Origin of the sequence: Paraburkholderia nodosa DSM 21604, assembly GCF_000519185.1 — a bacterium.
In the GTDB taxonomy this organism is placed as follows: domain Bacteria; phylum Pseudomonadota; class Gammaproteobacteria; order Burkholderiales; family Burkholderiaceae; genus Paraburkholderia; species Paraburkholderia nodosa.
Genome location: NZ_JAFA01000017.1, coordinates 57,464 through 172,161, shown reverse-complemented (window position 1 = coordinate 172,161; position 114,698 = coordinate 57,464). Strand labels below are relative to the sequence as shown.

Below are 114,698 nucleotides of genomic sequence, written 5' to 3'. Positions count from 1 at the left end.
CGGCGCTCATGTTCTCCTGGCCGCCGGCCACGACGATGTCCGAATCGCCCGCGATGATCGCGTTGGCCGCGAGCATCACCGCCTTCAGGCCCGAGCCGCACACCTTGTTGATCGTCATGGCGGGAACGGCCGTGGGCAGGCCCGCCTTGATCGATGCCTGGCGCGCCACGTTCTGGCCCGAACCCGCGGTCAGCACCTGACCCATGATCACGTCGCTCACCTGCTCGGGCGTAACGCCCGCGCGCTCGAGCGCGGCCTTGATGACGATCGCGCCCAGGTCGGGCGCCGCCACCTTCGCGAGCGAACCGCCGAATTTGCCTACCGCCGTACGTGCGGCCGAAACGATCACAATGTCAGTCATGTTGAGCTCCTGCTCTGCAAATGCGCTGGAATATCGATGTCTGGAAAGCTGAACCGGCAAACGCCGCGTCTTCGTCGTTCATTCAGAACGACGAAGACGCGTGTTGACGCGCATTGGCGTATTGCCGGTGGGCAGGAACGCGAATCAGGCCTTGGCCGGGCTTGCCTTGGCGGCAGCCGGCTGGACCGCGACCGGCGCGGCTTCCTGGGCGGAAGCGACGACGTTCTGGAAACCGCTCTGGGCCGTTTCGATGGCCTGGCGGGTCACGCCGCGCAGCGTTTCGGCGGCATTGTTCATGGCTGCGAACGTGGAGTTCATGGCCGCGACGAAGGGCTCCGCGCCCACGGGCGCGTTTTGCGTCAGACCTTCGGAAAAGGCCTTGAAACGCTGCTCGTGCTCGCCCGATTGCGCCTGGGCGGCTTGAATCCACTCGTTCTGGGTCGTCGTCGCGATGTCGACGAGATGGCGGCTGTACGACATGGCCTTGGCGGCCGCTTGCTGCGACGCACCAATTTGCTGCGTCAGGAACTCGGCGGGATTGCCGCTCTGGAGGGCACCTTTGAGCGTCGCTTCGCTTTCGGCGATGGCAGCCTTGCTGGCCTGGACGTTGAGATCGATCACGGCCTGCACGCCCTCGAAAACGGGCTTCGAGAGCGCAAAGAACGCTGCGACGCCGGCTTGGTAGTTCGCGCGGAATTGTTCGGGTGAGGAAACGGACATCAGATCATGCTCCTTGGTTAGTCTTACTAATTAAAGCGCCAACCCCCGATGGCTTGACTTACGGCTGCATTCCTATGTTTGAAAACGAATGTTGCATCGCCGCAGTCAATCTAGAGTGTCCATTCTAAGACAGAAATTTAACAATTTTGTGGCGGTTCATATTAGGTAAAAACCCTTAGCGCAAGTCTTTCGGGTTCGGAAATTGCAGTTGTCAAGCAACTACTTTCGAGGCCGGTAAATTCGACGCCGAGCGCGAAAATTGCGTGGTGAATAAATGGTCCGCGACGGATTTTCCCCGCGGCGCCGTTTAAGTCCTCATAGGGGCTGTTGACCCCTCTGCATCAAGGGAGAGAAATTATGACCCGCAAACCACTGCGTTCGTCACTTGCCGCCGCTCTGTTCGCGTCCACCGCAACGGCCGCGCTCGCACAGCCCGTGGTCGTCGCGCCGAATGAGGCGCCACAGCAGCCCATGGTCGTCGAGCCAAATGAGCCGCCACAGCAGCCCGTGGTCGTCGCGCCGACGTCGCCGCCGCCTCCGCCGCGGGAAGAAGCGCCCCCGCCGCCGCGCCAGGGCTATGTGTGGCAGTCCGGCCACTGGCGCTGGGACCGGGGGGTGTATGTCTGGGAACCCGGCCGCTGGGACGAGGCACGCTCGGGGTACAACTGGGTGCCGGGGCACTGGGTCGAGGATGGCCCGAACTGGCGATGGATTCCGGGCCACTGGGCATAGCGCGGCTCGAGCGGCATAAGGCCTGAATGCCCGACTTCAAACTGGGAAACGACTATGACGGCGCGGCAGCGGGTCCGCCTGCGGTTCAATCGTTGCAGACCGACAAGGCCGGGAAGGCCTTGAACGAACGCGATCCGGATGCGGAACTCGTCGCGCGTGTCGGCGCGCGCGATCCGCTTGCCGTACGCGCGCTCGTCGCGAGCAAGCTGCCGCGCCTCATCGCACTCGCCACACGCATGCTGGGCGACCACAGCGAAGCCGAAGACGTCGCTCAGGAAGCATTCGTGCGGATCTGGAAACAGGCGCCCACCTGGCGCACGGGCGAAGCGAAATTCGACACGTGGCTGCATCGCGTGGCGCTCAACCTGTGCTACGACCGCCTGCGCGGACGGCGCGAAGAGACCGTAGCAGACGTGCACGCCGTGAGCGAGCCGGCCCCCGATCCCGCAGGCTCGCCCGACCAGCAGATCGAAGCGCGCACGCGCGACGAACGCGTGCGCGCCGCACTCGCGGCGCTGCCCGTGCGGCAGCGCGAAGCGCTCGTGCTCACTTACTATCAGGAGCTTTCGAACCTCGAAGCAGCCAGCCTGATGGATATTTCGGTGGACGCGCTCGAAAGCCTGCTGGCGCGCGCCCGGCGCACCTTGCGCGCACAACTGGCCGGCGAAGCCGCCGGTAAGGACTCCGTATGACACCCGAACGATTCCACACGCTCGTCGCGGCTTATGGCGCCGACCCGCAGCGCTGGCCGCAGCACGAGCGCGAAGACGCGCTCGCATGGGCGCGTGCGCATCGCGCCGAAGCCAACGCGGCGCTCGACGAAGCCATGGCGCTCGACAGCTGGCTCTGCCGCGACATGGTTGCGCCGCCCCCTCGCGCGCTCTTCGAGCAGATCGTTGCTGGCGCACCGGTGAAGCCCGTTGCCGCCGCGAAGCGCCGCAGCTTCTGGTGGTCCGGCGCGGCCTTCGCGGGCGTGGGCCTCGCGGGCGCGCTTGCGGGCGCGCTGACGATATCGTTTGTCGTCCTCGGCGGCGCGACGCCCGCAGCCCCGCACGAGACGTATCTCAGCACGAGCTTTGGGGGGACCAGTTCGGACTGGGGCGAATCGAACCTCAACCCCGGCGCCGAAGGGAGTGACGAATGAACGGCTGCTCATGGAAAACACTGCTCGTCGGCTCGGTACTCCTGAACGTTTTTCTGCTCGGCGCGATTGCAGGCGGTGCGTGGCGCTGGTTCGCCGTACGCGGCGAGCCGCAAGCACAAGCGACGCAACGCGTGGCGTTGCGCTTCGCCACCGAAGAGCTTTCGCCGGAACGCCAGCAGCAGTTCGCCCAGGCGCTCAAGTCCTCGCGCCGCGAAGGCCGCGAGTTCGCGCGCGACGGACGCGACGGACGGCGCGAAGTGCTCGACCTGCTCGCCGCGCCGCAACTCGACCGCAACGCCATCGACGCCGCGCTCAAGCGCACGCGCACGGCCGACAGCGCGTTGCGCGCGCAAATCGAAAGCGGCGTGGTCGATTTCGCGGCCACGCTCACGCCCGAAGAACGCGTGAAGTTCGTCGAAGGGCTCGAGAAACGCGGCCAGTGGCGGCTGCCGGCGCAGCCGCAAAAGCAGCCGCAGAACGCCGTCAGCGAGGCGAGCGGCGCACAGTAAATAATTTGGCGGACCAGCGACGGATAGCGTGGGCGACGAGCGTTTAACGAGAATACGCAACGCTCCAACGAGCACAAGGACCGCGCATGGAAAGCCTTTCGAATGCCCGCGCCGGTGCGATCGCCATGAACCGCTTCGGCCTCGGCGCGCGCGCCGACGAGACGCCGCCCGCTAACCCCCAAGTCTGGCTGCTCGGCCAATTCCAGGCATACGAACCGCTGCCGGCCGCATGGCGCAACGAGCCCGGCGCACTGGCGCTCGCCGCGCGCTTCGGGGCGGAGCGCCAGCAAGGCATGGCGGGCAACGCGGCAGCGAGCGCGGCTTCAGAGACGAACGCACAAGAAAACACACGACAAGTCGCACGCCGCGCGGTCAACCAGGCGATCCGCCGCGAGAGCGTGGGCATCTACCGCAGCGCGGTCAACGCGCGCCTCACGAGCGCCTTGCAGACCGACACGCCTTTCGTCGAGCGCCTCGTGCATTTCTGGTCGAACCACTTCGCCGTATCGGTGGACAAGGCGCTGATTGCGGGCATTGCGGGCGCATTCGAAATGGAAGCGATCCGGCCGCACGTGCTCGGCAATTTCGCCGACATGCTGGTCGCCGTCGAGCAACACACTGCCATGCAGCTCTTTCTCGATCAGACGCGCTCCGTGGGTCCGGACAGCCGCGCCGCGCTGCGCGCCGATCAGCGCGACCCCGCGCACAAGCGCGGCCTGAACGAGAACCTCGCACGCGAGATCATGGAGCTGCACACGCTCGGCGTGCGCACCGGCTACACCCAGGACGACGTGACCGAATTCGCCCGTGCGCTCACGGGCTGGAGCGTGGCAGGCGTGCGCGGGCCGCAGCCCGGGAACGCTGCGCCCGGCAGCTTCGTGTTTCGCCCCGCGCTGCACGAGCCGGGCACGCGCACCGTGATGGGCAAGCGCTACGATCAACCGGGCGAGCAGCAGGCGCTCGCCATCCTGAACGACCTCGCGCACGCGAGCGCCACGAGCCGCCATATCGCGTTCCAGCTCGCGCGCCACTTCGTCGCCGACAATCCGCCGCCCGCGCTCACCGAGCGTCTCGCGCTCGCCTTCGAGCAAAGCGGCGGCGATCTGCCCACCGTGTACCGCGCGCTCGTTGAAGCGCCGCAAGCGTGGGCGCCCGTCGATGTGAAGTTCAAGACGCCGTGGGAGTGGACCGTTTCGTCGATGCGAGGCCTCGGCTGGCGCGAACCCGGCGACGCGGGCGACATCAATGCGGCGCCGCTGCTCACGCAGCTCGGCCAGCCGGTGTGGCGGCCGGGCTCCCCCGCCGGTTACGACGACATCGCCGCAAGCTGGGCCGCGCCCGACGCGCTCGTGCGCCGCGTGGAAGTCGCGCAGCGCTTCTCGGCGCGCGTGGGCGACCGGCTCGACCCGCGCACGCTCGGCAACACGCTCATGGGCGCCACGCTCAGCGCGCCCACGGCCACCGCAGTCGCCCATGCCGAAAGCGCGTCCACCGCGATCGCCTTGCTGCTCGTCTCGCCCGATTTCCTGAGGAGATAACCGCCATGGTTTCCCGCCGCCATTTCCTGCGCGTCGCCGCCGCCGGCGCGGGCGCGATGCTCGTCGCGCCCCGGATCGTGTTCGCCAGCGTCGAAACCGAGCGCCGCTTCGTGTTCGTGATCCAGCGCGGCGCGGCCGACGGGCTCAACATCGTCGTGCCCTATGCGGAGCCGGCCTACGCCACGCTGCGCGGCCCGCTCGCCATCGACATCGACAAGGCTACGAAACTCGACGGCACGTTCGCACTGCATCCGTCGCTCGTCCAGATGGCGCAGATGTATGGCGAGAAGCAAGCGCTGTTCGTGCATGCGATCGCTTCGCCGTATCGCGACCGCTCCCACTTCGACGGTCAGAACGTGCTGGAAACAGGCGGTCGCGCGCCCTACCAGGTCAAGGACGGCTGGCTCAACCGGCTCGTCGCCATGCTGCCTGCCTCGCGCGAAAACGCCATTGCGCTCGCGCCTACCGTGCCGCTCGCACTGCGCGGCACGGTGCAGGTGAGTTCGTACGCGCCCTCCGCGCTGCCGAGCGCGTCCGACGATCTGCTCACGCGCGTTTCCGCGCTCTACGAAGCCGATCCGCAACTGCGCGCGCTCTGGACTTCGGCGATGAACGCGCGTGGGCTTGCGGGCGACGCCAGCGCGCGCCAGGACCCCGCGAGCGTCGGCAAGCTTGCGGCGAGCTTCCTCTCGCGCCCCGATGGCCCGCGCATCGCCATGATCGAAACCGGCGGATGGGACACGCACAGCGCGCAGAACGCGCGGCTCGCGAATCAGCTAAAAGCGCTCGACACGATGCTCGCCTCGCTGCGCGACGGCCTCGGCCCCGCGTGGGACAAGACCACGGTACTCGTCGCGACCGAGTTCGGCCGCACGGCTGCGGCGAACGGCACGGGCGGCACCGACCACGGGCAGGCTTCGGTGGCGATGCTCGTGGGCGGCGCCGTGGCGGGGGGACGTGTACAGGCCGACTGGCCGGGGCTGCGCAGCACGGATCTCTACGAGTCGCGCGACCTCAGGCCCACGGCCTCACTCGATGCATTGATCGCCGGCGCGGCCGCGGAGAGCCTCGGGCTCGATCCACACCGCACGGCATCGACGCTATTCGGCGATGCAGGCACAAAAAATGCTGCTACGGGCTTGATAAGGGCATGAACGGTGAGGAACAGACAAACACCGAAGCGGGCCGCTTTGCGTGGCCCCGGATGCCGCCACGCGACGAGACCAGCCAGTCGTTCGGATAACCAAACAATTTCAGTCAGTGGAGGACACCCGTCATGAAAATAAAATTACTGCACCCCGTGACCCTGGTCGCCTGCGCCGCCCTGCTTTCCGCGTGTATCGTGGAGCCGGCCCACCCACCGGAACCGGCGCCGCGCGTCGAGACGCCGCCGCCCGCACCCGCCCAGGGCTATGCCTGGGCCAAGGGACACTACCGCTGGGAAGGCAACCAGTGGGTGTGGATTCCGGGGCATTGGGTACAGGGGTACTGAGTCATATTTCTGCGGCGGTCAGATCGCATCGAGCGGATAGATCGGCCGCCGCACCTTCCTGAATTCGAGCTTGCCGTAATCCGAAGTCGTGACGCCCACGCCCGCGCATTCGATCACCGCGCGCGCGAGATCGCCGAATCCGGCGCGCCAGTGCACACGGCTCTTCAGCACGATAAACCGCTTTTGCGTGGGGTCGATGCCCACCGAAGACAGGCAGTTCAGGTCGAACGGCTCCTGATGCGCCGAAACCACCACGATTTCCACCTTGCCGGTGTCGAGCACGACGGTCGGCCCGGTATTGTTGAGCGCGCCGCGATACATCGGCCCGCGATTGCGGAACACGCCGTCGAAAACGAGTTTCACGCGCGCCGTCACTTCGATGGAGCGGCTCGTCTCCTGCAAGGCGGGCATCGGCAGCTTGCCGCCTAGCGAGAGCGTGACGTCATTGCCGATGCCTGCTGAGATCGCCTGCTGCACCGCCTGTGGATCGTAGACCGCATAGAACACCGCGTTGTCGAGCCCTTGATTCAGGACCTCCGCGAGCACTTCTGTGGTATCCATCGTTCCGCCCGACGCGGTGTTGTCGCAATGGTCGAGCAGCACAAGGGGGCCTGCTGTCGTCGAAGCCTTTGCGCGTGCGACCGATTCCACCAGCGGCTCGCTCGCATAGAGAAACGTCTCGCGCTCGCGCCACGCTTCGTCGAGCAGCGCATCGCGCAGCCTGCCCGCCTTCGCCTCGTCGTCATCGGTGCAGACCACCACGCTCAGTCCCGCGTTCTCGATATCGGCATTCGGGAAGCCCACGAACAGCGAAGCCGCCAGCGCCTCGCCTTCCTCGTATGCCATGCAGCGCGCCTGCAGCGACCTGTTCGGCTCGGCGTGCGTGCCCTGGCGCATCACATGAGGCAGCATGGGCTTGTTGCCCCACGCCATCACCGGCTTGATCTCACCCGCGATGGTGCGCACGAGAATGCGCGCCGCGCGCAGTCCGGCCTCGTACATGTCCACGTGCGGGTAGGTGTGATAGCCGGTGACGACCGTCGCGTGCTTCACGATGTCGTCGTAGAGGTTCGCGTGCATGTCGAGCGTCACACCGACCGGCGTATGCGGATCGATCTCGCGCAGGCGGCGCAGCAGCGTGCCTTCGCCGTCGTCGAGCGATTGCGTGACCATGGCGCCGTGCAGATCGAGCAGGATGCCGTCGTAGCCGCCCTTCGCCACCGCGTCGAGAATCAGCGCCGTGATCCGGCGATAGGCGTCGTCATGCACGGGTCCGCTCGGGAAGGCGTCGGCGGCAACGGGCAGCACGATCTGCGCGCCCAGTTCGTCGGCCACGTCGATGTAGGCGCCCAGCGCCCCGCCCGTGCCGCGGTAGACTTCGAGCGCGGCCTCGCCCGAGATGGCGCCGCCCGTACGGCGAAAGAAGCGCTCGAACGGAGTGGGAACCGGCGAGAACGTATTGGTTTCGTGCTTGAACATCGCGAGCAGCAAACGCATGAAGGTTTCCTTTCGAAGTGGAGGACGTTTCTTCGCACTGCCTGGCTATCGACGTACGACCAACGCTGTCTCAATGCTCAACTGCCGCGCCACGGCATGTCGGCATCGAGTGGATACAGGGGGCGCGCAAGGCGCTCGTAGTGAAAGAGCCCGTAATCGGAGCCGGTCACGCCGCGGCTGTCGCATTCCACCAGTGCGGCCGCTATCGGCACGAACACCGGGCGGCAGTACATGCGCGACTTGAGCAGCAGGAAGCGCGCGCGGCGCGGGTCGATGCCCACGCTCTCGAAGACACCGAGATCCCAAGGCTCGTGGGTGCGTTCGGTCATGACGAGCGTGGCCGCGCCGATATCGAGCACCGCCGCGCGCCCCATGTACGCGCGCTGGCCCGTGTAGGTCGGGCCCGTGATCACATATTCGCCGTCGGTGATCGCGCGCACCACGCCCGTCGCCATGAAGGGCGCGCGCGGCCCCACGCCTTCGCGCGCGAGCTTGTTGCCGACACCCAGCGTGACCCTCGCGCCCACGCCCGCTTCGATCAACGCCGCCACCGCTTGCGGATCGCAGAGCGGCCCGCTCACCATGCCTGTGAGCCCCTGCGCGAGTGCGGCTTCGAGCAGGTCCATCGTGTCGCAGGTGCCGCCCGACATACAGTTGTCGCCGTGGTCGAGCAGCAGCACGGGTTTGTCGGCACCCTGCGCCAGTTGCGCCGCCCGCGCGACCGATGCTTCGAGAGGCGGACTGCGATAGACGAATTCGCCGCGTTCGTCCCAGATCTGCCGCGCGATGCGCTCCGCCACCGCATCGGCAGCCGCCGTGTCGCCGTTGCCCACCACCACCACGCTGATGCACGGCGCGGGAATGTCGGCAAGCGAAAATCCCGCGAGCACCGAAACGGCCAGCATGCCCTGCGCCTCTGCCTCGCGCGCCGCTTCGACGGCGCGGTGCATCGCGCCCTCGGCGCTCGCGCTGCGCAGCGTGGAGGTGAGCAACGGCGGCTGCCGCCACGCGAGCACGGGCTGCGCGCGACCATGCATGCGATCGAGCAGCAGACGCGCCGCGTGTTCGCCGGTCTCGTACATATCCACGTGCGGATAGGTCTTGAAGCTCACGATCACGTCCGCGTTGTCGATCATCTTCTGCGTGACGTTGCCGTGCAGATCGAGCGCGACGGCAATCGGCGCATCGGGCAACGCGGCGCGCACGCGCGCGAGCAGGTCGCCCTCGCCGTCCGCCGTCTGCTGCGCAACCATCGCGCCGTGCAGGTCGAGCATCACCGCGCCGCAGCCGGGTGCAGCGGCGACGATAGCGTCACAGATCGCGTCATACGCGTCGGCGGCAACGGGGCCGCTCGGATTCGCTGAAGCCGAAACGGGCGTGACGAGTTGCGCGCCTTCGCGCTCGGCCGCGTCGATGAACGCCGACATCGCCGTGCGCATGCCCTTGTTCTCGCGATACGCCGCTTCGCCCCACGCGGGGCCGTTGCCGCCGAATGCGGCAAGCGGCGTGGCCACCGGCGAAAACGTATTGGTTTCGTGATTCATCCGCGCGATCAGGATTTTCATGCGTCGCCCTCCTCACGCGCGCTGGCCACACTCGCGGCCACGCCCGCCGCCGCGAGCATCGCGTGCAGCAGCACGTTGCAGCCGGCCTCCAGATGCTCGGGGCGCGCGTCCTCGATTTCGTTATGGCTGATGCCGTCCTTGCACGGCACGAAGATCATCGCTGTGGGCGCCACCCGCGCCAGATACACGGCGTCGTGGCCCGCGCCGCTCACCACGTCCATGGCGGAGAGGCCGAGCGTTTGCGCGCCCGCTCGCACGGCTTCCACGAGAGCGGGATCGAAGGGCTGCGGCGGGAAGTACACGACCTGCTCGACGTCGATGTTCACGCCTGCCTGGCGCGCCGCCGCGCTGCACGCCGCGCGCAGTTGTGCGTCCATCGCCGAGAGCGCCGCGTCATCGGCGGCGCGCAGGTCCACCGTGAACGTCACGCGCCCCGGAATCACGTTGCGCGAATTGGGATGCACGTCGAGCCAGCCCACGGTGCCGCGCCCGTGCGGCGCGTGCGCAAGCGCGATGCGATTGACCTCCTGAATGAGGCCCGCCGCAACGAGCAGCGCGTCGCGACGCGAATCCATCGGCGTGGGCCCCGCATGCGCCTCCATGCCGTGCACCGTCACGTCGTACCAGCGCTGGCCGAGCGCGCCCTGCACCACGCCTATGGTCTTTTCGTGCGCTTCGAGCACGGGTCCCTGCTCGATATGCGCCTCGAAATAAGCCGCCACGCGATGCGGCGCGAACTCACGCTCACCCGCATAGCCAATTTTCTCGAGCGATTCGGCTACCGAAACGCCATCCCGATCGCGCTGCGCGAGCGCATGCTCCGGCGTGAACGCGCCGGCGAACACGCCCGATCCCATCATCACCGGCACGAAGCGCGAGCCTTCCTCGTTGGTCCACACGGCCACTTCGAGCGGCGCGAGCGTGCGCACACCCGCTTCTTCCAGCGTGCGCAGCACTTCGAGGCCCGCCAGCACGCCGTAGTTGCCGTCGAACTTGCCGCCTGTGGGCTGCGTGTCGATATGGCTGCCGGTCATCACAGGCGGCAGGTCCGCGCGCTCACCCGCGCGCCGCGCGAAGATGTTGCCGATGGCATCCACGCGTACCGTGCAGCCCAACGCCTTCGCCCATGCCACGAACAGATCGCGCCCCTCACGGTCGAGTGGCGTGAGTGCGAGGCGGCACACGCCACCCTTTTCCGTCGCGCCGATTTCGGCGAGCCGCATGAGGCTGTCCCACAGGCGCGCGCCGTTCGTGCGCAGGTTTTCGACCGGAACGCGAGTCATTTCCTGAACTTGCATCGATTGGATTCCTTGCTTGAATGGGCTGCGACGCTCAAACCACGCCCACGCCCAGATAGCGGTCCTTGACCGTATGATCGGCGGCAAACTCCGCGTTGCTGCCTGCGTAGACGATCACGCCTTGCTCGATGATGTAATGCCGGTCCGCCAGTTGCGTGCACACTTCGAGGTTCTGCTCGACCAGTACGATCGCCACGCCCGCCGTCTTGATCTGCTTGAGTTGCTCGACGATCTCTTCGACGATCACGGGCGCGAGGCCTTCCACCGGTTCATCGAGCATGAGAAGACGCGGATGATTCATGAGCGCGCGCCCGATCGCGAGCATCTGCTGCTCGCCGCCCGAAAGCTGCGCGCCGCCGTTTTTGCGCCGCTCCTTCAGGCGCGGGAAGATCCGGTAGATGTCTTCGAGTTGCCACGGCGAATCCTTGCGCGCGCCGAGGCGCAGGTTTTCCTCCACGCTCAGCAAGCGGAATATCCCTCGATGCTCCGGCACGAAACAGAGGCCCGCCGCCGCAATGCGATGCGCGGCTCGCCCGCTCACTGTCTTGCCGGAGAAGTCAATCACACCGCCACGCGGCGCAACCACGCCCGCAATCGTCTTGAGCGTCGTGGACTTGCCCGCGCCGTTGCGGCCGAGCAGTGTGACCGTTTCGCCCTCGTTCACCTGCAGCGACACGCCTTGCAGAATATGGCTCTTGCCGTAATACGCGTGAATATCCCGCACGTCGAGCATCATGCGCGGCCTCCCGTAATCATGTTGCCGAGGTAGGCGCTGCGCACGCGCTCGTCGCCGCGTATCGCGTCGGGCTTGCCTTCCACGAGCACGCGGCCCTGCTGCATCACCGTGATGGTGTCGGAGATGTCCATCACGATGCCCATGTTGTGCTCGATGAGCACAACCGTATACTCGTCGCGCAGACCGCGTATCAGCGCCTTCATGTCGTCGAGGTCGTCGATGCCCATGCCCGAGGTCGGCTCATCCAGAAAGATCGCGCGCGGCCGCGCGGCCAGGGCCATGCCCACTTCGAGGCGCCGCTGCTGGCCATGCGAAAGCGCACCCGCCGCCGTATCCGCATGGCGTTGCAGCGCGAGGCGCTCCAGCACGCGCTCGACCGTCTCCGTGTGGGCGAGCGCGCCGTGTGGCGGTGTCCAGGCGTTGAGCGCGCGGCGCGCCTGCACGCCCTGCGCCGCCACGCGCAGGTTCTCGCGCACGCTCAGGTTCTGGAACAGGCTCGTCACCTGGAACGAGCGCGCAATGCCGCGCCGCACGCGTTTGTGATCGGGCTCGCGCGTGATGTCGTGGCCGTCGAATACGATCGAACCCGAAGAAATCGGCACCGTGCCCGTGAGCACGTGAAAGAGCGTGGTCTTGCCCGCGCCGTTCGGCCCGATCACCGAATGCACCGTGCGCGGCGCGATGCGCAGGTCCACGCCGGAAAGCGCCGTGAATTTGCCGTAGCGCTTCACCACGCCGCGCGCCTCCAGAATCGCTTCGCTCATGGCTGCTCCTTGCTGTGTGCATCCGCGCCGTCACTACGCCGCAGCGCGGCCACGACGCGCTCGCCCAGACCCCACAAGCCGCGCTGCATGAAGAGGCTCACTGCGATCAGCACGAGGCCGAGCAGGAGCAGCCAGCGCGGCCACAAGGTGGAGAGCCAGTCGGCAAAGAGCACGTAGAATGCGGCGCCGATGACGGAGGCGAACAGGTTGCCGCTGCCGCCTATCACCGTCATCAGCAGGATCATTTCGCTCGTGTGATAGTCGATGTTGGACAGCGGCGCGATGCCGGTCATCATGGCGTGCAGCGCGCCGGCGAGACCCGTGACGGCGCCGGAGATCACGAACGCCATCAGCTTGAAGCGGCTCACGTGATAGCCCGCCGCACCCGCACGCGCTTCGTTGTCGCGAATCGCAAGCAACGTGCGCCCGTATACCGAATGCGAGACGCGCACCATCAGCGCGAATACGACCACGAACACCGCCGCGACGAAACCGTAGTACTGCCACGGCGAATCGAGCGCGACGAGCGTGTGCGATCCGAGCGAAAGCGCAGGACGCGGAATGTCGAGCAGGCCGTTGTCGCCGCCGGTGACGTCGGGCAACGAGTAGGCGAGGAAGTAGAACAGCTGGCCGAACGCAAGCGTGAGCATCACGAAGTAGGTGCCGCGCTGGCGTATGGAAAACCAGCCGACCACCGCCGCCGCGAGCGCGCCGAGCACAGCCGCAGCCGCAAGCGCCGCGAGCACCGAAGGCACGCCGTGCGTAAGCAGGATGCCGGCGCTGTAACTGCCGAGGCCGAAGAAAATACCCTGACCGAACGAGAGCAGTCCCGTAAAGCCCAGCAGCAGATTGCAGCCCAGCGCCGCGAGCGCGAACACGAGCACTTCGGTCGCGAGCGACCCGGAGCGGATGGTGAGCGGCAACGCGCATACCACGACGATTGCAAGGAGAACATAGCGATAGCGCCGCAGCAGGCCGCCGGGCCCGGCCGCATCGCGTGTGCCCGCGCCGGTGGCGAGCTTCGTCGACTCGATCATGCGGCCCTCCCGAGCAGTCCGTTCGGACGCAGCAGCAGGACCGCCGCCATCGCCACATAGATCATGAGCTGCGCGCCTTGCGGCCAGAGCGTGCTCATCAGGCTCTGCACGATGCCGACCAGCAGGCCGCCCACCAGCGCGCCGAGGAAGTTGCCCATGCCGCCCACCACCACGACGACGAAGGCCACGCTCAACGCCTCGAGCCCCATGAACGGATCGACGCCGCGAATGGGCGCGGCCAGCACGCCCGCGAGCGCCGCCGTGGCCGCGCCGAGCGCGAACACGAGGCTGAACACGCGCGTGACGTTGATGCCGAGCAGCGACACCATCTCCGACGACTCGCTGCCTGCGCGCACCGCGCTGCCAAGGCGCGTGCCTTCGAGCACCCACCAGAGCAGCACGGCGAGCACGGCGGTGAAGCCGATCACGAAGAGGCGGTACTTGGGATAGACGAAGCTGCCCCAGATCACCACGCCATTGAGCGCGTCGGGCACGGCCACGTTGTCGCCGAGCGGTCCCCACACGAGAATTGCGCATTCCTGGATCACCAGGGCGAGCCCGACGGTCGCGAGAATATGGAACTCATGCTGCTGCGCATAGATATGCCGCAGTACGAGTTTCTCGACGACCCACGCGAGCGCGCCCACCACGACCGGCACCACCACGAGCGAGAGCCAGAAGCTGCCCGTCCATTGCAGAAACTGATAGCAGCAATATGCGCCGAGCAGATAGAACGCGCCGTGCGCGAAATTCACGAAGCGCAACAGGCCGAAGACGATCGAAAGACCGACCGCCAGCAGGAAATACAACATCCCGACGCCGATTCCATTGATGATCTGCAGCAGATAGACATTCATGGCGTGCGTAGCGTAGAAGTGACGAACGAGCGGCACCCGAGGCCGCGATGAAACCTCAGGCGATCTTGCACTCCGTCTTGTCGAGCGGAAGGAACGACTGCCCCGAGCTGACGATGTCCACGTAGTCGTCGGCATTCTTCATCGCCGACTTCTTCTTGCCCTTCAGAAGATAGTAGTTCTTGAGCACCTGGTGGTCGCCCTTGCGAATTTCCTCGGGGCCCGTCAAACCCGCATATTTCATGCCTTCCAGCGCCGCAATGACCTTCTTCGGGTCGGCGCTGCCCGCCTTCACCATGCCGTCGAGCAGGATCTTCGAGCAGATGTACGAGCCCGCGAGGCTGTAGTTCGGGTTCGCCTTGAAGGCCGCCTGGGTGCGCTGCACGAGATCGTGATTGAGCGGCGTGTCGATGCCGTGCCAGTACTGCGCGCCGAAGTACACGCCGTCGCACAGGTCCGCGCCGAGCGCCTCGAACTGCTCGAGACCCGAGGCCCACGCCATCAGGATCGTGCAGTTGTTCTTCATGCCGAAGCTCACGGCCTGGCGCAGCGTATCGGATGACTGCGAGCCGAAGTTGAGAATGAGCAGCACGTCGGGCTTGGCCGCCACGGCGTTCGTCAGATAGCCGCTGAACTCCTTTTCGGTGAGCGAGTGGTAGCTGTTGCCCACGTGCTCGATGCCCTTCTCCTTGAACACGTTCTTCGCGGCGGTGAGCAGCCCCTCGCCGAACACGTATTGCGGCGTGATCGTGTACCAGCGTTTGGCCTTCGGCTGCATCTGGATGAGCGGGCGCACGGTCTGCTCGATCGCGCCGAACGTCGGCACCGACCAGCGGAAGGTCGCGGCATTGCAGTCCTTGCCCGTGATTTCGTCGGCGCCGGCCGTGGTGATGAACACGCCGCCGCTCTTGTCGACTTCCTTGCCCATGGCAAGCGCTTCGGAAGACAGCACGCCGCCGGCAAAGAAGCGCACGCCCTTTTGCTGCTCGATCTCCTGCACGCGGCGCACGGCCGTCGCGGGCTTGCCCTCGGTGTCGAGCGTGGTGTAGTCGAGCGGCAAGCCGAGCACCTTGCCGTACTGCTTGACCGCGAGCTGCATGCCGAGATCGGCGTACTTGCCGTTGGCCGCGAACGGCCCCGACATCGGCACGGGGCAGGCCAGTTGCACGCCCGATGCGCCCTGCGCGAACGCCCGCGAGGACGACAGGACGCTCAGCGCGCCCGGCATGGCCGACAGCGCGGCCAGTTTCAACAGTTCTCGGCGATTCAAGTTGAGGCTCCTTGTGGGGAAACACACACGAACGACGCGACACACTGCAAAACCGCACCGGCGCATACGAGGCGGCCCGCGAGACGGTAAATTCTATTTATCATGATAAATAGAATGAACCCGATGCTAGGTATAATTAATTTCAGTGTCAATCCGTCAAAAACCTCGTCTGCTTCGCCGCGCCTGGTCATGAAAGCCGGCGCGGCCGGCGCGAAACAACCAAACAACCTCACGCAGGGAGTCGCGAAGATGGTCACGAACCGGGTCAGATCGGGGACCGCCGTCGAAATCAAGCAGCCCAAGCGCGGCGATCTCGTCGCCGAGGAGATCAAGCGCCTCATTACCGAAAAGGACTTGAAACCGGGCGACCGCCTGCCGCGCGAGGCCGAGTTGCAGCAGCTCTATTCGGTCAGCAAGAGCACGATCCGCGAGGCGCTCAAGTCGCTCGAGGTGCAAGGGCTCATCAAGGTGTCCACGGGGCCGAGCGGCGGCGGCATGGTGGTGGAAGTGCCGCTCGACCGCACGCTGCAGTTGCTGCAGAACTATCTGTTCTTCAAGGATGTCTCGATCGACGACATCTATACCGTGCGCCAGCAGCTCGAACCCGAACTCGCCGCAGGCGCCGTGCCGCATCTCACCGAAGCGGACTTCGCCGCGCTCGAAGCGAATATCGAATGCTGCGATGGCGCGAGCGGGCCCCACGATCGCGGCCACCTCGTGCGTCAGCGCCAGGAGGACATGACCTTTCACGACATCCTGGCGGCCGCGAATCCCAATCCGTTCCTGCGCTTCATCTGCGAGCTCATCAACGAAATGATCCGCCAGCTGATCGAGTTCAGGAACGACACGCCCATTGCGGAACACCGCCGCTTTGGCGCTTCCAACGTCAAGATTCACCGCGAGATCGTGAAGGCCGCGCGCGAGCGCGACGTCGAGCGCGTGCGCGCGCTGATGGTCGAGCACATGACGGAGGCGCCCAAGCATGTCAAGCGAATGAAAGGCAAGCTGCGCGGGCGACTGATTCTCGATTCGGAAATTCGCAAACGCGTGCGCATGATCGTGGGTACCAGCGCAGCGGACGACAAGGAGGAGTGAGCCGCTGCCATTGGACCCGGCGATCGCGGCTGTCATTGTCTAGACTGGAACGAGTATGCGCACTTCCCCACTCGTGCAAGGAGGACCGACAATGCTCACGCAGCGAACGAAGGACATCGTGAAGGCGACCGCGCCCGTGCTCGCCGACCACGGTTACGCCATCATCAAGCGTTTTTACACGCGGCTCTTCGAAGCCCACCCTGAACTGAAGAATGTGTTCAACATGGCGCATCAGGAACAGGGGCAGCAACAGCAGGCGCTCGCGCGCGCCGTCTATGCCTATGCGGAAAACATCGAAGACCCTTCGAGCCTCGCGGCCGTGCTCAAGAACATTGCAAACAAGCACGCGAGCCTCGGCGTGCTGCCCGAGCACTACCCTATCGTTGGCGAACATCTGCTAGGCGCGATCAAGGACGTGCTCGGCGACGCGGCCACCGAGGACATCATCTCCGCATGGGCGCAGGCCTACGGCAATCTCGCCGACGTGCTCATGGGCATGGAAAGCGAACTCTATGAAGGTTCCGGCGACAAGCTGGGCGGCTGGACCGGCTGGCGCAAGTTCGTCGTGCGCGAGAAGCGGCCCGAAAGCAGCATCATCACCTCATTCATACTCGAGCCGGCCGATGGCGGCCCGGTCGCGAACTTCGAGCCTGGCCAGTACATCAGCATCGGCGTGACCGTGCCGGCGCTCGGCTTGCAGCAGATCCGGCAATACAGTCTTTCCGACATGCCCAATGGCCGGACCTATCGCATTTCCGTGAAGCGCGAGGCGGGCGGCCCGCAGCCGGCCGGCTATGTTTCGAACCTGCTGCACGACCACGTGAACGTGGGCGACGAAGTGAAACTGGCCGCGCCTTATGGCAACTTCCATATCGACGTGAACGCGCATACGCCTATCGTGCTCATCAGCGGCGGCGTGGGCCTCACGCCGATGATCAGCATGCTCAAGCGTGCGCTTCAGGATCCGCAGCGCAAAGTGGTGTTCGTGCACGGCGCGCGCAATAGCGCCGTGCACGCCATGCGCGACCGTCTGCGCGAGACCGCGACCACGAACGCCAACTTCCACCTCGTGATTTTCTACAACGAGCCGCTGCCCGGCGATGTGCAAGGCCGCGATTTCGATTACGCGGGGTTCGTCGACATCGGGCAGATCAAGCAGGCGATTCTGCAACCCGACGCCGACTACTACATTTGCGGCCCGATTCCCTTCATGCGCATGCAGCACGATGCGCTAAAGAATCTCGGCGTTCACGAAGCCCGGATTCACTACGAAGTCTTCGGACCGGATCTTTTCGCGGAATAGGCTCGAACTTCAGGTCGACAGGCGCGGCCCACACGCCGCGCCTGCCGGTTCCATCGCTCAGAAACCAAACACTCTCAGCGCGTTGCTGCCGCGCACCGCGTCGCTTTGTGCTTTCGGCAGGCGCGCGGTATTGGCAAACGCACCGCGCGTGTCATGCACCTGGTGCGGCCAGTCCGTGCCGAACATGACCTGGTCCACGCCCACCACCGAGATCAGGAACTCGAGCGAGGCCGGGCTATACGTGATGCAGTCGTAATAGATGTGGCGCAGGTAGTCGATGGGCTTGCGCTTCATCTGGCGGCGCTGCGGTATTTCCACGTCGTCGCCCTTGGCGAAGCGGCCCGCGAGATACGGCAGCGCCCCACCCGCATGCGAGGCGATGATCTTGAGGTTCGGATACTGGTCGAAGAAGCCCTCGAAGATCATGCGCGTGATGGCGAGCGTCGTATCGAACATGAAGCCCACCGACCAGCTCAGGTCGAATTTCGTCATGTCCATTTGTTCGACGCCCGGGGGATCGGTGGGATGCACGAGCACCGGCAGCGAGCGCCGGTCGATCTCGGCCCAGACCGGCGCGAACATCGGGTCCGTGAGGCTGCGGCCCGCCACGTTGGCGAGCACCATGACGCCGCTCGCGCCGTTGGCGCAGGCGCGCTCCAGTTCCTGCACCGCGCGTTGCGGATACTCCCACGGCAGCGAAGCGAACCAGCGGATACGCTCGGGGTGCGCGGCCTGGCCCTCGGCAATCGTGTCGTTGGTCTCGCGCGCGGCCTGGCAGCTCGTTTCCTCGTCGCCCCAGAATACGTTCGGGCACGTCAGCGAAACGACCGAGACGTCGATGCCCGCTTCGTTCATGTGCTCGATGCGCAGGTCGAAATCGAAATGGCCCTTCTGCGGAATCACGACCGGCGTATTGCCGCGAAACACTTCCTGCTGCCCGTCGGGCCGCGTTTGAATGTTGTAGGCGCCGCCGCGCTGCTTGAGCAGTTCGAGCCACTTGTGCGTGAAGATATGGGTATGGACGTCGATGACGGGCATGCTGGTGTCTCCTGTTCGAGATTTGTCGATGGAATGGCCAACGCTTCGTCATCCTTATCGTGTGAATCGAAGCGTCGGCGTGCGAGGTTGCGCCGCTCCGCTCAAATGGACGAAGGCGCGGAAAGGTCGTTCAAATGCGGTTCGTCACGCTTGAGCATGAGTGCGCCAACGAGACCCAGCGCGAAGAACACCGCGCAGAAGTGGGCAGGCGCCATGTTGTTGCCCGTGGTATGCAGCAGCCACGTCAGCACGAACGGCGAGAACCCGCCGAAAATCGCCGCGCCGATGTTGTACGAAATCGCCAGACCCGTGGAGCGCACTTCGGTGGGAAACAGCGTGGCGAGCGCCGTGGGAATCGGACTGTTCGAAGCACCGATCAGCAACGCGAACAGCAGTTCGACCGTCATGATCGACACGATGGAAGGCGCGCTCACGATCCAGTAATAGGCCGGATACAGCACGACAAGAAAGACGATGAGCGAGCAGCAGATCATGCGGTTGCCGCCCACGCGGTCCGCCAGATGGCCAAAGAACGGAATCGTGACCACGCGCAGCAGCACGCTGGCGAGCAGCACGGTAAAGGGCAGCGTCACCGGCATGTGCAGGTTCTGCACCGAATAAATCGGCAGGTAGGTGATGATCACGTACGCCATGACATTGAGCGCGGCGCTCAGCGCCGTCGCCACGAAAAGCTCGCGCGGGTATTGCGACACCACGCGGCTGAACGGCGCCTTCACGCGTTTGTCGATCTGCTCGAACGCTTCGGTCTCGGGCAGACTGCGGCGGATATAGAAGCCCACCGGACCAATGAGCAGACCAAAGAGGAAAGGAATGCGCCATGCCCAGGATTCGAGCGCGTGCGGCGTGAAGAGGTGCGTGAGCGCGCTGCCCATTGCCACGGCCAGCAGCGCACCCAGCGCCTGGGCGAACATTTGCCAGCTGCCGTAGAGATTGCGCCGCCCTTTGGGCGCGTACTCGATCAGCATGGCCGTGGCCGTGCCGAACTCGCCGCCCGCCGAAATACCCTGCAGCAGGCGGGCACACAAGACGATTGCGGGCGCAACGAGTCCTATCTGCTGGAAACCGGGCGTAAAGGCCACCATCGCGGCCGCCAGCGTCATCAAGGCGATGACGAGCGTGAGGCCCGCCTTGCGGCCCTTGCGGTCGGCGTACATGCCGAGCAGCACGCCGCCGAGCGGCCGCACCACAAAGCCCGCGCCGAAAGTGGCCGTGGTCAGCATGAGCGCCGCGTATTCGCTGTCGCCGGGAAAGAACTGCTTCGCGATGATGATAGATAGAAACCCGAATACGACGAAGTCGTACCACTCCAGCACGTTTCCGAGCGTCGACGCCACGGCGCCGCGCCAGCGAATGCGCGTATCCATTGCTCTCACGACTGTCTCCTGCGGCCGGCTCGCGGCTGGCCTGCTTTTATCGGATCGTTATCGGCTTCACTCGAATCTGCCGCAATGCAATGTAAGGCACTATAGTCATGAAGACAATCGAACAAAATCAATGGCTCCATAAAGTTACTTTATGCAACCGACTATCAAACAACTGCGGGCGTTCGCGCTCGTCTGCCGCTTCGGCGTGCTCACGCGTGCCGCCGACGAGATGTTCATCACGCAGCCCGCGGTGAGCGTACTGATCCGGCAGATGGAGGAAGCGCTCGGCATGCGCCTGTTCGACCGCACGTCGCGCTCGCTGCGGCCCACGGTGGCGGCGCGCGAAATCCTGCCTACCGTCGAGCGCATGTTGCGCGACCTCGAATCGATCCAGTCGAGCGTGAAGGAGCTGGCCGGGCGCGAGCGCGGGCAGTTGCGTTTCGCCGCCACGCCTTCCATCGCGGCGGCCATCGTGCCGCGGCTCGTGGCCGAATATCGCGCGCTGTATCCGAACATCGAAGTGTCGATCGACGACGCCGCGCCCGACCGGCTCACGGCGTCCACGCTGACCGGCGACGTGGAATTCAGCATCGGCACGATCAGCGACAAACCCGAAGGCATTACGCTGCAATGCCTCGCGCGTGACAGGCTCTGCGCGATCTGCCGCAAGGATTCGCCGCTCGCGAAAAAGCGCCGCGTAACGTGGGCCGATGCGCTCGGCTACCCGTGGATCGGCGTGAAGCCGGGCAGCGGCATTCGCGGCCTGATCGACGAGACGCTCTTCGCGTTAGGTGAGCGCAAGACCATTGAATATGAGGTGTCCTATATGACAACGGGACTCTCCATGACGGAGGCGGGGCTTGGCATTGCGATCTTTCCGGGCATGCTGCTCGGCGCGTTTCCGCACCGCGATCTCGTCGCGCGCAAGCTCGAAGCACCCGTCGTTACGCGCGACGTCAATCTGATCCGGCGCGCCGAGCATTCGCTTTCGCCCGCGGCGGAGTCGTTCATCGAGCTTTGGTACAAGCGGATCGGCAAGCCAGCGGGCGCTTGAAGCGGGCGACCGTATCACCCCTTTTTCACCTGCGCAGCGCCTCGCCAGAACATTCGATCATCCCCCGTATCACGCGGCTGCGCGCGGAAGCGCGCGACCACAGAATGCCGAAACGACGCGGCTCCGTTTCCTCGGGCAGTGGCAGGCGTGCGAGCCGCAAGCCCTTCGTAAGCGGCGTGCCGATATCAGGCACGAGCGAGACGCCAAGGCCGCGATCCACCATCAGCGCAATCGCCATCAGCGAGTTCAGTTCGAACAGCTCGCGCGGTGCGATCTTCGCGCGGCGCAAATACTGGTCGGCCTGCTTGCCGCCGCCCAGCGCGCGGTCGTACCGAATGAACGGCTCACGGCGCAGCAGGTCGTGCGGATCGGCGCGCGCAAACTTTGCAGGCGCGAGCACGACGATGGGCTCCTCGCGCAACAGGTGCCAGTCGTACGTTTTCGGCAGCGCGAAGGCGGGATGCAGGCAAATGGCCACGTCCACCTCGCCGCGCTGCAAGGCCTCGAAGAGTTCCGTCGAGGTGCCTGCGCGTATCAGCAGCTTGACCTGCGGGAAAGCGGCGGCGAAGCGCGCCAGCACATCGGGCAGCACGCTCAGCAGCGCCGACGTGATGGTCCCCACGCGCAGCTCGCCGCCCATTTCCTGTTCCTGCGCCAGCGCTTTCAACTCGTCGAAACCGCGCACGAGCGAGCGGGCGCGTTCCACCACGCGCTGGCCAGCCTCCGTGGGAATGACCGTGCGCCCCGCGCGCATGACGAGCGCCACGCCCAGCTCGCGCTCCAGCGCCTGGATTTGCTGCGCGATCGCGGCGGGCGTCACGCCCACGCGCCGCGCGGCCTCCGCCATCGAGCCGCTGTCCACGACCAGCAGCAGGTTGCTCACGAACCCGGTGTCCATAAACGTAGTTTCTCTATGGTTTAAAGATAGATTCGCATAGTTTATCTAAATCGTTGCCGATCGTAGACTGCCCTTCAGTGGTGATCTATATGGAACGCATGGAATGAGAAGCAAGTTGTTCGTACCGGCATCTCGCCCGGAGCTGTTCGAAAAGGCGCTCGGCAGCGCCGCGGACGCGTTGTCGTTCGACCTGGAAGACTCGGTTGCCCCTGCGCGTAAACCCGAAGCGCGCGAGGCGCTGCGCACGCTGCTGGTGTCGGCCGCCGTGCGCGAACGCGGCAAGGTGCTGATCGTGCGCGTGAACGCGCTCGACACGCCGTGGTTCGCCGACGATATCGCCGCCGTGGTTCAACCCGGCCTCGATTACGTGAATCTGCCGAAACCCGAATCCGCCGACGACGTGCGCGCCGCCGCTGCCGCGATCGAGCGCGCGGAGCGCGCCAATGGCGTAAGCCGCCCCGTGAAGCTGCTGCTCAACGTCGAGTCGCCGCGCGCGCTGCGTGAAGCGGCAACGCTCGCCGCCGCGCATGCCCGCGTCGCGGGCCTCCAACTAGGTCTTGGCGACCTGTTCGAGCCGCTCGGCATCGCCCGGCGCGACCCGGCGGCCATTCAGCAAGCCATGTTCAGCCTGCGGCTCGCGGCCGGCGAAGCGGGCGTATTCGCGTACGATTCGGCTTTCGCCAATATCAAGGATGCCGAAGGGTTTCGCGCGGAAGCCGAACTGGCCCGGGCGCTAGGCTTTCTTGGCAAGAGTTGCATTCACCCGAGCCAGATCGCCCTCGCGAACGACGTGTTCCGCCCCTCCGACGAAGAAATCGCCCACGCGCTGCGCGTGGTGGAAGCCGCGCGCAACGCCGAACGCGACGGCGTGGGCGCCTATGTCGTAGACGGCAAGATGATCGACGCGCCGTTCGTCGAGCGCGCCCGCGCGCTCGTGGCTAGCGCCGAGCGGCTTGGACTCGTTGCGTCCGCAACGTCGAGCGAGGTGCGCCAATGAACCGGCCTCCCGAAGCGAATGCAGCGCCGCGCGGCCCGCTCGCGGGCGTGCGCGTACTCGACCTGAGCGCCTATATCGCGGGCCCGTATGGCTGCACGCTGCTCGCCGATCAGGGCGCGGACGTCATCAAGATCGAGCCGCCCACAGGCGACAACCTGCGCAAGTACCCTTCCACGCTCCAAGCCGAAAGCCGCGCCTTTCTCGGCGTCAACCGCGGCAAGCGCGGGCTCGTACTCGACCTGAAGCAACCCTGCGCACAGGAGGTGTTGCTGCGTCTCGTCAAACAGGCCGACGTGCTCGTGCACAACTTTCGGCCCGGCGTGCCCGCACGGCTCGGTATTGCCTGGGAACAGCTGCGCGAGGTGAACCCGCGGCTCATCTACTGCGCGGTCACCGGCTACGGCGACCAGGGCCCGAACAAGGACAAGGCCGGCTACGACCAGGTGCTGCAGACCATGACGGGCATGTGCGCGCTGCAGGGCAAGGAAGGCGGGCCGCCCGAGATTCTCTATGGCTCGGTGGTCGACTACTACGCCGCCGCGCTCGTCGCAGCGGGGGTATCCTCCGCGCTGTTCGAGCGCGAGCGCAGCGGCGCGGGCCAGTACGTGGGCGTCTCGCTGCTGCGCAGCGCGCTCACCATGCAATCGGCGCGCATGATCTGGGCCGACGACGAACCGAAGGACGTTGGCCGCGACATGCGCTCGGGCGGCATCACCGGCATTCATCCCACGCGCGAAGGCTGGCTCTACATCTCCGCAAACACGCCGCATTTCTGGCAGGCGCTCTGCGAAAAAACCGGGCTCGCTGCACTCGCGCAGAACGAGCGTTACGATTCGGTGCGCAAACGTGCGGAGCATCGCGACGAGATCGTGCCGCAATTGCACGCCGCGTTGCAGGCTCGCAGCGCGCTCGAATGGGAAGCGCATTTTGGCGAGGCGGTGCCCTGCGCGGCCGCGCGTACGGTCGAAGACATGTTCGACGATCCACAGGTGCTCGAGGAGGAGATGGTCACGCGCTACGACTACCCCGGCGTGGGCGCGTATCGCGGCTTTCGCGAGCCGATTCGGTTCGGCGCGACGCCTGCACCGGACCCGATCGCTGCGCCCGCCTTTGGCGAGCATTCCGATGCGGTGCTGCGCGAGGCCGGCTGGAGGGATGCGGATATCGAACGATTGAGAAACGAGCACGCCGTGCTCTGAACACAAAAGGCTGCATCCGCGCGCATCCATGCCAAATGGCGCGCGCGGCAAACAAGGAGACAACGCGATGGACCGTGAGCAGCATGTCCATACCCTCGACGCCCCCAAGGCGGCCATACAGGCGCCTGCCTTCGCGTGCGATTCGCACATCCACATCTACGATCGCCGCTTCGAGGCCTCGCCCGGCAACGGTGCGCACATCGTCGATCGCGCGACGGTCGGGGACTATCGACGCGTTCAGGAACGCACCGGCACGCAGCGCACCGTCATCGTCACGCCGCGCCCCTATGGCACTGACAACTGCGTGACGCTCGACGCGATCCGCCAGCTGGGCATCGACAACGCCCGCGGCGTAGCCGTCCTGCGCCCCGAGGTGAGCGACGCCGAACTCGACATGCTCGATCGCGGCGGCATACGCGGCATCCGCTTCACGTTGTACACGCCGCATCAAGCGGTCGTGACCTTCGACATGGTCGAGCCGCTTGCGCGTCGCATAGCGGAACTCGGCTGGCACGTGCAACTGCACTGGACCGCCGACCAGATCGTCGAGCACGAAACCTTGCTCACCCGGCTACCCTGCAAGATGGTGTTCGACCATCTCGCGCGCCTGCCCTTGCCCGCGGGCACCTCGCATCCCGCGTATGGCGTGGTGCGCCGCCTCGCGGCTTCGGGGCGCGTGTGGGTCAAACTCTCGGGCGCCTACCTCGATTCGCAGGTGGGCCTCGCGGGCGGTTATGCCGACCTCGCCGAGACCGCGCGCGCATGGGCCGCACTGCTGCCGGAGCGCACCGTGTGGGGCAGCGACTGGCCGCACGTGACGGAGACGCACAAGCCCGACACCGCCGCGATCTTCGATCTGCTCGCCACGTGGGTCGAGGACGAAGCGGCACGCAAGCGGATTCTCGTCGACAACCCCGCCGAACTCTACGGCTTCGCCCGATGAACTAGCGCCGCCGGGCCCCCGATATAAACAGCCGCGCGCCAGGTACGCGCGGCCACTTTCAGCACCAGGAGACGATACGTGAAGTCCACCGCCACCGCCGCACCCGTACGCAAGACACGCTTTACCGACGCGACGATCAGCCTGTTCGAGCGCACCATTCCCGACCCGTTCGTGCTCGCGATTCTGATCACCGCGGTCGTGGCCGCGCTCTCGGCAATGTTCGCCCCGCATGCGACGCTCAACACGCTCGTGGTCGGGTGGTACAAGGGATTCTTCAATATCCTCACGTTCGCCTTCCAGATCACGCTCGTCCTCGTCACGGGCCATGCGTTCGCTCACGCCGCGCCCGTGCAGCGCGTGTTCAAGGCCCTCGTGGGCATTGCCCGCACGCCGGTACAGGCCGCCGCGCTCACCTTCATGCTCGTGGCCGTGGCCTCGTTCTTCAACTGGGGCCTCGGCCTCGTGGTGAGCGCGCTGCTCGCGCGCGAAGTGGCCAAGCGCATGCGCGTGGACTTCGCATGGATCGTCGCGGCAGGCTTTTCGGGCTGGGTGGTGTGGGCGAGCGGCATTTCCAGCTCCATCGCGCTCGCACAATCCACGCCGGGCAGCGCGATGAACGTCGTGCAAAAGCTCACGGGAGAAGTGCTGCCGTTCAACGACACCGTGTTCACGGCGTTCAACCTCGTGCCCGTGGTCGTGATGCTCATCGCCACGCCCATCGTGCTCGCGCTCCTCAAGCCGCGCGATGAAGACGCCGTCGTGCTCGACATCGAAAAGAACCCCGACCCGGAACCGCGCAAACGCCCCGAAGGCAAACTGAGCTTCGCGAAGTGGCTCGAATACTCGTGGATCGGCAGCGCGTTCATTGGCCTCGTGGGCGTGACGTTCCTCGTGCTCGCGCACATCGAGCACATCGAAGCGTTTTCCGGCGTGAACGCCGTGATCTTCGTGATGTTCATCGCGGGCGTGATCCTGCACGGCTACCCGCTTGCTTACGCGGATGCGGTCAAGAACGCCGCCAAACAAACCGGCTCGATGATGCTGCAATACCCGCTCTATGGCGGCGTGATGGGCATGATGGATGCCACGGGCCTGCCCAACGTGATTTCGCACTTCTTCATCGCGATCTCGAACACGCACACGCTGCCGTTCTGGAGCTATGTGTGCTCGCTCATCGTCACGTTCTTCATTCCGAGCGGCGGCGGCCACTGGGCCGTGCAGGGCCCGTTCGTCGTGCCCGCGGCGATCGCGCTGCATGCTTCGATGCCTGCAACCACCATGGCCGTCGCCATGGGCGAGCAGGTCTCCAACATGATGCAGCCGTTCTGGGCCGCACCCGTAGTCGCGATGGCGGGCATTGGCGTGCAGCGCGTGCTCGGCTTCACGGTCATGACGTTCCTGCTCGGCACCGTGGTCTTCGGCGCGGCGCTGCTGCTGCTCGTTTGATCCGCATGCTTCCCTGAAACCAACAAAGAACAAGGAGACACCGCATGCAACGGCGTGCATTCATGGCGTCGCTCACGGCGCTCGCCGCGGGCGCGGGCACATTCGGCGGCATCGGCGCGGCGCGCGCGCAAAACGTCGCGTCCGCATCGGCTTCGCCCACCATCGCACAGCGGCTTGCGGCATACGCCGCCGCGCTGAACTACGACGATCTCGACGCCGGTACGATCGAAGCAGTCAAGACCCACACCGCCGACGCGCTGGGCTGCGGCATCGCCGCGCTCGGCGAGAAACCCGTGGGCATCGCGCGCCAGGTTGCGCTCAACTACGCGAGCGGCGACGGCCGCGGCGCGACGGTGCTCGGCACGCCGCGGCGCACGTCGCCCGACCTCGCGACCTTCGCGAACGGTGCGGCCATCCGCTACTACGACCTCAACGACGTCTACGCGGGCAAGGAAATCGGCCACCCGAGCGACAACATCGCGGCGTGTCTCGCGCAGGGCGAGGCCGAAGGCGCGAATGGCCGCGACCTGATAGTCGCGATCGCCCTCGCCTACGAAATCGATTGCCGCCTCATGGACGCCGCTTCGATCAGCTCGCGCGGCTGGGATCACCCCATCTTTAGCCTGCCGGCGGCCGCGCTTGCGGCGGGCAAGCTCATGAAGCTCGACGAGCGGCAACTGGCCGAAGCAGTCAACATCGCGCTCAACGGCCATCTCGCGCTGAACCAGACGCGCGTGCAGACCATGTCGAACTGGAAGGGGCTCGCCGATGCCGACGCCGCGCGCAACGCCGTGTTCTCGGCCGCCCTCGCGCGCGATGGACTCACGGGTCCCGCGCCGATCTTCGAGGGCAATGCGGGGCTGTTCAAGCAGGTATCCGGCGCATTCAGCATCGACACGGCGAGTTTCGGCGGCAAAGGCCGGCCGTTTCGCATCAACGACTGTGCCGTGAAGTTCTACCCTGCGCAGGCGCTCACGCAGACGGCCATTGCCGCCGCCATCGACGTGGCGAAACAGGTGGGCGACCTCAACCGTATCGTCAGCATGGAGATTCGCACCTCGCACGAAGGGTATTTCTCGGCTGGCATGGACCCGCAGAAATGGGCCCCGGAAACGAGCGAGACCGCCGATCACAGCCTGCCCTACGTGACCGCGCGCGCCATGTTCGACGGCGATATCAGCCTGGCGAGCTATCGCCCCGAAGCGCTGCACGACCCGAAGATCCGCGCGTTCATGCAAAAGATCAAGGTTGTAGAGGATTCCGAGCTGACCCGGCTCTATCCGAAATATTACGCGACCATCGTGAGCGCCACGCTCACGGACGGACAAACCGTGTCGAAGCGCGTGGACGATATCCCAGGCTTCGCCACGCGGCCGATGCAACGCGGCGATTTTGAGGTGAAGTTCCGCAAGAATGCCGCGCCCGTGATCGGCAAGGCCCGCGCAGACGATGCCCTTGGCTTTCTCTGGAGTCTCGACCAGCAGCGCGACCTCTCGCACCTGTTTGCGCCACTCGTCGTGCATGCCTGAGGAGCGCGAGGGGAAGTATCAGCCCCTCCCGTGGCGCGCCGAAAGCTCCTCCAGATCGAGATCGCGTTCGAGCACGCGCAATAGTTCGTCGTGGATCAGGCCGGCGCGGTGCAGCTTCAACAGCTCCGCGCGTCCGGCTTCCACGGCGGCTAGCACGACATCGTAGTGCGAGGCGCGCATTTCCTGCGGATAGCTCTCGGCGTTTGCAAAATTGCGCGTCAGGTTCGCGCGATACGTGTATTGCTCCAGCAGCCGCGGGTGGATCACGCTGCCGTCCGGCCCGTGGACGAGCGGCGTGATCGCCGCCAGCTGTGCAGCTTCGAGGCGGGCCCACGCCTGCGGCTCGTTGAGATAGGGTTCCTCACCTTCCAGATCGTTCGCAGGTCTGACTAGTTTGATGAGCGGCCCGATGGTCGTGCCTTGTAGCAGCACTGTGAAAAGAATGACGGCAAACGCGGCGAAGAGGATGAGGTCGCGGCCCGGCATCGCCTCCGGCAGCGCAAGCGCAATGGCCAGCGTGACCACGCCGCGCATGCCGGCCCAGCTAACCACCGTCGCACCGCGAAAGTCCGGCGCGCTCACGCGGCGCGGCACGATCCGGTGCAGCGCCGTCCTCACGATCTCGATTCCATACGTCCACACGCAGCGCGATACGACCACGGCGAGCACCACGGCCATCGCAGCGGGACCGAGCAGCGCGACGGCATTGCCCGCCCCACCCAGGCGCAGCATGACCCCGCGCAGCGAGAGGCCGATCAGCACGAACACCAGCGCCTCGAGCACGAAGACCATGACCTGCCAGAACGCGGTGCCGCGGCTGCGCACCGTGGCCGAGAAGACTTCGTGCTGATGCCAGCCTAGCTGCATGCCGCACGTGACCGTGGCGATCACGCTCGAAACGCCCAGCATGTCCCCCGCGATATAGGCAATCCAGCCTGCGAGCACGGAGGCGGTGATGATCAGATACTCGTCTTCGAGCTGACGCAGCAGGCAGACCACGACATAGCCCACGACCGCGCCGACGACAATGCCGCCAAGCGCGAGCCCGACGAAACTGAGCGCCGCATTCGGCTCGCTGAATGCGCCCGTCAATGCGGCAGCGACGGCGAAGCGAAACAGCACGAGACCGGCGGCGTCGTTGAGCAGGCTCTCGCCTTCGAGCAGCACCATCAGGCGGCGCGGCAGCGCGAGCCGTTCGAGCACGGCTTTCGCGGCGACCGCATCGGGCGGCGATACCACCGCGCCCAGTGCGAAACACGCGGCCCACGGCAGCGACGGAACGGCCCAATGCGCGACCACGCCCACCGCCCACGTCGTGAATGCAACCGCGCCAATGGCGAAGAGCAGGATGGGTGCGAGGTGACGCTTGAAGTCGGACCAGACGAAGAAATAAGCGCCGTCCATCAGCAAGGGCGGCAGAAACACGATGAGAACGAGGTCCGGGTCGATCACGACAGGCGGCAGGCCGGGCGCAAAGGCCATGGCGGCGCCGCCTACCAGCAGCGCGGCAGCGGGCGGCAGGCGCAGGCGTTTGGCGAGCAGCTCGAGCGCGATGATGGCGATGAGCGAAAGGAGCACGAGCTTGAACGCCGACACGGCCGACATGACGCTTCCTTTTTTTTACCCAGTGCGGATATCGAGGGAATTCGAATTGGGGGGCGCGGCCGCCCCCTCAATTCCCGCAAGCATGAATTAAAAACTGCTGCATCGCTCTCGCAGGATCGCTGAGCACCGCCCCAGGATGCCACAACATGCCCGCTTCCATCTGCGGAATGGCATCCTCGATGGCGCAAGCGTCGATGCGCTTGCCCTCCAGCGACCACGGCCTGAATACCATATCCGAGAGAATCGTCACGCCAAAACCATGCGCCACGAGCCCGCGCAGCGCCTCCATCGAACTCGTGCGAAACGCGATATTCGGCGCAACGCGGCGCTTTTTCCAGTAGCGCAGCGTCGAGGCCTCGCCCTCGTCCACCGTGAGCTGGATATAGGGGTAACGCGCGATGTCGCGCAGCGTGACGGTGCCCATCTGCGCGAGCGGATGCGTCGGCGCGGCCCACAATTGCCGTCGCGAACGCATCAACACATGGTGGCCGAAGCGTGCGCGCCGCTCCACGTTGGAAAGCAACGCCACGCCAAGATCCACCTCGCCCGCGAGCACCGCCCCCTCGATGGCTGGCCGGTCCAGATCGTGCAGATCGATCTCGATCTCGGGATAGGTCGCACGAAAGCGCGCGAGCAGCTCCGGCAGGAAATAGCCGAGCAGCGTATAGGAAGCGGCCATGCGCACCGTACCGCGCAGGCTGTGCGCGCGAAACGGGGCCTTGTGCAGCGCGTCGCGCACCGACTCCAGCACGTGGCGCGCGTGATTGAGGAAGTCCTGCCCGTCTGGCGTCAGTTCCACGCCCTGGGGCAAGCGCACGAAGAGCCGCGTGCCGAGCGCCTCCTCGAGCGCGAGCACCGCATTGGTGATCGCCGACTGCGAGACATGTTCGGCCGCCGCCGCCATCGAAAACTGCCCGTTCTGCGCCGCCGCCACGAAGTAGCGGAACTGCCGCAAAGTCACGTCCTTGGCCATGTGCTTTTCGAATATCGTGAGTCGATGGTTCCGATTCTACGATACGCGGTCTTAAACGTGCCCGCGGCGGGCGGCCTCACCCAAAATCAGCGCGGCGCCATGCGCAACGCGCCGTCGAGCCGGATCACCTCGCCGTTCAAATAGCGGTTGCCGACGATATGCTCGACGAGCGCCGCGAACTCCGCGGGCTGGCCGAGACGCTGCGGAAACGGCACGCCCGCGCCAAGCGCCTGCTGCACTTCGGCGGGCATGGCGAGCAGCATCGGCGTTTCGAAGATACCTGGCGCGACGGTCACCACGCGAATGCCGTTGCGCGCCAGTTCGCGCGCCGCCGGTAACGTGAGCGAAACGACGCCGCCCTTCGAAGCCGCATAGGCCGACTGCCCGATCTGGCCATCGTACGCGGCCACCGAGGCTGTATTGACGATCACGCCGCGCTCGCCGCCGGCGTCGGGCGCATTGTTCGCCATCGCCACGGCGGCGAGGCGCATCACGTTGAAAGTGCCGATGAGGTTGACGCTCACGACCTTGGCGAACAGATCGAGCGAATGCGCCCCCTCTTTTCCGACGATGCGCTGTGCCGGTGCGATCCCTGCGCAGTTGACCACGCCATGCAGCGCACCGAAGCGCTGCGTGACGAGGGCGAGCGCCGCCTCGACGCTTGCCGCCAGCGTCACATCCACCTCGACCCCCAGTGCATGCTCGCCGCCGAGCGCCGCCTCGTCACGCGCACGGGCCACGTCGATATCGCCGAACACAACATTCGCGCCGCGTTCGAGCAGATGCCGGCCTACCGCCGCGCCGAGTCCCGACCCACCGCCCGTGATGAAAAACGTCTTGTCTTGCACAACCATTTGAGTCTTCTCCGGTAGTTTTCCGTTAGTTATCCGATCTTTTCAAACCATCTCGCCTGCGATTTCCGCGCGATACCGCTCGCGCACGCCGCGCGAACGCTCGTAATTGCGCTCCTTGACGATACCGAAGCCTCGCACCGCACCCGGCACGCCGAGCAGGCCGACGGCTGCCGCAAGCGTCTGCTGCGTAAGCCTGCCGAGCACGAGGCGTACGTCGTCTTCGAATTCGCCGATCATCGCGCGCTCGATCACGCGGTCGCGCTGCCGTGCGAACGGATCGAGCGGCGTGCCGCGCAGCGCCTTGCCGTGCTTGAGCACGCGCAGCAACGGCTCGGCCCACACGCCGCGCAGCGCGATCTTGTTGCGGCGTCCCGTTTGCGTATCGCGGCGTGTGACGAGCGGCGGCGCCATGTGGAAAGTCTTCTTGCCCGCCGTGCCATCGAACAAACCGGACAGGTACGCGCCGAAGCCACCATCGGTGTGCAGGCGCGCAACTTCGTACTCGTCCTTGTAGGCCAGCACCTTGAAGTAATGGCGCGCTGCCGCTTGCGCGAGCGCGCCGCTCGCCCCTTCGATTCCGCGCTCCGCCTGCGCGACGGTTTCGACCAGCGCGCGATAGCGCTTCGCATAGGCGGCGTTCTGGTACTGCGTGAGATCGCGCTCGCGCTCGGCCATGAAGCGCGCGAGATCGAACGGCGTGTCCGCGGCCGCAACCTCCGCACCCGTCACGCGTTCGAGCGCGCGAGCGTCCTGCGCAATCAAACGTCCCCACAGGAACGCGCGTTCGTTCATCTTCACGGCCGCGCCATTGAGACCGATTGTGCGCAGGATCGATGCTTCGGAAAGGGGCACGAGGCCCGACTGATACGCGTAGCCGACCATCATCATGTTCGAGGCGATGGCGTCGCCGAAAATCGCTTCCGCAGCCGCCGTGCAATCCCAGAACACCGCGCCGTCCGCGCCCATCGCGCTCTCTATCGCCGCCTGATGGACGGCCTTGCTCACGGGCAGATCGCCGTCGCGCACGAAGTCGGCGGTCGCGTTGATGCGTTCGTTCACGATCGCGCGTGCGCCGCTGGCCGGCAGGCGCGAGAGCGCGCCCGACGATGCCGCTACTACGGCGTCGCAGCCCAGCAGCACGTTGGCCGCGTGCGCGCCGATGCGCGAGGTGGTGATGAGCCCGCGGCTCTGCGCGATCTGCACGTGGCTCAACACCGCGCCGTTCTTCTGCGCGAGGCCGGTAAAGTCGAGCGTCGAGGCGCCGCGCCCTTCGAGGTGCGCGGCCATGGCGAGGATCGCGCCGATCGTCACGACGCCCGTGCCGCCCACACCCGTCACGACCATACGCAGATGTTGCTCGAGCGCCTGCGGCACGCGCGCGGGCGGCGCGAGCGTGGCGCGCAGTTCGGCTTCGATACGCTGAATGCGCGCGGCGTCCGGGCGCTTCGGCTCCATGCCCTCCACCGTCACGAAGCTCGGGCAAAAGCCCTTCACGCACGAGGTGTCCTTGTTGCAGCTCGATTGATTGATGGCCCGCTTGCGGCCCAGCTCCGTTTCGAGCGGCTCGATCGCAATGCAGTTCGACTGCACGGAACAGTCGCCGCAGCCCTCGCACACGGCCGGATTGATCACCACACGCGTGGGCGGATCGATCAGCTTGCCGCGCTTGCGGCGGCGGCGCTTTTCGGCGGCGCAGGTCTGGTCGTAGACGATCACCGAAACGCCCTTTTGCTCGCGCAGGCGGCGTTGCAGCGCGTCGAGCGCGTCGCGGTGCAACAGCGTCACGCCCGCAGGCAACACCAGCGAGCCCCCGTACTGCTCGGGCCGGTCGGTGACCACGACGACTTCGCTCACGCCCTCGGCCTGGACCTGCGCGACCACGCGATGCACGGTCAGGCCGCCCTCGGTGGGCTGGCCACCGGTCATCGCCACCGCGTCGTTGAAGAGAATCTTGTAAGTGACGTTCGCGCGCGCCGCCACGGCCTGGCGGATCGCCAGGCTGCCCGAGTGCTGATAGGTGCCGTCGCCGAGATTCACGAACAGATGCGGCATGTCCGTGAAGGTCGACATGCCGACCCACTGCACGCCTTCGCCGCCCATCTGGCAAAACGTCGCCGTGTTGCCCGCCTCGCCGAGCGCCATGATGTGGCAGCCGATGCCGGCCGCGGCATGCGAGCCTTCGGGCAGACGCGTCGACGTATTGTGCGGGCAGCCCGCGCAGAAGAACGGCTTGCGCGTGAGCGGTTCGCCTTGCGGCACCTGCGCGAGCGCGATCACGCGCTGTGCGCCCAGACGCGACTGGGTTACACCCGTAGCGACAAGCGGCACATCGATCTCGACGTGCCGGAAAAACCGCTGCAGCGCGTGCGCAAGCTGCTCGGGCGCGAACTCCATCGCGGCGGAAAGCAGCGGCTCGCGCTCGCCAAGCGTCTTGCCGTGCACGGACGGCCGCTCGTCGGCACGCACGTTGAAGAGCGCTTCCTTGATCTGCCGCTCCACGAACGAGCGCTTTTCCTCCACGACGAAAAGCGCCTGCATGCCGCGCGCAAACGCCTTGAGCCCTTCCGTTTCGAGCGGCCAGATCATGCCGACCTTATAAAGCCCGATACCGAGTTGTTCGAGGCGCTCGGGCGTGAGGCCCAGCGCCTCGAACGCGGCCAGCACGTCCGCATGCGCCTTGCCCACCGTGACGATGCCCACGCGCGCCTGTGCGGGCCGCAGCAACGCGCGGTCGAGCGGATTCGCGCGCATGAAGGCAAGCGCGGCGGGCAGGCGCTCTTCGAGCACGCGGCGCTCCAGTTCGGCGCGCTCCGCCGGCCAGCGCAGTTGCGGGTCGTAATTGAAGCCGCGCTGCGCCGGCATCGCGATGTCTTCGGGCAAACGCAACGGCGCGCTGCGGCCCACGCGCATCGAGCGGCCGCTTTCCACCGTCTCCGTAATCGCCTTGAAGCCGACCCACAGTCCGCTGAAACGCGAAAGCGCATAGCCCGTGAGCCCGTACTCGATGTACTCCGCAACCGACGCCGGAAAGAGAATCGGCATCATCGCGCCTTCGAATACGTGGTCCGTCTGGTGCGGAAACATCGACGACTGCGCCGCGTGGTCGTCGCCGGCCACCGCCAGCACGCCGCCGTGCCGCGCGGTGCCGAGCATGTTCGCGTTGCGGAATACGTCGCCGGTACGGTCCACGCCCGGCCCCTTGCCGTACCACATCGAGTACACGCCTTCGACACGTTTGCCGGGAAACGCGTCGAGTTGCTGCGCGCCCCACAGCATGGTCGCGCCGAGGTCTTCGTTCAGGCCCGGCTCGAAGCGCACGTCGAAGTCCGCGAGCAGCGCCTTCTGGCGCCACAGTTCCTGATCGAATCCGCCGAGCGGCGAGCCGCGATAGCCGGAGACGAGACCCGCCGTTTTCAGCCCGGCAAGCCGGTCCGCGCGCGCCTGTTCGATCAGGATGCGCACGAGCGCCTGGGTGCCGGTGAGAAAGACCGCGCCGTCCTCGCGCAGGTAGCGGTCTTCGAGGCGATAGTCCGTATCGATCTGGCGGTCGGTCTCGACGGCTCGCATGTTCATGGTTATCTCCGCTGTTCGACTTGTGGGTATTAGCGGATTCTAGGTAGCCAATAGCGGCGATTCGTGCCAAACTGAGCCACGAAATTCTCTCAAGTTAGCAACACTCGCCCCAAATTCACCTTTTTCAGGGAAAGCTGGCCAATGAAATTCGACCGCGTGGATGTGGCCATCCTGCACGCCCTGCAGCGCGACGCGCACGTGAAGTCCGCCGACCTCGCGGAATCGCTCGGGCTTTCGCTCTCGCCGTTCTACCGGCGCATCCGTATGCTCGAAGAGCGCGGCGTCATCACGCAGTACGTCACGCTGCTCGATCAGGAGAAGGCGGGCTTTCCTGTCAACGCGTATGTGTCGGTGGCGATCGAGAAAAAGAACGAGACGCGGCTAGCCGCGTTCGAGCGCGCGATCTCGAACTGCGACGAAGTGATGGAGTGCTATTTGATGACGGGCGCGTTCGACTACATGCTGCGCGTGGTGGCGAGCGATATTGCGGGCATCGAGCGTTTCGTCATGACGCGCCTCACCAAGATCGAGGGCGTGCGTGACATTCACACTTCCGTGGCGCTGCGCCGCGTGGAGTACAAAACCGAGTTGCCGGTGCGCGTGCGGGACGCGTGACACGCGGCCAACGCCGTGGTTCAGTCAGGATGTCGAAGCAATCAACGCGTAGCCAAAGCCTTCACGCCTTTTGCCCCGTCTTGCGCGCCGCCCGCAACGGCTTCACGGCGGCCGCAGCGGCGCCCTTCTCCGGCGCGGCCTGCCGCTCGCGCACCTGAACTTCGCGGGTCGAACGCAGCGCGTCCAGGCGGCCTTCGAGCGTGCCCACCTGGTGGCGCAAATCGCCCAGTTGCGTCTGCAATGCCTGAATTTCGGCGCGCGCACTTTCCTCCGTGCGCGTTGCGCGCTGCGTGGCGGCTTCGGCGTCGCGCTGCAAACGCGCGTTCGCCGTGTGCTCGCGCTCGATTTCGAGCTGGGCGCGCTTCTCCGCTGCCTGCCAGCGCGTTTCCGCGAGTTCGGCGCTTGCGCGCAGCTTGTCGCGTTCGGCCGCAAAGTCGGCGCGCGCCTGGGTGAGCGCCGTGTCGCGTTCGCGGCTCACCTCGCGCTCGCGCGCCAGTTCCGCTTCGAGTGCGCCGCGCGTGGCAACCGCGCCGGCTTGCGCCTGTTCCAGCTCCTGAATGCGCACTTGCGCCGTGAGCAGCGCGCCGGTGCGCTGTTCGAGCGCCACCTCCGTGTGCGCCAGGTCCGCGCGCACGGCGGCGGTTGCGCCTTCCGCGGTGCGGCGCGCCTCCTCCACTTCCAGCCGCAGCGCTTCGAGCGACGTCTGCGCGGCCGCCGTGGCGCGCGTCCAGAGCGCACCCATGAGTTCGCCGGCGGCCCCCTGCAGTTCCTCGGGCAAATCGGCGTGCTCGATACGCACGCGGCTCTTCTCGCGCAGGGTGGCCCAGAACTCCGAAAGGACTGCCGTAGGCGTGCTCATGCTGCCGCGGCGCACGAGCTGATAGAGGCGGTTGGCCGTGGGCGTGATGCCGTAACGGAAGAACATCAGCGCGCACACTTCGCGATACAGCTCGCGCGTCTTGGGAAACTCGGCCTTGAGCCGCTCGATCTCGGCGGCAAGGCGTACTTCGTCGGGGGCGACGTCGGTCATGGGGCGGTGCGGGGCTGGAATGCGTCGATATTACAACGTAAAGCGTACGATTCCTACCGTCAATGCCAGTGGGAAGCGTTTGCCTGCGTGCGTTGTTCGATTCGCCAGGCGGGCAGACCCGGATCGTCTGGATCGACATCGCCGGAACGCAACAGCTATCGAATATGATTCGGATTCCGACACATCAGGAATCGTACAAGGAATGTACGTTGCGCACCTTGCCGAAGAGCCACTCAAAGAGCGAATGACCTTGTTCCTGTTCAGCGGGGAGCGCCGTCGTCAACTTGCCGATCTTGTCTTGCCGGTATGCCAATAGCTTGCACAGTTGCTTCGCGACTTCCGGGTGCTCCTTCAGGAACGAGGTCATGTCGTCCTTGCCGATCTCGAAAAGGACCGTTGGTGTCAGTGCGGTAATGGACACGTGCATGGGCAGGCCAGCCAACAGTCCCGCCTCCCCAAATGCTTCACCAGGGCCGATACGGGCAAGCTCGCGCTCACCCGACGACTCACGGAAAGTCACCGACAGCACACCCGCATAAATAATGGCGAGACTATCCGGCACGGTGTCCGGGGCGAGTATCTGTTGATCCACCTGGTACTCGTGCCGGGAAAGACGCTTCGCGAGCTGGGTTACCTCATCGGCACTCAAGCTTTCGAACAGCGACGCGCGCTTGAGCAACGCCTCCTTCGCGTCATGCGCCTCCACCGCGGGCGCCGGCACGCCCAGCGCACGCAGTGACACCCCGGAGGCCGCAAGGTGCCGGTAGCACAAGTCGAACAGCTCGTTGGAAGTCACCCTCTTCTTGCCCATTTCGTCCACGAAACCGACCACCTCGTAGTGGATCGAGTTCAGCGTCGCGCGCTGCATGCGGGCATAGGGCGCGGGCGTCTTGAGGATGGCGTTGCTTCCGGTCAACGCGCGTTCCAGTGCGTCGATCACGGTCTTCGGCCGTGCTTCGGGGTCGATTTCGAGCACGAGTGAAAGGCCGTGAACATTTGCCGGCCGGCTGTTATTCGAGATCTTCGCCTTGGAAGTCATGGCGTTCGGGACGATGAGCGTATTGCCCTGGCCTGTCAACAAGTGAGTGGCACGCCAGTTCATTTCGACGACCTTGCCTTCTACATCGTCGATCACGACCCAGTCTCCGACCGTGTACGGCTCCGTGGCGTTGAGCACGATTCCGGCGAATACGTCGCTGAGTGTGCTCTGGATTGCGAGGCCGAGCACGATAGCCAGTGCGCCCGATGTCGCGACCAGACCACGCACCGGCAGTTCAAGCACGAACCCGAGCGCCGCAACGACCGCAGCGAGGAAAACGACAGCGCCGAAGACGTCAGAAAAGAGTCGTTGCTTTCGCCAGGCACGAGGCAGCAACAGTGAGTCGAGCGACAGGGTAAACAAACGTGCTGCCATCAGCCACCAGACGATTTCGAGGATCTGGGCCAACCAATGGAGTTCTGCCACTTCCCGGTACGGCGCCTGCCCGAACGGACTCATGCCCGATGAGAACAGGACCCAGCTCAACGCCGCGAAGAGCGCCAGCCGTATGAAGAGCCTGACGAAATCATGCGGAGGAATCCGCGCGCGCCACACGACCACATCGACGAAAACGATACTCAAACCAACAAATAGCGGGTATTTCACGGGCGGCTCCCGGCTGCAAAGGCCTAGCGCTGATGTTGGGACTGCGGGAAGTGGCTAATTCTGCCACGGGCGAATATGCCGGGGCGACCGGGTGGCAATTGAAGGCTGGCAGCGCCAGGGGCAGGCCCGGATTCTGGCGCCAGAAACGCGTGGGTTGCGGTGCTGCGTTCTCTCGTGCGCCGTGTGGGACAGGCGCACCGGCCGGCACGTTGCATGCCGGCCCGGTTTCTCGTCATGCACGCGGCGATATTTCGGGCGGCGAGCCCTCGTGAAAGAGCTGGCTGAGTTGCGCGCGCAGTTCCGGCGAATCGGCGTGACGATGCACGCTCACCGCGTGTTGCACGGCAGCTTCCAGAAGCTCCGAATCCGAGTCCGCTGAGATAGCGACCGTGCAGTTCATCTCACTGGGAAACTCCCTGCAGTCAATGTACTTTCGCGTCATGGTGGAACCTCTCGCTGGGCGGGTAAAAGCACGCACGCACGCAGCCCGCGCGTGCGTGAAAATTATAGAATCCCTGCATTGCGCTTGCTAAACTATTAAAGCGAATCCAGACGCGACAATAATCTGAATTAACTGCACGTTTTTTATCAATCTGCATAATTTAGGTTATCTAATGAATCTGCGAGGCTCGCTGGCTGCCTGGGTACGATCCAGACGGTCACAGAGCGCTCGCCGCCCGGTCCCTCGCGGTCCGGCCAGAGGCGGCCCCCGCCGCCCTTTGCGAAAGCCCTTCCTTGCCGCTTTCCCGACCGGACGCACGCCGCGTCACGCGCGTGCGTAAGCCGCATTGATTCGACAATTGAAGCGGTCGCCCGCAGTTCCGTTCAGTCCATGAAAACGCCCGCCCGGCTGTTGGCGCGCGTTTGTCCGATCCGTTGAATTGAGAGGTGTGCCATGTCAAGCCTGTCGAGCGAATCCATCGCCACGCTGAAAAGCGCGCTGCGCGGCGAAGCCCTGCAACCCGGCGACGCGGCCTACGAAGAAGCCCGGCAAATCTGGAACGCGATGATCGAGCGCCGTCCCGCGCTCATCGTGCGCTGCCGGGGTTGCGCCGACGTGCGCCAGGCGGTGGCGCTCGCGCGTGAATCCGGGCTGCCGCTCGCCGTGCGCGGCGGCGGCCACAATATCGCGGGCAGCGCGCTATGCGACGGCGGCATCGTGATCGATCTCTCGCTGATGAAGTCGGTCAGAGTCGAGCCCGCCACGCGCCGCGCGTATGTGGAGCCAGGCGCCACGCTGCACGACTTCGACCACGAAGCGCAGGCGTTCGGCCTCGCCACGCCGCTTGGCATCAATTCGACGACGGGCGTGGCGGGTCTCACGCTCGGCGGCGGCTTCGGCTGGCTGAGCCGGCGCTTCGGCATGTCGGTCGACAACCTCGTCGCCGCCGACGTCGTGACCGCCGACGGCAATCTGCTGCGCGCGAGCGCCGAAGAAAACACCGACCTCTTCTGGGCGCTACGCGGCGGCGGCGGCAACTTCGGCGTGGTGACGATGTTCGAATTCGCGCTTCACCCTGTCGGCCCCGAGATCTACGGCGGCCTGGTCGTGCTGCCGTTCGACGCCGCGAAAGAAGCGCTGACGCTATATCGCGAGGCGGTCAATGCGATGCCCGAAGACCTGACCGTGTGGAGCGTGTCGCGTCTCGCACCGCCGCTGCCTTTCCTGCCGCCCGAGGTGCACGGCAAGCCGGTCATCGTGTTCGCGATCTGCTATTCGGGGCCGCCGGAAAACGGGCCGAACGCGGTGGACGCGGTGCGGCGCTTCGGCAAGCCTTGTGGCGAACATCTCGGGCCAATGCCCTACGCCGCGTGGCAGCAGGCATTCGATCCGCTCCTCACGCCGGGCGCGCGCAACTACTGGAAATCGCACAATCTGGACACATTGCCCGACGGTCTCATCGACACGCTGATCGACGCCATCGCCACGCTGCCCTCGCCCGAGTGCGAAATATTCTTCGGGCAAATCGGCGGCGCGACGCTGCGCGTCGCGCCCGATGCGATGGCCTATCCGAATCGCGACGCGCTCTACGTCATGAACGTGCACGGCCGCTGGACCGATCCCGCCGACGACGAGCGCTGCGTCGCCTGGGCGCGCGGCTTCTTCGAGGCTTCCGCGCCCTATGCGCTCGGCAGCGTCTACGTGAACTTCCTCACCGACGACGAACGCACGCGCGTCGAGGCGGCCTATGGTCCGAACATGAGCCGTCTCGTCGCCGTCAAGACGCGTTACGACCCGCACAATCTTTTCCGCCACAACCAGAACATCCGGCCCGAAGGGTCGGCCGAGGGGAGCCAGTAATCAACGTTTCGATGTCATCGTAAGGGGAATCGTCATGTCGACTTATGTGGTGCTCGCGCAGTTCACCGACCAGGGTATCCGCGCTGTCAAGAACAGCGCGCAACGGGCCGGTCAGGCAGCGGAACTCGCCAAAACTTTCGGCTGTGAAATGAAGCAGATCTACTGGACGCTCGGGAAATACGACATCGTCACGGTCATCGACGCGCCCGACGAGCAAAGCTTCATGGCGTTCGGCCTCGCGCTCGGGTCGCTCGGCAATATCCGCACGCAAACGCTGCGCGCCTTGAGCAAGGATGAGTTCACGGCGGTGCTCGGCAAGCTCAATTAACGAGCGCCGGCGCGCGGCACCTGGGCCGGTGCCGCGCTGCCGTCCGTCATTCTTCATATCTATTCGCCGCATGCGCGGCGCATTTCCCCTCAAGATCAGGGAGGCAGTTCCCTGCCCGAACACACGATCGCGCGCGAGCAACCTTCCGGGAAGCGGCATTGCGCGAGCGAAGTCTTTCTTTTTGGCAAACGTTTGCCGCCCGGGTATCAAGTCCGCGCGCGCGAGGCCGAAAACGCGTACATCGCCACGAATTTTTGGAGACCCGGCCGTGACGCGCGTTTTGCTTTTACTTGCCATAATGGTTGTGACAGGCTGCGCGCAACTGCAGCCGCCCACCACGGCACAGACCGGGAAGCCCGCCGTGTCGAACGTCATCATGAAATTCGACATTCCCGCCGATGCGCTGGGCGCGCACGACCCGCAACTGAGCGCGGTGCTCGCCAAGGCGGGCGCGCTCGCCGCCGCGCAGAAGCAGCCCACCGTGATCCGCGTGACGGCGCTCGGCCAGGACTTCAAGTACATCAATCAGGCCATCTGGCGGGGCGTGCCCGCGCAAGGGCCCAAGCCCACGCTCGAAAACCTGACGGCCGGCGCGAACCAGACGTACAGCGTCTCGATCGAGCCGTGGCATGCGGGGAGCTGACACGATGCGTCCGATCGTTCTCGCCGCCGCACTCGGCTTTTGCAGCGCCGCCTGGGCGGCCCAACCCGCCGCCGGCGCGCCGGCCACTGCCACCATCGTTGCCACTGCCGCCACGCCCGCCGCCGACAAGGTTTATCCGCCGCTGCCCACACTCGCCATGCTGCCGCCCGCCACCGGCGACGACGACGAGGTTCCCGCGCCGCATTCGTCCTCGCACAGCAAGAAGAAGACGCGTCAGCGCGATTGCCACTGCGCCATGCCCACGCCGCGCCTCGTCGTCTCCGACACTTCGCGCGCCTATCTCAAGGACATCGAGCAGCAACTCGATTCCGCTCTCGCGCAGTGACGTCGCGCAGTGACGCCCAACCCGGAGCTTCGACCCATGCAGCAGAAGACCAACGCCCTGCGCCAGTTCGGATCGCGAGTCATGCGCGCGTGGGTCGCGCTCATAAGCCTCGCGGCGCTCGGCGCAACGGCCGCACATGCCGCGCCGCCCGCCGACGCATGCTTCGAAAAGGCCGGTGCCTACCAGGGCGTGAATCCGCTCGTGCTGCGCGCGGTGGCGTGGCGCGAATCGAAAGGCGACGCGGCGGCCATCAATCACAATGCGAACGGCTCGATCGACGTCGGGCAAGCGCAGATCAACTCGATCCACTTTTCGGAGCTTTCGCGCGAGGGCATTCCGCACGGCGCCCTCACGGACCCGTGCGTGAATATCTTTGTGGCCGCCTGGCTGCTCAAGCAAAAGATGGTGCGATACGGCAACACGTGGCGCGCCATTGGCGCGTACCACTCGGAGTCGCCGCACGAGCGCGATGCCTACGCGCGCAGCATTCAGGCCATCCTCGTGAGCTGGGGCCAGCTGCAACCGGGGCGGTGAACGCGGCGCCCGGCGTCGTTGCAGACTCGTTGCAGGCGCAACGGCCCGCTTAACCGCGCAGCTTGTTCAACAGCTTGAGACCGCGGCGCGCCACGGCCGAATAAAGCTCGGCGCCCTTGAGCGCGGGGTCGATATGGCGCTCGTAGGGCTGCAGCGTGATCGGGAAATACGGCGCAAGCTTTTCCATCACGCGCTGCGGCGAGATGTTCGTGTTGCTCTGGACCACGGCGAACATGCCGTCGCTTTCCGGCGCGAGATGGCGGGCCTCGCTCCAGCCTTCCATCTTGTCGGCAAACCATACGCTTTCGTCGGCGTGCAGCGCGCGCTGGCCCGGTTTCGGGCCCGTGTGGTACTGCTCCAGCAGCCCTTCGTTTTCCGCGTTGAGCCAGTAAAGCGTGTATTCGGTCCAGTCGAGCGCGTAGTTGGCGAGCAGCACGCGCCGCCAGTCGGTGCCGTGTAGCGCCGCGAGGCGCTGTTGCAGGCTCAGGCACAGCGTGCGCGACAAAATCGCCGGCGTCCACCAGATGCCGTCGCGCGTGAGTTGCGGATCGATATTCAGCAGCTTCGCCGAAGCCTCCCAGTAATACGGCTCCACCGTGCGCGGCTGCACGTGCGTGAGCGCACGGCCGTCGAGAATCAGCGTATCCGCGCTGAAGCGATGCGTGGCGAAGCAGTCCGGGTCGAGCACGAGGAAATACTCAGTCTCGATCCACTCGGGCGCATTCAGCTTGATGATTTGCTGCCGGTGCCAGTTGCGGATCTGGTGACGCTGCGAGAACTCCGCAAAAATGCCCATGTACAGCGATTCGTCGACCACTTCGATGGGGAAATCGGACCACGCCTTCGCGTAGCCTTTGACTTCTTCGAGTTCCTCGTGCGGCACGACGATCACGAAACGGTGAAACGTTTTGGGCGTCGTGAAGTGACGCAGCGACGAGAAGAGGATGTCGCAACGGCCAATGTTGTCGGCGTAGTGCCGTCCCCGCGTTTTGACCGGCAGGATGGCGCTGATCTGGTGCATGGCAGTCAGGTCCCGAATGTTAGAAGAATCGATAAATGAAGTTCGGGATGTAGCCGCGCCGATGCGTCAGCGCGATGCCGATCAGCCTGCCGCCCGCGTCGAGGAGCTGCGTTTTCAGGCCGAGGACCACGGGCTTGCGCGAAACCTCTGCGCGTACCGCCATGACCGTTGCGTCCGCCAGCGCCGCGTTCTCAATGCCGGCGAACGACTGGCTAGCGGGCGGCGCATGCACGACGATGTAGTCGTGCGTCTCGCGCAGCGCGTCGAACAGGGTCGTGGTCTGCTGCCACGAAGTCGGGAACGTGCCGCTTTCCGGCCGCGCGACGACGATGTTGTGCCGCTCGACGCTCTCGAACACGAGGCCGCTCGACGCCGCGATCTCCGTGGGCGCCGCGCTCGCCGCACGGCTCTGCCCGCTATGCCCCGACCAGGTCAGCAGGCCCTGCGCGTTCGGCGGGCCATAAAGCGGCGCGTCGGCGCTGGAGGCCATGTCGAGAATGAGGACCGGCTTGGTCGTGCGGTGCTCCAGTTCGACGGCGAGGCCGCGAATCACCGAAAGCAGCCCGTCGTTCTTGCCGAACGAAAGCGCCATGACGACCTTGGCGGGCGAGTCCGTGCTCGCGTTGATGGCCGCGATCATGCGGCCATACGCCATATGCGCGGGCCGGCTGGCCGCCTTGACCGCGTCGGCGGAAGCCCCCGCGGCGCCGGGGCGGCGCGCGCCGCCACCGAGCAGCACCGGCGCGTTCAGCACCGGCAGCAGCAGCGAGCGCTCCGCCTGCTCCGGACTCAGGAAGGTCTCGCGCAGGCTTGCCATGACGAGCACGACGAGCGCGGAAATCAGGAGCCCCGCCGCCACGCTCGCCGAAATGATGAGGCTGGCCGACACGCTGCGCTGCGAAGGCGGGAACGGCGCCTGGATCACGCGCACGTTCGTGCTGTTCACCTGGCTCACCTGCCCCTGCTGGATCTTCGCAAGCTCCACCTGGCGCGAACGGTCCTTGAAGCTGTCGGCCAGAATGTCACGCGTTGCCTGCAGCTGGCGCATCTGGCTGGAGATATCGCTCAAGCTGCGCAGCTTCGCGCGCGTGTCCTTGATCTGATCCTCGAGCGTCTGCTGGCGTGCGGTTTCGCCCGCGATGCCGGCATTGAGCGCGGCCAGCCGCCCTTGCACCACGTCGTAGTAATCGTTGTGGCCGTAGCGCGTGGCGGTGGCCATTTGCGCCTTGCGCCGCGCGATGCTCGCGTGCATGTCGGCGATCTGCTGATCGAGCTGCTGCACGAACGGCGAGCTATCCATGTAGCGCGAGGCGAAGTCGGCGCGGCGCGCTTCGAGCTGCATCAGCGAGAGCTGCATCGTGTCGAGCGCGTGAGCGGCTTCGGAGTCGTCGGTGAAAATCGGAATCGTCGCCTTCACCCCCTTCGACGACGCCTGCTCCGACTTCAGTTCGCCGCGATGCTGCGCGAGCGACGTTTCGTTGTCGAGCTTTTGCTGAACCAGCTGGCTTTCGAGCAGCACGGCGCGCGAGGTCTGGTCGTCGATATTGACGATGCCGTGCGTTTTCTGGAACGCGAGCAGGTCGGCATCGGCTTTTTTCAGTTGCCTTGCGACTTCGTCGCGCTGGCCGGTCAGGAAATCGACGCGGCCCGACGTGAAAATCGTCGCGCGCCGGCGGAAGTACGTGTCGAGCAGACGCGAGAGCGCGTCGGCCGCTTCCTTGGGATCGGCGTCGTAATACGTGAGGTTGATGGTGCTCGCGAGATCGTTCTGCTCGATATGCAGCCGATGCTCGAATTCCTGCAAATGGCTGTCGATTTCGTGTTCGCTTGCGTTCGGCCCCAGTTTCGCAATCACGACGTCGCGGTGCAGTTCCGGGCTGCTGAGGATTTGCGCTTCGACGCCGTCGAGCTGGCCAATGGCGGGCTGCACCGCGGCGGAGCCATTCGGGTTGTTCGACTGGTCGTAATATCCTGCAAGGAGTACGAGCAGCGTCGACTGCGCCCGGTAAGGCATGGGCACCAGCAGCGCGACCGCCACGCCGATCGCCACAACGGCAAGAAATACCGCTGTTGCAATCTTGCGATAATAGAAAAAGGTGTTGAGATAATCCCGGACCGTCAGTTCGACAACAGCCGCCTTCCTTTCAGGCCTTGTTCTAGTAGTAATAACCATACAGGTGCGGTTCCGGGCCAACAGTGAAGATTCGACGGCGCATATAATACGTAAGAAAACATCCAGGATGTCGCGTTAAACTGACATCCGCGAAAAAATCGTGTGAGTTCCACCCTTCATTAACGGCAATTCCTGCCGTTACTTGACAAGAGATCAGGAACCGCAAGCCACCGCTTCACCCACGCGCCCGATGAACATACTCCGACCAGCCTGCGTCCTCGGGCTGCTGACGCTTACCGCCTGCACCCAGACCTGGGTGGAACCGCAATTCCAGCAGCGCGCGCAGTTCGCCGCGTGGTCGCAAGCCACGCCCGGCGTCTATCGCATCGAACCCGGCGACGACCTTTCGGTCGTCATGCCCTTCAATGCCGAGCTGAACTTTCGCGGTTCGGTCGCGCCGGACGGCGGCCTGACGATGCCGTTCGCGGGCACGATCCCGGCGGCGGGCCTCTCGGTCGCCCAGCTCGGCGACGCCATCAACAAGGCGCTCGCCGCCAACGGCATGGCGAAGAACGCGCACGCTTCGGTCTCCATCGTGCAGTCGGCCGCCAAAATCTATGTGGCCGGCCAGGTCGCGCGCCCCGGCGAAATCGCGCTGCACACGGGCATGAGCGTGCTGCAGGCCATCGCCGCCGCGCAGGGCTTGCTCGACACGGCGCGCACCAACGAAGTCGTCCTGATTCGCCGCAGCCCCGATGGCCGCCCGATGCTGCGCACGATCGATATCGACGCGCTCACGCATCGCGGCGACCCAACGCAGGACGTCATCCTGCAGGCCACCGACACGATCTTCGTGCCGAAGTCCTCGATCGCCGAAGTCGACCAGTGGGTCGATCAGTACATCGACAAGGTCATTCCGTTCCAGCGGGGCTTCGACTACACGATCTCGAACAACCCCGCGACTTACTAAGCCTGCTCAGCGAGCCTCGACCGCCCGGTGGTTTTCCACGACCGGGCAAACGAATCAACTGCAATGGAAACCGCCACCACGACCACCGGGCTTGCCCCGGTCTTTTCGAGCGAGCCCGCCAGGTGGCGGGTCACGTGGTGGCTGCTCGCGCTCTTGCCGCTCTTTGGGCAGACCTTCCACTACCTGAGCACGCTCGTGCCGCTCTGGGCGCTCTCGAAAGCGCTGCCGGTCATTTCGCTGCCCGGCGTGCTGCGTCTGGGCGGCGAACCGCGTTTTCCCATGACGCGGCAAATCCTCATCAGCTTCGCGTGGCTCTTGCTGGTGCCGAGCTTCGCCGCCGTGTTCTATTTCCACGAGGGTTTTTTCACGAGCATCACGGCGCAGGTGAAACTGCTGCCCGTCCTGTACTTCTTCTCGTTTCTCGCGCTGCTCCTCACGCTCAAGCCCACGCTCGGCGAGCTGGAGCGCGGTTTCGTGGTGCTGGGCGTCGTCATTCTCGCGGTGCTGATCGTGCTCTGGGCCGTGGTGCCCTCCGACTGGTACCAGGAGTCGTATGTGATCGGCCAGTCGCCCTTTTTCAGCAGCGACAGCCGCGGCCATCGCATCCGCATGTCGATGTATTTCCCGCTCATCCTGCTGTTCTTCTGCTACCGGCGCGCCTTTTTCGAAAAGCATGCGGGCTATCTGTTCGGCGTGGTCGTCGCGTTCGCGGTCACGCTGCTGATCGTCAAGACGCGCGCCATGGTCATCGGCATCATGGGCGTGCTCGTCATCAACACCTTTGCCTGGTCGCGCATGCGCACGCGCGTTCTGCTGCTGCTCGCCGCGCCCGTCGCGCTCGCCGCCATGTTCTCGGCGGGCTACCTCGCCACGACCTTCAGCACCGACGCGAGCACGGGCTTCGACACGCGCCGCATCACCATCCTGCTCGCCACGAAGTTCCTCGGCAGCGAACCGATGCGCTGGCTCTTCGGGGTGGGCACGATCAGCTCGACCAGCAAGGACAACCTGATCGACTACTTTCACCACTTCTTCTTCCTCGCCGACATTACGTGGCTCGGCATCGTGTTCGAGTACGGCCTGATCGGCGCGCTCATCATCCTGTTCTTCCAGCTGCGCGGCATCGTGTTCTACCGGCGCCTGCGCAAGAAGGTCGATGACGATTTTCTCGGCGCGCTGTTCGACTATCTCGTCTACGTCCTGCTCATTTCATTCTTCTACCCGCCTACCCTCACGCCGGGCGAGACCGCGGTCATTCTCGCAATCTTCGCGTACGTCTGGCGCGTGGGCGAGCTGGACAGCGAACACGACGACCATGCCGATCTGCAGGTTCACCATGCCTCGCTTTAAGCGCATCAAGCGCCCCAATCTGCATACGCTGCTGGTCGGCGCGCTGCTCATGTCGGGCGCGGCGGCCTGCACCGACGCGACCTCGGGCACGCCCTTGCCGGTGGCCATCTCGGTGGACGCCGCCGCCGGCCGGCACCCCATCAGCCCGCTGATTTACGGCATCAACTTCGGCACGACGGCCGTCCTGCAAGACCTGCGCGCGCCGGTCAACCGCTCCGGCGGCAACAGCGCCTCGGCCTATAACTGGCGCATCGACGCACGCAACGCGGGCAAGGACTGGTATTTCGAGAGCCTCGCCGTCAATCCCGCCGATATCAACGACCAGTTCGGCGAGCGCTTCGTCGCGCTCACCCAGGCGGCGGCCGCCACGCCCATCGTGACCATTCCGATGCTCGGCCGGGTGGCGAAACTCGGGCCGGCGCGCGAGACGCTCGCGAGCTTCTCGATCGCCAAATACGGCGCGCAGCCGAATCACGACGTGAACGGCCACGCCGACGCCGGCAACGGCCTGGCGCCCGGCGACAAGCCGATCGCCGGCAACGACGCGAACGACGCCTCGACGCCCGACGACCCGCAAAACGAGCAGGCGCGCGTCGCGGATCTGGTCAAGCAATTCGGCGGCGCAAGTGGCGGCGGCGTGCGTTACTACGCGCTCGACAACGAGCCGAGCCTTTGGCAGCTGATTCACCGCGACGTGCATCCCACGGGCGCGCATGCGAGCGAAATCGCCAGCAAGGTGATCGCCTATTCGCGCGCCGTGAAGGCGGCGGACCCGCACGCGCAGATCGTCGCCCCGGAAGAATGGGGCTGGCAGGGCTATTTCTACAGCGGCTTCGACCAGCAGTACGCCGCGGACCACGGCCTCGATCACACGCCCGACCGCACAGGCGAAACCCAGGGCATGCCGTACGTGCCGTGGCTCCTCACGCAATGGAAAGCGGCGGGCCATCCGGTCGACGTGTTCAGCCTGCACTTCTACCCGCAGGGCGGCGAATATGCCGAAGCTGGCGTGACGAACTCGCAGGCCGTCGCGCTCATGCGCAACCGCTCCACGCGCGACCTGTGGGACCCGAACTACAAAGACCCCACGTGGATCAACAGCGTCGTGGCGCTGATCCCGCTGATGCGCCGCTGGGTCGATACGTACTACTACCCGGGCACGCCCATCGGCATCACGGAATACAACTGGGGCGGCGACACGCTGATGAACGGCGCGACGGCCCAGGCCGACGTGCTCGGCATTTTCGGCCGCGAGGGGCTGGACATCGCCACGCGCTGGGGCACGCTCGATCCTTCGATGCCGGTGTACAAGGCATTCAGGCTCTACCGCAACTACGACGGCAACGGCGCGGCGTTCGGCGCGACCAGCGTTGCCGCGAGCGCGCCCGACCCGGACACCGTTTCCGCGTTCGCCGCCTTGCGCGAACGCGACCACGCGCTGACGCTCGTGGTCATCAACAAGCAGCTGGACCGCCCCGCCGACGCCGCCATCACGCTCGATCATTTCGCGGCCAGCGGCGTGGCCGAAACCTGGCGGCTCGCGAACAACCAGCTGTTTCGCATGCCCGACGCGCGCTACCAGGACAGCACGCTGCGCGCGAGCCTGCCCGCGCAGAGCGTGACGCTGTTCGTACTGCGCGGCGCCCAGGCACAGCATGACTGAAGCACGCGAAGCGCAAATGCCCGCGCGCCAGAACGACGGCTCGATGATCCGGGGCTCGCTCGTGAGCCTCGGCGTGCGCCTGCTCGACCTGCCGAGCCGCTACGGTTTCCATTTGCTGATCGCCGCCATGCTGGGCGTGGTGCAGACGGGCGACTTTTATATCGTGTTCAGCACAATGGTGGCGCTCGCGGGCTTCGGGCGTCTCGGCATCGACCAGGCGCTCACGCGGCAGATCGCGATGGACCTCGCGGCGGGCGAGGCGCGCGCCGTGCGGCCGGCCATCCGCCGCGCGCTGTGGCTGGTGCTGCTCGCCTCCACGGCCATGTCGATTGCGCTTGGCGCGGGCGCGTTCGCCTTCGCGCACGACGTGCTGAAGAAGCCCGAACTCGCCTGGCCGCTCGCGCTCGGCGCGCTCTCGTTCATCCCGCAAAATCTCGGTGCGGCAATGGCGGGGGCGCTTGCCGGACTCCAGCGCGTGGGCTGCAGCCAGATGATCTATTCCTGGCTCTGGCCCGCGATCTTCTGCGCCGTCGCCATCCCGCTCGGCATGACGCGCGGCATGAGCGTCGCCAGCACGCTCATGCTGATCGCCGCCAGCTTCACGCTCACCGCGCTGACCGGCGCGTTTCTGCTCAAGCGTTTTCTTGCCGGCGTGACCGCCGGTGCACAAGCGCGAGCCGAACCGCCGCGCTTGCTCAAGTCGGGTTTGCCGCTCTTCACACTGGAATTCACGAAGCTCCTGATCACCTCGGCGCCCGCCATCGTGCTCGGCATCGTCGCCTCGTCACGCGAGACCGGGCTCTTCGCGCTGGCATGGCGGCTCGCGCTCGTCATCAATCTGCTGATCAGCGGCGTGACCGGCATGGCCGCGCCGAAGTTCGCGAGCCTTTTCGCGCGCAACGACCAGCACGGGCTCGACAAAAGCGCGGCCCAGGCGGCGGGCCTCGTGCTGTGCCTCGCGTTGCCCGCCGCGCTGTGCATGCTGCTCTTTCCCGAACACCTGCTGCGCTTGTTCGGGCCGGGCTTCGGCGGCGGCGCGGCCGCGCTGCGCGTGCTCGCGCTCGGCCAGATCGCCGCGGCATGCTTTACGGCCATGCCCGAACTGCTGGGCATGACCGCGCACACTGCCGTGCTGTACCGAATCAACCTCTACTCGGTCGCCATGCTGCTCGTGGGCCTCGCCGTGCTCTCGCCGCCTGGCGGCAGCGTCGGCGCGGCGGCGGCGGCATCGCTGGCCATTGCCGTGAACGGCGCGCTCGCGGCGTGGGCGGCGCACCGGCTGCTGGGCGTATTGCCACTTGCGCTGCTTGGGCGATGGGTGCTCGGGCGCGTGCCGGGACGCACCGCGGCGAACGACGCGAAACGGGACGCCTAGATCGTCGGGATTGCAACGGCGCCGACTTCAACTCTGACCAACAATAACGGCACGTCGGGACCGATCCAGGACGACAGCGAGACGCAAAAAAAAGGCGCCTCGACCCGCGACATGCTGCGTACCCCTGAGGCACGCAGCATTGCTGATATCATGAAAAGCACCCCCGACCCCTCTGCGCTCCCCGTGGAGGCAGGGCCGTAAGCAATCGCGGACACTGGAGGCGCAAGCACCCGATGTCGTCAGCCGAGGACCGTTTCCCGGACACGCAACCACTGCCAGGCGAGGCGAAGGCGGCCCCCGGATGCCTGCGCGCCCGCCCACGCGCGCGGGCAGCATTGCATCACATTTGGGAGAGCTAATCGTTTTACCCAGCTTGCCCATTCCGGTTCACCCATCGCGAGGAGAACAGCCGTCATGAAACGACGCTGCCTGCTAAAGGGGGTTGTCGCTTTGCCGTACCTCACCGCCACCTCGAGTTTCGCCGGCGCGCTGCCCGCTGCGGCTCGTGCGGGCCGCATCCGGCCCAGCGATCCCGCGTGGCCGAAAGCTTCGGAATGGGAAGCGTTGAGCCAGGCGGTCGGCGGAAATTTGCTGCAACCCACCACGATCTGGCAAACCTGCGCACAAGCGCCCCACGCGCCAGCGTGCCTGGCAAGAATCAAGGAAGCGCGCAATCCGTTCGCGCTCGGCGACGATCCTGGCGCCACCCAGATCTCCGGCTGGCTCGATGCATGGACGGCGCACGCAAGCGCCTACGCAGTGGCGGCCCGCTCGACCGCGGACGTTGTCGCGGGCGTCAATTTCGTGCGCCAACACAACTTGCGCCTCGTGGTGAAAGGCGGCGGCCACAGTTACCTTGGCGGCTCGAACGCGCCGGATTCCCTGCTGATCTGGACGCGCGGGATGAACCGCATCGAACTCCATGACGCGTTCGTGCCGGCCGGCTGCCCGACGCCGCCACAGCCGGCCGTGACGGTGGAGGCAGGCTGCATGTGGATCGACGTCTATACCGCCGTCACGACGCAGGCCGGACGCTACGTCCAGGGCGGCGGCTGTACGACCGTGGGCGTTGCCGGCCTCGTTCTGGGCGGCGGCTTCGGCTCCTACTCGAAGCGCTACGGACTCGCAGCCGCGAGTCTGCTCCAGGCGGAGATCGTCACCGCCGACGGCATTGTCCGCACGGTCAACGCATGCCAGGAGCCCGATCTTTTCTGGGCGCTCAAAGGGGGCGGCGGCGGCAGTTTCGGTGTGGTGACGAGGCTCACGCTACAGACCCATGACCTGCCCGCGAGCTTCGGCTGGGCCAGGTTCAAGGTCAAGACTTCATCGCCGGAGGCTTATCGGCGGCTCGCTGCGCGACTGGTCGATCACTATGCAGAACATCTGTTCAACCCTGCATGGGGCGAGCGCTTCATCTTTCACAGCGACGAGATCGAGGTGGCGATGGTGTGCCATGGCCTCGACGACCATCAGGTCAAGTCGGTCTGGGCGTCCTTCATCGATTGGGTGCGGGCCTCGCCGGGCGATTTCACCCTCACCGAGGGACCTCGCGTCGGCGCCGGCCCTGCGCGCCGCTGGTGGGACGTCGAAGCCAACCCGGGACTCGTGGCAGACCCACGCACGGGCGCCGCGCACAACCATGGCTGGTGGCAAGGCGATGGCGAACAGGCTTCAGCCTTCCTGCACGCCTACGAGTCGCAATGGCTGCCCGCGGCCCTTCTCGAACCGGCGCAACGCGGCCGGCTCGTTGACGCCTTCGTGGCGGCGGCCCAGTTTCAGGCCGTCGAACTGCATTTCAACAAGGGACTCGCGGGCGCGCCGCCGGAGGTGAACGAACAGGCGCGCCAGTGTGCCACCAATCCGAAAGTCGCCGACGCCTTCGGTCTGATGATCGTCGCCACAGGCGGCCCGCCGCCCTTTCCGGGCCTGCCCATCCCCGCGCCTGACATGGCGCAGGCACATCGCAACGCCGCGAACATAGCCAAGGCCGCGACCATTCTCAAGGCGCTATCGCCAGCAAGCGGCTCCTATATTTCGGAGACCGATTTTTTTCGCAGCGATTGGCGCGAAGCGTTTTGGGGCGTCAACTACGCACGGCTAAAAACGATCAAGGATCGCTACGATCCGGAAGGGTTCTTTTACGTCCATCACGGCGTGGGCAGCGAGGACTGGAGTCCCGACGGCTTCACACCCGTGCAGTCGTGAACGTTGCGGCGGCGGACGCGCATCTTCACGACACGCCGACGGCCCCAAGCCAAAAGGGACCGTCGGCGCACGCTGCGGCTACTGCTGTGAATTGCCGCCCGAGTCGTCGTCCCCCGTGGTCTGCAGGCCCGGAAGGACCTGGGTGCCTTCACGCTGAACGGCTACCAGCTTGTGCGGGTCGAGACCGAGCACCTTCAGGATGGTCGGCGCCACCTGCATGTTGGTCACCGGCGTATTGACGACATTCTTCTGCAGCTTCGGATTGGAGACCACCAGCAGCGTGTTCGTATCGTCCGTGTAGAGTCCGCCGTGTTCGGCCAGCTTCGCCGCGCTCTTGCTGTAGATCGTCCCGGGTATCGGCTGAATGATGAGATCGGGGACACGGCCCTGGGCAGGATCGCCCCAGATCGCCTTCAGCGCTGCGTCGTGGTAGAGCGTCTGGATGTGAGTGGAATTGCCGCTCGCCTCGTCGGCGCCAAGGATCGAGACCGCCTTTGCCGTATCGCCGTGGTTCTTGAGCCAGATGAGCGACACGTCGTCGGCCGTTTCCTGGGCAACCGGCACGCCGCCATTGCCGAGCACGGTGGCGACATCGCTCACATCGGCGGTGGCATACGCGTTCTTCGAACCGCTCAGCATGTGAAGCTTCTTGAGGTCGATCGGCGACTGGCCGTGTTTACCGCCGACGATGAACAGCGTCGAATGCAGGAGATGGCCCGCTTTGAGCGCATCGTACATCTGGCCCAGCGAGGCATCGACGAAGTCGAGCGACTGCTCGAGCGGCAGTGTCGGCGTCCCGGCTGCATCGAGATAGCCGCCACGCGTCGTGGTCGTGCCTTCCATCGCGGACGTGACCTTCTGTCCGACGCTCACCGCCTGAAAGTTCATGCCGAAGATCGCGGGTACGCCCACCTGCTTCGTCCCGGTCTGATCGAGCCCATGAATCCAGTTCAATACGACCTTGACCTTGAAGCCGTCATAAGCCTGGGTATATATCGGGTCGGCGGTCCAGTCGTCGGTCGCGGGCGCACCCGGAAAGCCATTGGCTTGCAGAGAGGTCGAGTTGATCTCGGGCGCGTAGAGTTCGTCGAGGCCCAGCCCCGAAGGCCCGTTCACGATCTCGTAGGCCGGGTGCTTGTCCGACCACGCGGTGCGCATGCCGGCCTGATGAATGATCTCGAAGATCGTGTTCGTGCCGTTCTTGAGATACAGATGCGGCCAGACCTGCACGCAGGCGCCGCCGGCCGTCTTGCGCAGCGGGAGCTTCGCGGGATTGATGTGCGGATTGCGCGGGTCGTACGTGGCTCCCGCGGGCGGCGATCCGCCGTCGAGCTGGGTGAGATCCCAGTCGAGCGCTTCGAAGTTGGTCACCTCCGTGCCGGGCGTGCCCGTGCAATTGCTGCCCGGCGGGTACAGGGTCGCGTCGTAGGTGTCGTCATAGAAGACGCCGTGGCTCAGCGGGCTGCCGCCGGTTGCGAATGCGAGGAGGCCGGGATACGAGTCGGAAGGCCTGGATGTCGATGCGTGGGTGTACTCGACACCGTGTTTGACGAGCTTCGCGAAGGTGGATTGCGGGTGTGTCTTGATGTAGTTTTCCAGGTCGGCCTCGTGCATCCCGTCCACACTGATCAGCAAAACGTGCGTGTATCGCTGGTTGTGATCGCCATCCTGATCCTGCGCTGTCGCGGCCATGCTCGCAAACGCCAGCACGCTCGCACTGACGATTGCCCTGACTCCAAACCATTTTCCGAACGCGTTCATTCTTCACCTCTTGATATGAATTATGAATTGGGCGCGAAAGCGCCCTAGAGGAGATAAGTCGCGGAATGAGAAAATGCCGTGAAAGATTACTTTCGGTTGTCTTCCACAGGAGCGCGGGAGGCTTGAGGGACGTGCGTTTGACTCAATGTAACAGGTTGTATCAGGGCAGCGCGGCTATTCCATGACGTTGTGAATGCAGCGATCTCTTTCGACCGATTAATCCATTCGCGATGTCAATCTGGAATCCTGATGATAACGTTTATCATTTATTGTGCGAATCGTCTAACCAGCCGAACTCGCCCCGTTCAGATCGATGTCATTGCCCTTTCCGCGCTCGAGCATATCGAGCGCGAGCACGCGTCCGACATCGCGCACGAACGCTTCCATGATCGCGAGAGATTCCGGGCTGCCCGGCACACAGTCTTCGGGATTCCGCTTTCCCTGTGCCCGTCTGATCGCGCGGATGCTGGATTCCAGCGCCCGTGCTTCTGCCCAGATCGGATCGTCTTGCGGTGGTTTGGGTTGTTCGTGCGCCATGCTGGGATTTTCGGCGGCCGGCACACAAACTTTAGCGTCTGGGCGTGACTTGTTGAACGGCTAGGGCGCGGCCTTCGCGATGAGGTCTTGCAGACGGGCCATCGAGCGCTGATCCAGCGGGTGCATCTCGCAACCCACGCGGCTCCATCCTCTTTCCTGATCCTCGGAGATCCAGCGAACATCGAGCGCGACGGCGAGGACGATGTCGTCTTCGTCGTCGATCGGCGCCGACTGCAGCCACCCCAAGACCGTCTCTCCCCGGAAGAGCAGTCCGTTGCGCGCGTGCAGGAGCGCCCCGCGCGAGCTAAGGTCAGCGACCTGTGCGAGAGCCTTGCCGTCCCTGTTCAGAAGCAGCGGGGCGAACAACAGCGGCGTACGGACCTCCCGACGCATATCCAGTCCACTTCGCATACGCATGGCACCTGTTTTCAACGTTTCATTTTTATTGAGCGTCGGGATTTTAACGTGACTGCGCACAATTAAGCGCCTGAACAGTCTGGCCGCTCTTCACGCGCCCCCAATTCGCCCTGGCGAAATAGCGATTGCCTGCCCTCAAGTTGCGCGGATCTTTGTCGATATGTCAATTGCATTGATTGTGGGCGCGGGGTGACGAATATGCAGCGTGGGGACAGCAAGATGGGGGATGGCGCACGAAATCCGGCCGCGAGGCCGGCGCCCATCGGGCCATGGCGCGTGCTGCACGCATGGAGCACGCAAAAAACACGGCTGGTCGCGCCGCTGGCACTGATTGCGATCCTGTCGGCCATCGCCCTGAATACCGTCATCGCCCTGCGGCAGTCTCATGAGCAGCGATATGCGCTCGCGCAGCAGCGTGCAGTCGAATCGGCCAAGCGGGATCTCGACGAACTGCAGAGCGCGCTTCTCGACGAGCATGAGCAGCTCTACACGGTCATCGGCACGCGGCCGTTCTATCGGCGCGCCGCCTACATTTATCCGCTTCCGGCGCTCATCGACAACGCCAACGCGGCGCAGCGGACCTGCGAAGGCCGCGAGCGCTGCATCGCCCTGCTCGACGAGTTGAAGGACATGATTCGCCATCTGGGCGCCCTGAGCAACCGGCTCGCGACGTACTCCATGCTCAAGCCGGGCAGCGTGACGATGGATACGCCGTCGCTGGGCGAACTCGACGCGCGCTTTTTCCAGACGATGCAGAAGATCGGCGAGATCCGCATGGACGAAGACGCGCACCTCGACCGGTCGGTCAGCCGGGCGTCGCGTGATTCGCAAATGGCCTCGGCGCTCCTGCTCGGTTCGGGACTGGCGGCGGCGCTCCTGCTGCTGGCCTTTCTGCGCCGCAACGCGCGTATCACGAAATCGTTGCGCAAAGCGCTCCAGACGGCGGACGTCAACCGCAAGAAGTATAAGCGCCTCTTTCAGCTCAACCCGCTGCCGATCTGGATTGTCGACGACGCGTCCATGCGGCTCGTCGCCGTCAACGACATGGCGGCGCGCGCCCTGGGCTATCGCGCGAGCGAGATGCTCGCGCTGACGCTTGCCGACCTGCGCATGAACAAGACCGCGCTGCATGGCGCATCGTTCGCGCACGCGCGCGCCCGGGACGACGGCACGGCCATCTGGGAACACAGAACGAAAAGCGGCGAGCTGCGCTCGATGAATGTATTCCAGCTGCAAACGGATTTCGACGGCCGCAGCGCGACCCTTTGCGTGATGGAGGACGTCACGGCGCAACTCGCTGCCCAGGCCGAACTCAGGCACCGGGCCGAATACGACGCGCTCACCGGCCTCACGAACCGCAAGTATTTCGACGAGCGCGTGACCCGCGAGCTGCAACAGGCGGGCCGGGCGGGCAAGACGCTCGCGATGATCTTCCTCGATCTCGACAATTTCAAGGAGGTCAACGACTCGCTCGGCCACCGCGTCGGCGACGCGCTGCTGGCCCAGATCGCGCGGCGCATCGAGCGCGTCGTCAGCGAGCGCGGGACGGTGGCGCGCTATGGCGGCGACGAATTCATGGTCATCGCCGACGGCGCAGCCCCGTTGCTCGAACCGCTGCTCGACGCACTGCTCGCCGCGATGACGGAACCGATCCAGGTCGCGGGCCACGAACTCTTCATCGAGGCCAGCATCGGCATCAGCCTCTACCCCGCCGACGGCGACGATGCCGACGCGCTGGTGCGCAATGCCGACGCCGCGATGTATCTGGCCAAGCAGAACGGCCGCAATCAGTACCAGTTCTATCGCCCGGAATTGAGCGAAGCCGCGACCTCGCGCTTGCGCATTTCGACGCGCCTGCGCCAGGCGTTCCGCAACGGCGGGTTGAGCGTGCTGTATCAGCCGCAAATCGATATGGCGTCGGGCGCGATGATCGGCGCCGAGGCGCTTCTGCGATGGACCGACGCGGAACTCGGCAGCGTGTCGCCGGCGGTGTTCATCCCGGTCGCCGAGGAAACCGGCCTGATTCGCGGCATCGGCGAATGGGTGCTGCGCGAGGCATGCCGGGAAGCGGTGCGCTGGAATCTCGACCCGGCGCGGCCAATACGCGTCTCCGTCAACGTCTCGCCCTTGCAGTTCGAGCATGGCGACCTGATGGGCCAGGTCAGGCAGGCGCTGTGCGACTCGGGTTTGCCGCCAGCGCTGCTCGAACTCGAAGTGACCGAGGGCGCGCTCATGCGCACGCCCGATCTCGCCGCGCGCACGTTGGCCGCTTTGCGGGAGATGGGCGTGCGCGTCGCCATCGACGATTTCGGCACGGGTTATTCGAGCCTCGGGTATCTCAAGCGCTTTCGAGTCGATCGCCTCAAGATCGACCGCGAATTCGTGCGCGAGATTGGCCAGGACACGGAAACGGAAGCGATCACGCTCGCCGTCATCGCCGTGGCGAAGGCGCTCAATTTCGAACTGATCGCGGAAGGCGTCGAGACCAGCGGCCATCGCGATTTCCTGCTGCAGAACGGCTGCATGCATGCCCAAGGTTTCCTGTACAGCCGCGCCGTCAGCGCCGGCGCAATCGCCGACATCGCGGCGAATGCGGCGGTACGCCCAACGCCGCTGCCCGCGTGATCGGCACGACGGCGCGGCGCGCGCCGGCAGTCAGGGGCGCGGCTTCGCGGTCGTCGCGCAGGAAGTACGCGCGCTTGCGGAGCGCAGCTCGGGCGCGCCTGGCGCAGTAGGACCAAAGTCCGATTGACGATTGATCCGCAACATGGGATTGGTCAAATTTCCGCTTCAGCATGTTGAATGCAGTAGCCCACAGGAAGGCAGCGGTGAGACATTCGACGTAGGCGTGCGTCGGTAGTGTTCCCGTTCCTGGAGGCCACAGCATCATGCGCGATCAGTCCGCGTCGCACCGCAAATCCGGCTTTCGTCTTCCCGTTCTCGAATGGGTACGCGACTACCCGACATCGTGGATCAAACCCGACGTCGTCGCGGGCGTCACGGCAGCGGCTGTCGTGTTGCCCAAAGCGATGGCTTACGCGACCGTCGCCGGACTGCCCGTCGAGGCCGGGCTCTACACGGCGTTCGTGCCGATGGTGATCTACGCGCTCTTTGGCACGTCGAGGCCACTGAGCGTCAGCACCAGCGCGACGCTGGCCATCCTGAGCGCGGCCGCGCTCGGTCAGGTCGCACCGGATGGCAACACCACCCAACTGCTCGTCGCGACCGCTACGCTCACGCTGCTCGTCGGCCTCATCCTCGTTCTCGCTGCCTTGCTCAGGCTGGGGTTTGTCGCGAACTTCATTTCCGAGCCCGTGCTGACGGGTTTCAAGGCCGGCATCGCCATCGTCATCGTGCTCGATCAACTGCCAAAACTGATTGGCATTCACGTCGTGAAAGGGTCTTTCTTTCATAACGTGTCCGCGCTCGCCGCAGGGCTTCCCCATGCGTCGATGGCGACGGTTGCGATGGGCGCCCTGACGATCGCCGTGCTGGTCGCGCTCGAACACTGGTATCCGAAGTCCCCGGCCCCGCTCATTGCGGTGGCGCTCGGGATTGCGTGCGTCGCTTTCGCTGGCGTGCAGCGGTACGGCGTGGAGATCGTCGGCCAGATCCCGACCGGGTTGCCGTCGTTCGTGATGCCGGATCTGTCGCTGATCGACGCGCTCTGGCCGGCGGCGGTGGGCATTGCCTTGATGAGTTTTACCGAAACGATTGCTTCAGGGCGCGCATTCGCGCTCAGCGGGGAACCCGTTCCGCTGCCGAACCGCGAACTGCTGGCGACGGGCCTCGGCAACGCGGTGGGCGCCCTGTTCGGCTCGATGCCCGCGGGCGGCGGAACGACCCAGACGGCCGTCAACCGGCTGGCAGGTGCGCATTCGCAACTGGCCGAACTCGCCACCGCCGCCGTGACGCTCGGCACCATGGTGCTGCTCGCGCCCGTCATCGGTCTCATGCCCCATGCCACGCTCGCTGCCGTGGTGATCGTCTATTCGATCGGCCTGCTCAACCCGGCGGACTTTCGCGCGATCCTCGCCATCCGGCGTACCGAGTTTGTCTGGGCGGTCGTGGCGCTGGTGGGCGTCGTGCTGCTCGGCACGCTGCAAGGCATTCTGATCGCCATCGTCGTTTCGCTCGTCGCACTCGCCCATCAGGTATCCGATCCCCCCGTGCACGTGCTGCGACGCAAGCCAGGCACGAACGTATTCCGGCCGATATCGGACGAGCATCCAAACGACGAGGACTTTCCCGGACTGCTGCTCCTGCGGCCCGAGGGGCGAATTTTCTTTCTCAACGCCGCCAATATCGTGCACAAGATCGTGCCGCTCCTCGCCCAGGCACGCCCCAGGGTCGTCGCGCTCGATATGCGGGCGGTATTCGATGTGGAGTACACAGCATTGAAGATGCTGACCGAGGCCGAGAGGAAATGTCGCGAGAGCGGGATCGAAGTCTGGGTCGTCGGCCTCAATCCGGAAGTCTTTGCCGTCGTCGAGAAGGCACCGCTTGGCAGCGTGCTTGGACATGAGCGCATGTTTCTCAATCTCGAACAGGCGCTCGCCGCGTGGTGGGAGGTGGAGCATGCCATGTCGCGCAATGGCGTATCGTCTGCCAGTAGCCATCCCGGACACGGAACGCGATGACCGCGCATCCCCTCTCGCACGAGGCCGTATGAACACCACTACCCCGACACGGCAAGCCGCAGCCGAAAAGCGCGAGCCCATCCTCAATACGGTCGATCGCGTGACCGAACTGTGCTTTGGCCTGTTCATGGCGTTGACGTTCGTCGGAGCCGTCAAGGCGGTCACAGCGGGCGAGGACGCCGGCCGCAAACTGTTCCTCGCCGCCCTCGGATGCAATCTCGCCTGGGGCCTCGCCGACGCCGTGATGTATCTTGTTCGCACGCTCGCGGATCGCGGACAGCGCCTGACACTCGCCCTGACCGTCAAGCGCGAACCGGACCGCGCCGCAGCCGTGCGGGCATTGCGCGGCGCGTTGCCGAAGGCGCTGGAGCCGCTCGTCGACGACGAAGAACTCGAGTTGATTCGCGCGCGCCTCGCCGCGGCGCCTACGCTGCCACCTCGCGCGCAGTTCAGGCGCGATGACTTTCTTGGGGCACTGGGCGTTTTTCTGCTCGTCGTCGTATCGACGTTCCCCGTTGCCCTGCCCTTTATCCTCGTGAGGGATCACACGGCGGCGCTCGTCATCTCACGCATCCTCACGCTCGCGATGCTGTTCACCGCCGGTTTTGCGCTAGGACGCTACACCGGCGCGGGCGCGATGAGAGCGGGCTTCGCCATGACGCTGCTTGGGGTCGTGCTGACGATGGCGATCATTGCGCTCGGCGGATAGTCGCGAGGCAACGCGGATTCGGTATCCGCGGCCATCGGCAACCCGCACTACGGTTGCCGACGACCGTCATCCCCGGTCAGAAGTGGATTTCGGCCACGAACATCGGGACGGATGTCTGAGTCGTGCCCGGTTGTTCGGAAGCCGGCGTGCCGTACATGTTGTGCCAGTATTCGTAGCCAAGACCCATGTACGCCGTGCGCGGATGGCCGGCGAACGATCCGACGTCAGCCAGCAGATACGCGCGGGTCAGGAACTCCGTTGTGGTCTCGACTCCGGCGCCATCCTTCCCCTTCGGCCCGGTGACGCTTGCGAAACCCTTGAAGACCAGAGGAACAGGACCGATACGGAAGTTATAGAGCCAGGAACTCTCGAGGTGCACGGCGGGGTTGAAATGCACCTCCACGTTCGTGATGCCATCGTGATTGCTCTCGGTGCGAACGCCGAGCGTGATATTCCAGAACCCGTTGGGTATGGCAAGGTCGATGGTGGGCCCGACAACCACCATGCGGGCCCGTTGGGCAAAGGCATCGTTCTTGGTGCCGAATTCATAGCCGACCGTCAGGCCGAAGTCCCGCATGAAGCCATAGGAAAACGGTCTGCCGAAAATCTTGCCTGCGCTGAACGAGACGCGGCCGACGCTGTAGAGTTCCTGCGCGCCGCCCGAACCCGGCGTGGGATAGCCGTATTGATTGGTCGGACCCGCTTCGGGATTCGCCATGCTGGAGACGAGGTAATCCACGTTGAACGCGTAACTGCCGAACTTGAAGCCGCCCGTGGTCGTCAGATAGCCGATGTTCTGCGTGATTTTGGCGGGTGCGCCGGCTTCGGTTCGCACGCCGGGGTAGTAAAAATTGGTGCCGACGCGATAGCCGATATACGTGTCGTTCCACGAAGTCGGCGGGGTGTACAGTCCCGGCGGCGGCGAGAGCGGCGCGGTCACGGTGCTGGCCTGAGACAGCGTCAGGGGCGCGGCGGCCGGAATCGGCGTGGCGCTGGATGCCTTGCTGTCCGTCTGGGCAACCTGCGCCGGCTGAGCCGCGCCCTCTGCAGTCTGCGAGGTATCCGCTGCATGTGCCGCACCGGCGAAGCAGCTGAGGACGGCAACACTTAACAGTGGCGTGCGGATAGCGATCGTTTTTTTCATGTCTCCTTCCATATTTTTGTCGGTATGCAAGATGCGGTCGATTTACGACTCTCGATTTTTCGCACCGTCGGCAAAGCCTTGCGTTGGTCAACGTGATAAAGCCCGCTGCGGTGGAATGGAATGTATGCGATACCCGCTTGAATGCCTTTACACAAAAGTGATTTTCGCTGGCACTTTTTAGTGAGAACGGGCGAATATTCGGGTAAATCTCGAGACTCGCGGACAGTTCAAGCGTACGGAACGTTTGACGGCGCTATTTCGTTGATAAGTACTGCCATGCGAATCCGGGTTGCGAGCAGCCGCAATAAAAAAAGCACCGCGCCTGAGCGCGGTGCCTTTATCGTGTAAACCTGCGGAGCGACCTTACTGTTTGGGAATATAAAGCGGCATCGAATCTTCCCAAAGCGTGTCGGTAATCGCACGCCGATGGCTGCCGTCCGCATTCATCACCCAGTTCTGGCCATCGGGCTGGAACGTGTCGTCGTAAAGCGAAAGCTCGTCGCGGAAGCCATACTCGCCTGAGCTGTACGCAATGCGGCCGTCCCATGTCCAGGTCGCGTGGGCCTGATTCGAACCCGGCGGCGTCACGCGCTGCACATCCGTGCCGTCCGGGTGGATCGTGTACACGTCGTAGTGGAACTTGTTGGGGTCAGTCGGGTTGACCTCCTTGCGCGTGAACACGATCCGCTTGCCGTCCGGCGACCAGCCTGGCAGGTTGTCCGGCTCGGTGGTCAGAACGCTGGTCTTGTGCGTCTCCAGGTCGAGGATGCGCAAGCCCTTGTCCGTATCGCTCCACACGCGGTAGACGACCCGGGTGCCGTCCGGCGAATAGCTCGGGAAGCCTGCGTTCTCTTTCCCGTCGGTCAAAACCTCCGGCTTGCCGTTCATGCTGCCGTCGGCCTTGATGCGCATGATGCGGCCCGGCATGTGAGCGCGCGTAAAGAACCAGCCGCCCACGCCGAAGGCCACCCACTGCTTGTCCGGCGACCAGGTGGGCTGGAACGCGCCCGCCAGCCCCATCTGGATCATCTTCGGATCGAGGCCGCTGGTCACCGGATCGTAGATACGGCGCGCGTCGGTGAAGTCGGTATTCGCCACGACGATCGACGAGCCAACCGCCTTCTCCGTGTACACGAGCGATTTACCGTCGCGCGAGAGTTGCGGGAACACATCGACGAAACGGTAGTTCCATGCGGGATCGAAGCTGTAGAGCGGCGTGCCGTTCGGATGGAACGGCTTGTTGTACACCACCTTCTCGTAGACGACCTGCTTGCCGTCAGCCGAATAATGCGGCGAGCGGATGCCGCTTCCCGCCGTCGCGCGCGACTGGCCGCCCGTCGTATGGAGCCCTTCCTGAGCGCCGTTCTTGATGTGATAAGCGACGTCGGTTGCGCCCACGTATTGCGGGAACACCTTGAATCCCGGCGTGTTTGTCAGTTCCTTGCGCTCGCCCGTGGCCACGTCGACCTGAACGATCTGCGTGTCGACCTTGCCGATGGCCTCGGGACGGTGCGCGCCCCAGGTCGACTCGACCGGCGTCTCATAGAACACCACGTGCTTGCCGTCCGCCGACCACGAGGGCGAGCCCTCGGCAAAGCCGGCGCGTGCGGTGATCTGCTTGAAACCCGTGCCGTCCGGATGGATCTCGTAGATGCTGCTTTCCTGGGTGCGCTCCCAGCCGACCGGCAGGTTGTGGCCTCGCCAGTCGCTGCCGATATCCGACGACAGCGCGATCCACTTGCCGTCCGGCGACCACGACGGACGGAAGAAACTGTGCGGCTTGTCCGGGTCGAACTTGATATCGCCGGTCACGTTATGCAGCGCACCCGTCTTGATGTTGAGCGTCCAGATGTTCGTCGTGCCCCAGCTATCCTTGCCGCGACGCGACGACACGAACGCGATCAGATCCGGATCGGCCGGGTTGTAGACCGCCGCGTCGCTCACCCCGATCCAGTCGGTCAGGCGCTGCAGGCCCGTGCCGTCCACACGCACGCGATAGAGGCTGGCATGGCCGAGACCGTCGCGCTCCGAGGTGAACACGATCCATTTGCCGTCCGGCGAAAAAGAGCCGTGATAGTCGAACCCATCGGACTGGATCAGGCGGTGTTCGTTGCTGCCGTCGGCATTGGCGACATAGAGTTCCGAGGTGCTCGGGCCGATGCGGTAAATCAGCAAGTCGCCCCTGGTGGCCGTCGCGGCATCCGCGCCCGGAACAAGCGCGGCAGCGGCGGCAAGGGTGAGGCACGTCAGGATTTTATTTTTCATCTGAAGCGAAGAACGCACAGTACTAGTCTCCATTTTTTATCAGCGTCGCAGCAACCCGCAAACCGCTGGTCATCGGATTCGCTGGCAGAAAGATAGGCCCTGGGCGCGACTGTGTCCCTATACAATTTTCAGATTCGCTGGCACTTTTTGGGAGCCGGGCAGGCGTAGCGGAACCCGGACGATGCGATGGGCGCGGCCGTTGATGCTGGCGCTCCCGGCCTGGCAGGCGGGCGTGCCGTAGACATCGCCCGGATGGCAATTCAGATTTTCGCCTGATCCACCGGTGGATAGACGATCGACCCGTCAGGTCGAACGACCGCACCCGCCGTCAGCCGCGCGGGTTCGTGTCGTTGCGCACTCATGATGTGCATGACCGTTTCGCCTCGCGCGATCAGGTAGTCGGCGATGATGCGTCGGTGACACCGCCACCACACGGCTTCCGAGCACATCACGGCACAACGCCTGTCGCGCCCCTGTTCGACCAGATGATCGATGCCCGCGTGAAACGCTTCGGAAAGCGCGTAGTCGGCGTAATGATGAAAGCTGCTGTTGATCCAGAAGCCATTGACGTCCGCGGATACGGTTCGCGATTTTCCGCGCAGACCACCGAGTACGGTTTCGTGTTCATACGAGATATCGCATGCCGCAAGCGCAGCAGGCAGGGTTTCCTCGTTGAACTGCGGGTTGGTTCTCGACCTGGGCATTTTTCTCACGTCGACGAGCATGCCGATGTCCGCACCCCTCAACAGCGCGATAAATTCATCGAGGGTGCGGTCGGAATGGCCGATCGTGAAGAATGGGAGGGTCACACTTCCCACCTGCGCGTGAACAATAGCTGGATGACTCGCCGAGCGCTTATTATGCGCCTCCAGCAAGGAGGCGCGCGCTCGTGATTTCGCTCCCTATGCAGCAGCTAGCCCGTCGTCCCTAGTCATGCGAGGGCGCTAGTCGTGCGAACCTTGGGCGGCCGGTCGCGCAGCAGCAGCGGCATCAGCCTCCGGTTGGCCGTCTGCGCCGCCCACTCGCAATAGGCGGCGCTGCCGAGCACCCAGCCCTCGAGCGTCGCCTGCATCAGGTTGTTGACTTCGCATTCGTCTGGAGGCTGTGCGCCCAGATCGCGGTAAGACTGGTGGCGCTCGAACGGCGTATTGCCGAGCGCCCGGTAGAGCGGATGATCCTTGATGAACCTGTCGACACGCAGCCCGACGTGGTGCGTGTAGCTCGACCACGGGTAGTTGCCCGGCTCGGCCACGAGGCGGTTGCGTACCGGCGCATGATCGATGACCTGGCTCGCGAGCAGGAAATAGCGGTCGGGTTCAACGATTGTTGCCCGGTACTCGCCACGCCACATCGCACCGCGGCGTCCGTGGCGGCGGTTGAACGTCTCGACATAGCGACGGCAAACCGCCTGCATCGCCATCGCCACGCTCGATTCGTATGAAGGCGTGACGAGGAACTGCACCGCGTCGGGCATGAGCACCCACGCGTGGATGGCCAGATCGGCGACGCGCGCGGCGTCCGCGAGGCAGGCGAGGAAGTAAAGGTAGTCTCCTTCGTCGAGGAATGCGGGCCCCGTGAGCCCCTGCAAGATAACGTGCTGCGGTTGTTCTGGGACGTAGTGCCGTGCAAGCCGTGTCATGCTGAATTAACCGGAAATCCGATGTGGGGAAGCGATCCGACGGGTATCGGTCGCCTGACGCTGCGTGAGTGCATCTACGATCAAATTCTATGGGGCGCACGCGTGCGTCTGCGTCGCGAACAGGCCTTTTTTATGGCCTCAATTCGCTGATTTGCCGATCGCAACGCGCGCTTTTTTTATGCCGCCGCTGAATAGCCGTCGCACCGCGATCCGGAACCACTAAGTCATGGCAACACGAGCGTACGGTCTCCCTTCGCAGCGCATCTGAACTGGTCAATCTTCGCCGCCATGTGTTTCGCGATTTTTATTTATAGGAATCCGAACGATAACGGGCGCGCCGAAGCCCGAAACTTCGGCGAACCGAAACCCAGGCTACCCCGACCGGTTCAGTCGGCGTGCGACGCCGCCGCCACGAACGCTTCGGCCTGCAGCGCGACGCGCCACGGCGTCCACGCCATATCAAAAGCTTTTTCCGCGCGGCGCGCGTCGAGCCGGATGTCCTGTCGCCACAGCCGCGCGAGCGACGGCGGCAGCGGCGGCGGCACCTTCACACCGCCCAGTTTGCGCCCCGCGATCTCGGCAATCTTCAGCGCGGGCGCCCACACCTTCGTTTCGAGCGCGAGACGCCGCGCACCGATCCGCTCCACCGGCGTCGCCCCCAAAATACGCGCGTACGCGACGAAGTACTCGTTCCAGCGCGGAGCCTGGGCCATCGCCAGGTTGTAGGCCTGTGCGCCCGAAGCCGGCGTGCGCAGCGCAGCCAGCGCCGCCTGCACGACGTCGTCGATGTGAACGAGATTGCTGCAACCGTCGCCAGCGGCGCCGAGGTCGCCCAGGCGCCGCGTGCGCAGCAGCTGCGCAATGCGTGCCGACCATTGCGGACTGCCCCCTCCATAGATGCAGCCCGGGCGCAATATCGTGAGTGCGGGCAGCGAAGCAAGCAGTCGCTCCGACTCGACCTTCGCCTGGCCATAGGGGCTCGCGGCGTCGAGCACGGCTGCTTCGTCGATACGGCCTTCGGCGGCGCCGTACACCGCCATCGAACTGAAGTGGACCACGGGCAGCGGCGCACCGCGCGCCTCCAGCGCGGCAGCCAGCGCGCGCGCATTTGCGACGATCGTCGCCGGCGCACCTGCCACGCAGTTGACAACGCCGTCCACGTCGGCCAGCGCGGCGGCGAGCGACGCGGGGTCCGCGGCATCGACACGGCGCAAGCCACTCGCTTGCCTGCGCGAGGCGGCAACCGGCTCGGCCCATTCGGTACTGTTTAGCGCTTTCACCAGATGGCGGCCGACAAAGCCGGTCGCGCCGAGAACGAGAATACGGGCTTTCATCACGCGGGTTCGGAATGGTTTGCAATGGGAACGGACAGCGCGCCGAGACCGGCGGCGCCCTTGAGGTGTTCGGCAAGCCGCAGTGCGAGCGCGACGATGGTCAAGGTCGGATTCGCCTGGCCCGAAGTCGGGAACACCGCGGCGCCCGTCACATAGACGTTGTCCGCTTCGTGCAGCCGGCAGTCGGCATCGACCACGCTCGTGCGCACGTCGCGCCCCATGCGCGCCGTGCCGATGTGATGTCCGCCATACGCGCCGTAGCGCGTCATTTCGGCTTCGACCTGCGCGGGGTCGTAGCTGAAGCGTCCCACGCCCGCGCGCTCGACCTCGTGCGCGAGCGCGGCGAGCGCACGGCTCACGGTCGCGACATCCTGTTGCGTATAGCGCCAATCCACATGAATGCGGCGCAGGCCGAGCGCATCGGTTTCGTCGCCGAGCGTGACGCGGCTCGCCGCATTGGGCTCCTGCTCCGCATGGAAGTCGAGCGAGAAGCGCAGATTCGCGGGCCGCACGATCACCGAGGGGAACTTGCGCGCGGCCAGCGTGCGCCGCCGCAGCCAGTGCCACAGGAAACGCGCCGTGTTCGGCGCGTCGGCAACGACGTTATTCAGGTGCGCGAGCGTGGAGCCCGCATAGCCTTCGGGCGTGCCGTCGTAGAGGCGCTTCGCGTATTCGTAGGGCACGATGCCGCGCGCGAGATACAGCGCGGAGAGGATGCCGTTGCCGTGCCCGGCGTCGGGAATGCGCGGATGATGCAGGCGTGCAATGAAGTTGCCCGCGCGCAGCGCGGCTTGCTGCTCCGGGCGCAGCGCGAGGCGGCGGCGGCAATAGATGCCCTCTTCCGTCATCTCGTAGCCGTGCCACACCGACTGCGCCGCCGCGAGATCGAGCGTGCCGATCGTGCCCGCGAGATGGCTCATGTAATAGCGGCCCACCGCATCATGGGCGTTGCCGAGTCCCCGGCCGCTCGGCCCGGGGCTGTTGAGCAACAGGCGTGGCACTTCTAGCCCGCCGGCCGCGAGCACGTAGGCGCGCGCGGCCACCTCGAACGTCGCGCCGCCCGTCGCGTCCGTCGCGCCCGTCGTGTTCAGTACGCGCACCTGGGCCGCGCCGACACGCCGCGTCGAACCCGCCAGCATCGGCAGGCGGCACAGGTTCGCATGCTGGAGCACACGCACGCGGCCTTTCGCGAGGCGCGCCCGGTAACGCTGACCGAAGTCGGTCGGGCAACTGAAGCGCTCGAGCATGTGCGTCGAAAACACGTCGCTGGCAAAGCCGCCGATCATCGGGCGCAGCGGCGCGGCGAACGCGCCTTCGGCCGTATAAGCGAATTCGCCCGCTTCGCACAGCGCGTTGGCTTGCGGGTAGTGGCGGAGCACATCGGCGAAGGCGATCGGCCAGCCGCTGTGCGCGACGTAGTCGCGCACCTCGAAGTCGAGCGCGTCGAGCGGCATGCAGCGGCCGCCCCACAGCGTGGTCGAGCCGCCGAAGCGGCGCACGCGATAGTTGTCCGGCGGCGGATGAAGCGCCGCATTCGCCACCGTGCCCGCGTACAGCTGCTGGTTGGCGGGCTCGGGCGCATCGCCGCCGCTCTCCAGCACGATCACGTCGAGCCCGCTCTCCTCCAGCGCGAGCGCGAGCGCAATGCCGGCGGCACCGGCTCCCACGATGCACAGGTCCGCGCGCAGCGTCGTGCCGGCGGGAATCTCACGGGCGTCGGTGATCATCGTCTGTCATGAACGGTAAAGGAAAAACGGGCCGCGGCGATAGTAGCCGATCGCACGCGTGCAACCGCCGGCGCAACCAGAGAAATTTCAGACGCATGCCGATTTTTGTCTCTAAAAAAACACTGTTGTGTTACCCGTCGCACCGACACAGCAGTAAGATTCTGTCTGAAGTCCAAAGCGCCTTGGCAAAAGCCAGGAGACCAGAAAAAAACATAACGTTCGACGCATGACGGGGTGGCACGACGCCGGTTCAACGGGCGCCGTGCGTGGCTCACGTCGTGTGCGCACGTCGGGGTCACAAAAACAAGATGAGCACGCCTTACATAACGGCGGCGCCGCAGGCAGCCGCACGGGGTGTCTTCAAGCCGAGCATTCCCTTGTTCGGACTCAATATCGCCGCCGTGTCGTTCGACACCGCGCTCGACGTGCTTTGTGCCGCCGCCGTGCAGCGCGACGGCCGGGCGCGGGTGGCGGTCACGCCGAACGTCGATCACGTGGTGCGTCTCGACACGCAGCCCGATCTTCAACGCCTTTACCGCACCGCCGACTTCCTGTTCGCGGACGGCATGCCCGTTGTCTGGGCGAGCCGCCTGTTCGGCGCGCCGCTGCCCGAACGCGTGACCGGCTCGGACCTGTTGCCCGCGCTGTGCGAGCGCGCCCGCGCGGGCGGCTGGAAAGTCGTGGTGGTAGGCGGTCGTCCGGGCCACGAAGCCACGCTCCTGAATGGCTTCGCGCAGCACTATCCTGGCCTCGACGTCGAGGTGATCGCGCCTTCCATGACGTTCGATCCGACCGGCCCCGAGGGCGATGCGGTGGCCGAGCGCGTGCGCGCGGCCGCGCCCGATATCGTATTCGTGTGCCTCGGCATGCCCAAGCAGGAACGCTGGGCCCTGCATCACGCCAGCAAGCTGCCGGGCGGCCTCATGCTGTGCGCGGGCGCGGCCGTCGAGTTCGCCGTCGGCCTGCAGCAGCGCGCCCCCGCGTGGATGCAGCGCTGCGGTCTCGAATGGTGCTGGCGCATCAAACAGGACCCCGCGCGCCTGTGGCGCCGCTACCTCGTGGACGACCGCCGCTTCTTCAGCATCCTGTGGCGTCACTGGCGCGCGGCGCGCACGCAGCGGCGCGCGGCGTAAAGCCGCCGATGCGAGCGCGGCCGGCTCAGGTCCGGCCACGTCTCGCGCGGCGCTCGCTTCAAACCGCATTGCGGCCCGAGACGATCGACGGGACCGTCTTCAGCAGGATCTGCAGATCGAGCCATAGCGACCAGTGCGTGATGTAGTAACGGTCGTACTCCACGCGGCGCTGCATCTTGTCGGGCGTATCGGTCAAGCCGCGCAGCCCGTTGATCTGCGCCCACCCCGTGATGCCCGGCTTCACGCTATGGCGCAGCATGTAGCCGGAAATCAGCTGCCGGTACTCTTCGTTGTGCTCCGCCGCGTGCGGACGCGGACCCACGAGACTCATCGAACCGCCCAGCACGTTGAAGAGTTGCGGCAACTCGTCGAGCGACGTCCGGCGCAGATAGCGCCCTACGCCCGTGATCCGGTCGTCGCCGCTGCGGGCCTGGCGCACACCCTGCTCTTCTGCATCGTCCTCGCTCTGCGCCGCGACGCGCATCGAGCGGAATTTGTGCACGACGATCGCCCGGCCGTGCTCGCCGTTGCGACGCTGCCTGAACAGCACCGGGCCCGGCGAATCGAGCCGGATCACCAGCGCGATCGCGAGCATGACTGGCCACAGCAGCGCGAGCAGCAGCGCCGCGCCGGCAATGTCGACCGCGCGCTTGAGCATGCGCGAAAGCCCCAGAATCGGAACGTCGTGCAGAGCGAGCAGCGGCACCCCGGCGAGGTTCGCGCCGGTCGTCGCGACGTCTTCGAGATAATGCAGCTCGGGCACGAGATAGATCGCGGCCGTTGAATCGTAGAGGTGCGTCACGATGTCGGCCGTGATGTCCTTCACTGCCGTCGCGTCGGCTCGAGCCACCCCGGCCTGCCCCATCGCGAGGAACACGATCTCGTAGTCGTTCGCGTGGATGCGCGCGGCGGCGTCTTCATAGCGGCCGAGATACGGCGGCAACGTTTCCCCGTCACGCGGCGCGGCGGGCGCATCGTTGTAATAGCCCTTCACGTGAACGCCGAGAATCGGCGAACGCTGCAGGCGCAGGTTCAGCTTGCGCGCCTCGCTGCCCATGCCGAAGAACACCGCACGGCGCAGGTTGCCGGGCGCGTTGTTGACGCTGTGGGCCACGCCGCGCAAAACAGCGAGGCCGACCAGTTGCAGCGGCAGCGCAATGGCGGCCCACTGCGCGACCAGCGTGCGCAGGGCCGTCGCGCCGCGATCGCCGTGCGTCACGAACAGCAGCACCATGAGCGTGATCGGCAGCCGGCACCAGCGCCATGCGCCGCGGCCCAGCATCCACCAGAGATGACGCGCGCTGGCAATCAGGTGAAAGCGCGCAAACACGACGAACGCGGCCACGGCGAACGCGCCGGTCAACGCACGCGTGTACGGGGTGTCGCCGCTCTGTCCGCGCAGCAACAGCAGCGCGACGAGCGCGCCCGTATTGAGCGCCGCGCTGATGACACCGACCAGCGCCATAAAGAGGCGGTGATGGTGGGTCGACTGGGTGGACATGACGGGTTCGGCCAGTATGTGCGACTGTTTGATACGCCTGATTGGCATGACGGCGGGATTAGACCGCGAGGGGAATGACCGTCTGCGCAAGGCGCAACAGCGGCAAGCGGCGGCTGACGATTCGCCGGAAAGGCGAAACGCGAGTCTCAAACGCATGCGATTAAACACACAATCCGAACGTACGCGCTTTTTTTAAACATGGAGCGCAATTCGTAGTGCAAGACGGCCGCTCCCCGTCGGCCTGATGACGCGGACTCGTTTTCCGCCGGCGCGAGTGGTCTAGATTCGCGCCGATACCCGGAAAGCAGAGCGGCCATCCCATATTCGCGCGTATCTTACCAGCGCATTATGAATTTGCGTGCGTCTGAAAGATGACACCGTAAAAACGCGCGATATTGTGGTGAATTTGCCAATGCAACTGATTTAACGCCGCCGCTATTAATGGGGCAAGTTCGCGACTTCAATAAAAATGAATAACGCTTTTTTGCTCGCGAATGGGGCGAATTACGTCCGCGCAAACGTTTGATCAAGCGAATCGAAATGCGCGGCGGCACCCGGCGTTATCGCCGGGGCGGCTGCGCCGCGCTGCGGCTCGCTCAGTGGCCCGCATAAATCGACCGCCCGCCGACGCTGGCCATGACCGGTGCGCCCGCGTCCGAGCTGCCCGTCATCGCCACGCCGCCGACCGCCGTGTTGCCCGGCGCGGCCTGCTGGGTCTTTTGCGCCTGCTCCTGAGCCACGATCGCCTCCGCGTGCTGGATGTCATCAGGATAGTTGACATCCTTGGCCACAGGACGATACCCCGCCTGCTCCACCCGCACGAGATCGGCGATCACTTGAGCACGCGTGAGCGGCGCGTTAGCGGGGTTGGCGGTCTGTGCGAAAGCGGCAGCCGGCGCGGCCAGGGCGCAGGCAACGAGCAATGTGGAAACGAGTGCTTTCATGATGTTCACCTCTCAAAGAATGGCCGCCGCATCGGGAAAGGATGCCGCCGCAGCCGCCCTCGGCAATGTCGCGAAGGTTGAGCGCATTCTGGTCGCGCGGCGCTGACGCAAAGCTGACCTGCTGATTACGAGTTCGTTATCTGGGCGCAACGCGCTCACAGCGGCCAACGCGCCTGCGCGGCGAAGATGACAAATCCGTAATGTCGAGGTCAGCACCGGGTAAGCGCGCCCTCCCGATACTTGCGCCACTCCTGCCTCAACCCGGACCCCGTCATGTGGATCGTCAAACTGGCTCTCAGACGGCCCTACACGTTCATCGTGCTGGCCGTACTGCTCTTCATCCTCGGGCCGCTCGCCATCATGCGCACGCCCACGGACATTTTTCCGAACATCAATATCCCGGTGGTCAGCATCGTCTGGACCTACAACGGTTTCTCCGCCGAGGACATGGCGCATCGCATCACCTCGAACTACGAGCGCGCGCTGACTTCGGACGTGGATGACATCGAGCACATCGAATCGCAATCGCTCAACGGCGTTTCGGTCGTGAAGGTGTTCTTCCATCCGGGCGCCGACATCAACCGCGCGATTGCCGAGGCGGCGTCGAACTCCGCTTCGATCCTGCGCGTCCTGCCGCCGGGCACGCTGCCGCCGAACATCATCACGTACAACGCTTCCACGGTGCCGGTGCTGCAACTGGGCCTGTCCAGCGCGAGCTTGCCCGAGCAGTCGCTTTACGACCTCGGCAACAGCTTCATTCGCACGCAGCTCGCGACCGTCCAGGGCGCGGCCGTGCCGCTGCCCTATGGCGGCAAGATCCGCCAGATCATGGTGCAGCTCGATCCGAAAGCGTTGCAGGCCAAGGGTCTCGCGCCCGCGGACGTCGTCAACGCCGTGAACGCACAGAACCTCATCCTGCCCGGCGGCACCGCGAAAATCGGTTCGCGCGAATACAACGTGGAGATGAACGGCAGCACGCAAACCGTGGCGGCGCTCAACGACCTGCCCATCAAGACCGTGAACGGCAGCGTGGTGTATGTGCGCGACGTCGCGCATGTGATCGACGGCTACGCGCCGCAAACGAACATCGTGCGCGCGGACGGCAAACGCGCGGCACTCCTTACCGTCGAAAAGACCGGCAGCGCCTCGACGCTCACGATCATCCAGCAGGTGAAGGCCATGCTGCCGAAGATCGCGGCGGGCCTGCCGAGTGCGCTCAAGATCACGCCGCTCTCCGATCAGTCCGTGTTCGTGAAGTCCGCGATCTCGGGCGTGGTGCGCGAAGCGCTCATTGCGGCCTGCCTCACCGCCGCGATGATCCTGCTCTTTCTCGGCAGCTGGCGCGCCACGCTCATCATCGCCGTGACGATTCCGCTCGCCGTGCTCACGTCGCTCATCGCGCTCGCGGCGCTCGGCGAGACCATCAACATCATGACGCTCGGCGGGCTCGCGCTTGCGGTCGGCATCCTCGTCGACGACGCCACCGTCGCCATCGAAAACATCACGCATCACCTGGAGCGCGGCGCGCCGCTGCACGACGCCATTCTCAACGGTTCCGGCGAGATCGCCGTGCCGACGTTCGTTTCGACGCTCTCTATCTGCATCGTGTTCGTGCCGATGTTCCTGCTTTCGGGCGTGGCGCGGTATCTGTTCGTGCCGCTCGCCGAGGCCGTGGTGTTCGCGATGTGCGCGTCGTACTTCTTCTCGCGCACGCTGATTCCCACGCTCGCGATGTATCTGCTGCGCACACGCAAGCCTGACGCTGCACCCAGGCGCGGCATCGCGGGTCTGTTGACGCGCTTTCAGGCGGGCTTCGAACGACGCTTCGAAGCGGTGCGCAACCGCTATCGCGCGCTGCTTCATGCCGCGCTAGCGCAGCGCCGCCGATTCGTCGTGCTGTGGGTCGCGCTGTGCCTCGGCTCGCTCGTGCTCGTGCCGTTCACCGGCCGCGACTTCTTTCCCGCTGTCGATACCGGCGAAATCCGCCTGCATCTGCGCGCGCCCACCGGCACGCGCATCGAGGAGACTGCCCGCCTCACCGACGAAGTCGAAGCGAAAATCCGCAGCGTGATTCCGCCCGCCGAACAGGCCGCGGTGCTCGACAACATCGGCGTGCCGGTGAGCGGCATCAACCTCACGTATGACTCCTCGGACCCCATCGGCCCCGAAGACGCGGACATCCTCATCACGCTCGCGCCGAAGCACAAACCCACCGCGCAATATGTGGCGACACTGCGCAACGTGCTCAACGCCTCGTTTCCTGGCGTGACGTTCGCGTTCCTGCCTGCCGACATCGTGAGCCAGATCCTGAACTTCGGCCTGCCCGCGCCCATCGACGTGCAGATCGTCGGCAACCAGCTCGCGCAGAATCGCGTCGTGGCGAACCGCCTGCTCGACCAGATGCGCGGCGTGCGCGGCCTCGTTGACGCACGCATCCAGCAGCCCGGCGACGAGCCCACTCTCAACGTCGACGTGGACCGCACGAAGGCCTTGCAAGCGGGCCTCACGCAGCACGACGTGGCGCAGAACCTGCTCATCGCGCTCTCGGGCAGCTCGCAAACCACGCCCAACTTCTGGCTCGATCCGAAGAACGGCGTGAGCTACCCGCTCGTGACCGAGGTGCCGCAATACGATATTCATTCCCTGCAAACGCTCGCCAATATTCCGGTGACGACGTCGCAATCCGTCACGTTCACGCCGCAGAATCAGCTAGGCACCCTCGGCACGGTCTCGCGCAGCTCGCAGGAAGCCGTGGTCTCGCACTACAACGTGCAGCCCGTGCTCGACATCTTCGCGTCGACACAAGGACGCGACCTGGGCGGCGTCGCCTCCGACGTGAACCGCCTCGTGAACGCCGCGCGCGCGCAACTGCCGCCGGGCTCGTCGATCGTGATGCGCGGCCAGGTGCAGTCGATGAACGCCTCGTTCAGCGGCCTCGCAGCGGGCCTCGTGTTCGCCATCGCGCTCGTCTACCTGCTGATGGTCGTGAACTTCCAGTCGTGGCTCGATCCGCTCATCATCGTGAGCGGCCTGCCGGCCTCGCTTGCCGGCATCGCGTGGATGCTGTTCGTCACGCAAACCACGCTCAGCGTGCCAGCGCTCACGGGCACGATCCTCTGCATGGGTATCGCAACGGCCAACAGCATTCTCGTCATCAATACGGCGCGCGAGTCGCTTGCCGCCGGCATGGAACCGCTCGCCGCCGCGCTCGACGCGGGCTTCAACCGCTTTCGCCCAGTGCTCATGACGGCGCTCGCCATGCTGATCGGCATGCTGCCGATGGCGCTGGGTCTCGGCGACGGCGGCGAACAGAACGCACCGCTCGGGCGCGCCGTGATTGGCGGCCTCGCGATCGGCACGCTCTCCACGCTCGTGTTCGTGCCGGTCGTGTTCGGCATGGTGCATGGCTGGCTCGCGCAACGCCGCGCCGCGCGCGACGCCAGCAACGATGCGCAAGCCAGTGCAACCACTCACGTTGAATAAGGATTCCAGATGAAATCGCAGACACCGCACGAAGAACGCGATGCCGCGGCGCCAACCGCAACGCGAGGCCGCACCGCTGTCGTCGTCGGCCTTACCTGCCTCGCCATCGCCGTCACGCTCCTCACGGCGGGCATCGTGCCGCGCCTCGAAGCACGCACCGCGCAAGCCCGGCAGGTCGCGGCGCAGCGCGAGCTGATCGTCTCCACGCTCACGCCCACGCGCGCACCTGCCACGCAAGACCTGTTGCTGCCCGGATCGGTCATGTCCTGGGCCGACGCCTCGATCTACGCGCGTACGAGCGGGTACGTGCAGCACTGGTACACGGATATCGGCGCGCACGTGAAGGCGGGCCAGACGCTCGCGCAGATCGACACGCCCGAACTCGACGCGCAACTCCAGCAGGCGCGCGCCGACGAAGCCACCGCACAGGCCAACTATCGCTTCGCCAGCAGCACGGCGCAGCGCTGGCAGACGATGCTGCAGACGCAATCGGTCTCCGAGCAGGACGCCCAGGCGAAAACGAGCGACGCCGCCGCGAAACTCGCCACGCTCCAGGCGGCGCAGGCCAACGTGGCGCGGCTGCAGGAGCTGGTTGCCTACCAGAACGTGACGGCGCCTTTCGACGGCGTCGTTACGGCGCGCAACGTGCAGGTGGGCGCGCTCGTCACCGCGGGCGGCACGCCCGGCCTCGCCACGATGCCAGGCGAGCTGTTCCATATCGCGCAGACCGACCGGCTGCGCGTGTACGTGGACGTGCCCCAGGACGACGCGAGCCTCGTCACGCCGGGCACGACCGTCTGGCTGACGACGCAGCAATATCCGGGCCGCCGCTTCGAGGCGAGCGTGGCGCGCAGCGCGAACGTGATCGATCCCGTGAGCCGCACGTTGCGGGTGGAAGTCGACGTGGACAACCACGACGGCGCGCTGATGCCCGGCGCCTACGCGCAAGTGCATCTTGCGCTCACGGCGGCCGCGCCGGCGCTCGAACTGCCTGTGAGCGCGCTGCTGTTCCGCCCGGACGGCGTGACCGTCGCGGTGGTGGATGCAAAGAGCACGGTGCAATTGCGTAAGGTGACCATCGGCCGCGACTTCGGCACCTACGTGGAAATCGCCACCGGACTCGCGCCGACCGATCGCGTCATCAACAATCCCGGCGACGCCATTGCCAGCGGCCAGAGCGTGCACGTGGCGGCGGCCTCGACGGCTGCGCAGGCGAAAGCGTAAGCGAGGCTCACCATGTTCGAACACCCTCTTCCTGCGCTGCGCCGGATCGTCGTCGCCTGCACGGCAGCATCGCTCGCGGCGTGTACCACCTTGCCGCACTACAGCGCGCCCACAGTAGACGTGCCCGCGCACTACGCCACCCAGGTAACACAACCCGCGGCGGCGTCCGGCTGGAGCGTCGCCGCGCCCGCCGACGCCCAACCGCGCGGCTCATGGTGGACCCTCTTCGGCGACCACGACCTCGACCAGCTCGAAGCCCGCGTGGACGTGTCGAACCAGAGCGTGCGCCAGGCCGTCGCCAATCTACAAGCCGCGCGCGCGATGATCGACTATCAACGCGCGGGCTATGCGCCTACCGTCACGGCAGGCGTGGCGGCGCAGCGTTACCGGACCTCGCAGAATCTCGTGGACCGTTCGCTCGCGGGCAAGACGATTCCCGATTACTCGACAGGCCTCACGGCGAGCTGGGAACCCGACCTGTTCGGGCGCGTGAAGGACGCGACCACCCAGGCGCACGCCAACGCCCAGGCCACGCAAGCCGACCTCGAATCGGTGCGCCTTTCGGTTGCGAGCCAGCTGGCTACCGACTACTTCGACTTGCGTTCGCTCGATCGCCAGAAGAAGCTGCTCGACGACACCGTGAGCGCCTACACGGCCGCGCTGCGCATCGTGCAGCAGCAGCTCGCCGATGGTGCGATCGACGCCTCCGCCGTCGCCCAGGCGCAAACCCAGCTCGAAAGCGCGCGCACGGCAGATAGCGACATCGACGTGCAGCGCGCCCAACGCCAGCACGCCATCGCCACGCTGACCGGCGTGCCCGCTTCGACGTTCAGTCTGCCGCCGCGTGTCGATCCCGCCGTCGTGCCGTCGATTCCCGCGGGCGTGCCCTCCGCGCTGCTCGAACGGCGTCCCGACATCGCGGCGGCCGAGCGGCGCGTGGCGGCGGCCAATGCAGGAATCGGCGCAGCGCACGCGGCCTTTTATCCCGACCTCACGCTCTCCGCGACGGCGGGCCTCGAAAGCACGTTCTTCGCGCCGTGGCTCAGCGCACCGAGCCTCTTCTGGTCGCTCGGCTCGCAACTGGCGGGCACGCTCTTCGACGGCGGCCGGCGCGACGCCACGCTCAAAGGCGCGAACGCGCAATACGACGCGGCCGTGGCCGGCTACCGGCAAACCGTGCTGACGGCGTTCCAGCAAGTCGAAGACAACCTGAGCGCGCTCGATACGCTGGCGAGCGAAGCCCAAAGCCAGCAACGCGCCACCGCCGCCGCGCAACTCTCGCTCAAGCTCACCACCAACCGCTACCAGGCGGGCGCGGTGAACTATCTCGATGTCGTGACGGCGCAGACCATCGCGCTCTCGAACGAACGCAACGATGAGCAGATCGCGGCAAGAAGGCTCGATGCGAGCGTGCATCTGCTAGAGGCGCTCGGCGGCGGTTGGGACCGCGCGGCGCTGGGCGACTCGAGTGCTAAGGGCGGGCGAACGTCAGGATGAACCGCGTGCCCGCCGCATCGCTTTCGGCGCGTGCGGAGCCGCCGTGCAGCGCCATGATCGTGCGCACGATCGCGAGCCCCAGACCCGCCGAAGCGCCCGCGCGCGGCTCGCGATGGCGCGACGCATCCGCGCGATAGAAGCGGTCGAAAATGCGCTCCAGCAGCGCGGCTTCGATGGGCGTGCCCGGATTGGCCACCGTGACCTCGACGGCCTCTGGCGCCTGCTCGACGCTCAATGTGATCTCCGCGCCGCGCGGCGTATAGCGCAGCGCATTGGCGAGCAGGTTGCCCACGGCGCGCCGGAACAGCTCCTTGTCCGCGCGCAGGCGGCCCTCGCCCTGCACGCGGATCTGCACGCCCGCCTCGTCGGCGAGACCTTCGAAGTAGTCGGCGATCTGCGTGAGCGCATCGTGCACTTCGAACTCCGCGAGCGTCGTCATGAACTGCGGGTGCTCCGCGCGCGCGAGAAAGATCACGCTTTCGATCATGCGCGAAAGCCGTTCGCATTCCTCCAGATTCGATTCGAGCAGCGCTTCGTATTCGGCCGTGGTGCGCTCACGCGCGAGCGCCACTTCGTTCGCGCCGCGCAGGTTGCCGAGCGGCGTGCGCATGTCATGCGCGAGGTCCGCCGTGTATTGCGACATCCGCTCGAAGCCGCCGTGCAAACGGTCGAGCATGGCGTTGAGCGACTTCGTGAGCGCTTCAAGCTCGCTCGGCGCGCGTTCGACTTCGATGGGCGTATCGAGCCGGTCGACCGTGACCGTGGCAGCACGCGCCGCCATCTCGCGCAGCGGGCGCAGCGACTCGCGCACGAGCATCCAGCTCATGAGGAACGCGAGCAGCATACCCGCCAGGCCAAAGCCGTAGAGGCGCTCGCGATAGTGGTCGAGCAGCCGCCAGCGGTCGGTCATGTCGCGCGCGATGACGATGGTGACGGGCGTGCCGTCCGCCAGCGCGGCATCCGTGGCGAGTCCGCGCACGGGTACGCCGCGCGCGTTGCGCCACTCCACGACGTCGCCTTCGGTAATGCGTTGCGTCGGCGGGAGGCGCCGTGCGAGCGCCGCTTCCGGGAACGCCGCGTCCGCAATGCCCGCCGTGTTGTGCTCGACGAGTTGCGCACCGCCGGTGCCGAGTATTTCCATGGAAAGCGCGGGATTGCCGAGCACCTGGCTCGTGAGGCGCTCCGCATGTTCGCGCACGTCGTGCTCGTTGTGCAGCTCCTGCGCGAGGCGGCGCGTGTGCCGCGAAATCAGCACGATATCGAGGTCGTCCTGCTGCTTCACTTCGCGGTCGAGTGTGAAATAAAGCGTGCTGCCCACGAGCGCGAATACCGCGAGCGTGGTGCCCGCGAAACTCAGCGCGAGGCCGGTGGCGAGCGAGCGCACAGCCATGCGCGGCATCAGGCGTTCCCTTTGATTTCAGCGACGTAGCCCACGCCGCGCACCGTGTGGATCAGCTTGACGTCGAACGCGTCGTCCACCTTCGCGCGCAGGCGGCGGATGGCGACTTCCACGACGTTGGTGTCGCTGTCGAAGTTCATGTCCCACACGTATGAGGCGATCTGCGTGCGCGTGAGCACTTCGCCCTGGCGGCGCACGAGCAGTTGCAGGAGCGAGAACTCCTTCGGCGTGAGGTCGATGCGCGTGGCCCCGCGTTTCACGCGCCGGCGCGTGACGTCCACTTCGAGGTCGCCGAGCGCGAGCACGTCGCTCTCGCGCGGCGGGCCGCGGCGGGCCAGCGTGCGCACGCGCGCGAGCAGTTCGACGAACGCGAACGGCTTGACGAGGTAGTCGTCCGCGCCGAGCTCGAGGCCCTTCACGCGGTCGCTGATATCGTCGCGCGCGGTGAGGAAGAGCACCGGCGTGGTGTGCGTGGCGCGCAGCGTCTTGAGCACCGTCCAGCCGTCCATTTCGGGCAGCATGACGTCGAGCACGATCACGTCGTACGCGGCCTCTTTCGCGAGAATCAGGCCTTCCGCGCCGTCCGCGGCAACGTCCACGGCATAGCCGGATTCCTCGAAGCCCTTCTTCAGATACGCGCCGGTCTTCGGCTCGTCTTCGATCACAAGAATGCGCATCGCCGTTCAGTTATGAGTGGGTCCGGCTCAATTGTATGCGCTCCCTGGCCCGCTGCGCCTATCGCTGTGCATCCCGCGTATGGTAACGCTGCGTGGCTTCGTCGGGCGCCGGTTCCAGCGCGGCCAGCGCATGACTATCATCCATCAGTGCAGCGGCGTTATCGGTTCCCCAAGTCGACTTCCAGCGTGCGCTCCGCTGCCACCAGCCTCACCGGGTCGGTCTTCTTCCACTGCGATTTCGGCACCAGTACGGACCATTCGGTGTTCGCCGTGTCGCGAAAGAACGCCGCCACGCCCACGTAGCTCGCTGCGTCGCCGATCGGCTGCGTCACCTTCAGCGTCTGCCCCGGGCCCAGCGTCACGTCCCGGCTCCAGAGCGTTGCGGCCTTCAGCGCATCGTTGCCCTCCAGCAGCTGCGCATAGGTCGCAGTCGCGAAGGGCTTGTCATCCTTGAGCTGGTAGATGCGCAGCACGACCGGCAGCGAAGCGCCGCGCACGTCCTGGTTCAGCGCGCCGCGCGCCATGATGACAAGATTCATCTGTTCGACCTTCGTCTCGAACACCGCGCGCGCGGCATGCACGGTCCCGTCCCTGACCGACTGCCACATGCCGCACGCAGAAACCGTCAGCGCGAGGCCCACGCCGAGCGCACCGCACATGATTCCGGTATGGATTCCAGCACGCATCAGAATGGTGCCCCCTTAAAGTCGGTGCGTGGATACACCGTCTCCTTGCCGTCGATGGTCAGTACCACTTGCATGGAACATTGCGCGCTCGCGTAACGTCCCAGGAAGTGGTTCAGCACGTCGCCGAACAGGACAGCGTCGCCCAGCCCGTCGAAGCCGCCCGCGTCAAGGTCAACGTGGATGCGCACGATCCGCAGTACGTAACCATGCTGCAGGATTTCCTGGTCCTCCGAGAAATGCACGGTCCGGATCGCGTCGATGCGCTGCGGTACCGCGTCGTCAGGCGTCCAGTCGTAGAGTTCGAGGATCTCGCGCAGTACCGGCGCGCCCTCCATCAGCATCCGGTTGAATTCATTCGCACCGTTCGCGGTGTAGTGGCCAAGCACGCGCCAGTCGTAACCCGCGTAGTAGCGCGGCGGATACTGCGGCAGGCTCGGCGCCGTCACATTGCGCACCGACGCGATGCCGGTGAAACCCGTGACGGTCTCCGTGATCGTTGCCTCCGCAAGCGCCATGCGCGGCAGGCGTCCGTTGTTCGCGAGCGCACGCACCGTGACATGGCGGTCGGGCCGTGGACGCGCCCCATCGTCCGGTGCGTGGCGGTATGTCCCGGCCCAGAGCTGCCCTGAGAGGGTCACCCACAGCTCCTGCCCCACCACGCCGTAGCGCGTTGAGGTACGGAAGTACCGTTCCGGCTTCTCGTAGTGCAGCATCCAGCCGCGATGCCTGAAGCTCCTGAACGGCCTGTAAGCGTACCGTGCGCTGCCCTCCGGGTCTGCGGCGGTCACCTCAACCAGGTCGTACGGTTCGACGTGACACTCCACGGCGGGCTGCACACGCACGCGGTGCTCCTTGTCATGCCAGTCGGCGGGCTGCAGCGGCCGTGCATCGACCTCGAACAGGTTGATCACGGGCGTGCAGAAGAGGCGAAAGCTCTCGCGCCCTATCGGCTGGTCGCCAGGCATACGCCCGTCCAGTTCGATCTCGAGGATCATGCGCGTTTCGCCTGCCGGCACCATCGTGCTGTCGAAGCCGCACAGGTCGACGAAGTGGAACTTCCGCGGGTACACGAAATACTCCAGCAGTGTCTGCTCGCGGTCTACCGACTCGTCGCGCGCGGGATCCGTGACCGGCCACAACCGCGTCGACGGGCCGAACCCCGCCGGCACAAAGCGCACCCCGTCGAGCGGCAGCAGCGAGCCGTCGCGCACCAACGGCAGGCGCAGTCCGACCGAGGCGACCTGGCGCGTGAGCGCCGCGTACAGCGCGGCGGCGGCCGGGCGGTCGCCATGCAGGTACAGGCGGATGCGCGACAGGTCGACAGCCTCACGCTGGTCTCCAAACCAGAGACCGAACGCCAGGCGGATGACCGTGCGCCCGTCGGCGCGTACTGTCACCCCCGCATCCTCGACCGAGAGCGGCAGCAACTCGACTGCCTGCGTCGTGCGGAACGGACACTGCACCCGATCGGGACCGACCGGTGCCGAGCGCACCACGGCCCCGGCGGGAATCTGCGCCACCTTCGAGCCCCTGTTCAGTGGCGTACATTCGATGATCGACAGAGACGGGATCGCGCGCGCCATGTACTCGTAAATGTTGTCGAGCATCTCGCCGGTGAGTTCCTGCATGCCGTCGTCGAGCTTCATGTGCAGACGCGCCATCACGAATGCGAAGGCTTCGTTGACCGCGCGGACCTGGTCGTTCTCCTGGCCATACTGCATGCCCAGGCGCCGCGCGGCCTCGGGCTGGTCGTGCGCAAACTCGCGAGCGGTTTCGCGCAGGTAGCGCATCTCGGCGTCGAAATATCTCAGGAACGGGTTTGCGCCTTCCTGTTGTGTGGATTTCCACGGTGCCGTCATGGCTGCGACTCCGGGGGTAAGGGCGGCAATGAGGGCAATCCGGAGATCGCACCGGCGCGGCCCGTCACGAAGATGCGCCCGGGCATGCGCAAGCCTCGCAGTTTCAGCAGATCGAGCGGTCCGGATCCCGCCTGCGCGCGCAGTACGTAGCGCAATGGCGCCACCTTGCCGTCCGTACCGTCACCGGACGTCGCGGAAGCGGCCTTCGCGGCATCGCCACCCGCCCCGGCATTCCAGATGATTTCGTAGCGCGTATCGTCGAGCGGTTTGACCTGCGCTTTTTCTAGCATCCGCAGAAGGGCCCAGTCGCCTGTCGCATCGAACGCGATCCGCCCGCCTGCGTTGAGCGTCTGCCAGTTCAACGACGCATGGCCGTTCAGACCGTTGCCCGGCCATGCCAGCGGCGTCCACGTTTCGCGCTGGTTGAAATAGACGATCTGCTGGCCATCCACCGTCAGCTCCGTGCGTGTTACGTCCGGCGTCGGCTGCGGCATGATCCCGAAGTGATAACCCGCCTCGCCCTGCGCATAGAGACGTGCGCCGAGCGGACCCATCAGCCGGAGCATCGCGAGAAACTTCGGGTCGAACTGCAGCGACTGCGGCGCGAGTTCGTTCGGGACCCACTGGTCGCCCTGGCGCTTGAGCACACCGGACAGCTCAAGCTCGATAAAGCGGTTGATCAGCCCCGTCTCGGGCCGCACGTAACGGCCAAACTCGGCAAAGGACGCGTCGGCGCTCGTCGGCGAGAACGGATAGCGCGAGGCGAACGACGAGGCAAAGGGGGCCGCGACGCCCGCCCGCCATGCCTCGTTCAGGCTCGCGGCGGCGGGCTGGAGTACGGCCTGCCATGCCGCGTCGAGCGGTTGCACGAACAGCGTCTGGCCGAAGCCTGCCCACTGTGCGCCCAGGCTCGCGGCGGTCAGCGCCGCGTCGTCGCGCGCCTGCGAGAGATCCGAGAGCTTGCCCTGGAATACCGCCTGCGCGAGACTCCGCGCCATGGCCTGCGCATCCGGACTCGCCTGGATCTGCTGAAGTTTCAGCCGCACGGTCGTATCGGCGGTCAGCACGCGCGAGAGGCTGACGCCGTTGAACGCGGCGGCATTTGCGCCTGGAGCTTTACCCGCACTGCCGCTGGCCGCAGCCGGACTCGTGTCACCCATCAGCGCAAGCAGCGGGCCAAACGAACGGTCAAGCGGGTTCAGAACGGGAGCCTGGGTCTGGTCGCTATCGCTCCCACCGAGCAACCCCTGCGCCTTACGTACGAGCGTATCGGTCAGTGCCTGCGAAGGGCGGCCCGCCTCACCCTGGTGCTGTACCGATTTCATGACCGCGAGCAGCGGCGAGGTCTGCGCATCGGTCAGACGCGTGAGCTGGTCGATCACCCCCGAGAAGCTGGTCGCCGCGAGCCACTGGAAGCTGTTGAGCATGGTCGCCCAGGCTGCCGTGTAGTCCGTGAAATAACGCGCGCGCAACCGTTGCCGCAGATCGTCGGCATTCTTCCTTGCATCAACGGCGGCCTGCGCCGCATCAACCGCGCCCTCTACAGCGGTGGCGCTGATCCGGGCGGTCGGCTGGTCACCGGTCAGCACCCAGTCACCCTCGACATGCTGCCCTTTCACCGCATCGTCGATGGCTTTCTCGACGACGCCCTCCCACGCTGCGCGCGTGAAGATGCCCGGCACCGTCTGTGTGGTCGTGAAGAGACCGTGCGCGTCAGCGCCGACGAGCAGCGTTGCAAGCGACACGTCGGCGTACTTGCCGCGCGCCTCATCAAGCACGTGCTGGTAGAGCACATCGTCGCTCGCGGCCAGGCCGATCTGGTTGACGAGCGTCGAGCGCATCTGCGTGACCAGCGGGATCGACGGATTGATCCGCCAGCCGGGATGTGCCTTCAGATGGTCGGACCAGAAGCCCGCGAGCCGCTGCGAAACGTCGAGCCATTCGCCCGCGCGCATGCCGGTGGGCGGGGGCCAGACGTCGGGCAGTTGTTTCCTGAGAAAGGTTGCGTCGGTACGCGCCGGGGTAGCGAGCATCAGGTACGCCTTCAGGCGGTTGTAGGCGAGCTGCTGCGCGTCATGGCTCTGCTGTTCGTCTGCACGGACCTGCGAGGATGCGCCAAGTTGCCCTTCGAGCGCCAGCACGACCGGCTGGCGCAGGTTGCGGATAGCCACGGCCTCATAGGGCCGCCAGAGCGCGTCGAGCAGTTCGTCGTTGTGCGAGAGACCCGCGCGCAGATACCACGGTACACCATGGTCCCGGCGGTATTCGAGCGTCTCTATCTGCTGCTGCAGGGCGAGCTGCGAGCGCATCGCCTGCGGCGAACCTGGCGTGGCCTTCAGGGCAACCGCAGCGGTTGTTTCGGCATCCTTGACAAGTGCGTGGTTACCGAGGCCCGAGATTACCAGCAGGACGATCCAGGCGAAGGCCCCAACGAGGACAGCTATCGCGAGGGCATCGGGCCAGTAGAAGCCCGCGCGTCTGCCCCGATAGCGGGACGCCCCGCCAGCGATCTCTTTCCATACCGGGAGCAGCGCGGCGGGCTGCTCGCGCGTGACCGTCACCACATGCGGCGTGTCAGCGGGCTGGCCTGGCGTCGCGTCTGCGTCGACGACCGGCACCGGTACGATGGTCGGCCCCGGAAAAACCGGCGCGAACATGACACCCGCGAGCGGCGCACGCAGCCAGTTCGACGCGGCAAGCGCGCCCAGGCTGGTAGCGATCCGCCCGGCATGGTCGCCGACATACTTCGAGACTTCCATCAGCCAGGTCGCCTTCTCCTGGGTATAAAGGCGCACGCCCGCGTCTGCCGTCCACCGCTCGACCTCGTTGAACAGTTCCGGCAGTCTTGCGGCGGATTCCTGCGCCTTCCTGCGCGGCTCGTTGGGCATGAAGGCGCCGACCGCGTCGAAGCTTTCGGACGGCCTACCCTTCGCCTCGACCGGATGCAGGAACGTGACAGGCGCGGCCCAGCCGAGCGCGGTCGCGATCATCGAGAGTGCGCGCGGCAGGCCCGCATCGGTCTCGTCGGCGCGTCCGACGTGGACCAGACCATCGACCGGGCGACGACTGCGCAATTTGCGGATCTGGCCGAGCCACTTCTGGGCCTCGATACCGTCCGGCGCGGCGTGGACGAGGACGGTTTCGCCGACGTGCATGACGCCCGCCTGCTTGAGACCGGGCGCGACCTGATCGACCCGAGCGTCGTTGCCGTCGACCATCAGCCAGCGCAGACGGTAGCGCCAGAACCAGCCATGAGCGACGCGTAGTTCATCGGCCATGCGTTGCAGCCGCGCGTCGCGCTTGAGCGGCTTTGCCGCCTTCGAGCGGTCTCCGGTTTCACTGCGAAAATGCCACGCGGCAAAGCGATAAGCGCCGGTCGCGAAGAGGACAAGGTGAACGACGACAATGACCGCGAAGGTCGTCAGGATAACGATGATCGCCCTGAGCCGTGACTCGATGGAGGTCACGCCGACCATATCGCCGCGCTGCGATACGATGCCGATTGCGAGCAGGGCGACGATCAGCGCCGCGACGGGTAACCCCCAGATCGCCAGACGGCTCGATGGCGCGGATTCCTCCATCGCGGTTGCGGGCTCAAGGGAGCGCAAGTTAAGCGTGGGATCTGTCATCGGTAATCCGGTTGTTATCGTTTGTTGCGGGCATTGCGCGCAGCACTGCGGACTGCACGCCGTCAATGATGAGTTGCGGGCCGTCTGTCGCGCCCGATTCGATGGCTGCCGCCACGGCCAGCCAGCCATTTGCGTTGCCGAGGCCGCCCGCAATGCGGTCGGGGCGTCGCTGCGCCTCGTCTTTCGCAATGGCGTCCATACGGGCCGCGCGCAGCGCCCTGTCGCATCCGTCTACCGGGCGGGTTATCCACGCGCGAACGATTGAGGCGGAGTCAGCCTTGCCCCATACCGCAGCATTGACGAAACCGTATTCGACCGCACCAGCGCGCCCGGTGACTGGCCTGTGTAGTAGCGCGGCGACCTTGACCGTTTCCGGCAGCCGGAAGTATCCGGCCGTCAGGAGTACGGCGATGCACCCCTCGGCGCTGCCCACTGGCGGGCCCGCTTCGTGCCATGCCGTCGCCACGACGAGCAACGGGCGCGCGTCCTTTGCGTCGAGCCACGCATCGGCGAGCATCAGACCATCCGTAGCCGCTACCGCCTGTACTGCGAGCGGCGGCAGGCCCGCGATGCGAAGTGCCTCGATCACCCGCGCGACGTCCGCATGCTCGCTACCCGGCGCGCTCAATACGCGAACCTGCGGCCACCATTGCCGCTCGTAGTCCGTCAATGCGCGCAGGCTCGCCTCCAGCGACTCAAGTGCCTTCGCGATCTTGAGCGTTAGCAGCGACACCTGCTTCGTCGCCTGTCCCGCTTCAATGCTTGCTTCGCCATCCCGGGGACCAGCCGTACCGGGCTCGTCGACCATCCAGTTCGGCTCCTTGAAGCGCGCGTGAACAACGAGTTCGAAGCCTGTACGCGGCAACTGCGCTGCAGGTATGCGCTTCCCGGCGGCAATCGCACAAGCAAGCGCCTGGCCACGAAGCGGCAGGCAGTAGCCTACGTCAAGCACCCGGAGGGGTTTCTGGGCGGTACGGAGCCGCTCCGCAAGCCACCGGTCTCGATGGTGGTTGCGCCAGTACGCCCGGTACCACAGGCCCTCGTAGCCCGCGCGCTCGATGGCAAGCAGGATCAGGAACGCACCGTTAGGAACACCAGCGAACCAGAACCAGAACGCTCCTCCACTCGCGGGCTGTCCCTTCGGCCAAAGCAGCATGGCGATGGCGACGCCAAAAACGTTGCAGGCAAGCCAGATGCAGGACCACCACGGCCAGAACCGGGGGCGGCGTGGATAAGCGCTCGGGCGCCCGGCTGGAGACAGGTCGACCGGCATTACTCGATATTGACGTTCTGCAGCGACGAGATCAGGCGGCAGCCGCACGCGCTGCGGTAATGATGGAAGGCGATCGGCTTGCCGTCGCGGTCGGGGAACCGCTCGTAACCTTCGTCGATGACGGTCGGACCGTGCTCGTCGCAAATGGCTTCGTCGCCCTTGCGGGCGAGCGGGCGCCCCATGAAATTGAACCAGTCGGAGCCGCCGGTGACTTCGCCACCGTTTTCGAGTTTGTCGCCTTTGCGAATTGGAGATTTCATCTCAAAGACATCATCCTATCTAAAAAGGGCATTGCAAGCGTTATCGGTCGCTTTAACGCGTCGATTCCTCCGAATGTCCCACACCCCTGGATATGCGTCCTCCGCGCAGTCAATTTGCCCATCTGGCGCAACAAATCGTCCATCCGGCGATATAATCGATGTTCCCGCGTCTCCACTACTACCGAATCCGAATTTCTGTAGATCTCTGAGCTTCTTGCCGGCAAGATATGCCCCATCGATTGATACAATATTCCGCGACGATCCGACGCGAGCAACGGTAGCCAAGTATGCCATTGGCTGAGTAGAAATAAAGTCAAGGGCCACATAAATACCCTTCGAAATATTTATATCGGAAAGCACACCTACATTAGATGGAATCGAAAAGACGTGTATCGCATGCTCGCCCTGGCAATGGAGCAAGTCCTGCCGTAGAACATAACCCGTCTCAGACACCATAACTGCCGACTTGTCATAGCTTTCCACCGCAAATCTTGGTGACTTATCGAGCAGGCAAACATGGCCAGTATCAAGCCTCAACGACGAACCGATCACCTCATACGATTCATCGGCAAATACCGGTTCCACAGAAAATACAAAAACAAGAAAATCAGACCAAGTCTAAACATTTAATCTACTCACGAAATTATGCCTTTAGCAATCCGGGTATATTCGAGCCTCCGGGGCGCATCGATATAGCCGCCATTAATCGCGTATGTAACATCCCCTGAAATCTGCTGTTCTTTCGCCTTATCCCCATCTGAAATTGCCATCTGCGGGGGTCTTGGTCAATACGCTTTGCGACATTCGGCCTTGAAAATCGCAGATAGAATCCACCACTATCCAAACAATTTTCTCGAAGGCTAACTCGTTGCGGCTCGTCAATCATCGCTGGAACTTTCGTCACGCCACTTCGATTGTGCGCAATAAACGCCGGGTCCTGCCACCATGATGCAGAAAATGAAGTCGTAGAAATCCAAGATTTGAATACCCAGTAATCCGAATAATTGCTACGTCCGGTTAACTGCTTAAAACCTCGACCGCGGAACTTTTGTGCATCTACACGATCGCAGTTGCCGTTCCTCCAGTCGTAAGAACCAGTTATGCGCGCACCATGGCCAGTTGGTTTGCGAAAGAATTCCGGCAGCCGTCTCCTGTCGTGCCCGAATGACTGATACTCGGCGAGTGGCAAGAGATGCATGTAGAGCGAATAGAACGTTAGCGTACGACCCTCGCCCGTTTCGGTCGAATGCTTGAGCAGGACGAACCCAGCGTTGCCATTGCCCGAGTCCATCGCGTGCTGGCAGACCCGGTACGCGACGACCTCGCGGTCGGCGATGGCGTGGACAGGGCCATGCACATCGGGCGCGAGATGGGCGCCGCAATGCCAGCGCCGGTCGAAGGCAATCGGGTAGATGCCGTGCGCAAATTCGAACTCGTCGACGGCGTCCATCATGGGGGCCGGCGTCGATCCGTCGCTAGACGTAAGACCGGATGCCGGCAGAAACGGAGGGCTGATGATCATGGCGTATCAGTTCGAATGGGAGTACCGCTCATTGAGCGTCAGGTCGCTTTTCGGCAGCACAGGCAGTATCGCGTTGCTGCATCTGTCTTACTTATAAGCACTGGAGCAATCGAATTTCTTTAGCTTACGTCTACCTATGTAATAGCAGTATGCTGGCATATATATGGCCCTATGTTTATTCCACAGGTAAACAACTTTGATCTCGTTAAAATCCGGAGCCGACTGTGTGATCGTCGTCCATTCCCGAGGTCTTGAGGTAATATCTTTACCAATCTTTGGCGTTATCGTTGAAACCGGCGGCGACGCAAGAACAACACACCATTTACCATCTTTACGTCTTTCAAAAATGGTCCTTGGTGCGTTTTCTCCCGACGTCCTATCTGCGGTGAGAATCATATCGACGGAACCATACGTTGCTCTTTCGTGGAAGATATTGTCATCGGAACCATAGTCTTCGCCATATGCATCAGCCATCCCACTTTCGATTGACGGGTAACATGAACCATAGTGCGATCCAATCCATGCGTCGGGTAGCCCCCGTATTTCGCTAGTGGCGCACGCAGGAATCGACACTGAAATGCAAAAGATGCTAAGGAGTTTGCGGTACATAGTCGAAAGATACGGTTTGAGAAAATGGAACAGTTGTCGGCGGGAAAGTGCGACACAGCACAGGGCTAGATGCGGGAAGTAAAGGTGGATAGGCGAGTACCTCGTGACTTGGGCGACCGACTGTATCCAGCAAGACACGCTCAAGCAATGCGGCGAATTGTTGTCGATTCACATACCCTGCACCTCCTCCGTTAACAAGCCAACTAATGAATCCAACCACGAGCGGAGAAACCCCAAAATCGGCCGCTCGATTCATGTTGTGCGTATGGCGAAATGTCTTGGAAACCCAAAACATTCCTGATGACTCAGCAGCATGCGCGAGATCTGTTGCGACAACTTGTGGATCATATAAAGGTGACCAACGCTTGGCCGAATCGCCGTCAGCCCAAACGTGCGTCGAAGTGAAAGTTATACGGGGATCAGCGTATGACCCCGCCCCGTGGGTCGCGATACATCGGAATTTCTTGTATTTTTCATAGTTAACTGGCCAAGTTAGCTGAAGGTAGCCCCGTCCGTAAAACGGGCCATAGGCGTGACCATGCCCGAGCGAGTCCTCCATCATTGTTCGAAGCACACCCGTCTCAATGTACGTTTGGGCGAGAAAATGTACCAGTCTGGGTTGATTGGCATGCAAATATTTTCTGTAGACTAGATTAATGAATTTGTGATGCGTTTTTGCTCGCTCGTACGCTGTATTCCATGAAAGATTCGCGGATATCGACACTCTCGGCAAACACTGAGCCAATTCGTCCGCGCTCAGCCATCCGCACTTCCTGAAGTGCCGGATAAATGCAAGCGGATGGAAGAACCAAAGCTTCTGTCCGGCGGGCAACCCCGTCGTGTCCCAGAACTGGATCTCCATGAGGTACTTAAGGAACTCTTTGTAGCCGTCTTCGTTACCGTTATAGAAGCCATCTTCGTCGAGCAGCTTCGCGTAGCGCGTCTGGTTGTTCGTGCTATCCCATTCGCTCGGAGCATTGCAGATAAACCCGCGCAACGCCTGGCGAACACTGTCGTGCCCCTTGACGTAACCTGAGAGCGCGTCCGCTTTTTGCACTTCCGTTGTTTCGGCCGCGTTAGTCAACCGTCCGCTGTCGGCAACGTCGTTGACGAGTTTCCCGAGCGCGTTGATATCACACAACCCGTCGCTACTAAAGGGCGTACTCTCGTCACAGAGCTTCTTCCAGCCCATAAACGACGGGAAGTCCGCATCAGACAGTCTCCTGATCTCCGGCTTGCTGATGTCGATATACCCCTGCTTCCCAGCGGCGTAGGTTACCTTTACCCAGGTCGTCTGCGTCGCATTCGAAGACAGGACGCGTCCGAAGCGTAGCATCTCGTACCCGTCGCTCGGACAGGCTGAATACAGCGCTGTCGCGCGCTTGTACAGGTCGTATTCGTAGTCGGCTTCTGGTACCGGCTCCCGCGTCAGTAACGTACGCGTACCATCGTCCGCGACACTCCATACGTTCGTGTACTTTGTGCCCGTGCTGAAGTAGGTTTCGACTGCGAGCGACAGCGCGTTTGTTCCCACCTGCCCCGGATCGAACGCAATCCCGTGCAGTTTATGATCCGCTCCCGTTTGCGGCGGTAGTGCGAGAAATGACTGCTCCTTGGGAATCGTGTAGTACGTATGCCCCCAGCAATCCGACGCCGTCGGCGTCGTCGGCGCTGCAATGCCAAGCTGCGTATGGCTGAAGTACGCGTCGAAATCCCCCGGCGTCATGAAAATCTCGAAGTGCATATATACGACGCCCTCATACCGCCCGAGAAACCCGATAACGTCCTTGCGCCGTACCTTGTTACCGCCACCAGCCACCGCAGGCGTTACCTGTCCTTGAGTATCCGGCCCGGAGGGTTTGCGCAGGAACTCGGGGAGCCGCGTACCGTCGTGCCCGAATGACTGATACTCGGCGAGCGGCAGCAGATGCATGTAAAGCGAATAGAACGTCAGCGTACGACCCTCGCCCGTTTCGGTCGAATGCTTGAGCAGGACGAAGCCTGCGTTGCCATTGCCCGAGTCCATCGCATGCTGGCAGACCCGGTAGGCAACAACCTCGCCATCAGCGATGGCCTGGACTGGGCCGTGGTCGTTGGGCGCGAGATGGACGCCGCAATGCCAGCGCCGGTCGAACGCGATCGGATAAATACCGTGCGCAAGTTCGAACTTGTCGACGGCGTCCATCATGGGGTCGGGCTTCGATCCGTCGCTAGACGTGAGACCGGATTCCGGCAGAAACGGAGGGCTGATGATCATGGCGTGTCAGTTCGTATGGGAGTACCGTTCATTGAGCGTCAGGTCACTCTTCGGCAGGACGGGTAGCTGGGCCGGCACGTTGTCGGGACCGACAAACGTGAACGAGCCCGCCTTGATGGTGAATGCACCGGGACAGTGGAACGTCATGTTGCCGTTCTCGATGACGAGTGAGGCGCCGCCGCTGTTGAGCGTGATTTTCGACTTCGCGGAGACCTGGACGTCCGCGCTCTCGCTCGCGATGCGTAGCTGCTTCTGTGCGAACAGGTCCATGCCGTCGGTGAGCGCCGCCGCCGTGAACTTCCCCTTCGCGGCGGTGAGGTTGATACCGAGCTTGTGCGCGCATAGCGAGAACAGTTCGCCCGCAGCCATCCGCAGCCGTTTGGCGGTGCTGACGTCCATGTGCTGGCCCGCCGTGACGATCATGTTTTCGCCGGCCGAGTGCTGGGCCGAGCGCGGCGTCACGAAGGCCATGCCCGCCGGGGCGCTCGCGAGGAGCCCCGCGTCACGAAGCTGATTCAAGCCGTCGAGCAGCGCCGACTGCGTCGCACGGTCGGCAGGATCGGCTCCGGCCTGCGTCGTCGCCGCCGCGAGGTCCGTTACGCGCTGTAACGCCACCTTGAGCTGCGCGACGGCAACGGGCATCTCGAGCTGCGGCGTATCCGGTCCGGCCGCTGCGTCCGCCGAGAAGAACAGACCCTTCGCTGCGCGCACCGTCCCCCACCCCTGGGTCGTCGCCTCAATCCCGTTCCCACGAGGGAGCTTTTTGCCGTTGAGCAGATATCCCTGGTTGATCGCAGACTGGCTGTAGACCGTCGCGATACGCGCGCTTTCCTTGCCCTTCAGGTCATTGAAAACGATCTCTGCCCCGAGAAGCGGCGAGCGCCAGATCGCGTAACTAAACAGCGCGTCGGTGCTTCGTACGACATCAGGGTGCGAAAAATCGTGCAGGGCTCCAGTTATATGGAGACGATCGATATCGCCGTGGGCCCCGTCGAGCAAAACCTCGGTGGTGGGAAGCAGCGGCGAATGGAAGCCACCCTGGTAGGACGATGACGGACGCAGCAGGCGCAGGTTCAGCAGCTTGTTATTGGCATTTCTCGAGCCCTGCAGGAACTTCGGTACAACGGGATAACGCCCGTATTCGTCCACGTATGCGTAGGGGGTCGAGTCCAATGTCGTGACCACGCCGACGACAGGCCCCGTCAGAAATCGCCAGTCCCGCTCGTAGTCAAACACCGGACGGTAGGTCAGATGCGCGGGCATCGCCATGAAGCGCGCGAAAGCGGGCTTCATGCGGCTTCCCTTCATCTTGAACGACGTCACCACGAAGCCGTATTCGGCACTGGACATCTTCGTATTGGTCAGCTTGATCACTACGCCCGGTGCAATGCCCTTCGCGTCGCTAGCGCCAGCGAGCGTCACCTGACGCGCGACTTGCTCGTCGCGTCGCGCCTGAGCGAGCGTCTCGCCCTGCTGCTGCGTCAGATGGAACTCCGCGCTGCGGCTGATCTGCCCGAACACCGAGCGGTCGTCCGCCTGCGCGGAGACTTTCGCCATGGCCCTGAGCGGGTCCTCCGGCGTCCGGTAGTTCCGCTCCCAAACTTCAATCGCCGCCGGTACCAGGGCGCGCTGCTCGTGAACTTCCTGCGCCGCCTCGTGCAAGTTGCTGTGCAGTCCCGCGCTGGCCAGCAGCGGCAGGTTGATCGACCGGATATAGGCACGCGGGTTGTCCGCGAACACGAGGATGTCCAGCAGCCCGTTCTCGCCGCGCTCCTGCCGGTAGAACCAGAAAATGCCCTTGCGCTTTGCATGGCGTGCGATGAAGTGCCAAACCGACTCCTCGTACATCACGATCTGCTGCATCTTGTCCTGCGGCCCTTCGAGACGGAACTCGACATCGAAGGCGTCAAAATTTTGCCCGTCGACCAGCTTCTTCCTGACCATCTCCTCGAACGTGACATCGTCGAGCACATCGGAGTGGACCATGCGCTTGCCGAGCGCGGCAAAGCGCGGTTCGATGCGCACCTCGTAGGCCGCCTCGTCGCGGCTTGTGCGGATACGCTTCCAGCGCGTCACCACCCCATTGAAGGTGGCCGCCGCATGGTCGACCGGCGTCGTCCAGCTCGCCGAGGGCACCGCGGCGCGCTCGTCGACCTGCAGGCCCGCTCGCCGCCCGACGTAGTCCTTGCCGTCGATGTCGAGGCGCGCAGACGTGACCGTGACAATGACGACGTAGTCCTTGCAGAATCCGCCGCGCACCTTGAAGTCAAGCACATCGAGATCATTCTCCTGCTTGCCAATCCACAGCCTGAAATGCTGGGTCAGGCGCACGCTCGGGTGACGCAGCGCATCGGTAAAATTCTTCGAGAGAGCACTCATTCCACGCTGTCCTGTGCGGTTGAAAGGAACGAAAACAGAATCGTTGCGTCCGCAGCTATCGCGTGAAAAATCTAGGGCTGCAAGCACGGTCCGTCAATCACCAGACATCGGCCTTCCCCAGAATCTTCAACATCCCTGTTAAATGACAATAAATCGGAGTCCTTTTATTTTTTAAGACAGAGTTTCGCGGTAGCCGATCAAGAGGAACCTCGTTACGCAAAAGCATCCCGAGCTTTGTTTGTAACCGCCCGGGCGCCCGGTCCTAACGCCAGCCGCCAATTGAAAAATTGACGCGCAGCCTGCGGAGCAGGCAAGCGAGTTCTGCGATCCACGCGGACAAGCCTTGATCACCGCTGGACGCAATGCGAATTGGATTTGCGCCATATCTCACCGCCGGGGTCTAGCTCGAGCGAGCGAAACTGGACTCGTATCACGTCTGCTCTCAACTGACGTGACGCAGTGAAGGGAGACCGGGCTACGCCACATCATCCGGAATGGCCGTCGCTATCGACTTTTGCTGAACACGTTTCGACCGGTCGTATCGAATCTGCTTTGCGGGACTTGCGAAGAAGTTATCGGATGTTGTGCATGCAAACACCCACTGAAAAGCCACCGACGCTTCGTCTTCCTGGCTGCGAGCCTTATGCCGTGGGCGTTTCAGCCCCAGCGCCCCGGCCCACGCCACAGCACTTCGCTTCTCTTATCGTCCTCCTGCGCCGCGGCGACGAATTTTGCCCTCGAACCGCCCCATACATGATCGAAAACACCGGCCGATAAGCAGCGGACAGCGGGACAACCCAATCAAAAACGACGGAGACCACGAGTGCACACCGAATCATCGACCCGACCGAACCATCAGGGAGAAGCCGCTCTCCCGCCCGGAAAACTGCTCGTTTCCACGACCGACACGCGCGGCGTGATCACCTATTGCAACGACGCATTCATCGAAGCCAGCGGCCTTTCCCGTGAAGCACTGATCGGGCACCCTCATAACGTGGTGCGCCATCCCGACATGCCCTCCGAGGTCTATCGCGACATGTGGGCGACGCTGAAAAAGCGTGAGCCGTGGGTCGGCGTGCTGAAGAACCGCTTCAGCCATGGGCGGCATTGCTGGGTGCAGACTGGCGTGACGCCTATCGTCGAAGGGCAGCATGTCGTTGCGTACCGGGCCGTCCACACCGCCGCTTCGCGCGATCAGGTTCGGGCTGCCGAGGCGCTGTATGCGACGTTGCTCGCAGAGCAAAGAGCCCGCCGGCAAGCGCACCATCTGCAGGCAGGCGCAATCGTTCGCAAGGACATGGTGGGGCGGCTTGCGCGCTTCGTGCATCCCACCATGAAGACGCAGACCTACCTGCTCACGAGCGGTCTCGCGGCGGCCGGCATGGTCACGGGTGTCCTGATCGACGGCGGCGCTGCGTCGATCACGCCCGTGCGCACGGCGATCGGCCTTGCCGCTTGCCTCGCGTTCGGCGTGCTGGCCGAATACCGCATGCGCTTCATGTTCATCTATCCGTTGCGCCGTCTGCTGGGCGCGGCCACGCGGCTCGCCATGGGCGACCTCACGCAGAAGGTCGAGAACACCTGGAAGCCCACCGGCGTGGTCGGCAAGCTCGAACAATCGGTCAATCAGGTCAGCCTGAACATGCGCGCCATCGTCGGCGACGCGCGCGACCAGATGGCGAGAATGAGCGCGGCCACGGCGACTGTGTCCGAAGGCAGTCAAACGCTCTCGGCGCGAGCCGAATCGCAGGCGGCGAGTCTCGAGCAGTCGGCGGCCTCGATGCAGCATATCGCGGCCAACGTGCGGCAAACCGCCGATGCGGCGCGCCAGGCGGCCACCAGCGCGGGTCAGGCACGCGCCATTACCGAAGACAGCGGCCGCGCCGTGGAAGCCATGACGGTGACAATGCAGGGCATTACCGAGGCCTCCCGCAAGATCGGCGAGATCATTCAGGTGATCGAAGGGATTTCCTTCCAGACCAATATTCTCGCGCTCAACGCGGCCGTGGAAGCGGCGCGCGCGGGCGAGCACGGACGCGGTTTCGCGGTGGTGGCGAGCGAGGTGCGCAATCTCGCCGGCCGCGCGGCGATGGCCGCCAAGGAAATCGCGGGTCTGATCGTCGACTCGACGCAGAAGGTTCAGGAAGGCTGCCAACTCACCGAAACGGCCCGCGAAAAGATGCAGCAGGCGGTGCAGGCAGTGCGCGACGTGAACGTGCTAATCGACGAAATCAATACCGCGACCGGCGAGCAAAGCGCCGGCATTGCCGAGATCAAGCAGGCTCTCGATCATATCGAAGCGCTCACGCAGCAGGACAGCGCACTCGTGAATCACTTTTCGATTTCGGCCAATACGCTTGGCAGAAATGCGCAGACCGTGATCGAAACAGTGGGCGCGTTCAGGATTTGACGCTGCAATCAAGCGGAGGCTGTGTCTCCGCTCTCACGCCAAACAAAAAAAAGGCGCGGCAGTGCAATTCGCACCGCCGCGCCGATCAGTCCAGCGCTGTTGCTAAACGAAACTCAGTGTGCCGCGCTCACCTGCGTAGCCGGTTCCGACTGACGCGCACGCTGCGAAACCAGGATCGCGATGGCCGCGAGCACGGCCGGTACGGCGAGCATCGCGAGAATCGCCGCGAATTCCCAGCCAAGGCCCAGCAGCGCGCCGCCGATGGCCGAACCGAAGATGCTGCCGAAGCGGCCCATGCCCAGCATCCAGCTCACACCCGTTGCACGCGCAACCGTCGGATAGCGGCCCGGTGCGTAGGCATTCAGGCCCGTTTGCGCACCGCTCATGCAGAAGCCCGCGGCGAACACCAGCAGGGCGAGCGACGAGGACAGCGCGCCCACGCCGGCCAGCGCCAGCACGCAAATACCGCCGCCGACATACGCCGCGCTGATCACGCGCGCCGGGCGCACCTTGTCCATGATCCAGCCCACCAGCACGGCGCCGATCGTGCCGCCGATCTGGAACATGGCCGTGACGTTCGCCGCCACCGTGATGGAGAGGCCCGCGTCCTTGATCAGCGTGGGCAGCCAGCCGGTCAGCAGATAGATGACGAGCAGGCCCATGAAATACGTGACCCACAGCGCGAGGGTCATCACGCCATAGCCTTCGGAGAACAGCACGCCGATCGGCTTGCGCGTGGGCAGCGGCGGCTCCGCCGAGACAAAACTCTCGTCGCCCGCGAAGTTCGCGCCGGTCACGCGGTTCAGCGTCGCGGCAATGCGCTTGCTCGTGGCGCCCCGCACGGCCAGCAGACGCGCCGACTCCGGCAGCAGCCAGGCCTGCAGCGGCACGAGTGCGAGCGGAATGGCGCCGCCGAAGATCAGCACCGCGCGCCAGCCGTGGTTCGGCACGAGCCAGCCAGCCGCGAAGCCGATCAACGCCGAGCCGAGGTTGAACCCGGTGAACATGATCGTGATGAGCAGCGCGCGGCGGCGTTGCGGCGAGTACTCCGAGAGCAGCGTCGTGGAGTTCGGCATGGCCGCGCCAAGACCGATGCCGGTCAGCACGCGCAGCACCGCCATCGAAACCGGCGACTGCGTGAACGCCGTGAGGATCGTGAAGACGCCGAAGAGGAACACGGAGGTGATCAGCACCCACTTGCGGCCAACGCGGTCCGAGGCGGGGCCGGCGGCCAGCGCGCCGATCACGAGGCCGATGGGCGCCGCGCTCATGACGAGCCCGAACTCAGGGCGCGAAATGCCCCAATCGTGAATGATGGAGGGCGCGACGAAGCCCATGATGGCCACGTCCATGCCGTCGGCGGTCACCGCGAGGAAGCACAGCGCCACCAGTAGCCACTGGTAGGCCGAAATGTGGCGTTCGTCGATGAACGCCTTGATATCGATTGTTTTGCTGCCAGACATCTGTAGTCTCCTGTCCGTTCTGTGGTCTGCCGCTCGCTCGTGCCCGAGTCGAATTTCTACGAACTGCTATCCGTCGGGGGCACGATAGGTGGCCAACCCTTCGCCTGAAAGTGCGGGTTAACCACATATTGGATACGTCCGTGCCCGTCTGCATGGGCGAATTCGGCACGCCCGCACTTGCGATACCGGCCCGAAAGCCGCGCCGCGTAAAGGCCGGGCGCGATCAGCCCGTGCTTTGCCTGACACTGCCCGGGGCTGGAATCGAATCGAGCGTGATAAGCAAAATCGATGCTCTCCGAAAGGATTCGCAAACGCGCCGGACGATCGTGCGGAATTCAGTTGCCGCTACATCGCCGGGCGGCGCTCCTATACGCGCCGCTTTTCGAGGCGGCGGCGCAGTTCGAGCCGCCGCCCTTGCCCCGAATTTTCCATGCAATTTATTTATCGCATTACAAACGAAACCAGCCCCGAAGGGCTGGCCGGTTCAACCGTGAATCATGCGAGTGTGCCCGAAGTTCACCCGTTAAGGCGCGGCAACACCCTGCGTAGTCGGCGTGTACGTCGCATAGAAGCTCGAGCCTGCCCAGGCATGCGTGGGCTGGTTGTACAGCGGTGCGCCCTGGGTCCAGTTCGCGCCGAGGTGCCAGTCGCCGGTGCCCGTGAACTGCGCGACTGCCGGGTACGGATAAACCGGGCGGCTGGCCGTCACGTTGTTCGACGAATCGGTCTGATACGTCATGACCGCGTTCGGCGCCGTGCCCTGCTCGGCCCACGTCGTGATCTGCGAGACGAGGTCGATGTTCGGGAAGCCTTCGCCGCCGCCGCAGTGAGCCACGCCGGGCACGAGGTACAGGCGCGCGAAATCGCTCACGTTCGAAGCACCCATCGTGTTCTGCATCGCTTCGTAGTACTGGATCGTGAAGAGCGGCGAAATGTGTTGATCCGCCCAGCCGTGCCACAGGATCAGCTTGCCGCCCGCCTTCTTGAACGCCGAGAGATCGGGGTTCGTCGCGTCCATGAGCGGATGGTTGGCCTGCAGGTAGGTCGGGTAGAAGCTCGCATCCGTGTAGCCGAAGGTGTCGATGGTCGGCATCGCGGGCGAGCCCGTGAAGATCAGGTTGTAGGCACCCGTCACGATCATGTAACTGAACAGGCTCTTCACCGAAACCGCCGCGGCCGTCGAATTCGTTGTGGGTACTTCCACACCGACCCAGTTCTCTTCCGAACCCATCTGCGGAGAGCCCGCCAGCATGCGCTCGCCCGTTGTCGCGTCCACCGGTCCGCCATAGATCTTGCTCGCGGTGGCGACTTCGGCTGCGGTCAGGCAGTTGCTCGTGTTCGTCGCGCCCTGCGCACACTGGATCGATGCGGGATCGAAATTGCAGGTGCGCGGATCGGCGATCAGACCATCGGGCACACCCGCCTGGCCGCCGCATGCCGCGACGACAGCCTTGTGCAGCACGAGCGCCTTGTCGGCGTAGAGGGTCGCGTTGCCGGTGCTGTCGCCGGTCGTGCTTTGCGACTCCACGCTCCAGCCGTGATACAGCGAGTTCTGGATCTGGAAGTGTGCAGCCGGCGCGCCCGCGATGATGCCGTTATAGTCGTTCGGGTAACGTTGCGCGGCCATCAGCGCTTCGCGGCCGCCGTCCGAGCAGCCGATGAAGTACGCGTACTTCTGCGTTTGCCCGTAATAGGCCTTGATGAGCTTTTCCGCCGTGAGCGTCGTGATGTGCTGCCCGCGATAGGCGAAATCGGCCTGTTTTTGCGGGTCCGTGGTCCACGTCGTGTCGTTGCCCGAGTGGCCCATATCGGTCGCCGCCGTCACGAAGCCGCCTTCCTGCACGAGCGGGCACGTGTAGCTGAAGCTGAACGACGACTGCTGGGTCGGGTCGCTCAGGTTGCCGCACAGGCCCCCGCAACCTAGCGCCGCAAAGCGCTGCGTCCACGTGCTCACCGGCAGCGCCACTTCGAACGTATTCGAAGGCGCGAGCGTGCCCTTCACCGTACAGAAGTTGACCGAAGCACCGTTGATGGTCGCCGTGGTCACACTGGCCGAAGTAATCGCGCTGCCCGCGCCGCCAATATCGGTGATGTCGACCGATGCCAGCTTCGAGCAATCCACCACGGGCGCGACGACCGCGAGCGGCGCTTTCGACGCATCGGCGCTACTGCGGCCACTACCGCCACTGCCGCACGCGGCCACGAGCCCGGCCGCCGCGAAGAGGGCGCACAGCGAGAGCAGCGAGGCTGCACGAGCGCGCACGCTCGTGAAAAGCTGCCGGGGATGCAGGGTTCTCATGCTTGCCTCCTGAGGTTGTCCGTATTGGTGTTCTTCTGATTCACTTTTCACGCCTCCGATTCTGTTTTTTTCTGATTAGTAAGCCTAATTAATTTGAATACGTGGACCGTTCGACATGAGATGTCCAATCCAATCGCCTTATTGCTCCTTCCATTCCGCTGATTGCCGTCTTGCTCGTGCCCTGCTGCCCAGCTACCGCCCGTGCGCCGCGCCGCCTGCCGGCTCCATGCCAAACGCCCGCTTGGTCGCCACGGCGCGTTCCGATCCGAGGAACGCCAGGAAGTCCGCCGCCGCCTGCCGCTGCTGCGACACCGCGCAGATCGCCGCGGAGAAGACCGTGACGAGTTGCGCCCCGGCCGGCAGCGGCCCGATCACGTCTACGCCCGGCACATCCTTTAGCTCGCTCAATTGCTGAAACCCGATCTCGACCTCGCCTTGCGCGATCAGGCTCGCGACAGGCACGCCCGGCTGCGCCATCACGAGGCGCGGCCCGAGCGTTTCGGCCACGCCCCAGCGCTCGAGCAGCCGCAGCAGATGGTCGCCGCTAGGCCCCGTCGAATAGCCGATGCGCGCCGCGCGCAGCATCGTCTCGCGCAGTGCGTCTTCTGTGCCGATATCCGGGTGCGCCGCGCCGGCGGCGACGGCCGCCGCCATGCCGGAGCGCACCACGTCCATGCGCGCGCCAACAAGGTGGCCGCCCGCTGCCAGGCGGTCGATCGCAGCCGAGGCCAGCACGGCGAAATCGAACGCCGCGCCCGCCTGTACGCGCCGCGCGGCTTCCACGCCGCCTATCGCGGCAACAGCCAGCCGCTGCCCCGTTTCGCGCTCGTATTGCTCGGCGAGACCCGCGAGCAGGAGGCGCGTCGCCATCGACCCGACCCCCGCCAGCGCGGCGTTGCTTTTCACATCGTCCTTTGTCATTGACTTCCGTTTCAGTCGAGAGTGAGCGAGGCCGCCTTATAGTGCGCTTCGCCGGTATTGCACAGATTGCGAGCCGACGCGTGCGCGCTCACAACCCCTTTGCCTTGAGCCGCGCATCGAGGCGCGGATACACGCGGCGCGCGTTGCCTTCGTAGATCTTGTAGCGATCGGCGGCGTCGACATGCGCGGCTTCGATATAGCGCTTCGTGTCGTCGTAGTTGTGGCCCGTTTCGGGGTCGATGCCGCGCACCGCGCCGATCATCTCACTCGCGAACAGAATGTTGTCGACGGGAATCACGCGCGTGAGCAGGTCGATGCCGGGCTGGTGATAGACGCAGGTGTCGAAGAACACGTTATTCAACAAATGCTCGCTGAGCGGCGGCTTCTTCAACTCCTGCGCGAGGCCCCGAAAGCGCCCCCAGTGGTAAGGCACCGCGCCGCCGCCGTGCGGAATCACGAAGCGCAGCGTGGGGAAGTCGCGGAACAGGTCCGACGTCAGGCACTGCATGAATGCGGTCGTATCCGCGTTCAGGTAGTGCGCGCCCGTGGTGTGGAAGCACGCGTTGCAACTCGTGCTCACGTGGATCATCGCGGGAACGTCGTATTCGACGAGCTTCTCGTAGATCGGGTACCAGTGACGGTCGGAAAGCGGCGGGCTCGTCCAGTGGCCGCCCGAGGGATCGGGGTTCAGGTTGACCGCCACATTGCCGTACTGCTCCACGCATTTGACGAGTTCCGCCACGCACGTGGCCGGATCGACGCCCGGGCTTTGCGGCAGCATCGCGGCCGGCACGAAATGCTCGGGAAAAAGCTCGCTCACGCGGTGGCACAGCTCATTGCAAATGGCGGCCCAGGTGCTCGACACCTCGAAGTCGCCAATGTGGTGGGCCATGAAACTCGCGCGCGGGCTGAAAATCGTGAGATCGAGACCGCGCTCGCGCATCAGCTTGAGCTGATTGAGTTCGATCGACTCGCGCAATTCGTCGTCGCTGATCTTCAGCTCCGATGCCTTCGGCATTTCGGACGGATGGGCGATGCCCGCTATCTGGCGTTTGCGCCACGCCTCCAGCGCATTGGGCGCCGTCGTGTAGTGGCCGTGAATGTCGATGATCATTGGGACCTCTGCTGCTGATTCGAATCGTTGCGCTACGGTACGAATTGGCCCCACTGCGCTAGTAGCCAGGGCTATTACCTAGATTGTGCAAAAAATACCGCTCATGGCAATAAGCGGGTGCGGCAGCCGGCGGCTGAAAATACTGCAAACCACGGACGCCGTGGGGTTTGCGCCGCGCCGCGTTGCCCGACTGAGGCGTCGCGCCGCCCCGCCGCGCTTGCCAAACGCCGATAAATTAAATCGATGCCTCGATAAACATCTGGTAAGCGATGGATGGAATTCGAAGGGTCGCTGGGGGCGGCCGATGCGCGGCGGCGAATTCGCTCATAATGGTCAGCTCCTCGGCCTGCCAGCGTGCGGATGAACCACCATGCATATCGACCGGTTTGAAATTCGCGTTCCCGAAGAGGCACTCGACGACCTGCGCCGGCGTTTGCGCGCCACGCGCTGGGCCAACGCTACGCCCTCGCCGGCATGGCAACAAGGGGCCGATAGTGCGTGGCTGCGCGAGCTCGTCGCGTATTGGGCAGACGAATACGACTGGCGCGCCGCCGAACGCGCGCTGAACCAGTTGCCGCAGTTCATGGCCGAAGTGGGTGGTGCGGGTGGTGCAGATGGCCAGCGCGTGCACTTCGTGCATCGGCGTGGTGCGGGCCCGAAGCCCTACCCGCTCGTCATCACGCACGGCTGGCCGGGCTCGTTCATCGAATTCCACGCGCTGCTCGACCGGCTCTGCGATCCCGCCGCATTCGGCGCGGACCCGGCCGATGCGTTCGATGTCGTCGTCCCGTCGCTGCCGGGCTTTGCCTTTTCGCCCGCGCCGGCAGCGCCCGGCACCTCCGCGTTCCAGATCGCAGACCTGTGGGCCGCGCTCATGCGCGGTCTCGGCTACGAGCGCTTCGGCGCGCAGGGCGGCGACCTCGGCGCCGGTGTGTCCATCGCGTTAGCCGCGCGGCACAGCCAGGCCGTGGAGGGCATCCACTTGAACTTCCTGCCCGGCACGTACGAACCCACAGTCGATGCCGCGCAAGCCCCGCTCACCGATGAGGAACAGGACTATCTGCGCGAAAAGGCCGATTGGGCAGCGCTGGAGGGCGGATACGCGCATATGCACAGCACCAGGCCGCAAACGGCGGCGGCGGCGCTCAACGACTCGCCCGCGGGACTGGCCGCGTGGATCGGCGAGAAGTTTCGCGCGTGGAGCGACTGCGACGGTGACATCGAGCGGCGGTTCTCGAAGGACACTTTGCTGACGGACCTTTCACTGTACTGGTTCACGGGCGGCATCGGCACGTCCATGCAGATGTACTGGGAAAACCGTCTCCAGCCGTTTCGCTTCGCGGCCGGGCAACGCGTGGCGCCGCCCATCGCCTTCGCGCACTTTCCCAAGGAGATCAATCACCCGCCGCGGTCGTGGCTCGAGCGCGTGTTCGATGTCGCGCAATGGACCGACATGCCGCGCGGCGGCCATTTCGCCGCCATGGAGGAACCCGATCTTCTCGCCGCCGACATCCGCCGCTTCTTTAAACGGTTCCGGCAGTGAGCGTCACTGCGCGGTGCTATCGCCGAACGGATGCGCGGGAGCATCCGTCGCGCGCCACGCGTAACGCCTGAGGAGCGCGGCGTAGCCCTCGATCACGAAACCGCCGCATTTGTGCCGATAGTCGTCGCGCCGCATGCGGTAGGCGCGCGCCAGCTGAAACCACGGCAAGCGCGGCAGATCGTGGTGCACGAGATGGTAGTTGTTGTTCAGATACAGAAAGCGCATGACGAGCCCGGCCTCGTTGATGGCGATACGCGCCTTGGGATGCGACGCCGCGCGATGCTCGTACAGCGAGCGGACCATCGCGAGCCCGAGCGCGGGCCAGGTGACGGCGGCGAGATACCACCACCACGGCACGCCCGCGTAACGCTGCACCCACGCGAGCAGCAGCACGACGGCCGCGCAGTGCGCGAGCCACATCGGCACGTCACGCCAGTCGCCGCTTCGCAGCGCTTTCGTCGCGCCGGCGAGCATGGCGGCCACGCTCATGGGCGGCCCGATCACCACACGGCCCACGAAGCTCTTGCGTGCGTGCCATAGCACGCGATGCCAGCGCGGCAGGCGAGCCCACTGCTCGTGCCGCACGTAGTTCGTTTCGGGGTCGATGCCCGGCACAGTCAACGCTTCGTCGCGATGATGCGCCATATGGCTCTCGCGGTACACCGCATAGGGAAACCAGACGGCAAGCGGCGGCCAGCCCAGCGCCATGTTCAGCCATGCGAAACGGGTGGGATGACCGTGCAGCAATTCGTGCTGCAGCGACATATGCCATGCGCACAACACGATGAGGCATGGCGTGGCGGACACGAGCGTGACCAGACCTGAGCGCACGAACGCCAGCACCGCAAACCAGCCGCCGTAGATCACGGCGATCAGCAGCCACGTGGGCCATTCCGTGCGTGCGGTGAACCCTGTGGCGAGCGCGGCGATTTCCCGCGCGTGATCTGCGTCGAAGTATTCGGCCATGTTCGCCAGCTCCCGCGATGAAGGATGGTGCCACTCCATACGGAGAGCAAAGCAACGCAGGTCCTCACCATACCGAACGCGCGGCGCTTCACCAACCAACGAATTGCCATTTGCTTATTTCACCGCGCCGCGCGACGCGCCACGAGCGTGCGGCGTAGAATGCGCCGATGACCCGCTGGATCGCCTCCCTGCCGATGTACAACGTGACGCCGCAACATGCGGCGTCGTGGCGCTCGCTGTTGAGCGACTGTCTGTCCATCGTTGCGCGCTCGTTCGAGTTGGGCGACATCGCGATCGAGAACGCGCCGGAGGGCGAACTCATGCCTCACTGGCACCGCGAGGATTTGCTGCTCTCGCAGACCTGTGGGTATCCATACCGGATGCTCGGCCTCGCCAAAGAAGTCCATCTGATTGCGACCCCGATATTCGACGCACCCGGCTGTGAAGGCCCACGCTATCGCAGCGTGCTCGTCGTTTCGGCGCAGGCGTGGGAGCTCGGCGCGAAAACGCTGGCAGCGTGCCGCGGACTGCGCGCTGCGTGCAACGGCGCGGATTCGCATAGCGGCATGAACGCGTTTCGCCACGCGGTCGCGCCGCTCGCACGCGACGGCCGCTTCTTCGCCTCGGTGCTCTTGACAGGCTCGCACGCGGTCACCTTACGCGCGCTGGCGAACGGCACGGCCGACGTGGGCGCCATCGACTGCGTCACGTTCGCGCTGCTGCACGATTCGCATCCCGAACGGTTCGATGGCGTGCAAACCATCGGCATGACGGCCTGCGCCCCTGGCCTTCCGCTGATCGCCTCACGCGCGCTCGGCGAGAATCAGGCCGATGGATTGCGCGATGCGCTGGACGCCGCGCTCGCAGCCGATCCTGAACGTGCACACAAGCTGCGGCTGCGCGGGTTCGCCAGGCTCACTGGCGAGGCGTACGCCGAGATCGAGGCGTTCGCCAGCACTGCCGCTCGACAGGGCTATGCCGAGCTGCGTTGAAGCGCGGCGTCACAGAAGCGGGAACGGCGAGAGTGGACACGGAACGGAACTCGCGTGATGGATGGAATCGCTGCGTCCTGGCCACGCCGTTGCGCGCCGCAAAACGACGAATATAGCTAAGCAATCCTCCCAAAATTGGTTGTCCGCTTGCAGTGCGCTCACTAGCATCGCCTTATCCACAACTCTTCGAATAACGGATCCTATGAAGAAAAGAACCTTGCTGGGCACGATGCTGGCTTCGCTCGCGCTGGGCGTGAGTTTCGGGGGCGTAACGCTCGCGCACGCGGCGGACCAGACATTGCGCGTGGGCATCATGTCGGGTGAAGACGAGGACGTATGGCGCGTGGTCGCCGCCAACGCCGCGAAGCGTGGCCTCACGATCAAGGTGACCACGTTCTCCGAATACACGCAGCCCAACGAAGCGCTTTCGAGCCACGACCTCGACGCCAATTCGTTCCAGCACAAGCCGTATCTCGACGCACAGATCAAGGCGCGCGGCTACAAGATCGTGCCGGTGGGCTTTACCTACGTGCAGCCTATCGGGCTGTATTCACGCAAGGTGAAGTCGGTAGCGGACCTGCCGCAGGGCGCGACCATTGGCGTGCCGAACGATCCGAGCAACGAAGGCCGCTCGCTGCTGCTGCTCCAGGCCCAGGGGCTCATTACGTTGCGCGAGGACGTCGGCCTGCTGCCGACCGCACGCGACATCGCAAAGAATCCGAAGAATATCCATATCAAGGAACTCGATTCGGGTATTGTCGGGCGTGCGATTGGCGATCTGGATGCGGCTGTTGTCAATACGGACTGGGCCGTGAAGTCGGGGATCAAGATTCCGCAGGAGCGGATTGCTCAGGAGAAGGTGACGGGTAATCCTTATCGCAACTTCATTGCCGTGAATGAGAAGGATGCCAATGCGGGATGGGTGCGTGCGCTTGTGGAGAGTTATCAGCAGGCTAATGTCGCTTCTGAGATTATTGCCGTGTATCACGGGGCGACGCTGCCTGCCTGGCAGGGTGCTCCGCAGCAGTAAGGGGGGATGCGGTGGGGGCGCTGTGATGCTTTTTGTTCGTGGGGAGTCGGCGCTTTTGCGCTTTCCTTTTGGGCTTTCCTTTGGGCTTTCCTTGTGTTCGCATCGGTATGCAGGCGTTGCCCCTGTGCGGGGCGGCACCTACTTTTCTTTGCCAGCGGCAAAGAAAAGTAGGCAAAAGAAAGCCGCTCAAACCGCTAGCGCCTGCCACAGTTCACATCTCTCCGTTAATGGTGAATGGCTCCGGAGCGTCTGTCACCTCGCACCACCAAAGTTAGTGACAAGGCAGTCATTCATCCCGCTGCTCGCTACGCGCGCTGCGGTNGGGTCTGCATGGGAAACCAGGTGGCACGCGTGAGAATTCGCGAGAACTCATGTGCCCCACTGGTGTTTGGTTATGCCCTTCGGCGCGCGNAGCGCCGCCGGAAGGATGAGCGCCTTGTCACTCCGTTTGGGGGCGAGTGGCGACAGACGCTCCGGAGCCATTCACCATCTACGGCGAGATGTGAACGGTGGCAGGCACTGGCGGTTTGAGCGGCTTTCTTTTGCCTACTTTTCTTTGCCGCTGCAAAGAAAAGTAGGTGCCGCCCCGCACAGGGGCGACGCCTGCATACCGACGCGAAAACAAGAAACGCCAAAGCGCGAGAAATCCCGCCCGCAGCGGTGCAGCACCCGACACCACACCCTCAACCAATCTCAACGACAATCTTGCTAGCCGCACTACCATCGGCGACAGCCTCATAAGCAAGCTCGGCTTCACCCAGCGCGAAGCACCGCAAATCCACCCGCGGCTTGAGCTGCCCCGCCTCGGCAAGCCGCGTAGCCTCGCGAAGCATCTCACCGTGATGCAAACGGTGCTTCCCGCTCAAAAGCGGATAAAGCGTAAACACACCCGAATAAGTCGCCTCACGAAACGACAGCGGCGCGAGCGCGTGCGTGCCCCACCCGAGCGCGCTCACCACGTGCCCAAAATGCTTGACCGCGGCAAACGAAGCGTCGAGCGTCTTGCCGCCCACCGTGTCCACCACGAGATCAAACCCGGCACCCGCCGTATGCGCCTGAACATACTGCTCGACGCTTAGCGCGCCATAATCAATAGGCGTCGCACCCAGCAGCGAAATCACATCGCCATTGCGCGCGCTTCCCGTCGCGAAGACATTCGCACCGAGCGCGCGCGCAATCTGCACGGCCACGTGGCCGACGCCGCCCGCGCCGCCCTGAACCAGCACGCTCTGTCCCGCCGCCACGTGCGCGCGATCGACGATGCCCGACCACGCCGTGATGAACGCAAGCGGCAGCGCGGCGGCTTCGCGCATCGAGAGATTCGCAGGCTTGCGCGCGAGGAGGTCCGCGTCGACGGCGGCGTACTCGGCCAGCGAACCTTGAATGCCGCCCACGCCGCCCGTCATGCCATACACCTCGTCGCCCGGCGCGAAACGCGTGACGCCCGCGCCGACCGCTTCCACCACGCCCGCCATGTCGATGCCGAGCACGAGCGGCAGTGGATGCTTCGCATGATCGGCCGTGCCTGCACGAATCTTGACGTCGAGCGGATTGAGGCCCGCAGCATGAACGCGCACGAGCACCTGGCCCGTTTTCGGCTGCGGGAGATCGAGCGTGGCCAGTTCGAGCGGACCATCGTACTGGCTGAGGACGAGTGCCTTCATGTTAGTGTGTGCGCCGTTGCGAGTTGAAAGGGGTAGCCAGGCGAAATTCGCTTAGCCCTTGTGACTCAGCTGCGAGGCAGCGTCGCGCAGCGCCGTGCGCAAGCCTTCCTCCACCACCGGGTGATAGAACGGCATCGCCACCATGTCGTCCACGCTCAGTCCCATCTGCACACTCCACGCGAGCAGGTGCCCGATATGTTCGGCCGCCGGTCCGAACCATTCCGCACCCACGAAGCGCCGTGTCGCGCGATCCACGTACACGTGGCCCAGGCCGTGGTTCTTGAGCATCACGCGGCTGCGGCCCTGATCTTCGAAACTTACCGCGCCGGTCACGAAGCTGCCTTCCACCAGTTCCCGATGTGACTTGCCAACCATGGCGATCTGCGGATCGGAAAACACGATCGCAAGCGGCGCACGGCGCGCAACGGGTTCGACTTCGGGAAAGCGAGCCGCGTTGCGGCCCGCTGCGCGGCCCTCGTCTGCGGCCTCGTGCAGCAGCGGCAGCACGTCGTTCGCGTCGCCGGCCAAAAACACCGGCGCTGTGCCGACTTGCAGCGTAGCCGGGTCGAAACGCGGCACGCCGTGCCCGTCGAGTTCGAGCGAGGTGTTTGCAAGGCCCAAATTCGCCACGTTGGGGTCCCGGCCAGTTGCCGCCAGGACGTAATCAAACGTGGCTTCGGACTGCGTGCCGTCCGCGCGGGCGTACCGCAGCGTCACGCCCACATCGCTGCGCGTAGCCGATACGACACGTCCCTGCGCCTCGAACTGCATTTCCGCGCCGAACACGCGGTGCGCTTCGCTGATCAGACGCGGGTCCGTGAGCGGCCCCACGCTGCCGTGCGAGCCGCCGTACAGCGTCACCCGCACGCCGAGCCTCGCGAGCGCCTGGCCGAGTTCCAGACCGATCACGCCCGCACCGACCACCGCCACGCTGCGCGGCAAGTCCTCCCAGGCGAACACGTCGTCGTTGACGATCAGCCGGTCGCCAAGCCCGGCCAGCGACTCGGGTACCGTGGGCGTCGAGCCCGTTGCGATCACGACGCTTCTTGCGCGCACCTGCATGTGCTCGCCAACCTGGAGCAGGCCGTCGTCGATGAAGCGGGCGTGCCCAACGAGGCGGTCCGCTTCGGGCAGGGCGAGCGTGCTGTCCACGACGAAACCGACGAACCGGTCCCGCTCGCTGCGTACGCGCTCCATCACGGCCCGGCCGTCGATTTCCATGCCGAGCGGATTCACGCCGAAACGCGGCGCCATGGCCACCGCGTGCGCCGCCTCGGCCGCCGCGATCAGCAGCTTCGAGGGCATACAGCCCACGCGCGCGCAGGTCGTGCCGTAAGCGCCGCCTTCAATGATGATTGCGCTTGCACCTTCCGCCTTCGCCGCGCGGTAAGCGGAAAGTCCGGCCGTGCCGGCGCCGATAATGGCGACGTCCGTTCGCAGGGTTTGCATCGTGTTTCCTTGAAGGGTTCATGCATTCGTTTTCATAACCCAGTCTAGGAGGTCCACGCGCGTGGGTGAATGTCGGCGCTGCTCAAGTTCATGCCCGATCGTCTCACGGGCAGCGGGGCGGGACGGCCGGTCACTCGGGCATATGCTGCGCGAGCCAGTCGATCAACACGCGCACCTTCGGCGGCAAAAACCGGTTGGGCGGATAGAGCATCCACACCGGGCCGCTATACGCGCGCGGCTCCAGCGACCACTCGGGCAGCACGCGCACGAGCAGGCCGTCGCGCAGCGCATCCGCCGCGGCGAATTCGGGCAGGCTCGCAATGCCCCAGTCCGCGAGTGCCGCATCGCGCCGCGCGCCCACGTCGTTGGCGATATAGCGGCCCTTCACCTCGACGGCATGCGTCTGCGCGCCGCGCCGGAAGGTCCAGCGGTTGTCGTCGGGCGTTTCGCCGAGATAGAGGCAGTCGTGGCGGGCGAGATCCTTCGGTTGCGTCGGCATGCCGTGCGCGCTCAGGTAGGCGGGGGACGCGCACGGCATCCACCGCACCGTGCCGAGCCGCCGCGCCGCGAGCCCCGGCGGCGGCGTGGGCGTCGGGCGAATCACGATATCGACGCTGTCGCGCACGGGATCGACGTCGCGGTCGGTGAAGATGAGTTGCACCGCGACTTCCTCATACGCACGCAGGAAGCCGGAAATCAGCGGATGAATGACGCTTTGCGCAAAGGAAATAGGCGCGCTGACGCTGACGCGGCCATGCGGGCGGTCGGTCAGGCGGCTGGCGGCTTGCGCCGCGCTCGCGGCGGCTTCGACCATGTCGGTGCAGTGACGGTAGACCTCGGCGCCGGATTCCGTGAGCCGCAGGCTGCGCGTGGAGCGCTCCAGCAGGCGCGTGCCGAGCGCGCGTTCGAGCCGCTGCATCTGGCGGCTCACGGTGGAAGGCGTGCTGCCGATCTGGCGCGCCGCAACCGAGAAATTCCCCGCGTCGACCACGCGGGCGAAGGTGGCCAGATCGGGCAGCAGCGGCAAGAGGTCGGCGGGATTCATGGCAGGAAGGGTGAAGTCATCTGTGCATTCTGGGCATAAATGATGTTCCGCGTAAGCGGATTATCGCTGCGAAAGCATTATCGGACAATGTGTCCGTTCCCGGCTTATTTGCAGGCTCGTTCCCCATGAATGCTCTGACCCGTTCTTCCCGCACCCTCGATCTGCTGCTCGTGGCCGTCGCGCTCATCTGGGGCACGAGCTATGGCGTCGTGAAGGGCGCGCTGCTCGTCTACCCGGTGCTGGGTCTGCTCGCGCTGCGCTTTGGCATCACGTTCGTGCTGCTGTCGCCCGCGTTGCGCGGTCTGCGTCAAGTGACGTGGCGCGAGCAAATTGGCGTGCTCGGCGCGGGACTCCTGCTGCTCGGCATCTTTCTGGCGGAGACGTTTGGCGTGTCGCTCACGAACGCTTCGAATGCCGCGTTTCTCATCAGCCTGTGCGTGGTCCTCACGCCGCTCGTGGAGTGGGCGTGGCTCAAGCGCGCGCCGCGGCCCGTGGAATGGGCGGCGGCCGGCGTGTCGCTGCTTGGCGCGCTGCTCCTGACGGGCGGCCACGTGGCGGCGAGCCCCGGCGATCTGCTGGTCGTGCTGGCCGCGCTGCTGCGCGCCTTGGCGACCTGCGCGGTCAAGCGCGTGATGAAGTCGGGCGCCGTGCCGGCGCTCACGGTGACGGCGGTCCAGTCCGCCGTCGTGGCGATCGGCTGCGCCGCGCTCGCGATCACCGTCGCGCCCGAACAGTGGCAACCGCTGCCGCACTGGCAGGGGCACGGCGTGTTCTGGGGTAGCGTGATCTATCTCGTGGCGGGCTGCACGCTGTTCGCCTTCTTCGTGCAGAACTACGCCGTGAGCCGCAGCAGCCCCACGCGCGTGGCATTGCTGATGGGCAGCGAGCCGGTGTTCGGCGCGCTGTTCGCCTGCGTGTGGCTCGGCGAGCGGCTTACCTTGCCCGCGTGGATCGGCGGCATGCTGATCGTCGCCGCTTCGCTTTTCGCGCTCAGGCGCGAACCCCAGGCCGCAGCGCAGATTGAAGCGCAGGACGCCGTGAAAGTGTAGCCGCTCCCACATCTGTGGTTTGCTTTTTTTGTTGTGGCTCGCAAATCAAGCGCCTCGCAGAGCCCAAAACCTCAAACCTGCACACCCCAGCGCCGCACAGTCAACCGCTCCAGCGTATCAAACACCAGATGCTCAACGAGCAGCCCAATAACGATCACAGCAGCAAGCCCAGCAAAAACACGATCGGTATAAAGCTCGTTGCGGTTCTGGAAGATATACCACCCAAGCCCACCCTGCCCTGCGCTAGCGCCAAACACAAGTTCGGCCGCGATAAGCGTGCGCCATGCGAAGGCCCAGCCCACGCGCAAGCCCGCAATGATCGAGGGCAGCGCCGCAGGCACGAGTATCAGCACGACCTGGCGCAAACCGCTCAACCCGTAGTTGCGCCCCGCCATGCGCAGCGTGGCCGGCACGCCGAGAAAACCCGTGTACATGTTGAGCGCGAGCGGCCACAGCACCGCATGCACGAGCACGAACAGCAGGCTGCCGGTGCCGAGCCCGAACCAGAGCAACGCAATGGGCAGGAGTGCGATGGAAGGCAGCGGATTGAACATCGCAGTCAGCATGGAAAGCAAATCGCGCCCCACGCGCGTAGAAACCGCGAGCGACGTGAGCACGAACGCGAGCACCACGCCAATAGCATAGCCGCGCAGCAGCACCGACATCGAAATGCCGGTCTTGACGAGCAACTCGCCGCTC

The 114,698-nt window shown here is 64.9% G+C and carries 91 protein-coding genes and 1 pseudogene (1 of these 92 cut by a window edge); 39 read left to right on the top strand and 53 right to left on the bottom strand.

Features of this window, described 5'->3' with window-relative positions; all coding sequences use genetic code 11:
• Together A3CW_RS0124415 and phaP are read right to left on the bottom strand one after the other, a co-directional pair.
• Nucleotides 1-361, bottom strand: a 361-nt coding sequence (locus tag A3CW_RS0124415; protein ID WP_028204953.1) for a thiolase family protein, incomplete at its 3' end; no start/stop codon positions are given.
• Nucleotides 362-505: 144 nt separating this feature from the next.
• Complete coding sequence (gene phaP / locus A3CW_RS0124410; protein WP_028205902.1) at nucleotides 506-1,081, bottom strand: TIGR01841 family phasin; 576 nt, start codon at nucleotides 1,079-1,081, stop codon at nucleotides 506-508.
• Between the two features lie 471 nt (nucleotides 1,082-1,552).
• On the opposite strand from phaP, the gene A3CW_RS0124405 reads away from it, so the two are divergent.
• From A3CW_RS0124405 to A3CW_RS51180, 7 genes are all read left to right on the top strand, one after another.
• A complete protein-coding gene (locus A3CW_RS0124405; RefSeq protein ID WP_081771789.1) occupies nucleotides 1,553-1,813 on the top strand; it encodes a YXWGXW repeat-containing protein in 261 nt (86 codons plus the stop codon).
• Nucleotides 1,814-1,839: 26 nt separating this feature from the next.
• The gene (locus A3CW_RS0124400; RefSeq protein WP_081771787.1) at nucleotides 1,840-2,505 is read left to right on the top strand and encodes an RNA polymerase sigma factor; all 666 of its coding nucleotides are present in this window, start codon (nucleotides 1,840-1,842) and stop codon (nucleotides 2,503-2,505) included.
• On the top strand, nucleotides 2,502-2,957 hold the full coding sequence (locus tag A3CW_RS47470) for a hypothetical protein (protein ID WP_051481684.1): 456 nt from the start codon (nucleotides 2,502-2,504) through the stop codon (nucleotides 2,955-2,957). Before A3CW_RS0124400 ends, A3CW_RS47470 begins: the two co-directional genes overlap by 4 nt.
• Complete coding sequence (locus tag A3CW_RS0124390; protein WP_028205899.1) at nucleotides 2,954-3,466, top strand: periplasmic heavy metal sensor; 513 nt, start codon at nucleotides 2,954-2,956, stop codon at nucleotides 3,464-3,466. Before A3CW_RS47470 ends, A3CW_RS0124390 begins: the two co-directional genes overlap by 4 nt.
• A gap of 86 nt (nucleotides 3,467-3,552) precedes the next feature.
• Entirely contained in the window at nucleotides 3,553-5,004 is a 1,452-nt protein-coding gene (locus A3CW_RS0124385; RefSeq protein ID WP_028205898.1) for a DUF1800 domain-containing protein, read from the top strand.
• A gap of 5 nt (nucleotides 5,005-5,009) precedes the next feature.
• Nucleotides 5,010-6,158, top strand: a complete 1,149-nt coding sequence (locus tag A3CW_RS0124380; protein ID WP_035513771.1) for a DUF1501 domain-containing protein — start codon at nucleotides 5,010-5,012, stop codon at nucleotides 6,156-6,158.
• Nucleotides 6,159-6,280: 122 nt separating this feature from the next.
• Complete coding sequence (locus A3CW_RS51180) at nucleotides 6,281-6,496, top strand: YXWGXW repeat-containing protein (RefSeq protein ID WP_081771786.1); 216 nt, start codon at nucleotides 6,281-6,283, stop codon at nucleotides 6,494-6,496.
• A gap of 18 nt (nucleotides 6,497-6,514) precedes the next feature.
• Here A3CW_RS51180 and A3CW_RS0124375 read toward each other — a convergent pair whose 3' ends face one another.
• The 8 genes from A3CW_RS0124375 to A3CW_RS0124340 all read right to left on the bottom strand — a co-directional run bounded on the left by A3CW_RS0124375 (nucleotide 6,515) and on the right by A3CW_RS0124340 (nucleotide 15,517).
• Nucleotides 6,515-7,993 (bottom strand): M81 family metallopeptidase, encoded by a 1,479-nt coding sequence (locus A3CW_RS0124375; protein WP_028205896.1) that lies wholly within the window; start codon nucleotides 7,991-7,993, stop codon nucleotides 6,515-6,517.
• 77 nt (nucleotides 7,994-8,070) lie between these two features.
• Entirely contained in the window at nucleotides 8,071-9,558 is a 1,488-nt protein-coding gene (locus A3CW_RS0124370) for a M81 family metallopeptidase (protein ID WP_028205895.1), read from the bottom strand.
• Nucleotides 9,555-10,856 (bottom strand): Zn-dependent hydrolase, encoded by a 1,302-nt coding sequence (locus A3CW_RS0124365; RefSeq protein WP_028205894.1) that lies wholly within the window; start codon nucleotides 10,854-10,856, stop codon nucleotides 9,555-9,557. Before A3CW_RS0124365 ends, A3CW_RS0124370 begins: the two co-directional genes overlap by 4 nt.
• Before the next feature lie 34 nt (nucleotides 10,857-10,890).
• Entirely contained in the window at nucleotides 10,891-11,592 is a 702-nt protein-coding gene (locus tag A3CW_RS0124360) for an ABC transporter ATP-binding protein (RefSeq protein WP_028205893.1), read from the bottom strand.
• Complete coding sequence (locus A3CW_RS0124355) at nucleotides 11,589-12,356, bottom strand: ABC transporter ATP-binding protein (RefSeq protein ID WP_028205892.1); 768 nt, start codon at nucleotides 12,354-12,356, stop codon at nucleotides 11,589-11,591. Before A3CW_RS0124355 ends, A3CW_RS0124360 begins: the two co-directional genes overlap by 4 nt.
• Nucleotides 12,353-13,393: a branched-chain amino acid ABC transporter permease gene (locus A3CW_RS0124350; RefSeq protein WP_028205891.1), complete on the bottom strand. Its 1,041-nt coding sequence runs from the start codon at nucleotides 13,391-13,393 to the stop codon at nucleotides 12,353-12,355. The genes A3CW_RS0124355 and A3CW_RS0124350 overlap by 4 nt, the downstream gene beginning before the upstream one ends.
• Nucleotides 13,390-14,250 (bottom strand): branched-chain amino acid ABC transporter permease, encoded by an 861-nt coding sequence (locus tag A3CW_RS0124345; protein ID WP_028205890.1) that lies wholly within the window; start codon nucleotides 14,248-14,250, stop codon nucleotides 13,390-13,392. Before A3CW_RS0124345 ends, A3CW_RS0124350 begins: the two co-directional genes overlap by 4 nt.
• 55 nt (nucleotides 14,251-14,305) lie before the next feature.
• On the bottom strand, nucleotides 14,306-15,517 hold the full coding sequence (locus A3CW_RS0124340; protein WP_028205889.1) for an ABC transporter substrate-binding protein: 1,212 nt from the start codon (nucleotides 15,515-15,517) through the stop codon (nucleotides 14,306-14,308).
• A gap of 249 nt (nucleotides 15,518-15,766) precedes the next feature.
• Between A3CW_RS0124340 and A3CW_RS0124335 the strand changes: the two genes are divergently transcribed.
• Together A3CW_RS0124335 and hmpA are read left to right on the top strand one after the other, a co-directional pair.
• Complete coding sequence (locus A3CW_RS0124335) at nucleotides 15,767-16,612, top strand: FadR/GntR family transcriptional regulator (protein ID WP_028205888.1); 846 nt, start codon at nucleotides 15,767-15,769, stop codon at nucleotides 16,610-16,612.
• Between the two features lie 91 nt (nucleotides 16,613-16,703).
• Nucleotides 16,704-17,915 carry an NO-inducible flavohemoprotein gene (gene hmpA / locus A3CW_RS0124330; RefSeq protein ID WP_028205887.1) on the top strand — a complete coding sequence of 404 codons (1,212 nt, stop codon included), beginning with the start codon at nucleotides 16,704-16,706 and terminating at the stop codon, nucleotides 17,913-17,915.
• 57 nt (nucleotides 17,916-17,972) lie between these two features.
• Here the strand turns inward: hmpA and A3CW_RS0124325 are convergent, their stop codons facing one another.
• Both A3CW_RS0124325 and A3CW_RS0124320 read right to left on the bottom strand, forming a co-directional pair.
• The gene (locus A3CW_RS0124325) at nucleotides 17,973-18,953 is read right to left on the bottom strand and encodes an amidohydrolase family protein (protein ID WP_028205886.1); all 981 of its coding nucleotides are present in this window, start codon (nucleotides 18,951-18,953) and stop codon (nucleotides 17,973-17,975) included.
• Nucleotides 18,954-19,054: 101 nt separating this feature from the next.
• Nucleotides 19,055-20,338: an MFS transporter gene (locus A3CW_RS0124320; RefSeq protein ID WP_028205885.1), complete on the bottom strand. Its 1,284-nt coding sequence runs from the start codon at nucleotides 20,336-20,338 to the stop codon at nucleotides 19,055-19,057.
• Between the two features lie 151 nt (nucleotides 20,339-20,489).
• On the opposite strand from A3CW_RS0124320, the gene A3CW_RS47465 reads away from it, so the two are divergent.
• Complete coding sequence (locus A3CW_RS47465) at nucleotides 20,490-21,392, top strand: LysR family transcriptional regulator (RefSeq protein WP_051481683.1); 903 nt, start codon at nucleotides 20,490-20,492, stop codon at nucleotides 21,390-21,392.
• Between the two features lie 25 nt (nucleotides 21,393-21,417).
• Here A3CW_RS47465 and A3CW_RS0124310 read toward each other — a convergent pair whose 3' ends face one another.
• Nucleotides 21,418-22,290 (bottom strand): LysR family transcriptional regulator, encoded by an 873-nt coding sequence (locus tag A3CW_RS0124310; RefSeq protein WP_028205884.1) that lies wholly within the window; start codon nucleotides 22,288-22,290, stop codon nucleotides 21,418-21,420.
• A gap of 103 nt (nucleotides 22,291-22,393) precedes the next feature.
• Between A3CW_RS0124310 and A3CW_RS0124305 the strand changes: the two genes are divergently transcribed.
• From A3CW_RS0124305 to A3CW_RS0124285, 5 genes are all read left to right on the top strand, one after another.
• Complete coding sequence (locus A3CW_RS0124305; protein WP_028205883.1) at nucleotides 22,394-23,287, top strand: HpcH/HpaI aldolase/citrate lyase family protein; 894 nt, start codon at nucleotides 22,394-22,396, stop codon at nucleotides 23,285-23,287.
• On the top strand, nucleotides 23,284-24,486 hold the full coding sequence (locus A3CW_RS0124300) for a CaiB/BaiF CoA transferase family protein (RefSeq protein ID WP_028205882.1): 1,203 nt from the start codon (nucleotides 23,284-23,286) through the stop codon (nucleotides 24,484-24,486). Before A3CW_RS0124305 ends, A3CW_RS0124300 begins: the two co-directional genes overlap by 4 nt.
• A 67-nt stretch (nucleotides 24,487-24,553) precedes the next feature.
• Nucleotides 24,554-25,429, top strand: a complete 876-nt coding sequence (locus A3CW_RS0124295; RefSeq protein WP_081771785.1) for an amidohydrolase family protein — start codon at nucleotides 24,554-24,556, stop codon at nucleotides 25,427-25,429.
• A 78-nt stretch (nucleotides 25,430-25,507) separates the two neighbouring features.
• Nucleotides 25,508-26,875 carry a short-chain fatty acid transporter gene (locus A3CW_RS0124290; RefSeq protein WP_028205880.1) on the top strand — a complete coding sequence of 456 codons (1,368 nt, stop codon included), beginning with the start codon at nucleotides 25,508-25,510 and terminating at the stop codon, nucleotides 26,873-26,875.
• Between the two features lie 44 nt (nucleotides 26,876-26,919).
• The gene (locus A3CW_RS0124285; RefSeq protein ID WP_028205879.1) at nucleotides 26,920-28,404 is read left to right on the top strand and encodes an MmgE/PrpD family protein; all 1,485 of its coding nucleotides are present in this window, start codon (nucleotides 26,920-26,922) and stop codon (nucleotides 28,402-28,404) included.
• Nucleotides 28,405-28,422: 18 nt separating this feature from the next.
• Here the strand turns inward: A3CW_RS0124285 and A3CW_RS0124280 are convergent, their stop codons facing one another.
• The 4 genes from A3CW_RS0124280 to A3CW_RS0124265 all read right to left on the bottom strand — a co-directional run bounded on the left by A3CW_RS0124280 (nucleotide 28,423) and on the right by A3CW_RS0124265 (nucleotide 35,409).
• Nucleotides 28,423-30,009: a Na+/H+ antiporter gene (locus tag A3CW_RS0124280; RefSeq protein ID WP_028205878.1), complete on the bottom strand. Its 1,587-nt coding sequence runs from the start codon at nucleotides 30,007-30,009 to the stop codon at nucleotides 28,423-28,425.
• 67 nt (nucleotides 30,010-30,076) lie between these two features.
• A complete protein-coding gene (locus A3CW_RS0124275; RefSeq protein ID WP_028205877.1) occupies nucleotides 30,077-30,982 on the bottom strand; it encodes a LysR family transcriptional regulator in 906 nt (301 codons plus the stop codon).
• 86 nt (nucleotides 30,983-31,068) lie between these two features.
• The gene (locus A3CW_RS0124270) at nucleotides 31,069-31,836 is read right to left on the bottom strand and encodes an SDR family NAD(P)-dependent oxidoreductase (RefSeq protein WP_028205876.1); all 768 of its coding nucleotides are present in this window, start codon (nucleotides 31,834-31,836) and stop codon (nucleotides 31,069-31,071) included.
• A 42-nt stretch (nucleotides 31,837-31,878) separates the two neighbouring features.
• Nucleotides 31,879-35,409 carry an indolepyruvate ferredoxin oxidoreductase family protein gene (locus A3CW_RS0124265; RefSeq protein WP_028205875.1) on the bottom strand — a complete coding sequence of 1,177 codons (3,531 nt, stop codon included), beginning with the start codon at nucleotides 35,407-35,409 and terminating at the stop codon, nucleotides 31,879-31,881.
• A 141-nt stretch (nucleotides 35,410-35,550) separates the two neighbouring features.
• Here A3CW_RS0124265 and A3CW_RS0124260 point away from each other — a divergent pair, with 141 nt between their 5' ends.
• The gene (locus A3CW_RS0124260) at nucleotides 35,551-36,024 is read left to right on the top strand and encodes an Lrp/AsnC family transcriptional regulator (RefSeq protein WP_028205874.1); all 474 of its coding nucleotides are present in this window, start codon (nucleotides 35,551-35,553) and stop codon (nucleotides 36,022-36,024) included.
• 61 nt (nucleotides 36,025-36,085) lie between these two features.
• Here A3CW_RS0124260 and A3CW_RS0124255 read toward each other — a convergent pair whose 3' ends face one another.
• The 3 genes from A3CW_RS0124255 to A3CW_RS0124245 form a co-directional block, all read right to left on the bottom strand.
• Complete coding sequence (locus A3CW_RS0124255) at nucleotides 36,086-37,054, bottom strand: DNA-binding protein (RefSeq protein WP_028205873.1); 969 nt, start codon at nucleotides 37,052-37,054, stop codon at nucleotides 36,086-36,088.
• A gap of 184 nt (nucleotides 37,055-37,238) precedes the next feature.
• Nucleotides 37,239-38,699: a mechanosensitive ion channel family protein gene (locus A3CW_RS0124250; protein WP_028205872.1), complete on the bottom strand. Its 1,461-nt coding sequence runs from the start codon at nucleotides 38,697-38,699 to the stop codon at nucleotides 37,239-37,241.
• Between the two features lie 232 nt (nucleotides 38,700-38,931).
• On the bottom strand, nucleotides 38,932-39,141 hold the full coding sequence (locus A3CW_RS0124245) for a DUF1059 domain-containing protein (RefSeq protein WP_028205871.1): 210 nt from the start codon (nucleotides 39,139-39,141) through the stop codon (nucleotides 38,932-38,934).
• 453 nt (nucleotides 39,142-39,594) lie between these two features.
• Between A3CW_RS0124245 and A3CW_RS0124240 the strand changes: the two genes are divergently transcribed.
• The 5 genes from A3CW_RS0124240 to A3CW_RS0124220 all read left to right on the top strand — a co-directional run bounded on the left by A3CW_RS0124240 (nucleotide 39,595) and on the right by A3CW_RS0124220 (nucleotide 42,852).
• Nucleotides 39,595-41,001, top strand: a complete 1,407-nt coding sequence (locus A3CW_RS0124240; RefSeq protein WP_028205870.1) for an FAD-binding oxidoreductase — start codon at nucleotides 39,595-39,597, stop codon at nucleotides 40,999-41,001.
• Nucleotides 41,002-41,035: 34 nt separating this feature from the next.
• A complete protein-coding gene (locus A3CW_RS0124235; RefSeq protein WP_028205869.1) occupies nucleotides 41,036-41,329 on the top strand; it encodes a GYD domain-containing protein in 294 nt (97 codons plus the stop codon).
• 298 nt (nucleotides 41,330-41,627) lie between these two features.
• Nucleotides 41,628-41,972, top strand: coding sequence for a hypothetical protein (locus A3CW_RS0124230; protein WP_211254082.1), 345 nt, complete (start codon nucleotides 41,628-41,630; stop codon nucleotides 41,970-41,972).
• 4 nt (nucleotides 41,973-41,976) lie between these two features.
• Entirely contained in the window at nucleotides 41,977-42,318 is a 342-nt protein-coding gene (locus A3CW_RS0124225; protein WP_028205867.1) for a hypothetical protein, read from the top strand.
• Nucleotides 42,319-42,399: 81 nt separating this feature from the next.
• On the top strand, nucleotides 42,400-42,852 hold the full coding sequence (locus A3CW_RS0124220) for a lytic transglycosylase domain-containing protein (RefSeq protein WP_051481688.1): 453 nt from the start codon (nucleotides 42,400-42,402) through the stop codon (nucleotides 42,850-42,852).
• Nucleotides 42,853-42,901: 49 nt separating this feature from the next.
• On the opposite strand, the gene A3CW_RS0124215 is transcribed toward A3CW_RS0124220, so the two are convergent.
• Together A3CW_RS0124215 and A3CW_RS0124210 are read right to left on the bottom strand one after the other, a co-directional pair.
• Nucleotides 42,902-43,873: a DUF6492 family protein gene (locus A3CW_RS0124215; protein WP_028205865.1), complete on the bottom strand. Its 972-nt coding sequence runs from the start codon at nucleotides 43,871-43,873 to the stop codon at nucleotides 42,902-42,904.
• A gap of 19 nt (nucleotides 43,874-43,892) precedes the next feature.
• Complete coding sequence (locus tag A3CW_RS0124210) at nucleotides 43,893-45,911, bottom strand: GumC family protein (protein WP_161782952.1); 2,019 nt, start codon at nucleotides 45,909-45,911, stop codon at nucleotides 43,893-43,895.
• Between the two features lie 325 nt (nucleotides 45,912-46,236).
• Here A3CW_RS0124210 and A3CW_RS0124205 point away from each other — a divergent pair, with 325 nt between their 5' ends.
• The 5 genes from A3CW_RS0124205 to A3CW_RS0124185 all read left to right on the top strand — a co-directional run bounded on the left by A3CW_RS0124205 (nucleotide 46,237) and on the right by A3CW_RS0124185 (nucleotide 53,549).
• Entirely contained in the window at nucleotides 46,237-46,956 is a 720-nt protein-coding gene (locus A3CW_RS0124205) for a polysaccharide biosynthesis/export family protein (RefSeq protein WP_028205863.1), read from the top strand.
• A gap of 63 nt (nucleotides 46,957-47,019) precedes the next feature.
• On the top strand, nucleotides 47,020-48,306 hold the full coding sequence (locus A3CW_RS47460; protein ID WP_051481682.1) for a hypothetical protein: 1,287 nt from the start codon (nucleotides 47,020-47,022) through the stop codon (nucleotides 48,304-48,306).
• Complete coding sequence (locus A3CW_RS0124195) at nucleotides 48,293-49,969, top strand: glycoside hydrolase family 44 protein (RefSeq protein ID WP_035513767.1); 1,677 nt, start codon at nucleotides 48,293-48,295, stop codon at nucleotides 49,967-49,969. The genes A3CW_RS47460 and A3CW_RS0124195 overlap by 14 nt, the downstream gene beginning before the upstream one ends.
• Nucleotides 49,962-51,344 (top strand): lipopolysaccharide biosynthesis protein, encoded by a 1,383-nt coding sequence (locus tag A3CW_RS47455; protein WP_245623728.1) that lies wholly within the window; start codon nucleotides 49,962-49,964, stop codon nucleotides 51,342-51,344. The genes A3CW_RS0124195 and A3CW_RS47455 overlap by 8 nt, the downstream gene beginning before the upstream one ends.
• Before the next feature lie 414 nt (nucleotides 51,345-51,758).
• Entirely contained in the window at nucleotides 51,759-53,549 is a 1,791-nt protein-coding gene (locus tag A3CW_RS0124185) for an FAD-dependent oxidoreductase (protein ID WP_028205861.1), read from the top strand.
• A gap of 78 nt (nucleotides 53,550-53,627) precedes the next feature.
• Here the strand turns inward: A3CW_RS0124185 and A3CW_RS47450 are convergent, their stop codons facing one another.
• The 3 genes from A3CW_RS47450 to A3CW_RS0124170 form a co-directional block, all read right to left on the bottom strand.
• A complete protein-coding gene (locus A3CW_RS47450) occupies nucleotides 53,628-55,310 on the bottom strand; it encodes an alkaline phosphatase family protein (RefSeq protein WP_051481681.1) in 1,683 nt (560 codons plus the stop codon).
• 282 nt (nucleotides 55,311-55,592) lie between these two features.
• Complete coding sequence (locus tag A3CW_RS52485) at nucleotides 55,593-55,847, bottom strand: hypothetical protein (protein ID WP_211254081.1); 255 nt, start codon at nucleotides 55,845-55,847, stop codon at nucleotides 55,593-55,595.
• Between the two features lie 60 nt (nucleotides 55,848-55,907).
• Nucleotides 55,908-56,324 (bottom strand): PilZ domain-containing protein, encoded by a 417-nt coding sequence (locus tag A3CW_RS0124170; RefSeq protein ID WP_154678018.1) that lies wholly within the window; start codon nucleotides 56,322-56,324, stop codon nucleotides 55,908-55,910.
• Between the two features lie 138 nt (nucleotides 56,325-56,462).
• Between A3CW_RS0124170 and A3CW_RS50305 the strand changes: the two genes are divergently transcribed.
• The 4 genes and pseudogenes from A3CW_RS50305 (at nucleotide 56,463) to A3CW_RS0124155 (ending at nucleotide 61,613) form a co-directional block, all read left to right on the top strand.
• On the top strand, nucleotides 56,463-58,889 hold the full coding sequence (locus tag A3CW_RS50305) for a putative bifunctional diguanylate cyclase/phosphodiesterase (RefSeq protein ID WP_081771784.1): 2,427 nt from the start codon (nucleotides 56,463-56,465) through the stop codon (nucleotides 58,887-58,889).
• Nucleotides 58,890-58,902: 13 nt separating this feature from the next.
• Nucleotides 58,903-58,980, top strand: a pseudogene (locus A3CW_RS51175) (methyl-accepting chemotaxis protein); the annotation flags it as partial.
• 172 nt (nucleotides 58,981-59,152) lie between these two features.
• On the top strand, nucleotides 59,153-60,904 hold the full coding sequence (locus tag A3CW_RS47440) for a SulP family inorganic anion transporter (protein WP_051481679.1): 1,752 nt from the start codon (nucleotides 59,153-59,155) through the stop codon (nucleotides 60,902-60,904).
• Between the two features lie 28 nt (nucleotides 60,905-60,932).
• The gene (locus A3CW_RS0124155; protein ID WP_028205859.1) at nucleotides 60,933-61,613 is read left to right on the top strand and encodes a VIT1/CCC1 transporter family protein; all 681 of its coding nucleotides are present in this window, start codon (nucleotides 60,933-60,935) and stop codon (nucleotides 61,611-61,613) included.
• A 76-nt stretch (nucleotides 61,614-61,689) separates the two neighbouring features.
• Here the strand turns inward: A3CW_RS0124155 and A3CW_RS47435 are convergent, their stop codons facing one another.
• From A3CW_RS47435 to A3CW_RS0124125, 6 genes are all read right to left on the bottom strand, one after another.
• Nucleotides 61,690-62,757, bottom strand: coding sequence for a RodZ family helix-turn-helix domain-containing protein (locus tag A3CW_RS47435; protein ID WP_245623727.1), 1,068 nt, complete (start codon nucleotides 62,755-62,757; stop codon nucleotides 61,690-61,692).
• Between the two features lie 363 nt (nucleotides 62,758-63,120).
• A complete protein-coding gene (locus A3CW_RS0124145; protein WP_035513763.1) occupies nucleotides 63,121-65,022 on the bottom strand; it encodes a PD40 domain-containing protein in 1,902 nt (633 codons plus the stop codon).
• Between the two features lie 260 nt (nucleotides 65,023-65,282).
• Entirely contained in the window at nucleotides 65,283-65,831 is a 549-nt protein-coding gene (locus tag A3CW_RS0124140; RefSeq protein ID WP_028205857.1) for a DUF488 domain-containing protein, read from the bottom strand.
• Between the two features lie 122 nt (nucleotides 65,832-65,953).
• Entirely contained in the window at nucleotides 65,954-66,661 is a 708-nt protein-coding gene (locus A3CW_RS0124135; RefSeq protein WP_028205856.1) for a transposase, read from the bottom strand.
• A gap of 386 nt (nucleotides 66,662-67,047) precedes the next feature.
• Entirely contained in the window at nucleotides 67,048-67,995 is a 948-nt protein-coding gene (locus A3CW_RS0124130) for an NAD-dependent epimerase/dehydratase family protein (RefSeq protein ID WP_028205855.1), read from the bottom strand.
• Nucleotides 67,995-69,722 carry an FAD-dependent oxidoreductase gene (locus A3CW_RS0124125; protein ID WP_028205854.1) on the bottom strand — a complete coding sequence of 576 codons (1,728 nt, stop codon included), beginning with the start codon at nucleotides 69,720-69,722 and terminating at the stop codon, nucleotides 67,995-67,997. The genes A3CW_RS0124130 and A3CW_RS0124125 overlap by 1 nt, the downstream gene beginning before the upstream one ends.
• Before the next feature lie 308 nt (nucleotides 69,723-70,030).
• Between A3CW_RS0124125 and A3CW_RS0124120 the strand changes: the two genes are divergently transcribed.
• Nucleotides 70,031-70,855: a WecB/TagA/CpsF family glycosyltransferase gene (locus A3CW_RS0124120; RefSeq protein ID WP_028205853.1), complete on the top strand. Its 825-nt coding sequence runs from the start codon at nucleotides 70,031-70,033 to the stop codon at nucleotides 70,853-70,855.
• Nucleotides 70,856-70,913: 58 nt separating this feature from the next.
• Here A3CW_RS0124120 and A3CW_RS0124115 read toward each other — a convergent pair whose 3' ends face one another.
• Complete coding sequence (locus tag A3CW_RS0124115) at nucleotides 70,914-72,356, bottom strand: undecaprenyl-phosphate glucose phosphotransferase (RefSeq protein ID WP_028205852.1); 1,443 nt, start codon at nucleotides 72,354-72,356, stop codon at nucleotides 70,914-70,916.
• A 596-nt stretch (nucleotides 72,357-72,952) separates the two neighbouring features.
• Nucleotides 72,953-73,300, bottom strand: a complete 348-nt coding sequence (locus tag A3CW_RS0124110) for a DUF4148 domain-containing protein (protein WP_028205851.1) — start codon at nucleotides 73,298-73,300, stop codon at nucleotides 72,953-72,955.
• 273 nt (nucleotides 73,301-73,573) lie between these two features.
• On the opposite strand from A3CW_RS0124110, the gene A3CW_RS0124100 reads away from it, so the two are divergent.
• The 3 genes from A3CW_RS0124100 to A3CW_RS0124090 are packed head-to-tail and all read left to right on the top strand — an operon-like array spanning nucleotide 73,574 to nucleotide 79,504.
• On the top strand, nucleotides 73,574-76,783 hold the full coding sequence (locus tag A3CW_RS0124100; RefSeq protein WP_028205850.1) for an efflux RND transporter permease subunit: 3,210 nt from the start codon (nucleotides 73,574-73,576) through the stop codon (nucleotides 76,781-76,783).
• A 9-nt stretch (nucleotides 76,784-76,792) separates the two neighbouring features.
• Nucleotides 76,793-78,007 carry an efflux RND transporter periplasmic adaptor subunit gene (locus A3CW_RS47430; protein ID WP_051481678.1) on the top strand — a complete coding sequence of 405 codons (1,215 nt, stop codon included), beginning with the start codon at nucleotides 76,793-76,795 and terminating at the stop codon, nucleotides 78,005-78,007.
• 12 nt (nucleotides 78,008-78,019) lie between these two features.
• Nucleotides 78,020-79,504, top strand: coding sequence for an efflux transporter outer membrane subunit (locus tag A3CW_RS0124090; protein WP_028205849.1), 1,485 nt, complete (start codon nucleotides 78,020-78,022; stop codon nucleotides 79,502-79,504).
• Here the strand turns inward: A3CW_RS0124090 and A3CW_RS0124085 are convergent.
• From A3CW_RS0124085 to vgrG, 11 genes are all read right to left on the bottom strand, one after another.
• Nucleotides 79,479-80,894, bottom strand: a complete 1,416-nt coding sequence (locus A3CW_RS0124085; RefSeq protein ID WP_028205848.1) for a heavy metal sensor histidine kinase — start codon at nucleotides 80,892-80,894, stop codon at nucleotides 79,479-79,481. The two genes, A3CW_RS0124090 and A3CW_RS0124085, sit on opposite strands and share 26 nt — an antisense overlap.
• 8 nt (nucleotides 80,895-80,902) lie before the next feature.
• Nucleotides 80,903-81,580 carry a heavy metal response regulator transcription factor gene (locus tag A3CW_RS0124080; RefSeq protein ID WP_028205847.1) on the bottom strand — a complete coding sequence of 226 codons (678 nt, stop codon included), beginning with the start codon at nucleotides 81,578-81,580 and terminating at the stop codon, nucleotides 80,903-80,905.
• Nucleotides 81,581-81,738: 158 nt separating this feature from the next.
• Nucleotides 81,739-82,221 (bottom strand): type VI secretion system lipoprotein TssJ, encoded by a 483-nt coding sequence (tssJ, locus tag A3CW_RS47425; protein WP_245623726.1) that lies wholly within the window; start codon nucleotides 82,219-82,221, stop codon nucleotides 81,739-81,741.
• A 44-nt stretch (nucleotides 82,222-82,265) separates the two neighbouring features.
• Complete coding sequence (tssF, locus tag A3CW_RS0124070) at nucleotides 82,266-84,125, bottom strand: type VI secretion system baseplate subunit TssF (protein ID WP_028205846.1); 1,860 nt, start codon at nucleotides 84,123-84,125, stop codon at nucleotides 82,266-82,268.
• Nucleotides 84,122-87,754 carry an ImcF-related family protein gene (locus A3CW_RS0124065; RefSeq protein ID WP_028205845.1) on the bottom strand — a complete coding sequence of 1,211 codons (3,633 nt, stop codon included), beginning with the start codon at nucleotides 87,752-87,754 and terminating at the stop codon, nucleotides 84,122-84,124. The genes tssF and A3CW_RS0124065 overlap by 4 nt, the downstream gene beginning before the upstream one ends.
• Nucleotides 87,735-89,027 carry a hypothetical protein gene (locus tag A3CW_RS0124060; RefSeq protein WP_028205844.1) on the bottom strand — a complete coding sequence of 431 codons (1,293 nt, stop codon included), beginning with the start codon at nucleotides 89,025-89,027 and terminating at the stop codon, nucleotides 87,735-87,737. Before A3CW_RS0124060 ends, A3CW_RS0124065 begins: the two co-directional genes overlap by 20 nt.
• The gene (locus A3CW_RS0124055; protein ID WP_028205843.1) at nucleotides 89,027-89,287 is read right to left on the bottom strand and encodes a PAAR domain-containing protein; all 261 of its coding nucleotides are present in this window, start codon (nucleotides 89,285-89,287) and stop codon (nucleotides 89,027-89,029) included. Before A3CW_RS0124055 ends, A3CW_RS0124060 begins: the two co-directional genes overlap by 1 nt.
• Nucleotides 89,288-89,930: 643 nt before the next feature.
• Nucleotides 89,931-90,809 carry a hypothetical protein gene (locus A3CW_RS54445; protein ID WP_322787966.1) on the bottom strand — a complete coding sequence of 293 codons (879 nt, stop codon included), beginning with the start codon at nucleotides 90,807-90,809 and terminating at the stop codon, nucleotides 89,931-89,933.
• Nucleotides 90,810-90,896: 87 nt separating this feature from the next.
• Nucleotides 90,897-91,283, bottom strand: coding sequence for a hypothetical protein (locus A3CW_RS52480; protein ID WP_154678017.1), 387 nt, complete (start codon nucleotides 91,281-91,283; stop codon nucleotides 90,897-90,899).
• A 115-nt stretch (nucleotides 91,284-91,398) separates the two neighbouring features.
• Nucleotides 91,399-93,675, bottom strand: coding sequence for a M23 family metallopeptidase (locus A3CW_RS0124045; protein ID WP_028205841.1), 2,277 nt, complete (start codon nucleotides 93,673-93,675; stop codon nucleotides 91,399-91,401).
• Between the two features lie 6 nt (nucleotides 93,676-93,681).
• A complete protein-coding gene (gene vgrG / locus A3CW_RS0124040) occupies nucleotides 93,682-96,054 on the bottom strand; it encodes a type VI secretion system tip protein VgrG (RefSeq protein ID WP_028205840.1) in 2,373 nt (790 codons plus the stop codon).
• A gap of 823 nt (nucleotides 96,055-96,877) precedes the next feature.
• Between vgrG and A3CW_RS47420 the strand changes: the two genes are divergently transcribed.
• Entirely contained in the window at nucleotides 96,878-98,464 is a 1,587-nt protein-coding gene (locus tag A3CW_RS47420) for a methyl-accepting chemotaxis protein (protein ID WP_035513795.1), read from the top strand.
• A 113-nt stretch (nucleotides 98,465-98,577) separates the two neighbouring features.
• Here the strand turns inward: A3CW_RS47420 and A3CW_RS0124030 are convergent, their stop codons facing one another.
• The 4 genes from A3CW_RS0124030 to A3CW_RS0124010 all read right to left on the bottom strand — a co-directional run bounded on the left by A3CW_RS0124030 (nucleotide 98,578) and on the right by A3CW_RS0124010 (nucleotide 104,261).
• Nucleotides 98,578-99,927: an MFS transporter gene (locus A3CW_RS0124030; RefSeq protein WP_028205839.1), complete on the bottom strand. Its 1,350-nt coding sequence runs from the start codon at nucleotides 99,925-99,927 to the stop codon at nucleotides 98,578-98,580.
• Between the two features lie 523 nt (nucleotides 99,928-100,450).
• Complete coding sequence (locus tag A3CW_RS0124025) at nucleotides 100,451-102,226, bottom strand: tannase/feruloyl esterase family alpha/beta hydrolase (protein WP_028205838.1); 1,776 nt, start codon at nucleotides 102,224-102,226, stop codon at nucleotides 100,451-100,453.
• 192 nt (nucleotides 102,227-102,418) lie between these two features.
• Nucleotides 102,419-103,147 (bottom strand): substrate-binding domain-containing protein, encoded by a 729-nt coding sequence (locus tag A3CW_RS0124020; RefSeq protein WP_028205837.1) that lies wholly within the window; start codon nucleotides 103,145-103,147, stop codon nucleotides 102,419-102,421.
• An 88-nt stretch (nucleotides 103,148-103,235) separates the two neighbouring features.
• Entirely contained in the window at nucleotides 103,236-104,261 is a 1,026-nt protein-coding gene (locus tag A3CW_RS0124010; protein ID WP_028205836.1) for an amidohydrolase family protein, read from the bottom strand.
• 370 nt (nucleotides 104,262-104,631) lie between these two features.
• Between A3CW_RS0124010 and A3CW_RS0124005 the strand changes: the two genes are divergently transcribed.
• Nucleotides 104,632-105,804, top strand: coding sequence for an epoxide hydrolase family protein (locus A3CW_RS0124005; protein WP_028205835.1), 1,173 nt, complete (start codon nucleotides 104,632-104,634; stop codon nucleotides 105,802-105,804).
• A gap of 3 nt (nucleotides 105,805-105,807) precedes the next feature.
• On the opposite strand, the gene A3CW_RS47415 is transcribed toward A3CW_RS0124005, so the two are convergent.
• Nucleotides 105,808-106,809 carry a fatty acid desaturase gene (locus A3CW_RS47415; protein WP_081771782.1) on the bottom strand — a complete coding sequence of 334 codons (1,002 nt, stop codon included), beginning with the start codon at nucleotides 106,807-106,809 and terminating at the stop codon, nucleotides 105,808-105,810.
• Nucleotides 106,810-106,937: 128 nt separating this feature from the next.
• Here A3CW_RS47415 and A3CW_RS0123995 point away from each other — a divergent pair, with 128 nt between their 5' ends.
• The gene (locus tag A3CW_RS0123995) at nucleotides 106,938-107,762 is read left to right on the top strand and encodes a phosphate/phosphite/phosphonate ABC transporter substrate-binding protein (RefSeq protein WP_028205834.1); all 825 of its coding nucleotides are present in this window, start codon (nucleotides 106,938-106,940) and stop codon (nucleotides 107,760-107,762) included.
• 229 nt (nucleotides 107,763-107,991) lie between these two features.
• A complete protein-coding gene (locus A3CW_RS0123990; RefSeq protein ID WP_051481686.1) occupies nucleotides 107,992-108,792 on the top strand; it encodes a MetQ/NlpA family lipoprotein in 801 nt (266 codons plus the stop codon).
• A 683-nt stretch (nucleotides 108,793-109,475) separates the two neighbouring features.
• On the opposite strand, the gene A3CW_RS0123985 is transcribed toward A3CW_RS0123990, so the two are convergent.
• From A3CW_RS0123985 to A3CW_RS0123975, 3 genes are all read right to left on the bottom strand, one after another.
• Entirely contained in the window at nucleotides 109,476-110,456 is a 981-nt protein-coding gene (locus tag A3CW_RS0123985; RefSeq protein ID WP_028205832.1) for a zinc-dependent alcohol dehydrogenase family protein, read from the bottom strand.
• Between the two features lie 51 nt (nucleotides 110,457-110,507).
• Entirely contained in the window at nucleotides 110,508-111,905 is a 1,398-nt protein-coding gene (locus A3CW_RS0123980; RefSeq protein ID WP_028205831.1) for a dihydrolipoyl dehydrogenase, read from the bottom strand.
• 130 nt (nucleotides 111,906-112,035) lie between these two features.
• Nucleotides 112,036-112,950, bottom strand: a complete 915-nt coding sequence (locus A3CW_RS0123975) for a LysR family transcriptional regulator (protein WP_028205830.1) — start codon at nucleotides 112,948-112,950, stop codon at nucleotides 112,036-112,038.
• A gap of 125 nt (nucleotides 112,951-113,075) precedes the next feature.
• Between A3CW_RS0123975 and A3CW_RS0123970 the strand changes: the two genes are divergently transcribed.
• Entirely contained in the window at nucleotides 113,076-113,999 is a 924-nt protein-coding gene (locus tag A3CW_RS0123970) for a DMT family transporter (RefSeq protein ID WP_035513760.1), read from the top strand.
• A gap of 71 nt (nucleotides 114,000-114,070) precedes the next feature.
• Here the strand turns inward: A3CW_RS0123970 and A3CW_RS0123965 are convergent, their stop codons facing one another.
• Nucleotides 114,071-114,698: the 3' portion of an ABC transporter permease gene (locus tag A3CW_RS0123965; RefSeq protein ID WP_028205828.1), read on the bottom strand. 260 nt of this gene lie beyond the right edge of the window; the window shows 628 of its 888 coding nt (coding positions 261-888); its start codon lies off the right edge, out of view; the stop codon is at nucleotides 114,071-114,073.

Coding starts and splice junctions, on each gene's coding strand:
- A3CW_RS0124085 (WP_028205848.1), bottom strand. CDS start 80,894: ATGGCTGTGCGCTCGCTCGCCACCGGCCTCGCGCTGAGTTTCGCGGGC.
- A3CW_RS0124145 (WP_035513763.1), bottom strand. CDS start 65,022: ATGAAAAATAAAATCCTGACGTGCCTCACCCTTGCCGCCGCTGCCGCG.
- A3CW_RS0124080 (WP_028205847.1), bottom strand. CDS start 81,580: ATGCGCATTCTTGTGATCGAAGACGAGCCGAAGACCGGCGCGTATCTG.
- A3CW_RS0124390 (WP_028205899.1), top strand. CDS start 2,954: ATGAACGGCTGCTCATGGAAAACACTGCTCGTCGGCTCGGTACTCCTG.
- A3CW_RS0124235 (WP_028205869.1), top strand. CDS start 41,036: ATGTCGACTTATGTGGTGCTCGCGCAGTTCACCGACCAGGGTATCCGC.
- A3CW_RS47415 (WP_081771782.1), bottom strand. CDS start 106,809: ATGGAGTGGCACCATCCTTCATCGCGGGAGCTGGCGAACATGGCCGAA.
- A3CW_RS0124350 (WP_028205891.1), bottom strand. CDS start 13,393: ATGATCGAGTCGACGAAGCTCGCCACCGGCGCGGGCACACGCGATGCG.
- A3CW_RS0124405 (WP_081771789.1), top strand. CDS start 1,553: ATGGTCGTCGAGCCAAATGAGCCGCCACAGCAGCCCGTGGTCGTCGCG.
- A3CW_RS0124380 (WP_035513771.1), top strand. CDS start 5,010: ATGGTTTCCCGCCGCCATTTCCTGCGCGTCGCCGCCGCCGGCGCGGGC.
- A3CW_RS0124055 (WP_028205843.1), bottom strand. CDS start 89,287: ATGAAATCTCCAATTCGCAAAGGCGACAAACTCGAAAACGGTGGCGAA.
- A3CW_RS0124060 (WP_028205844.1), bottom strand. CDS start 89,027: ATGCCGGTCGACCTGTCTCCAGCCGGGCGCCCGAGCGCTTATCCACGC.
- A3CW_RS0124345 (WP_028205890.1), bottom strand. CDS start 14,250: ATGAATGTCTATCTGCTGCAGATCATCAATGGAATCGGCGTCGGGATG.
- A3CW_RS0123970 (WP_035513760.1), top strand. CDS start 113,076: ATGAATGCTCTGACCCGTTCTTCCCGCACCCTCGATCTGCTGCTCGTG.
- A3CW_RS47440 (WP_051481679.1), top strand. CDS start 59,153: ATGCGCGATCAGTCCGCGTCGCACCGCAAATCCGGCTTTCGTCTTCCC.
- A3CW_RS0123990 (WP_051481686.1), top strand. CDS start 107,992: ATGCTGGCTTCGCTCGCGCTGGGCGTGAGTTTCGGGGGCGTAACGCTC.
- A3CW_RS0124135 (WP_028205856.1), bottom strand. CDS start 66,661: ATGACACGGCTTGCACGGCACTACGTCCCAGAACAACCGCAGCACGTT.
- A3CW_RS0124195 (WP_035513767.1), top strand. CDS start 48,293: ATGCCTCGCTTTAAGCGCATCAAGCGCCCCAATCTGCATACGCTGCTG.
- A3CW_RS0124245 (WP_028205871.1), bottom strand. CDS start 39,141: ATGACGCGAAAGTACATTGACTGCAGGGAGTTTCCCAGTGAGATGAAC.
- A3CW_RS0124230 (WP_211254082.1), top strand. CDS start 41,628: ATGGTTGTGACAGGCTGCGCGCAACTGCAGCCGCCCACCACGGCACAG.
- A3CW_RS0124090 (WP_028205849.1), top strand. CDS start 78,020: ATGTTCGAACACCCTCTTCCTGCGCTGCGCCGGATCGTCGTCGCCTGC.
- A3CW_RS0124020 (WP_028205837.1), bottom strand. CDS start 103,147: ATGACAAAGGACGATGTGAAAAGCAACGCCGCGCTGGCGGGGGTCGGG.
- A3CW_RS0124120 (WP_028205853.1), top strand. CDS start 70,031: ATGAGCACGCCTTACATAACGGCGGCGCCGCAGGCAGCCGCACGGGGT.
- A3CW_RS0124385 (WP_028205898.1), top strand. CDS start 3,553: ATGGAAAGCCTTTCGAATGCCCGCGCCGGTGCGATCGCCATGAACCGC.
- A3CW_RS47460 (WP_051481682.1), top strand. CDS start 47,020: ATGGAAACCGCCACCACGACCACCGGGCTTGCCCCGGTCTTTTCGAGC.
- A3CW_RS0124265 (WP_028205875.1), bottom strand. CDS start 35,409: ATGAACATGCGAGCCGTCGAGACCGACCGCCAGATCGATACGGACTAT.
- A3CW_RS0124320 (WP_028205885.1), bottom strand. CDS start 20,338: ATGGATACGCGCATTCGCTGGCGCGGCGCCGTGGCGTCGACGCTCGGA.
- A3CW_RS0124125 (WP_028205854.1), bottom strand. CDS start 69,722: ATGATCACCGACGCCCGTGAGATTCCCGCCGGCACGACGCTGCGCGCG.
- A3CW_RS47470 (WP_051481684.1), top strand. CDS start 2,502: ATGACACCCGAACGATTCCACACGCTCGTCGCGGCTTATGGCGCCGAC.
- A3CW_RS0124270 (WP_028205876.1), bottom strand. CDS start 31,836: ATGGTTGTGCAAGACAAGACGTTTTTCATCACGGGCGGTGGGTCGGGA.
- A3CW_RS50305 (WP_081771784.1), top strand. CDS start 56,463: ATGCAGCGTGGGGACAGCAAGATGGGGGATGGCGCACGAAATCCGGCC.
- A3CW_RS47435 (WP_245623727.1), bottom strand. CDS start 62,757: ATGAAAAAAACGATCGCTATCCGCACGCCACTGTTAAGTGTTGCCGTC.
- A3CW_RS0124110 (WP_028205851.1), bottom strand. CDS start 73,300: ATGAAAGCACTCGTTTCCACATTGCTCGTTGCCTGCGCCCTGGCCGCG.
- A3CW_RS0124240 (WP_028205870.1), top strand. CDS start 39,595: ATGTCAAGCCTGTCGAGCGAATCCATCGCCACGCTGAAAAGCGCGCTG.
- A3CW_RS0124285 (WP_028205879.1), top strand. CDS start 26,920: ATGCAACGGCGTGCATTCATGGCGTCGCTCACGGCGCTCGCCGCGGGC.
- A3CW_RS0123985 (WP_028205832.1), bottom strand. CDS start 110,456: ATGAAGGCACTCGTCCTCAGCCAGTACGATGGTCCGCTCGAACTGGCC.
- A3CW_RS47455 (WP_245623728.1), top strand. CDS start 49,962: ATGACTGAAGCACGCGAAGCGCAAATGCCCGCGCGCCAGAACGACGGC.
- A3CW_RS51180 (WP_081771786.1), top strand. CDS start 6,281: ATGAAAATAAAATTACTGCACCCCGTGACCCTGGTCGCCTGCGCCGCC.
- A3CW_RS0124335 (WP_028205888.1), top strand. CDS start 15,767: ATGGTCACGAACCGGGTCAGATCGGGGACCGCCGTCGAAATCAAGCAG.
- A3CW_RS0123975 (WP_028205830.1), bottom strand. CDS start 112,950: ATGAATCCCGCCGACCTCTTGCCGCTGCTGCCCGATCTGGCCACCTTC.
- A3CW_RS0124280 (WP_028205878.1), bottom strand. CDS start 30,009: ATGTCGGCCGTGTCGGCGTTCAAGCTCGTGCTCCTTTCGCTCATCGCC.
- A3CW_RS52480 (WP_154678017.1), bottom strand. CDS start 91,283: ATGGCTGATGCATATGGCGAAGACTATGGTTCCGATGACAATATCTTC.
- A3CW_RS0124225 (WP_028205867.1), top strand. CDS start 41,977: ATGCGTCCGATCGTTCTCGCCGCCGCACTCGGCTTTTGCAGCGCCGCC.
- A3CW_RS0124260 (WP_028205874.1), top strand. CDS start 35,551: ATGAAATTCGACCGCGTGGATGTGGCCATCCTGCACGCCCTGCAGCGC.
- A3CW_RS0124300 (WP_028205882.1), top strand. CDS start 23,284: ATGAACCGGCCTCCCGAAGCGAATGCAGCGCCGCGCGGCCCGCTCGCG.
- A3CW_RS0124310 (WP_028205884.1), bottom strand. CDS start 22,290: ATGGACACCGGGTTCGTGAGCAACCTGCTGCTGGTCGTGGACAGCGGC.
- A3CW_RS0124100 (WP_028205850.1), top strand. CDS start 73,574: ATGTGGATCGTCAAACTGGCTCTCAGACGGCCCTACACGTTCATCGTG.
- A3CW_RS0124065 (WP_028205845.1), bottom strand. CDS start 87,754: ATGACAGATCCCACGCTTAACTTGCGCTCCCTTGAGCCCGCAACCGCG.
- A3CW_RS0124275 (WP_028205877.1), bottom strand. CDS start 30,982: ATGGCCAAGGACGTGACTTTGCGGCAGTTCCGCTACTTCGTGGCGGCG.
- A3CW_RS0123995 (WP_028205834.1), top strand. CDS start 106,938: ATGACCCGCTGGATCGCCTCCCTGCCGATGTACAACGTGACGCCGCAA.
- A3CW_RS0124115 (WP_028205852.1), bottom strand. CDS start 72,356: ATGTCCACCCAGTCGACCCACCATCACCGCCTCTTTATGGCGCTGGTC.
- A3CW_RS0124325 (WP_028205886.1), bottom strand. CDS start 18,953: ATGCCCGTCATCGACGTCCATACCCATATCTTCACGCACAAGTGGCTC.
- A3CW_RS0124355 (WP_028205892.1), bottom strand. CDS start 12,356: ATGAGCGAAGCGATTCTGGAGGCGCGCGGCGTGGTGAAGCGCTACGGC.
- A3CW_RS0124370 (WP_028205895.1), bottom strand. CDS start 9,558: ATGAAAATCCTGATCGCGCGGATGAATCACGAAACCAATACGTTTTCG.
- A3CW_RS47450 (WP_051481681.1), bottom strand. CDS start 55,310: ATGAACGCGTTCGGAAAATGGTTTGGAGTCAGGGCAATCGTCAGTGCG.
- A3CW_RS54445 (WP_322787966.1), bottom strand. CDS start 90,809: ATGATCATCAGCCCTCCGTTTCTGCCGGCATCCGGTCTTACGTCTAGC.
- hmpA (WP_028205887.1), top strand. CDS start 16,704: ATGCTCACGCAGCGAACGAAGGACATCGTGAAGGCGACCGCGCCCGTG.
- A3CW_RS52485 (WP_211254081.1), bottom strand. CDS start 55,847: ATGGCGCACGAACAACCCAAACCACCGCAAGACGATCCGATCTGGGCA.
- tssF (WP_028205846.1), bottom strand. CDS start 84,125: ATGACGGCACCGTGGAAATCCACACAACAGGAAGGCGCAAACCCGTTC.
- A3CW_RS0124155 (WP_028205859.1), top strand. CDS start 60,933: ATGAACACCACTACCCCGACACGGCAAGCCGCAGCCGAAAAGCGCGAG.
- A3CW_RS0124365 (WP_028205894.1), bottom strand. CDS start 10,856: ATGCAAGTTCAGGAAATGACTCGCGTTCCGGTCGAAAACCTGCGCACG.
- A3CW_RS0124005 (WP_028205835.1), top strand. CDS start 104,632: ATGCATATCGACCGGTTTGAAATTCGCGTTCCCGAAGAGGCACTCGAC.
- A3CW_RS0124215 (WP_028205865.1), bottom strand. CDS start 43,873: ATGCACCAGATCAGCGCCATCCTGCCGGTCAAAACGCGGGGACGGCAC.
- A3CW_RS47465 (WP_051481683.1), top strand. CDS start 20,490: ATGCAACCGACTATCAAACAACTGCGGGCGTTCGCGCTCGTCTGCCGC.
- A3CW_RS0123980 (WP_028205831.1), bottom strand. CDS start 111,905: ATGCAAACCCTGCGAACGGACGTCGCCATTATCGGCGCCGGCACGGCC.
- A3CW_RS0124255 (WP_028205873.1), bottom strand. CDS start 37,054: ATGACCGACGTCGCCCCCGACGAAGTACGCCTTGCCGCCGAGATCGAG.
- A3CW_RS0124185 (WP_028205861.1), top strand. CDS start 51,759: ATGAAACGACGCTGCCTGCTAAAGGGGGTTGTCGCTTTGCCGTACCTC.
- A3CW_RS0124045 (WP_028205841.1), bottom strand. CDS start 93,675: ATGATCATCAGCCCTCCGTTTCTGCCGGAATCCGGTCTCACGTCTAGC.
- A3CW_RS0124400 (WP_081771787.1), top strand. CDS start 1,840: ATGCCCGACTTCAAACTGGGAAACGACTATGACGGCGCGGCAGCGGGT.
- A3CW_RS47430 (WP_051481678.1), top strand. CDS start 76,793: ATGAAATCGCAGACACCGCACGAAGAACGCGATGCCGCGGCGCCAACC.
- A3CW_RS0124130 (WP_028205855.1), bottom strand. CDS start 67,995: ATGAAAGCCCGTATTCTCGTTCTCGGCGCGACCGGCTTTGTCGGCCGC.
- vgrG (WP_028205840.1), bottom strand. CDS start 96,054: ATGAGTGCTCTCTCGAAGAATTTTACCGATGCGCTGCGTCACCCGAGC.
- A3CW_RS0124220 (WP_051481688.1), top strand. CDS start 42,400: ATGCGCGCGTGGGTCGCGCTCATAAGCCTCGCGGCGCTCGGCGCAACG.
- A3CW_RS0124025 (WP_028205838.1), bottom strand. CDS start 102,226: ATGAGAACCCTGCATCCCCGGCAGCTTTTCACGAGCGTGCGCGCTCGT.
- A3CW_RS0124295 (WP_081771785.1), top strand. CDS start 24,554: ATGGACCGTGAGCAGCATGTCCATACCCTCGACGCCCCCAAGGCGGCC.
- A3CW_RS0124305 (WP_028205883.1), top strand. CDS start 22,394: ATGAGAAGCAAGTTGTTCGTACCGGCATCTCGCCCGGAGCTGTTCGAA.
- A3CW_RS0124375 (WP_028205896.1), bottom strand. CDS start 7,993: ATGCGTTTGCTGCTCGCGATGTTCAAGCACGAAACCAATACGTTCTCG.
- A3CW_RS0124205 (WP_028205863.1), top strand. CDS start 46,237: ATGAACATACTCCGACCAGCCTGCGTCCTCGGGCTGCTGACGCTTACC.
- phaP (WP_028205902.1), bottom strand. CDS start 1,081: ATGTCCGTTTCCTCACCCGAACAATTCCGCGCGAACTACCAAGCCGGC.
- A3CW_RS0124360 (WP_028205893.1), bottom strand. CDS start 11,592: ATGATGCTCGACGTGCGGGATATTCACGCGTATTACGGCAAGAGCCAT.
- A3CW_RS0124010 (WP_028205836.1), bottom strand. CDS start 104,261: ATGATCATCGACATTCACGGCCACTACACGACGGCGCCCAATGCGCTG.
- A3CW_RS0124030 (WP_028205839.1), bottom strand. CDS start 99,927: ATGTCTGGCAGCAAAACAATCGATATCAAGGCGTTCATCGACGAACGC.